Raw genomic sequence first — 102596 nt, forward strand, 5'->3', positions numbered from 1 at the left:
ACATAGGTCTCCGACTGGCTTTCAATGATCCGACGGTTGCATTCCTCCATGCGGATCACATCACTCTGCACTTTCGAAACGCGGAGATGGGGCGACTCCTGAACAATGCCGATCAGCTCCTTCACCTGGTCGTCGGTGCAATACCGGTTTCCGAGGTGGAGCTGGACTTCCGCCATTCCCTCGAGTGCCTCCTCCCCGACTTTCTGTCCCAGTTCGCCGAGCAGGTCGGCGTAGGAACATTGGTCATCAAGGCGCAGCACGAGGCCCGACTTCGTCCCTTTGATCATGACCAGCTGCTTTTTCGTCAATTGCGTCACCCCGCATTCTCCTCCATTTGTTAACGATTGTTTATGAGATTCCTTCCTTGCTCAGGACATTTCTCCGGTTGATCAGCATCTTGAACACCCAGCCGAGCATGACCAGGAACACCGAATTGGCGATCATCGTCGGCAGCAGCCGCTCCTTCAGGAACACATTGAAGTCGACCGCGACAAAGCCGATGAGCGTAAAGAACGCGTAGAGCGCCGTCTCCAGCAAGGCCACGAGCACAAGCGAGATGACGGTGACAACGGCGATATGCTGGTGGATGTGCTTAACGATCCAGCACGCCAGAAGGCAGAGCACCGGATACAGAAAGGCGTATAAACCAATAATATCAATGTGGAACATATCGTACAAGAGTCCAAAGATGATCCCGTAGACCACCGCCCGCTGCCGGCTGTAATAAACCCCGACGAAAATGAGGAACATGATCAGGAAGCGGGGCACGAGATAATAGTATTCTCCGCCGATCTCAATCGGTGAAAACAGGCCGAACACCGGCTCCACAAAGAACAAAACGACGGCGATGAGCGGGATGGCGAGCCGGATCATGATCCGCTCCCGCCTTCCGCCTCATCCGCCGCTTTGTCCATCGCTTCGCCCGTATTGCCCGCATCCGAACCGTCGACCGCCATCATCGTCCGCTTGGCGATGATGACGTGCTCGAGCATCGAGAAGTCGGCGGCCGGCTTGATGAACGCCTGTTTGGTCAGGCCGTAGTCGTCCGTCGACACTTCCGTGATTTCCCCGATCAGCAGCCCTTTCGGGAAAATGCCGCCGAGGCCGGAAGACACGACTTTCTGTCCCGGCTTGACGTCGAATGCCGAGTCGATCCGCTTCATGATGAGCTCGTGGCGTTCGGTGTCGAACCCTTCGATGAGGCCGAATGCCTCGGTTTCGCCGGTCACGAGCGCGGACACCCGGTATGTCGGGTCCTGCGTGGCGAGCAGCTGGACGGTCGAGGTGAACGGGGTCGTCAGGACCACTTTCCCGATGAGCCCGTCCGCCGTCATGACCGCCATGTTCTTTTTCACGCCGTGCACTTCCCCGCGGTCGATGACGACTTTTTCTTCCCACTGGTCTGGGTTCCGCGCAAGCACCGTCGCCTGGACCGGTTCAAAATCCCGGAGATCCTCTTCCTTGCCGACGATCGCCTTGAGCCGGCCGTTTTCCTGGCGCATATCGCTCAGCTCCGCCTGGACGGAAGCGTATTCCGCGAGACGGGTCTTCAGCCGCTTGTTCTCCTCGTAGGTGTTCAGAAGGAGATCCACGTCATCGATCAAATCCGTTATGTATTGTGCCGGCTTCGAAAAAACGGACTGTCCGAAGCCGACGACATCTTTTACAATCTGTTCGGGGACGCTCGCGTTTTCCCGGTCTTTCAGGGTGAAGAAGATCAATGCCACGAGGACGATGACACCGACGAGAAGGAGGATCAGCCGTTTGTTCGAGAAAAACTGCGGCATGCTGCCGTCCCTCCTAGATTATCTGGCTTGCTGTTTCTTGATGACGTCGAAGTTGTCGAGTGCCTTGCCCGTGCCGATGGCCACGCAGTCGAGCGGATCGTCGGCGATGAAGACCGGCATGTTCGTCTGCTCGGAGATGACTTTGTCGAGGTTGCTCAGAAGTGCGCCCCCGCCCGTCAGCACGATGCCGCGCTCCATGACGTCCGCAGACAGTTCCGGCGGCGTCGTCTCGAGCGTTTTCCGCACGCCGTCCACGATGGCCGCGATCGATTCCTTCAGTGCTTCCGCAATTTCTTCGGACGAGATTTCGATCGTCTTCGGCAGGCCCGTCAGCAGGTCGCGGCCGCGGATTTCCATCTTCGCCGGCTTGTCCGCGACTTTCGCGGAGCCGATTTCGATTTTGATCTGCTCTGCGGTGCGCTCGCCGATCGTCAGGTTGTACGTTTTGCGGATGTACGAAATGATCGCCTGGTCCATCGCATCCCCGCCGACGCGGATCGATTCGCTCGTCACGATGCCGCCGAGGGAAATGACCGCAACTTCAGTTGTACCGCCACCGATATCGACGACCATGCTGCCGGTAGGTTCCCAGACCGGCAGATTTGCGCCGATCGCCGCCGCAAACGGTTCTTCGATCGTGAATGCGTCTTTTGCGCCCGCATGGCGGGATGCGTCGATCACCGCACGCTGCTCGACGGACGTGATGCCGTATGGCACGCAGATCATGACATTCGGCTTTTTCCACGAGCCGCCGGATGCCTTCTGCGCTTCTTTCAAGTAGTACTCAATCATTTTCGCCGTTGTTTCAAAGTCTGCAATCACGCCGTCCTTCATCGGGCGCGTCGCGACGATCGAGCCCGGTGTCCGGCCGATCATGTTCTTGGCGTCGTTCCCGACTGCGACGATTTCCCCCGTCTGCACGTTTTTGGCAACGACCGACGGTTCCCTGAGGACAATGCCCTTCGCCTTGATGAAAACCAGTGTATTTGCTGTGCCGAGGTCAATCCCGACATCTTTCGATCCCAATCCAAACACGCTTTTACTCCCTTTCTGCACGGCCGTCTACTGTTGCCGGTTTCAAATCATACACATCATTATAACGGAAACCGTGCGGAAGTGGCAATGTTAGATGAAGTCGCCTTCTTTGAGACTGAGAAACTGGTGATCGCCGATAATGATATGGTCGAGCAGGTCGATCCCGACTATTTTCCCGGCTTCGGACAGCCGCTTCGTCACCTCGATGTCTTCGGGGCTCGGCGACGGGTTGCCGCTCGGGTGATTGTGAGCACAGATGATCGATGCCGCCGAGCGTTTCACCGCCTCGCGGAACACTTCCCTCGGGTGCACGATCGACGAGTTCAGACTGCCGATGAAGATCGTGCTTTTGTGCAGCACTTCGTTTTTCACGTTCAGGAACAGCGCGACGAAATGCTCCTGGGTGAGCGGCGCCATGTCCGGCATGAGATAGGCCGCGGCGTCTTCCGGCGAGCGGATGACGTACCGTTCACTCGACTGCTTTCTCGCGAGCCGCTTGCCGAGCTCGACCGCCGCAAGCAGCTGGACCGCCTTCGCCTCTCCGATCCCCTTGACGCTCGTCATCTCCTCGATCGTCGCGTGCTGCAGGTCCTGGATCTTGTCGTAGAAGCCGATCACCCGGTTGGCGAGCTGCAGCACCGACTCCGAGCGGGTCCCGCTCCGCAGCAGGATCGCGATCAGTTCCTGGTTCGACAGGCTCTCCGCTCCCTGATTGATGAGGCGCTCGCGCGGCCGGTCGGCGATGTGCAGCTCGCTGATCTTCGGCACGTACAGATCGAACGTCATGGCTCATCCTCCGCTTCTCCGATGATCCCCATGTCGTCCAGCTCCCGGAACAGGTCCGAAATCGGCAGCCCGACGACGGCATGGTAGTCACCGCGGATTTCCTTGACGAACAGTGCGCCGCCCGACTGGATTCCATACGCCCCCGCTTTGTCGAGCGGGTCGCCGGATGCGACATATGCGTCGATCAGCTTGTCCGGAACTCTTCGGAACGTCACTTCGGTGTCCTTGGCGAACGTCCGCACTTCCTCCCCGCAGCAGATGCAGACGCCCGTCGAGACGGTGTGCGTGCGGCCGGACAGCTCTTTCAGATAAGAGCGGGCCTCTTCATCGCAGGACGGCTTGCCGTACATCCGGCCGTCCAGGTGAACGACGGTGTCGGAGCCGATCACGACGGCGCCGCCGGACCCTTCAAGGGCTGCGGATGCCTTGATCGAGGCGAGCCGGATCGCGTAGTCGGCCGGTGTTTCACTTTCCCTGGCGGGCGGTTCGAACGCGTTGGTTGCGAGTACATTGAACGGGATGCCGGCGAGTTCCAGCAGTTCCCGCCTCCTCGGTGAGCCGGATGCGAGGATCACCGGCTTGGTCGTCTTGAATTTCATCAGTCATTCCCCCTATCAGCGCTATGCGTCCATCATAGCCGAAAGGGGCGAAACAGGAAATTCGCCATTTTTCAATTTTGAGCACGAAAATGGCTTCAAAATTCAATTTTGAGGCACCCGGAATTCGGCAAATAATGCCCGATCAGCTGCAGCCGGATCACCGACATTTCATCGGAAATCTGCGCAACGGCGCCGATATTCTGGTCCCAGTCCTTCGGCAGACCGGCCTTTTGGGCGGGGTCTTCAAATTTCAAACTTGCCAGTTCCTTCCCCGCAAGCAAAACCGGCAGTTTCCCGTCCCCGTCGGCCGGGCAGGCGGCCGCGTCCAGCGTGAACGGCTTGACGAATGTGTCCGCCGTGAGCGCATCCTTCGCCTCCGAATCGGTGAGGTGGACGGACGACCAAAGATAAAACTGGCCGTCCACCGGGAAGATCGCCGCGTTGCGAAGATTCCCGTTTGCCGCGATGAACGACTGCGCCGATTCCCCGGTCGAGAACACGCCGTGCTGGACGGCGAAGAACGCCGTTTTGCGGTTCGCGGTCGGCTCCCCGGCCCCTTCCTCGTTTTTGCCCCCGTCCGCCTTCTGGCCGTCCGCAGGCGCATCCACCGGCACGGTCCCGTCCCCCTCCTTCGCCTTGCTGCCGATGCCGTCCCCCGACATGACGATGAACCCGAACAAAAGCACGCCGCCGATCCCCATCAGAAATCCGTGGAACACCGCCATCGCAAGCGCGCCTGTGGAATATTTCTTTTTGAACCGCATGACAACACCCCTTTACAGGCGAATTTACCATTCGGGACGTGAAAAAGGACAAGACGCGTGTCGTCTTGTCCTCAAAATTTATCGGGTTAAAAGAACAGGTTTACATACGAGCCGACAATCCGGTCGCCGTACAGATAAGCAATTGACGCTCCGAGTGCGATCCACGGCCCGAACGGGATCGGCGTCCCGCGTCCCTTCCCCTGCCGCTTCAGGTGGATGAATCCGGCAACGGTGCCGACGAGCGCCGCCAGAAACAGCGACAGGAACGAATCGGCCAGGCCGAGCACGAGCCCGATCACAACGTACAGCTTGATGTCGCCGCCGCCCATCCCGCCCTTCGACAAGATCGCCGTCAGCAGCAGCACCGCCGGCAGCACGACCGCCGCCGCTGGGCCATCCCACCACGGATGGAGCGGCAGGGCGATGCGCAGCAGCAGGAGCGGAATGCCGAAAAACAGCAGGAATTTGTCGGGAATGAGCATATAGGCGAGGTCCGACACCGTGATCGTGACGAGAAGCGACATGAACAGGAGGGCGACGACGAGTTCGCCGGAAAAACCGAATTTTAGATAAGAAAGGGCAAACGCAACACCCGTCAGCAGCTCCATCACCGGGTACACCCAGTGGATTTTCGAGCCGCATGACCGGCACTTGCCCTTCAGGAAAACAAACGAAAAAAACGGGACGAGGTCGGCTGCCGTCAGCCGCCGGTTGCACTTCGGGCAGTGCGACGGCGGACGGACAACCGACTCACCGTTTGGCACTCTTAGCCCGACCACATTGAAAAACGAGCCGAACACGAGGCCGTAGATGAAAAACAGCACCGCCCAGAGCCACGTCATTCTCCGGCCCCCTGTTCCGTGTTGTCCTCGAACGGGAACGGGTCTTCCTTCAGCGAAGCAGGCGGCGCGGCCACTTTCGGCACTTCGCCTTTCAGCGTTTCGAGATCGGGGCGGTAGAATGAGGAGAACGTCACTTCAAGCGAGATCGGTTCATCCTCGTCCGCTTCCTCGGTCTTTTCGGCAGGACCGGTGAACGTCGCCGAATCCAGCACCGTCACGCGCTCCAGCCGCTCGATCTCCTCGATGAACGCGGCGACGCCTTCGTAGTCGGGCGACAAGATCGACACCGTCGTCAGCAGTTCGTTCACATTCTCGACTCCCTCCGGCGGATTGTCGATGAGCATCTCGCCGGTTGTGAAGGCGACGTTTTCGATCTCCGTGCCGGAAACGGTCTCCGCTTTGCCGAGCTGGAGCAGGATCATCTCCTCGACCGGCTCGACCGGGACTTTCCGTTGCAGCGGAAGCGAACTCGCCGGCTCGCGGTCGGTTTTCCCCGCCGCTTGCTGCTGGAGCGTCGACAGAACCTGCCGCTCTGTCTGCAGGTTCTGCTGGGCCTGCTGCCGCAGCTCATGCGCCGGTTTAAACAGGAGGAAATAAGAATACAGCAGGAGCGAAATGAAGAACAGGACCGACAGGACGATAAGAATCGTCTCTTTGCGGTTCAGATTGAGCCGGTTCACTGGCCGTCGCCCCCTTCATTGCCGGAGCCGGACTCATCGGCAGTCGTGTCGCCGGCGGGGTCGTCGCCGGTTTCCGTATCTGCCGGGTTCCCAGTGTCCGTCTCTTCTCCCTGGTTATTGACATTGACGTCCACGTCCGTGTCGACATCGACATTCGTTTCATCCGCTTCCCCGGTGTCGTCCGCCGGTTCGCCGTCCGCCGGCTCTTCTGCCGTGCCCGCCGCATCGTCTCGCGGATCGACGAAATCAATCGTATAGGCGGCAATGTAGCGCGGCACGAGCACCTCGTTGCGGTCGACCGGATTGCCTTCTTCGTCCGTTTCTTCCTCAAGTGGATCGGCGGTCACTTCGTTCATCGTCGCCGCTTCGACCATCGTCGCGGCTTTCAGGCGGGCGAGGTAATGCGCCGCCTGTTCATATGTATCAAACTGCACACTCAACTCGGCCGTGTGCGGGCCGGTGTATGTAAATTCCGTGATGAAGCCGCGGACGGGCAAAAGCGATACGAGATGGCGGATGAGCGGCGCGGTCAGGAACCGGTAAGATTCCGCCCACTCCACCGTCCCTTCGAGCTGCGCCCGGTCGGCCATCGTCTCCGTCCCGTCCAGGCGCGACTGCAGTTCCGCCTGCCGGGTCCTCATTTCTTCGGCACGGGCGTCCGCGCGCTGGGCCTCTTCGGCGTTCCGGTTCGCCATGAGGAAGAAGGCCAGCCAGAAAATGAGCGCCGACAGGAGAATGGCGATCGACACGATGAGCGCCTTTGACCTCCCCCGGTCGCGTCCGGGCAATAAGTTAATATCGACGAGCATCCTCACACCTCTTTCAGCGCCAAGCCGATCACGCGGTCATAACGGGTCGGCAACGCCCGTCCGTCCGCCGTCTCGACGGCTTTCTTCATGAGCGGACCGGCATCGATCCCCATCTGATCGCGGAACATGGCGGCCAGCTCACCGGCCCCGCCATATTCCCCTGCGATCAAGACGCAGTCAACCGACTCCCGGCCGTCCATCATGTTGTATGTATAGAAATTGATCAGCTTCCCGATCTCCCGGTACGCGACATCGGTGAGTCCTTCATCGCCGTCATTGAAATCGATCGGCCGCATGAACAGCGGATGATGGCGGTGGAAGATTGACACGGTCAGCTCAGAACCGCGGAAGTCCGCGATCAGCACATTGTCATGGGAATCAAGATCATGCTGGAGGTAGGCCAGCCGGTATAGCGCAAGCGGGGCAATGTCGCACTCCACCGGCTTCACCTTCGCCTCATCCAGCACGCCTTCGTACTGGCGGATAATCTCTTCTTTCGACGCAATGATGATCGATTCCTTCTCTTCTCTTCCACTGTCGTACGGAACGACATCAAACAGCGGATCATCGAACGGCAGATAAAGAGAAGAGCCGATCTCGATGAAGAAGTAGCCTTTCAGCTCATCTTCAGGGACATCGGCCGGGGTTTCCACTTTTCGGATCATGACATACTGGTCGGGTGCGAGGAACCGCACGCGCTTGCGCCGCAGCCCCCACTCCGCAACCGCCCCCTCCACCACCGTCTCGAGCGCCGCCCGATCAACAACCTTGCCTTCATCCACCAGCCCCTCCGGAACCGGCAGCTCGCCCGCCCGCTCGACGACGAGCGGATCGGCCGAACGCAGCTCCGCAAAGCGGATGGCGTCTTCCTCAACGGTTATTGAAATGATGCGTTGCCTGCGGCGGAATGGATTCATGGGGGATCAGCTCCTAAAAATGATAATACTTAACCACCAATAGCATTAATAGAAGGCGCGCTTCCTTTTTGGTCATCTTTGTTAATATCGTCGGTAGTAGCACCGTTAAATGTTATTGTCTTATCACCTGAATATTTTACGTCTTTTGCAGTGAGTTTTCTAGGACTAGCTTTAGATACTGTAGCAGTATCAGGAATTTTACCGGCTGTTTCTAGATAGCCATCGGTCTTGAGCTTGTCGACCGATACATCACCTTCAGTGTCTGTTTTCGTTTCAGAGTAATAAATTTGGGCAGCGCTCAGCACATTTAAAGCATCGCCTTTCACTGCATTGTATCGGCTATTCTCAATAATATTCCCAATCGCCGGAATGGCAATCGCTGCGATAATGCCGAGGATGACAATAACGGCCAAGAGCTCAATCAGTGTAAGCCCTTTTTCCTCTTTCAATTTGTTTTTGACGAAATTCCTCATAATTGATTCCTCCTTGGAAAATCTTGTAGTATTCTACAACTCTATTATACCAATACCCCAAAAAATTCGATAGATACATAGAAAATATTTTTACGATAAGAAGTCAATTGTTACAAGATGGTTACACGATTATCCGACCTGTTCATACATGCTGAACATCGGTACCATGATGGCCAGCACGATGGTTCCGACGATAATCGCGAGGAAGATCATCATGAGCGGCTCGATGAGTGATTTCAGACGCTCTGTGGAAGCGTCCACTTCCTTTTCATAAAAATCTGCTACTTTGGCGAGCATCTTGTCGAGCGAGCCGGTTTGTTCCCCGATGGCGATCATATGCGGGATCAGCGGAGGGAACGCCCAGTGGCCGGTCATCGGGCCGGCGATCGAGTTCCCTTTCTGCAGCTGGTCCCGAGACTGGCGGAGCACCCGCTTGATCACTTCGTTGTCGATCACTTTCTCGACCATGGCAACGGCCTGGATGATCGGAACCGAGCTTGTAAACAGCGAACTGAGCGTGCGCGTCATCGTGGCGAGCGCCGACTTTTTCATCAGATCGCCGATGAGCGGCATCCGCAGCATAAACGTATCGAGCATATACTTGCCCTGCGGATTGCGGTACATCATGTAAATTCCGAGCACGATCAAGACGACGATCCCGACGATGATGTACCACGAATGCCGCATGAAATCGCTCGCCCCGAGCACGAACAGCGTGATCGGCGGCAGTGTCGCGTCCAGGCTCTCGAACATGTCGACGAACATCGGGATGATCGTCGTCAAGAGGAAAATGACGACGCCGGCCGCGAGCACGAGCACGACAACCGGATACACCATCGCTGACGTCACTTTCTGTCTTGTCGCAAACGATTTTTCATAATGGACCGCCAGCCGGTCGAGCGCATCGTCGATGTTCCCGGACGCTTCTCCCGCCGCAATCATGTTCAAGGTCAGCGGCTCGAATGCCTTCGGATGCTTCGCCATCGAGTCGCTCAACGAACTGCCGGCGCGCAGGTCATCGTCGATTTCCGTCAAGATTCTGCGGAACGGCTTGGATTCCACCTGCTGGGACAAGATATTGACCGCATCGACAATCGTGACGCCCGCACGCAGCAAGGTCGAGAACTGCTGCAGGAACATGATCAATTGCGCGCGCTTCACCGGCTTGCCGATCGAAATTTCTTTCGTCAGCGTCGTCTCCGGCAGTTCTTTCAGATCGAGCACGCGGACGCCCTGCTCGCGCAGTTTCACGACGGCGTCCCGCTTTGTGTCCGCCTGGATCGTGCCGCGCCTCACGCGCTTGCGGTCGCGTCCTTCATATTGAAAGCGCGGCATCAGTGTTCGTCTCCTTCAAGATACGGCTTGGCCACATCATAGGAAATCGCACCGGTGTCAACGAGGTGCTGGATCGACGATTCCATCGTGTGCATGCCCGCCGCCCGGTTTGTCTGGATGGTGCTCGGGATCTGGTGGATCTTCTCCGTCCGGATCAGGTTGCCGATCGCCGGATTGTTGATCATGATCTCGGTGGCGGCACGCCTTCCTTTTCCGTCGGCCGTCTTGAACAGACGCTGTGAAATGACGGCTGTCAAAACACCGGCAAGCTGAACGCGGATCTGCGTCTGCTGGGCAGGCGGGAACACGTCGATGATCCGGTCGATCGTGGATGCGGCGCTCCACGTGTGAAGCGTCCCGAACACGAGGTGGCCGGTCTCTGCGGCCGTGATCGCAATCGAAATCGTTTCCAGGTCTCGCATCTCCCCGACGAGGATGACATCCGGATCCTGACGGAGTGCGGCGCGCAGCCCGTTTGCGAAGGATTCCGTATCGAATCCGACTTCCCGCTGGTCGATGATCGAGGTGCCGTGGTTGTGGACGAACTCGATCGGGTCTTCCAGCGTGATGATGTGCTTGCGCATCGTTTCGTTGATATGTCGGATCATCGCGGCGAGCGTCGTAGATTTCCCCGAGCCGGTCGGACCGGTCACGAGGATCATGCCCTGCGGCGTTTCGGCAAGGCGCTTCAGCGTGTCCGGCATGCCGAGTTCCTCGACGCTCATGATCTTCGTCGGGATCGTCCGGAACGCAAGCGACACCGAACCGCGCTGGTGATAGGCGTTCACCCGGAACCGGGACACCCCCGGCACCGAATAGGAAAAGTCCAGTTCGCCATTTTGAAGAAAATCATCATACAGCTTCTCGGGGATGACCGCCTTGGCCACATCCGCCGTGAACTGCGGCGTGTTCGTCTCTTTCCCGTACCGCTTCAGGTCCCCGTGGATCCGGAAAACGGGCGGCACGCCGACCGTCAGGTGAACGTCGGACGCCTTGAGCTGGAAAGCGGCCGTCAGCAGTGCGTCGATCGTCGGTTTCATTGGATCGCCCCCTTAATCGAGCATCGCGACGCGGAACACTTCCTCCGTCGTCGTGATGCCTTGTTTTACTTTCAGTAGTCCGTCATCGAGCAGGAAGATTGTTTTGTTGCGGATCGCGATTTCCCGCAGCTTCGAGACACCCGCCCCGCTGTTGATCGCGCTCCTCATCGCTTCGTCCATGATGAGCACTTCATGGATCGCTATCCGCCCGCGGTAGCCGGTCATATTGCAGGACGGGCAGCCTTTCCCTCGCATGACGGTTTCGATCTTGATGCCGCGCTTGGCGGCGATTTCCTTTTCCCTTGCGGTTGCCGGTTCTTCCACTTTGCAGTCTCGGCACACCCGCCGCAGCAAGCGTTGTGCGACGACCGCGTTGAGGGATGCCGTGACGAGGAACGGCTCGACGCCCATGTCGAGCAGGCGGGTGATCGTCGCGATCGAATCGTTCGTATGGATCGTGCTGAGAACGACGTGGCCGGTGAGCGACGCCCGGACCGCGATTTCCGCGGTTTCGGCATCCCGGATCTCCCCGACCATGACGATGTCCGGGTCCTGCCGGAGGATCGAGCGCAGGCCGGCCGCGAACGTCATGCCGACGTTCGGGTTCACCTGCACCTGATTGATCCCCTCGAGCTGGTACTCGACCGGGTCCTCGACCGTGACGATGTTCACTTCTTCGCGGTTCAGCTTGTTGAGCGCCGCATAAAGCGTCGACGATTTTCCCGAGCCGGTCGGGCCGGAAATGAGGACGATGCCGCTCGGCTTTGTAATCTCCCTCATGAACCGTTCGAGATTAATCCGGTTGAAGCCGAGATGATTCAGGTCGGAGAGCGTGCTGCTCAAGTCGAGGATCCGCATGACGATCTTTTCCCCGTACACCGTCGGCAAGGTCGACACCCGGAGGTCGATCGGCCGGAAGTCGACGTTCGTCTTGATCCGCCCGTCCTGCGGGACCCGGTGCTCGGTGATGTCAAGGTTCGACATGATCTTGATCCGAGCATTGATCATCGGCTGCATATGCTTTGGCAGCACGCGTTCGTCATGCAGCATGCCGTCAATCCGGAACCGGATGAGCAGCTGGTGCTCCTGCGGATCGATATGGATGTCCGACGCCTTCTGGATGACCGCAGCGGACAGCAGCTGGTTAACGAGCCGGACGACCGGAGAATCCAGGTCGGTCAGGTTCTCTTCTTCCTCCTGCTGCATCTTTTCGGTCTCAAGGAACAGTTCATCGAATGATTCCTCATAGTATTTCGCGATTGTCCGGAGAATGTCGTCTTTGGACGCGATCACCGGCTCGATCGTGAAACCGGTCGACAGACGGAGATCCTCGATGGCGATGTAGTCCATCGGGTCGACCATCGCCACGAACAGCTTGTCCGCTTCGGTTTTCAGCGGGACGAGCAGGTTGCGCTTGGCGTATTCCTTGGAAACGAGCGAGAAGATCTGCGGCTCAAACGGGTAGCGGTACAGATTCACGTGCGGGATGCCAAGCTGGATTTCCAGCGTCTCGACCAGCTGCAGCTCTGTGATCAGCCCGCGTTCAAGGAGCGCATCCCCGAGCCGCTGGTCTTTCGATTTTTCTTTCAATACGTTGTTGAGCTGCTCCTGCGTGATCAATCCCGATTCCATCAGGATGTCCCCGAGTCTCTTGCGTGCCTGGGGCATGGGTTCACCTTCCTCCGGGCGGGCAGCCCGTCAAGGCTGGATCGGGTTGCCGCCCTTGTCGTATTCCACTTTGTTGCCGGATCCATTATTGTTTCCTGAACCGTTTCCGGAACCGGTATTCCCCGAGCCGCCGTCGCCGCCCGAGCCCGAGCCATTGCCTGAGCCGGAATTCCCCGAACCGCCTGAGCCGGAGTTGTTGTTTCCGGAGCCGCCGGATGGGTTGCCGGAATTGTTGCCCGAGCCGGAGTTTCCGGATCCCGAATTACCGGAACCGGAGTTGCCGGTACCTGAATTGTCCCCCGGGCCATTGTTATTGCCTTGTCCTGAACCGGAATTGCCGGCCGAGCCGGAACCGCTCCCGTCAGAACCCGAGGAATTGCCGGAACCGGTTGTTCCCCCGGATCCGACCGAACCGCCGCTTTCATTCGTTCCGGATCCGTCGCCGGATTCCGCAGGCTGCTCTTCCGGCTTCAGCCGGTGCACTTCGATGCGATGGACAGGCGGGTAGAAGTCGGTCGACACTTCTTCAAACCGTTCTTCGATCGGCCCGTTGTAAACATGCTTGAGCACCGTCACCCGGATTCCGTCTTCGCCAACTTCTTCGATCCGCGGAGCGACCGTTTTAACGTTTTCGCTGTATTGCTTGATCGTTCGAGGCTTGTAATTTTCCATTCCCGTCAGGTTCGTGTCGTATTCATAGAAAAACGGCAGCCCTTCAAGCGAGAGCGTGACGCTGTCCCCTTCCGTCTGGGTGGCGACGTTGAATGAAGTGCCGTTCGGATTCGTGAACATGAAGTCCACTTCCGTGAACGGATTGATCGCCGCTTCGTAGCCGACCGGGACGCCCGCAGGCAGCCGGTCGCTGATCGACCGCTCGTCGATGATGAAATTCGTCTTCAGCACGGCTGCATACAGCAGCGAAGCAAGACGGGTCATCTCTTCTTCAGAAAGCGAGCCGGCATGGGCATCTTCCATCATCCGGAGGAATGAAACCGACGAACCGCCTTCGATGCGGTACCCTTCAATCGCGGCCAGCCCGTTTTGGAGGCCTTCGGTGACCGGCATGCCGGAGAAGGTGGCCTGGGCGGCAGCCGCCACCTTCTCCGCGCGGGAGGCGTCCAGGTAGTCGGAGATCTGAACGTTCGCCGGCATCGTTCCGTTGCGAAGCCGGCGTTCGATGCCGCTTGTGATCGCCGCCACTTCATCGTCTGTAAAGTCAAGCATGCCGAAGTTCTGATTCAGCAGCGTGCGGACCGCCTCTTCCTTTACATGGACGACAAGCGGGTTCTCTTCGCCGGTGCTGGCCCGGTCGATCGTGCCCTGAACGTCGTAGAGGACGGCTTCCGGAGGCAGCTTGAAGGAGGCGTCCTGATAATAGACGTCCACGTCAAAGCGTCCTTCCAGATCCTGAACGCCTTTTCCCAGCACTTTTGTCGTCTGGGCTTCCTTGAAGTCCGACACATCATACGGACCGATATATGTATTGTCCCCGAAGTCTTTTGACGGGAACAGCCAGTTTCCCGCGAGCAGCGAGCCGCCGGAGGCAAATAAATAAAAGAACACCGTCGAAAGGAGGACGCCGAGGAAGACGGTCAGCGTTCGTTTATTGTTTTCCATCTTCGTCCTCCTCCGCGATAAAGTCGTCGTCTTCAAGCAAGTCAAACGGATTGTAATCGGACAGGTCATCCGCCGGCTCCGGGTCAGGTTCTGCCGATGTTTCCTCATCGATCAGCGGCCGGCTTGAGAGCCACATTTCAAGATCCTCCGCACCGGGCAGCTCGTCCGATTCTTCGCCTGGAGCAGAAGCCGGGGCAAGCGCAGATGGATCGATGTAATCGTCGTCGCCGAGGACTGCCGCTTCCTCTTCCGGACCGATGTTCGTGCGGGAGATTTCTCCGGCCTCGTCGGTTCCGATCACATCTAGGCCGTCCGTGTAGTCGTATCGTCCCGCGTCACCCGCCGCCTTGACGACTTCGGCGGGGTTGGCCTTTTCCGGCTCGTCTTCCTCAAGCTGCGGAGGGTGCACGATGTCCGCCGTTCCGGGCAGGACGATTTCTTTCATACCAAACAAGTCGTCAAGCGCCGGCTCTTCCCGGATTCCGGTTTCAATCGGCTCGATTGTGTCATCGTTTTGATGAAGGATGGCTTCACGGACTTCTGCCGGCGTAATATCCGGCGTTTCGTCACGGGACGCCGCTTCCTCCGGTTCTCCGCCGAGACGGATCGGCTCCCGGACCACTTCTTCGATCCCGTCCGCGACCGCGGCATCGCCCATCCGCTTGTCGATCAGGACGCCTGCCGCAAACGCCAATCCGATCATGGCCAGCACCGCATAATAAAACGCAAACCGGTCCTGCAGGTACACACCGGCGAGCACGATGAGGAACCCGGCGGCCGCCATGACGACGACCGACTTCCCGGCCTTCCCTTTTGTCATCAGGTAATACAGCACCGGAAACACAATGATCGCGGCGATCACGAGAAATATATACTCAAGCATGGCGGGCCTCCTTTCCAACTTTTATTTTTCTTTTATATTGGGCGAACTTATTTCCGCGTGCGCAGGTGCGTTGTTGCCACCTGAAAAGATGGGATTATCTTCTGTGTTCACTTTCTTTGCAGTGATCACTGCGTTATTGCCCAATGTAGTTTTCAGAGAAACAATAGAACCGTACAGGACGGCATTATTATTCACCTCTACAACCGCTTTAGGAGCATAAATTAAAGTCGATTGATCCTGACTGTCAGCTGTGGAGTTGTTGGAAAACCTGACGGACTTTCCGCCAGTCACCACCACTCCTACTATGCTGGCATTGTTTGAAAACTCTATGTTTGCATCAGAAGCATACAATGAAGCGGTGACAATTGAATTATTTCCAAACTTTATTTCTCTTGGATTATTTTTTCTACCCGAAGGCCCGATATAGATTGTAAGGTTTTTTGTTTGTTTTCCTTCAATCACCGAATTGTTGTTCAGTGATAGACCCCCAGTCAAGTAGATCGACACTTTGCCGGTGCCGTTAATTTTCAAGACGCCACTATTAGAAATGTCCAAGTCGTTCATCACAATGGTCGTGTCCTGATTCCCCGTGTTAAACGTAAGTACCGCATTATTTTCAAGTTTGACATTGTTGTAACCTGCCAGGTCACCATTGATCAGCTCAGTCTTATTACCAGAGATGGTAAGGTTCTTAGTTGCGGGGATATTTGGCTTTGCCGGGAAAACGGGCAATTGATAATCGGGGACGCTCAGGTTTCCAACTATCACCTTTTGGACCTTCGCTTTATTGCCTCGATCGACCACTTTATCGCTTTGCACATAAGCAGTCCCATTGATTTCTGAATTATTCCCCATTGATAGCCCACCGCTTATATTGCCGCTTAAAATGGCATCGCCGTTAATGACTGCATTATTATTCAAGTCAATCTTTTGCTTGGCGTATATGCCCATGCCCGGTGGAAGGGTGATACCGCCGCTTCCTTCTTTGAATTCAATTTTAAAAGCGCCAGCGACGGTACGCTTTCGTGAACCAATTTCACCTATTGATTCAATTTGATATTGACCCTGAGGGCTCCCGACCGCTTTAGATATCGTTACATAGGCAAATGGTGATTCGCCGTTATTTTTAGAAAAGCCGTCAACCTTTTGGGTCTTTATAAACTCTTTCTCAAACTGATTGTAAAAACCGGAAGCGCTTTTTTGAGACTCAGCAATATCTTCAATTCGGTCTGAAATCATCTGCATTACATCCGCTACGCCGCCCTCCGCAACATAATAAGCTCCTTGGGAATCCTGTTCCTTGTCAGTCTGCTTTAAGTCGTTGGTCATCTTTAGAGAGAGTCCCGCCATCGTGAGTGAAATAATCGTGACAAATAGCAGGACGAGGACGAGTGCATACCCTTTATCATTTAGGTATTGCCGCATCGCACTCCCCTACCTTTCCATGTTGATCATTGTGGCCAGTCTCCGTTTTTCTCCGGACCGATTCGGCGGTCCTTCAAGAATAACAATCACCCGTTGCTTATCGGCATCTCCTGTATCGATTGGCCTGCAGGCAAGCTGATCCTCACTGTAAACTTCGTTTCTAGGAGGACGGCAGGTCTCAAACGATGTAATGTCTTCCGCGACCGTTTGTCCGTTTTTCAGCAAACGGCCGTCCTTGGCTGTGTATTCCGTTCCTGCGAGGATCAGTTTGTTTTTTTCGACAACCACCTGATCCATATCTGTGGAACGGATATCTTTCGTCAGGACTTTCATCCCGAGCAGCAAGTTCGCCTGGACATCGGTTTCCGAGGAAAGCGAATCTGCATTGCGCTGGGTGAATACGAACACGGTGTTGATCAGGACAACGACGAGCGAGACGAGCACGAGGGCGGCGAGCAGTTCCACGAGTGTCATTCCTCGTTCATTTTTTATTTTGGTTCCCATTGTCTTTTCGTCTCCATCTGCGAGGCGAGCCTCTTATGTTGTGGGTCCCTGTAAACTTTCAAAAGAATATTTTTGAGCGTGGAGTCGGGCTGGGCACCCGTGATGGTCAGCTCAAGGTAATAGCCGGAGGCCTCCCGTATGTATCGTTCGCCGCCGGAGTTTTCCTTCGTCCACCCCGCTCTGCCGAGTTCGGCGCTTCTCTCGCTGTCTTTTGTGTGGTCGGCAAGCTGATAGATTTCCTCCATATACCGCTGGTTCACGTAAGAGGCGTCCAGCAGGGTTTCCGACGTGTCATTCGTTTTGACGGCGGTGGTGAAAAACGCCATCACGCCCATGATGATGATGGAGATCAGTGCAAGTGAAGCAATGACTTCAACCAGTGAAAGACCGTCTTCGTTGATGTGATTTTTCTTCATCCGGCCCATCGCTCCTCTTAATCTCTCATCATTATGATAGATTCGACATCGTTTGTCATTTTCCTTTTCCCTGTTTCGGCAGCCGAAACACAAAAAGGCCGGGACGCGGTCAGGTGCTGTACACACCCACCCGGTTCCGGCCTGCCTGTTTGCCGCCGACGTAGAGTGCGCGGTCGGCGTTTCGGAGGAGCCCCAGCGGTTCGTCCGTGTCGTCGGGGGCAGTGGCGACGCCGATCGACACGGTGATGGAGACGAATGTCGGCCTGATGTCCGGCCCGAGATCCGGGCTGACTTCAAAGACCGATTGTTCAATATATCTGCGAAGATGTTCGGCAAAGGCCGCGGTTTCGTCCTTCAGCCAGCCCGGCAGCAGGATGACGAATTCCTCACCGCCGAACCGGGCAACCCGCCCTTTCCCCGTGGATTCGCGTTCTAGGATTCCGGCGAGCCCTCTCAGGATGTCGTTGCCGCTCTGGTGTCCGTATGTGTCGTTGAGGCTCTTGAAGCGGTCGATGTCGAGCATGATGAGCGACAGCCGGCTGAGCGCTCCGCCGCCGACGAGCGACATCTGGTAGTTCAGTTCCTTTTCAAACCACCGGAAGTTATACAGGCCGGTGAGTGCGCACCGTTCGCTTTCGGTGAGCGCGGTCTCATGGATCCTCGCTTTGTCGAGGGAGACGCGGAAGTGGGTGCAGATGAGTTCGAGGATCGGCCGGTCTTCCCGGCTGAATGCGTGTCGGCGCTGGGAGGCGACGATCACCCAGCCGGTCAGCCCCTCATCGCGGCGGATCGGCGCGGTCATGACGCTTTCCATCCAGTCCGGCATCCGGATCGGCAGTTCCCGCTGCCACTCCTTGACGGTGTTGTACATGCGGACGGCGGACCGGTTGAGGCCGGCTCCTCGTGCCCCTTCCGAAGAGATTGAGAACAGCCTCGGAACGGAAGTGTACCGCCCGTCTTCATAGGCGCTCACCGTGACGAGCCGGCCGCCCGCCGATTCGACGACGTAGACGGCGTCCGCTTCCTCCATTTCCTGCAGTCGTTTCGTGAACAGTTCCACCAGCTCGCCCTGCGACAGCCGGTCAGCCAGTTCGTAGCCGATTTCGGATGCCTTGGACAGCCGCCGGTTGATCCATTCGGTCGTGTTGTACTTGGTCGCAAAAACGAGTGCGATGAAAAACGGGACGGCGAGCGGCAGGATTCCGTAAAGCCCGTATTTCATTTCCATGAAATAGGCGGCTATCCCGAGCGGGAAGATGACGAGCAGCGAGGCGAAGTCCCAGAATGTCTCGATCGACCGGAACTGGTACGGCCGGCTCGACAGCCTGGAATCCACGAACAGGCACAGATGGTTCACGAGCAGATAGACGATTGAGTAGAGCGCGCCGAATCCGAGCACAGAAGCAGGATCAAGCATGCCCGTCTTTCCGCCGGCCGCGTAAAAGGCCGCCGCCGAGATGACCGAGCTTGCGAAGAAGATGAGCGAGTTGAGTGTGAACCGGTGGAATGACGGCAGGGTTCCTTTGACGGCGATGATTGTTGAAATGGTGATGATCTGCGACACCGCGACTTCCGGACCGAGTCCGAACTGCAGGAAAATCGCGATGAGCAGCCATTCTTGGAAGGACACGGTGATGTTCTGGAATGAAAGCGGATAAAGGGACGTCACCAGGGCGACAAGCGCCAGGCCGCCGACCGTGAGCCATTCATCCGGCGACAGATTGAACCCGCCGTTGGCCATGATAAACAACAGGCCCGGCGGCACGATGAGCAGCCAGGCTGCCGGCAGCAGAATCCGTTCCCGTTTACTGATGGTCACCCTGTCCCCCCCCTTTTTGTCAGCCGGTGTAAACCGCCACTTTGTTGCGTCCTTCCTGTTTGGCACCCGTGTAGAGCGCCCGGTCGGCGTTGCGGACGATCGACATCGGATCTTCCCCGTCGTCGGGCGCTGCGGAGATGCCGATGCTGACGGTGACCGGAATGCGGATGTCTTCCCCGTCTTCTCCCCGGATGCAGAACGGATGGCTGCCGACCGCCCGCCGGAGTTCTTCCGCATAGTTGAATGCCTCGTCTTTTGGCAGATCCGGCATGAGCATGACGAATTCCTCGCCGCCGTAGCGGGCCACCGTCCACACCGGGTCGGCGGCGCGTCCGATCAGCCCGGCGAACTCCACGAGGATTTCATTGCCCGCCTGATGGCCGTACGAATCGTTCACATGCTTGAAGTGGTCGATGTCGAGCATGAGGAGTGACATCCGTCCGAGTTCGCCGCTGTTCACCTGCTCAACATGCTGGCGGATCGCCTTTTCCATGTAGCGGTAATTATACAGTCCGGTCAGTCCGCACCGCTCGCTTTCCTTTACGGTCTGCTGGACGTGACGGGCCTTGTCCAGCGCGACCGCCAGATAAGAGCCGAGCAGTTCGAGGATGCGCAGCTGGTATTCCTCGTAGGCGTTTTTGCGCTTGGACATGACGCCGAGGATCCCCTCGACTTTTTTGTTCCGGACGATGTGGACGCCGATGAGGCTTTCGGCTTCCTCTGGGTAATAGTCGTTTGCATAGACGGACCATTCCGACTGGCTGCCGAACATCCGGCCTTTTTCAGACCGGTAGATCATTCCCCCGATGCCTTCTTCGGGGACGTCTTTTTGGAGCCGGATGTCGACGAACCGGCCTTCTTCCTTCACTTTCAGCGGTTCGACTCGGCCGTTGCGGACGTCAAATATATACAGATAGTCGACCGGCAGAAGGGCCGATACGCGCTCTGCGAACAAGTCCAGCACCTCCGGCTGGGTGAGCTTGCCCGACAGTTCGTGGCCAAGGCTGACCGTTTTCATCAGCATCGTGTTCACGCGTTCGGATGCGTCGTACAGCCGGACGAGCAGCGTCACCGCGAAAAACGGGACGGCGAGGAGCGGCAGGCTCCAGTGGCCGATCTGCTCATACAAATAGTAATGGGCGAGTGCAAGCGGGAAAACGGCCAGCGCCGTAAGGGCATCCTGCCGGTTCACCTGCGACCAGAGCGGCAATCGGATTCCCGACAGATATTGGTAGACATGAAGGAGCACCGTGTTCCCAGCCGCGTGGACGGCCGTATAGGCGACGGCCGGCAGGATGAGCGTGAACAGCCCGGTCGTGCCGATTTCACCGCCCGCCAGCCGGAACGCACCTGCAGACGCGATGGACAGGAGAAAGAACATGAGCGAGTTGAAGAAAAACCGGTGAACGGGATCCGGCGCGCTCCGGTTCAGCGGGATTGCCGCAAGGAGCGCCGCCTGCATGATGGCGGCTTCCGCGAGCACCCCGTGCCCGAAGAACATCGGGATCGTCAGCCATCCTGCGAGGAGGAGCGGGATCCCGTTCCGGATCACCGGGAAGTAAACGGCTGCCATTGCCAGGACCGTGATGGCGATAAATTCGGGCCAGTCGGGCGACAGCACCGGCCGGTTGACGACAAGCCAGGCGAAGCCGGCCGGCACGACGAGAAGCCAGATGATGAATATGGCGGTTTTCATCCGGCGTTTCGGATCAATCATCCGGCATCACTTCCTTTTTCCTGATCAGAAAATTGAATCCACTGTCCTTCAACTCTACCAAATTCCGCCGGTTCTGTCTTGCCTGTTCTTGCTAAAGTTCCGGATTGTTCAGAATAAACGGCCGGATTTCAGACAGCAGATAAAGCGATCCGGTGATGACGGCGGGGGCGTCGCCGTGCGCCCATTTTCCCTGCTGTACGTCTTCCAGCGACAGTTGCCGAGACGGCATGCTTGAGGCTTCCGCGAGCTGTGCGGCCGTTGCCGCTTCTTCGTGCGGAAATGAAACGAAGGTCAGTGATCGGGCGACAGGCTCGAGGAGGCGGATGACTGCGGCATAATCTTTCCTCGCGAGCATGCCGATGAGGAAATCGGCTTTCGCCTTTTCTCCGAACGATTCCCTGATCGTGGCGACGAGCGCCTCCGCGGCCGCAGGGTTGTGGGCGCCGTCAAGGAAGACGCCGGGACGGATCTGCTCGAACCGCCCGGGCATCGACGCGCCGAGCGCCCCTTTTCGGACGGCTTCCTCCTCAAGGGGAATTCCCGCCAGCAGGAGCGCTTCGATCGCGAGCGCCAGATTGTCTCGCTGGTGCGGTCCGGCGAGCCCCGGACGGACATTGCGGAATATCCGGCTGTTCGTGAATGTGTCCTGATCGAGGCGGAAGTCGCGGCCGATGCGCCGGATGGGAGAGCCGGTCTTCGCGGCCGCCCGCTCCGTCTCCTCCATCGCTTGTTGCGGCAGCGGGCCGATCACGCCCGGCCGGCCCGATTTCAGAATGCCGGCTTTGTGCGACGCGATTTTCTCCAGCGTGCTTCCGAGGAATCCCGTATGGTCCATTGCGACCGATGTGATGACGGAGACGGCCGGGTCCACGACGTTCGTGCTGTCAAGCCGCCCGCCCATCCCCGCTTCGATCAGAACGAGATCCGGGCCCGCCTCTTTGAAGACGAGAAAGGCGGCCGCCGTCAGCAGTTCAAAGTCGGTCAGCCGGGCGGACAGGCCCGCGGATTTGATTGCCCTGAAGGCCCGGTCGAGGGTTTCCGGTGAGACGGGCTGTCCGCCGATTTTGATCTGGTCGTGCAGGTCGGTGACGGCGGGTGAGGTGAAGGCGGCCGTCTGGAGGCCGTGTGCGCGGGCGACCGAGTCGAGGAAGGCGACCGTCGAGCCTTTGCCGTTCGTGCCGGCGACATGGATGATGCGGCCGCACTTTTCCGGGTGACCGAGCGCGTCCATCGCCTCTTCCATCGCCTCAAGCCCCGGGCGGATCCCGTCCGCTGACTCAAGTTGGTGCTTCTCTTTGTAGAAATCCAGTTTTGGAATCAATGCCGTCCCCTCCGAGTGTGGTAAGATTAGCTTGAATTGATTTATTCAGTATAGCATCAGTAGTTGGAGGAAGCGTCATGAACAGCTGTTGGATCATCTATAATGGTAGTCTCTCTTCAGATAAATTTGCAGATCAGGCGCGGCTCGTCGCGGAGGCGGCGGATCGGGCGGGCGTCCGGGCGGAGATCCGGAAAAATTACGAGGTGTTGATCGATCTCCGGGAAGGGCTCGCGGCCGGGGGGCGCCCGGATTTTGTCGTGTTCCTGGACAAGGACATTCTGCTCGCCTCTTGGCTGAAGTCGTGCGGCGTGCCGGTGTTCAACGACCCGGACGTGATCGAGACTTGCGACAACAAGGCGAAGCAGTACATCCGGCTCGCGGCGGCCGGGCTGCCGATGCCCCGCACGGTCGTCGCCCCGAAAGTGTACCCGGCGTTCACGATTGCCGGCACCGGATATTTCGAGCGGGTGCTCGGCGAGTTCGGCCTGCCGCTCATCATCAAGGAAGGCCACGGCTCGTTCGGCGCGAAGGTGTATCTGATCGAGACGGAAGAGGCGTTTTTTGAGAAAGTCGATGCGCTGCGCGGCGTGGATTTCGTGTTCCAGGCGTTTGTGGAATCCAGCCGCGGACGCGACATCCGGGTGAACGTCGTCGGCGGAGAAATCGTGGCCGCGATGTACCGCCATTCGGAGACCGATTTCCGCGCGAACATTACAAACGGCGGCAAAGCGGAGCCGGTCGAGCTGACGGAAGCCCAGCGTGCGGTGGCGCTCGCTGCGGCGGAAGCGGTCGGCGCCGAGTTTGCAGGCGTGGACCTGCTGTTCGGGCCGGACGGCGAGCCGGTTGTCTGCGAAGTGAATGCCGCCGCGCACATCCGCAATATTTTGAACGTGACGGGCGTGAACGTCGCGGACCGGATGATCGCGTACATACTGGAGAAACTCGGATGAACGGCGTCGTTTATTACCGGCCGGAAGACGCAAAGACGAATGCCGGGTTCATCCGCATGCTGAAGGAGGCGGCGGACCGTGCGGGGCACGGGCTTGAACTCGTCACGGAGCGCGGGAAAATCCCGGATTCTGCGGATTTCGTACTGTTCCGCGACCGCGATCCGGAGCTTGCGCACGAACTGGAGGCGGCCGGTCACCGGCTGTTCAACCGTGCGCAGGTGAACCGCGTGGCAAATGACAAATATGCGACGTATGAGCTGGCGCTGCTGCTCGGCCTGCCGACAGTGCCGACGCGGCGGGTCGCCCACCCCGATGAGATCCGTTCGTACCCGTCCGTCCTGAAGACGATCGACGGGCACGGCGGCACCGAAGTCGTCCGCTGCCTGGACAAAATGGACGCCGGCTGGTTCTTCTCGCGGCATGCCGGCCGCCGGATCATCGGCCAGCCGTTCATCGAATCCGGCGCCGCCGACGTCCGCCTGTTCATGATCGGCGAAGAAGCGGTCGGCGCCGTCAAACGCACCGGCAGCAACGGCTTCAAGTCCAACTACACGCTCGGCGGCCGCGCGGATCCGTTCAGCCCGACCGCCGGCATGGAAGAAGCCGCCGCCAAAATCGCCCGCGCCCTCAAGAGCGACTATATCGGCGTCGACTTCCTCCTCCTCCCCGATGGCGGCTTCCTCCTCAACGAAATCGAAGACCCCGTCGGCTCCCGCTCCCTGTACGACACGAGCGAGGTCAACATCGCGGACCGCATCATGCAGCGAATCGCGGAACAGATGAAATGAAACCCTTCCTCGGAGTGATCGCCGGGGAAGGGTTTTTGGGTGGTTCGTGCGGAATCGGACTATTCAACGTGCGAATCGAGCTATTGGCGGATCGAATCGGTCTATTCGGAGGTCAAATTGATCTACTCACGGTGCCACATCGTTTTTACTTGTCATTTCCAAAACTTTATTTTGCCCCTTCCCCAGAAACACGCCGATTTTCCAAGCTTCCTGGAAGAATTGTCGTTCGTAGTCAAGCTCATATACTGTCGCTCTGCCTTTGCCTATTTTTCTGACGGCAAACAAACCGATCAGACTTCTGGCATAAGTCCTGCTTTTGATCGATAGGAGTTCCATGCATTGATTGACGGTAATCGTGCAGTGGCCGAGCAAAAAATAGATCAGCAATGTCCGTATATTTGCTTCGGGGTCCGGCTTTCTGCATTTTGGGCAGATCCATGTTCGTTCGCTCGGTTTGTCCAGCGGCACCTCACATGTTTTACACATCGGCTTTAAATAGATGGACTCGGACGTCATATTAAAACGTTGTCGGAGAGGAAAAGCCAGATACGGTTTATGGAGACCTCGCAGGAAACGGGCAATCTCTTGTATTTGGCCTGCACTGGTTGTTCTTTCCTGGCTTAACCAGTAACGGAGCATTCTTCTTAGCTCTCTCAATTTAATCACCGGCACATTTGGGGGAATTTGTTCGATGATCGGGTGATTGGCGAAGACCACGGCACCGTTGATAGGGACGAGCAGCCCCTGTCTATCCAGCAATTGGGTCAAGTTTCCTTTCTGATCCTCAAGCTGAGCGACCGGACAATCCATCGTCAGAGTGATCCGGCCTTCATCATCCAGCTTGTTCAGCGTTGCTGGCCAACTGCTGAATCGCAGTCTGCCGCCTATCTGTTTTGATTCGAGCACCAACAGGCCGCTTGGCATGACGATCATAATATCAATCTGAAACTTCCATCCGCTTGCAAGCGGAAGATTCAGATCGACCAGCACCTCACACTCTTCGGGAAGCCGTACGGACCGGACAACATCCATTACCCGCTCCTCTCCTGCTTTTCCTGCTCGGTGATTCTTTAACTGTTTAATCACGTCCTCCCGCTTTTCGTCTGACTTTGCCAGACGCATCACCAACTCCTCAAGTGCAAATTCCATGACTTCTGAAATCGGCGTCATTCCCCAACAACACCTGCTTTCCGTTTTCATAACCATACCACGAATGAGAGAAGAATGGCGCCCCACTTTCCGAATAGTCCAACTTCCATTCTGAATAGATCAATTCGTCCCGCGAGTAGACCAATTCTCCCGCTGAAAAGGCCGATTCTCTCTCTGAGTAGTCCGATTCGCAACACACACCCCCTCCTCCCCACGCAAAAACCCCCGCCACGCATCACGCGCGGCGGGGGTCCCTCACTCATTCACTCAAAGTTCTTTCAGTTCCGCGATCCGCTTCTGGACCGCGTCGTATTTCTCCTGGTAGTCTTTCTGTTTTCCGCGTTCTTCTTCGACGACGCTCTCAGGCGCCTTGGAGACGAAGCGCTCATTGGAGAGCTTGCCTTCGACGCGCTTGAGTTCGCCCTGCCATTTGCCGAGCTCCTTCTCAAGCCGGGCGAGTTCTTCCTCGATGTTGATCAACCCTTCGAGCGGCAGGAACAGTTCCGCGCCGGTGATGACGGCGGTCATGGATTTGCCCGGCGCTTCGAGGTCACGGCTGATTTCAAGCGTTTCCGGGTTGCAGAAGCGCTCGAGGTAGTCGCGGTTGCCGTCGAGTGCCGCCTGGGTCGCGTCGTCGTGCGTGCGGATCATGAGCGCGACTTTCTTGCTCATCGGCGTGTTCACTTCCGCGCGGATGTTGCGGACGGCTTTGATCGCGTCCATCAGGTGCTTCATGTCACCAGCCCGCTTTTCATCCGACAGCGAAGGATCCGCAACCGGCCACTTGGCCACGGTGATCGATTCGCCTTCGTGTGGGAGGTTCTGCCAGATCTCCTCCGTGAGGAACGGCATGAACGGGTGCAGCAGGCGCATCGTGTGGTCGAGGACGTAGGCGAGAATCGAACGGGTCATCTTCTTCGCGGCTTCGTCTTCGCCGTAGAGCGGCAGCTTCGCCATTTCGATGTACCAGTCGCAGAAGTCGTCCCAGATGAAGTTGTACAGCGCGCGGCCGACTTCGCCGAATTCGTACTTGTCGGCGAGCTTCGTCACCGTCTCGATCGTTTCGTTCAGGCGGGTCAGGATCCACGCATCCGCCGCGGACTTCTTGCCGCCGAGGTCGATTTCATCGAACGTCATGCCGTCCATGTTCATGAGCGCAAACCGGGACGCGTTCCAGATCTTGTTCGCGAAGTTCCAGATCGCCTCGACTTTCTCGTTCGAGAAGCGGAGGTCCTGGCCGGGCGACGAACCGGTCGCGAGGAAGTAGCGCAGGGAATCCGCGCCGTATTGGTCGATGACGTCCATCGGATCGACGCCGTTGCCGAGCGACTTGGACATCTTGCGGCCGTCTTCCGCGCGGACGAGCCCGTGGATGAGCACGTCTTCGAACGGGCGCTCGCCGGTGAACTCAAGACCCTGGAAGATCATCCGCGACACCCAGAAGAAGATGATGTCGTAGCCGGTGACGAGCACGTCCGTCGGATAATAGCGCTTGAACTCCTCGCTCTGCGCATCCGGCCAGCCCATCGTCGAGAACGGCCAGAGCGCAGACGAGAACCACGTGTCCAGCACGTCTTCGTCCTGGTGCCAGTTTTCCGGATCGGCCGGCGCGTCCATGCCGACGTACACCTCGCCGGTTTCATTGTGGTACCAGGCCGGGATGCGGTGGCCCCACCAGAGCTGGCGGGAGATGCACCAGTCGCGGATGTTCTCCATCCAGTTCAGGTACGTCTTCTCGAACCGCTCCGGCACGAAGTTGACTTTCCCCTCGCCCTGCTGAAGCTTGATCGCCTCATCCGCGAGCGGCTGCATTTTGACGAACCACTGAGTGGACAAGTACGGCTCGACGACCGCGCCGCTCCGCTCCGAGTGGCCGACCGAGTGCAGATGCTCCTCGATCTCAAACAGGACGCCGAGCTCCTGGAGATCCTTCACAATCGCTTTCCGGCAATCAAACCGGTCCATGCCTTCGTATTTGCCGGCACGGGCGTTCATCGTGCCGTCTTCGTTCATGACGAGCACGCGCTCAAGGTTGTGGCGGTTGCCCACCTCGAAGTCGTTCGGGTCATGCGCCGGCGTGATCTTCACCGCGCCGCTTCCGAAGTCCATCTCGACATAGTCGTCCGCGACAATCGGGATTTCCCGGCCGACAATCGGAAGAATGACCGTCTTGCCGATCAGGTGCTTGTACCGCTCGTCTTCCGGATGAACGGCGACTGCGGTATCGCCGAGCATCGTTTCCGGACGTGTCGTGGCAATCTCGATCGTGCCCGTGCCATCCGCGAGCGGGTATCGCATATGATAGAAGGCACCCTGCACGTCTTTGTAGATGACCTCAATGTCCGACAGGGCCGTCTTCGTCTTCGGATCCCAGTTGATGATGTATTCGCCGCGGTAGATCAGGCCTTTTTCGTACAGCTTGACGAAGACGGTACGAACCGCTTCCGACAGCCCTTCATCGAGCGTGAACCGTTCGCGGGAGTAGTCAAGCGCCAGGCCGAGCTTTGCCCACTGCTCACGGATATGGCCGGCATATTCCTCTTTCCACTTCCAGGTTTCTTCAAGGAATTTCTCACGGCCGAGATCGTAGCGCGATTTACCTTCTTCGCGCAGCTTCCCTTCGACCTTCGCCTGTGTGGCGATTCCGGCATGGTCCATCCCCGGGAGCCAGAGCGCGTCATAGCCCTGCATCCGCTTCATGCGGATGAGAATGTCCTGGAGCGTCGTGTCCCACGCATGGCCAAGGTGAAGCTTGCCCGTCACGTTCGGCGGCGGGATGACGATCGTGTAAGGTTCCTTGCCGCTGTCCGGCTGCGCCTCGAAGAATTTGCCGTTCACCCACCACTCATAACGCCCCTGCTCGATCGACTGCGGGTCATACTTCGTCGGCATCGACGGCTGCTGATTGTTCTGTTCCATCGGTTCTCCTCCTTCTCATTTCCGGGAAATCAAAAAACCCCCCGTCCTCGGATAAAGGACGAAGGGCTGATTTCGCGGTACCACCTTTAGTTCCGGCACGCAAAGAAGAGCGGCCGGCGCTCAATACGATAACGGTCTGGGACCGGCGCTCCGCTACTGCGTTCACGGAGGCTGCTCGCGGGCGACATTCGGACGGCGCTGCCGGGGGCTCTCACCGGGCACCCCCTCTCTGAAGACAGCATCCGGGCCTACTCTTCCCGTTCGATGCATCGTTATCCATTTCGTTCATTGTACAAAACGGCCGACGGCAAGTCAACCGTTGAAAGGAGTGATCCCATTGAGGAGAAAATACAATCCGTATCTGCTGCCGACCTGCCTGAGGAAAACCCGGTTCTACTGCAAAGCGATCATCATCCCGATCTGCTGTTTCCAGCTTATCCGGACGCTCATCGTGCCGACGACCGGCGATTTCCTGCTCCTCTTCGCGTTAGTCGGACTCGCGTTCGCTTTTCACAAAGATCTTATATGACGGATAGGAAAAGACCGTATACGTGTCCTCCAGCCCCGCGATGAACGCCTTCGCCTCGTCCGGCTCATCGGGAATCGACACATCATCCGCCCGCGCGGCACCCAGCGGAGTTGATTCGAACGGCGATTCTGCCGAGGTCGACTCCGCCGTTGCCTGCGCCACCGGCTCCCGGGCAGGCGGAACTACGGCGGCCGCCTTCACCGGATTATCAGCCTCTGCTTCCGCCCGCTCGACGGGCTTTTCTTTTTGCGCAGGGGGCGCTTCCGCAACGGCCGGCCGTTTTTCTTCCCGGGCTTCTGCGCGCTCCTCTTCCGATTCGGCCCCGTACTCGCAGTCCACTTTCCAGGACACGCAAAACGCCCCGTCGTCCATCACATGCGCGCGCACATCATGCGCCTTCAGCGAAGCGGCTTCCGTCTTGTCTGCGGGAAGATCGATGTACAGCGGCACCGCGTACTCGAAATACCCAGTCTCCCCGTCCATCTCGATCTCCTCGATCATCGTCGCCCCGTCCGGCAACCCGGCCGACCCATCCCCGTCGAATACCGCCATGCACGTCATATGATAAACACCCGTCAGCCGGTACGAACTGTCCGTCCGCTCATCCGAATACTGCGGCGTCACATTCACCGACTCCGCCCGCACCGGCTCCCCGCAGGACTCCGGGAATCGGAACAGCTGCTCCATCGACCAAGTCGACATACCCATCTGCCTCTCCTCCTTCAATCAATCCGCATACGGGATTATATGCGCGGACAGGCAAGGATATGGCGAATAAATTCCGTGCGGCCGCCGGAACACTGCGGACCGTCCCGGATGGAAGACCCGGGAGGAAGAAAAAAGGGGCTGTCCAGAAGGTACTGAACGGCCCCGTGAAACAGCAAAAAGCAAGGACGGCGGGCGACTCCTGCGGGAAAGCCGACCGTCCGAGACTCCAGAAGAGCGCAATGCGCCTGCTTAGCCCCGACAGGCATAAGACAGGGCGCAAAGCGGAGCCTGCTCCGCAGCGCGCAATGGCTTATGACCCGAGGGGCTGGCGCATGGAGCTTGCCCCGCACGGCTGTAAGCCGGAGGAGGCTCGGCGGTTGGCCCGCGGAAAGCAACCAGAGTCCTTGCTTTTTGCATTTTTAGTGGGGCAATCGACTGTTGGACAGCCCCTTTGACCTATCGTTTCCTTTACACTTACCGCTTCAGCTGTCCGAACACTTTGTGGAACGCTTCGACCGTGCGGGCGATGTGTTCTTCGGTGTGCGCGGTGGACAGGAAGACGCCTTCAAACTGGGACGGCGGAAGGAAAATGCCTTCCTCGGCCATCAGTGCGTAGTACTTGCCGAACAGTTCCAGATCGGACGTCTTGGCGCTTTCAAAGTCGATTACGTCTTCATTTGTCAGGAAGTAGCCGATCATCGAGCCGGCGCGGTTGACGGTGTGCGGAATGTTGTTTGCTTCGGCCGCTTCACGGAAGCCGGCCTCCAGCTGGTCGCCGAGCTTCTTGAAATGATCATACGTCTCCGGTGTCAGCTTCTTGAGCGTGGCGAGGCCGGCGCTCATGGCAAGCGGGTTCCCCGACAGCGTGCCGGCCTGGTAGATCGGACCGCTCGGAGCGACCTGTTCCATGATCTCCCGTTTGCCGCCGAACGCACCGACCGGAAGGCCTCCGCCGATGACTTTGCCGAGGCAGGTCATGTCCGGCGTGACGCCGAAATGCCCCTGGCCGGAATTGTATCCGACGCGGAAGCCGGTCATCACTTCATCGAAGATGAGGATCGTCCCGTTTTGTTCAGTCAGCTCACGCAGGCCCTCGAGGAAGCCCGGCTGCGGAGGAACGACACCCATGTTGCCGGCGACCGGCTCGACGATGACGGCTGCGAGGTCTTCGCCGTACTGCTCGAATGCCGTGCGGACCGCTTCCAGGTCATTGTAGTTGACCGTGATCGTGTTGCCGGCGATCGACGCCGGAACACCCGGGCTGTCCGGCAGGCCGAGCGTCGCGACGCCCGATCCCGCCTTGATGAGCAGGGAATCGCCGTGGCCGTGGTAGCAGCCGACGAATTTCAGGATTTTATCGCGTCCGGTGACGCCGCGCGCCACGCGGAGTGCGCTCATCGTCGCCTCTGTCCCGGAAGAAACCATGCGTAGCATCTCGATCGACGGGACCCGTTCAATGACGAGTTTCGCAAGTTCATTTTCAACGAGCGTGGAAGCGCCGAAACTCGAGCCTCGGGATGCCTGTTCCTGGATCGCCGAGACGACGTCCTCGTCTGTGTGGCCGAGGATGAGCGGGCCCCAAGACAGGACGTAGTCGATGTATTCATTGCCGTCGATGTCTTTGATGGTCGCGCCTTTGCCTTCGGACATGAAAATCGGATCCATGTCGACCGCCTTGAACGCGCGAACCGGCGAGTTGACGCCGCCCGGCATCAGATCAACGGCTTCGGCGTAAGCTTTCCGGGAGTTTTCATATGAACGAGCCAAATCAGTTCCCCTCCATATAACGTACCGCGTCCTTCGCGAAGTACGTGATGATCATGTCCGCACCGGCGCGTTTCATGCCGGTGAGCGTCTCCATGACGATTTTCTCTTCATCGACCCAGCCGTTCTGCGCGGCCGCCTTGATCATGGCATATTCGCCGCTGACGTTGTAGGCGACGAGCGGCAGGCCGGAAAAGTCCTTCACTTCGCGCATGATGTCCATGTAGGCGAGCGACGGCTTCACGATGAGCATGTCCGCCCCTTCCTCGATGTCGGACTGGGCTTCGCGGATCGCCTCCAGGCGGTTCGCCGGGTCCATCTGATACGTCTTGCGGTCGCCGAACTGCGGCGAGCTGCCGGCCGCTTCACGGAACGGACCGTAATAAGCCGATGCGTACTTCACGGCATAAGACATGATCGGAACATCTTCAAAACCCGCTTCGTCAAGCGCATGGCGGATGACGGCGACGAATCCGTCCATCATGTTCGACGGAGCGATGATGTCGGCGCCCGCTTCGGCCTGGCTGACGGCCGTTTTGGCCAGCAGGCCGAGCGACAAGTCGTTCAGGATCTTGCCGTTTTCGATCACGCCGCAGTGGCCGTGGTCGGTGTACTCACACAGGCAGGTGTCCGCGATGACGAGCAGTTCCGGATGGCGTTCCTTTGCAAGGCGCGTCGCTTCCTGCACAATGCCGTGGTTGTGGTAGGCGCCGGTCCCTTCGGCGTCTTTCTCTGCCGGCACGCCGAACAGCATGATGGCGGGAATCCCGAGGGAGACGATTTCATCCAGCTCTTCGCCGAGCAGATCAAGCGAAAGGTTGAACACGCCCGGCATCGAGCTCACTTCCTGGCGGATATTCTCGCCTTCCGCGATGAACAGCGGATAGATGAGGTCCTCTTTCTGGAGTTTCGTTTCCCTGACCATGGAGCGCATCGCCTCCGAGGAGCGGAGCCGGCGGTGACGGGAAAATTGAATCGGGTTCATGAAATCCCTTCCTTTCGATTGCGGAGTTCTTGCACGAGATCGAGTAGTGTATATTTTTCAGGCATGACATCGGCATGGACACCTGCGTCCAGGAGCGCCTGTTCGGTCACGTGGCCGATGGCGCCGATCGTGAAATCGTCCCAGCCGGTCTCGGGCGCAATCCGTTCATTGAATGTGCGGACCGCCGACGGGCTCGCGAAGAGGACGGAGATCCGTCCGCCGCGGCCTAGTTCGCCGATCAGCTCCCGGATGCCGTCTTCATCCTGCACCGTTTCATAGACCGTCCATTCGTCGACTTCATTCGGAAGCCCTTCCTTGATCGTATCGCCGGCGAGCGCGCCCTTGACGAACAGGCAACGCTCGCCTTCTGATGAAACTTCCGGAAACTCTTCCACAAAGAAATCTGCACTGTACGTTTCCGGAATGAAGTCTGCCGTGAAGCCGATCGTTTCAAGCGCCTTCGCCGTCTCGCTGCCGACAGCGGCGATTTTCACCGGAATGTCGGCGGCGGTCATTCCCTCCGCCTCCATCTTGCTGCCGAACACGCGGACCGCGTTGGCGCTTGTGAAGATCAGCCATTCGTAGGAGGCACATGTCTGCATGCGGAGCGAGTCCGTCGGCACGACCCGCTCGACAGTCTTGATGAGCGGCAGGATCAGCGGCCGGCCGCCGTACAGGCGCACCGCCGCAACCGCTTCCTTCGCTTTCGGGGTGCCGGTGAAAATCACCGTTTCACCGGCCATCGCATACTGATCACTCATCGAGCTCCGCCTTCACTTTCTCCAGGACTTCATCTGCGCCCTGCTCTTTCAGCATGCGCGCAACCTCCAATCCGGCATTGACCGGGTCCGCGTCCACGACGGTCGCGCGGAACACATCCGCCGCGTCCGGACTCGCGATGAAGCCGGTAAAGCGGACCTGCCCGTTTTCCACGACCGCATGGCCGCCGATCGGAACCTGGCAGCTGCCGTCCATCGCCGAAAGGAACGTCCGCTCCGCCTGGACGGCATGGAGCGTCGTTTCTTCCGTCAGCTTCGACAGTTCCGCAAGCAATTCCTCATCGTCCGCGCGGCACTCAATGCCGAGCGCACCCTGGCCGACCGCCGGAATGCACTCTTCCTCACCGAGGTACTGGGTGACGATGTCCTCATTCCAGCCCATCCGCTTCAAACCGGCCGCAGCGAGCAAGATCGCGTCATACTCCCCGTCCTGCATCTTCTTCAGCCGGGTATCGATGTTGCCGCGGATCCACTTGATCTCGATGTCCGGGCGCATGAGGAGCAGCTGGGCGCTCCTGCGAAGGCTCGACGTCCCGATGACGGCGCCTGCCGGCAGGTCCTCAAAACGCACGCCTCCGTTGGAAATGAATGCATCGCGCGCATCTTCGCGTTCGGGCACGCAGCCGACCGTGAGGCCTTCCTGCAGCTCCGCCGGCATGTCCTTCATCGAGTGCACGGCAAAGTCGATTTCCTTGTTGATCAGCGCCTGTTCGATTTCTTTGACAAACAAGCCCTTTCCGCCAACCTTGGACAGCATGACGTCGAGGATCTTGTCCCCTTTCGTCACGATTTCCTTCACTTCAAATTCAAACGGTGCGCCCGCTTCCTTCATCTGTTCGATGAACCAGTTTGTCTGTGTAAGCGCGAGCTTGGATCTTCTCGACCCAACGATTATCTTTCGCAAATTGACCCCGTCCTTTCAAAACGTCAATACCAGAAATGAAACACCGAGAGGCGGCTGACCAAAAGGAAATTGATCACAACGGCGAGGAAGGCAAACATGTGCCCCCACGCGACGTCCGGCCCGTTCAGCCGGCCCCGCCTCTGCATATACAGCAGAATACAATAAATGATGATCAAAAGAAATGACCCGATGATCTTCGGATCCCACACCGGGAACTCGCCGGCCGCGATGAATGCCCACTGCAGGCCGAGAATTAGACTCACGAGCAAAATCGGCACGCCCGCCATGACGGACACCGTCATCGCCCGCTTTGCCTGGTCGAGGGAAGGAAGCCTTCCCCACTGGCTGTTCCACTCCTTTTTCTTCAGCGTCTTATACAGCCTCAGATAAAGGATCGCGAACACGAACGACAGGGAGAACGCCGTATAAGCCAGCATCGCCGCCGTGATGTGGATGAACAGCAGTTCCGAAATGAGCGCGTCCCCGACGGCAGAGCCTTTTGTGCCCGCGGCGCCGAATGTGGCGATGACGACCGCCGCAAACCCGATCACATTCAGGAAGAAAACCGCGAAGTCTCCCTTCCTGAACAGATGGATGATGAGCGACACGCTGATCACCAGCCAGGCATAGAAATTCACGCCCTCAAACAGGCTCAGCACCGGCAACCGGTGCTCCTCCAGAACGGAGATCCCCAAAAATACGGACTGCAAAATCCAGACAGCGACCACCGCCCAGCCGGCCATCCGCCTGAACCGGGCGTTGCCGTTCAGAAAATCAAAGAAATATAAAACGAGGCTCACCGCATAGACGACGACCATCACCTCATGCAGCCTCATCGTCCCGATATCGGTCATAGAACTCCTCTGCTTTCATAAGAAAAAGGCGTTTCCGCGTCTATAGTGTATCACATAGACGCGGGGACGCCCCGAATAAAACTCAATGTGCGGCGGACGGTTCCAGTTTGGCTGCAGATGCTGCGGCCACCCGTTTTTCCCGTTCCTTTGCGGCAGTGTCCGCCTTCTCCTCGGCGACCGCCTCTTCAATCCCAAAAATCTTCTGGAACAGTTCAAGCTGGCGCGCCGCATCCGAGGATCCCGCAATTTCCTTCGCCTGGAGGATCGGCTCCTTCAGCATCTGGTTGATGATCGACTTCGTATGCTTGCTGAGCACTTTTCTTTCGCGCTCATCGAGATCCGGCATTTTATTCAGGATGCTGTCCATCGTCTCGGCCTGGATCGCAAGCGCCTTTTTGCGAAGCGCGGAAATGACCGGCACGACCCCGAGCGTGGCCACCCAGTCATTGAAGGCATCCAGTTCGGCTGCCACCATGCCCATGATCTCATCGGCTGCCCGGCGCCGCTCGGCGAGATTCGCCTCGACGATCCCCTGCAGGTCATCGATGTCGTACAGGAAGACATTCGGCAGGTCGCCGATCCGTGGATCCAGGTCCCGCGGCACTGCAATGTCCACCATGAACAGCGGCTTGCCTTTGCGCAGCTTCTCGACGAACTGCATGAGCTCAAGGTCGATCACATAGTCCTTCGCCCCTGTGGAGCTGATGAGGATATCCGCTTCAAGCAGCGTGCACTGGAGCTCGTTCATCGGCTTGGCCTTCCCGTTGAACTGCTCGGCCATTGCCTGCGCCTTGCTGAACGTCCGGTTCAGGACCGTCACTTTGCCGACGCCGCTCCCGTACAGGTTCTTCATGGCCAGTTCGCCCATCTTGCCCGCCCCGAGGATGACGACATGCTTTTTCTGAAGCGATCCGAAAATCTTTTTGCCGAGCTCGACCGCCGCATAGGAGACGGACACCGCATTCCCGCCGATATCCGTTTCGGAATGGGCCTTTTTCGCTGTCGTGATCGCCCGCTTGAAAAGCTCATTGAAAATCGTGCCGCTCGTTCCGTTCTCCTGCGCCAGCAGGAAACTCGTCCTTACCTGACCGAGGATCTGCGTCTCCCCGAGGACCATCGAATCAATGCCGGCAGCCACTCGGAACAGATGCTCCACGGCCTGGTCCTGTTCTTCGATGATCAGGTACGGCTCCAGTTCTTCCAGCGGGATGCCGAACCATTGGGCGAGGAACCGCTTCACATAGTAGCGTGCCGTATGGAGCTGGTCACCGACGACATACAGCTCGGTCCGGTTGCAGGTGGACACGATGATGTTCTCGAGGATGCTCTTCTCTTTTTGGAGTGCCTGCATGGCGGCGGGCAGATCCGACTCATGGAAGCTCAGCTTCTCCCGCAGTTCCACCGGTGCAGTCCGGTAGTTGACTCCGACGACAATCGTATACATAAAGATGTCACGCCTCTCACGTTCTGATTCACATATCTTATTATAACACGGAAGAACCCGCGCATTCCCTGCCAATTGTGAACAGGCCATGAACCGCGCAGCCCTGCTTTTTCCTGCTTGTTTGTAATGATTCTAAATAATAATAGCACAGCAGCCGCCCGAATTCAAAACAGCCGCCCCTGTCCACCCAATACCCATCGTGCAGGCATGAAAACCATTGGGCAGTCTGGTATTTTATGCATGGACGGGCGGCGAAATGTTGGCCCGGTGCATCGGACCGGCAGCCTCATCGATTCGGGAGGGCCGGATTTTTCGCACCTGCTCCGGCCGGTTTGGAACCCGCTTGCCCTCTTTTCGAACCGCGAACATTTTCGGGTGTCACGATGGAAGCAAGGAAGAAACCATTTCAGTCAATGGAGGAAGTTGGCAAACCCCTTCTCCCGCTCGTCTTTCACATAGCAGCCGCTTTCCGGGTCAGTCGTGCTTTTTTTGATCAAACGAAAAGTCGATGGCCTTCTCGAGTTTCCTGACCAGGTGGTGCTCCGGGACCATTTCATCAAGCGAGACCATTTCTTGTTGACCACGATTGGTTCCATTCAATTTTTACAGCATGTTTATCACCCGTTTGAAACCGCTTGTCTCAACACGCTTAAGGTGGATTGAAGCGGAGGGCCCGAGACACCTGCGGGAAAAGCGTTAGCCGAAGACCCCGCAGAGCGCAGCTCGAGGAGGCGGCCAATGCTGCTCAACGCGATCGCTTTTGAGCGCAGACGCCAAACTTCGCGTTGGCGTCGGCAACGCCCGCGGTAAGAGGGGACCCGCAGCGGAAATCCGAAGGATATTCAGGAAAAAGAAAAACTGCAGCCAAAGGAGCATCAGGCTCCCTTTGTCTACAGTCTGACAGGCTGCCCTGAGGCAGCCTGTTTCATCTTACTTCATTCTCTTTTCCAGTTCGGCCCAGGCTTCCTCTTTTCCCTGTCCGGTTTCCGAAGAGAAAAGGATGAGCGGATCGGACGGGTCGAGGCCCAGGGCGTCCTTGATGATTTTCCGGTGCTTCTGCAGCCGGCTGCGCGGGATCTTGTCGGCCTTGGTGGCGACGATGATGCACGGCAGGTTGTAGTGCTTCAGAAAATCATACATGAGGATGTCGTCTTTGGACGGCGGATGGCGGAGGTCGACGAGCTGGATGACGGCGCGCAGCTGTTCGCGCCCCGTGATGTACCGCTCGATCATTTTGCCCCACGCCTCGCGCTCGGACTTGGATACTTTCGCATAGCCGTAGCCCGGAACATCGACGAAGAAGAACTGGTCTTCAATCTTATAAAAGTTCAGCGTCTGCGTCTTGCCCGGTTTGGATGAAGTGCGGGCGAGGCTCTTGCGGCCGATCATTTTGTTGATGAACGACGATTTCCCGACGTTCGAGCGGCCGGCGAGAGCGAATTCCGGATAGCCGTCTTCCGGATATTGCTCCGGCTTGACGGCGCTGATGGTGATTTCTGCTTGGTTGACTTTCATGGTCAGGCCTCCTTGAGTGCAAGGGCGAGCACTTCATCGGCCGAATGAACAAGGTGGAAAGTCAGGTCTTCCCGGACACTGTCCGGAATGTCATCGATGTCCCGCTCGTTGTCAGCCGGGATGATGAGTGTGGTCAGTCCCGCACGGTGTGCGCTAAGCGTTTTTTCTTTCAAGCCGCCGATCGGGAGCACCCGGCCGCGGAGCGTAATTTCACCGGTCATGCCGACTTCCCGTCGGACCGGCCTTTTGGTCAGGGCCGATACGAGCGCGGTGGCGATCGTGATGCCCGCGGACGGTCCGTCTTTCGGCACGGCGCCTTCCGGAACGTGGATGTGGATGTCGGTATCATCAATGAACCCAGGGTCGATCCCGAGTTTCTCCGCATGGGAACGGACATAGGAAAGAGCCGTCTGGGCAGATTCCTTCATCACATCGCCGAGCTTGCCGGTCAGGATCAGCTTGCCTTTCCCTTCCGACAGGGCGACCTCGATCTGGAGCGTGTCGCCGCCGACCGTCGTGTAGGCCAGGCCGGTCGCCACGCCGACCTGATTTTCCTGTTCGGCCATTCCGTATCGGAACTTCGGCTTCCCGAGCATTTCTTCCACGGTTGCCGGGTTGACGGTCACCCGCTTGTTTTCTCCCGAGACGATTCGCTTCACCGCTTTGCGGGCAATCGAGGCGATCTGCCGCTCAAGTGAACGGACGCCCGCTTCCCTCGTGTAATAGCGGATGATGTGCAGGATGGCTTCGTCCGTGAGACGGAGCTGGCTTTTCGTGAGTCCGTGCTCCTCCAGCTGTTTCGGATACAGATGGTTGCGGGCGATCGCCTGCTTCTCGAGTTCCGTGTATCCCGCGATGGTGATGATCTCCATCCGGTCCCGCAGCGGGCCGGGGATCGAGCCGAGGTCGTTCGCCGTGGCGATGAAGAGCACGTTCGACAGGTCGTAGGGCTCCTCGATATAGTGATCGCTGAAGTCGTGATTCTGCTCGGGGTCGAGCACTTCGAGCATCGCGGACGACGGATCACCGCGGAAGTCATTTGACATCTTATCAATTTCATCAAGCAGGAACACCGGGTTGATCGTCCCCGCCTTGCGCATTCCCTGGATGATCCGTCCCGGCATCGCGCCTACGTATGTGCGGCGGTGGCCGCGGATCTCGGATTCATCCCGGACGCCGCCGAGCGAGATCCGGACGAATTTCCGGCCGAGCGATTCGGCGACGGAACGCGCCAGCGACGTTTTGCCGACGCCGGGAGGTCCCGCCAGGCAAAGAATCGGTCCGCGCAGAGACTTGGTCATCTGCCGGACGGCCAAGTATTCGAGCACCCGCTCCTTCACCGACTCAAGCCCGTCATGGTCGCGTTCAAGGATGCGCTCTGCACGCTTGAGGTCGAGACGGTCCGCGGTTGCATCCGTCCAGGGCAGCACGAGCAGCCAGTCGATGTAGCTTCGGATGACGCCGCTTTCCGCAGCCGCCGCCGGAAGCCGTTCGTACCGGTCCAGCTCCCGGAGCGCGACGGACATGATGTGGTTCGGCATGTCGGCCTCGAGGATCTGTTCGCGCAGTTCCGCGACTTCCCCGCCTTTTCCGTCGGCATCGCCCAGTTCCGTCTGGATCGCCTTCATCTGCTCGCGAAGATAAAATTCCTTCTGGGTGCGTTCCATCGCTTCCTTCACGCGCTGGTTGATCTTCTTCTCGAGTCCGAGCACTTCCTGCTCATTGAGAAGGCGGCTGATGAGCCATTCGAGCCGCTCTTTCACATCGAGGATTTCCAGCACTTCCTGCTTGCCTGCAACTTTCAGCGGCAGATTGGCGGCAATCATGTCGGCGAGCCGGCCGGGTTCCGCAATGTCGGAAACCGAATCGAACGTTTCGGCCGTCACTTTCTTCGAGAGCTTTGAATACTTTTTGAACTGCTCAAGGAGCGAGCGCATGAGTGCCTCGTGCTCGATGTCCTTCTCGGCCGGGTTTTCCAGGAGTTCGATGTCGGCCGTGTCAAAGTCGTCTCCCTCATGAAGCTCTTCAAGCTTCGCGCGTCCGATTCCTTCGATGAGGACGCGCATCGTGCCGTTCGGCAGTTTGACGGTCTGCTTCACTTCGGCCAGTGTGCCGATGTCGTAGAGATCTTCCCTCTCCGGCTTTTCGACGGCGATATCCCGCTGGCTTCCGAGGAACACCTTGCTGTCTTCAAGCAGGGATTGTTCCAGCGCATTCATCGACCGTTCTCGGCCGACGTCGATATGAAGCACCATTTCGGGAAAGACGAGCATGCCTCTCAGCGGCAGGAAGGGAATGTCAGTTTGTTTGGTTGTCGGCATATCCGGAGTCACCTCCATGTATTCATGTCCGTTTAAGGACGGTTTAAACATCACCGGTTGCGAAAAAGCCGGCGTCCGCTCCTGCCGTCCGGCGGCTGGGCGAATGCCGGCTCTTTAATTGCAAATCAAGCCGATGTCTTTTCGCTGTTTGGATCGTCGTCTTTGATCGGGCTGCCGTCCTTGTCAAGCAGGATCGGATCTTCCCCTTCAGTGACGGATGCCTTCGTGATGATGCAGTCCACGACATCTTCCCGGGACGGGAGGTCGTACATCACATCCAGCATGATTTTCTCGATGATCGACCGGAGTCCGCGTGCTCCCGTCTTCCGCTCGATCGCTTCAGCAGCGATGGCATGAAGGGCTTCGTCCTCGAACGTCAGGCGGACGCCGTCCAGTTCAAGCATCTTCTGGTACTGCTTGGCGATGGCGTTTTTCGGCGCCGTCAAAATCTGGACGAGCGTGTCTTCGTCAAGCGACTCGAGGCTCGCGAGCACCGGCAGGCGGCCGATGAATTCCGGAATGAGGCCGAAGCGAAGCAGGTCTTCAGGGACAAGCTTCGAAAGCAGGGACTCTTCTTCTTCCGGCTGCTCGTTCGGATCGGCACCGAAGCCGATGACTTTCTGGCCGACCCGGCGCTTGATGATGTCTTCGATGCCGTCGAATGCGCCGCCGACGATGAACAGGACATTCGTCGTGTCGATCTGGATGAACTCCTGATGAGGATGCTTGCGGCCGCCCTGCGGCGGAACGCTTGCAACCGTGCCTTCGAGGATCTTCAGGAGCGCCTGCTGGACACCTTCGCCCGACACATCGCGTGTGATCGACGGGTTCTCGGATTTGCGGGCCACTTTATCGATTTCGTCGATATAGATAATGCCTTTTTCCGCGCGGTCCACGTCGTAGTCCGCTGCCTGGATGAGCTTCAGAAGAATGTTTTCCACGTCTTCGCCGACATAGCCGGCTTCCGTGAGCGATGTGGCGTCCGCCATGGCGAACGGCACATCGAGGATGCGCGCGAGCGTCTGGGCGAGGAGGGTTTTCCCGCTCCCTGTCGGTCCGATCAGCACGATGTTCGACTTGGCCAGCTCGACGTCATCAATCTTGCTTTCGGAGTTGACGCGCTTGTAGTGGTTGTAGACGGCGACGGACAGCGCCTTTTTCGCACGGTCCTGGCCGATTACATATTCGTCGAGGATGGCCTGGATGTCGCGGGGCTTCGGAACGTCTTTGAGCTCAAAGCCTTCTTCGGTCCCCACTTCTTCCTCAACAATTTCCGAGCAGAGCTCGATGCATTCATCACAAATATATACACCCGGTCCGGCTACAAGTTTGCGGACCTGTTCTTGAGGCTTGCCGCAGAAGGAGCAGTTCAGGTTTTCATTTTCGTCATTGAATTTAAACAAAGTGGTTCACCCCTTATCAAGTGACAATCTTACAAGATTACCTATATGATGGCAAATAATTCGTCCTTTCCCCGGCGGAGGCCGGCATGTCCGTTTTTCACCGGAAGGAGGACGTCAATTATGTATAAAATAAGGCGCTGGGTGTCCCGGCGCCTTATTTGTTCTGCTATGCTATGTCTCCAGCTGGCTGGATTATTCTTTGATGGAAGCTTGGTCGACGAGGAATTCGATCGTCTTCTTGAAGCGGATATCATTTTCGAGCATATCCGTTCCGCCGAGAACGGCTTTGATCTGGTCGGTGTCCATGCCGAATTGCCCGGACATGGTCTTCAGTTCTTCCTCGATGTCCGCTTCGTTCACTTCGATCTTTTCGGCTTCGGCGATCGCTTCGAGCACGAGCGAAACGCGGACGCGCATTTCTGCATCCTCACGCATCTGCGCACGGAGAGCGGCTTCGTCCTGGCCGGAGAACTGATAGTACAGGTCAAGCGTCATGCCCTGTTGCTGCAGGCGCTGTCCGAATTCCTGAACCATGCGGTCCACTTCGGATTCGATCATGACTTCTGGAAGATCGATCTCAGCGTTCTTTGCAACGGTTTCGACGAGCTCGTCACGAAGCGCGACGTCCGAAGCGTCTTTCTTCTCGGCTGCCGTCTGGTCCTTCAGCTTGCCCCGCAGCTCGTCGAGTGATTCGACTTCACTGTCGATTTCTTTTGCAAACTCATCATCAAGCTCCGGAAGTTCCGGCGCCTTCACTTCGTGCACCGTTACTTTGAACGTTGCAGGCTTGCCTGCAAGCTCAGCCGCATGGTACTCCTCAGGGAATGTGAGCTCCACGTCTTTTTCTTCGCCGGTCTTGAGGCCGACGAGCTGTTCTTCAAAGCCGGGGATGAAGCTGCCGGAGCCGAGTTGCAGCTCGTAGCCTTCCGCTTTGCCGCCTTCGAACGGTTCGCCGTCGGAGAAGCCTTCAAAGTCGATGACGACTGTATCGCCTTCATCTGCCGGCTCGTCTTCCTTGACGATGAATTCAACGTTTGCCTGACGGCGGTCATTGAGCTGCTCTTCGATTTCCTCATCGGTCACGTCTGTGTCCTGGCGCTCGACTTCGATGCCTTTGTAGTCGCCGAGCTTGACTTCAGGCTTGACGGTCACAGTCGCCTTGAAGATGAGCGGCTGGCCCTGTTCGATCTGCTCGATCTCGATCTCGGGACGGTCGACAGGCTCGATGCCCGCTTCTTCGATTGCAGCGGAGTATGCTTCCGGAAGGATTTCGTCCACTGCGTCCTGGTAGAGGGACTCTACGCCGAACATGCTCTCGAACATTTTGCGGGGCACTTTCCCTTTGCGGAAGCCCGGCACGTTCACTTGCTTGACGACTTTCTTGAATGCCTTGTCGATGCCTTCGCTCACTTTTTCAGCGGGTACCTCGACGGTGAGGACGCCTTGGTTCCCCTCTTGTTTTTCCCAGTTAACTGTCATATTAGTAACCTCCAGACATGATCATTCGCATGCTTGCGCTTATGTTCACTTGTTTGACAACTTTTTCAGTATAGCACAGATGCACGCAGTTTCAACACTTTCATAACTGCCGCCCGCTGTGGGCAAGCTCGATCCGGTTGATCAGATCGATGACCGGATGCGCCCCCGCATCTGTGCCTTCGAATAGGCATTCGATATATGTATGGTAGGCGTCGGCCACTTCTTCCGCCGGATGTCCGGGCCATTCAAACGGATAAGCGGTGAAGCGGTATGTCTTCAGCAGCTGGACGGCGATCTGTTCTTTGGACGGATCCTTCGTGAAATGCTCTAGCAGCAGCTTCTCCACCTCGGCCGCTTTTTCCAGCTGATCCGGGCCCGCCAGTGCGAGAGGGAGGAATTCCCCTTCCATGCCCAGCTTTCTGACGGTGACGGGATGAGTGCAGCCGGCGGCCGAAAGGAGGATCAGTGCGTATGTGATGACGAGGGGAGAAGCTTCCGGCCTTCCGCAGAGCGCCTCAAGGAACGGGATCCACCGGCCGACGTCCTGTTCGGGCGCCGAGGACAGGAGGGTGTGCTGCTCCACTTCCGGCAGCGCAAGGAACTCTTCGATGTCCGGCGGATCGGTTGCGGGGGAAGCTTCCATTTCTTCATAGCGGCCCTTGAGCCTCCGGTTCAGGCCCTGCAGATAAAGGAATTTCTCACGGCGCTCGGGCGGGATGGCCCCTTCGTCGAGGAGCGCGGAAACCGTCTCCTCCACTTCATCGTATTCGCGGAGCTGGATGCAGATGGACAAGTACATTTCCATCGCTTCCACGTATTTAGCCGGCCCCGCCTGCAAATAGCGCCGGGCCGCCTCCCTCGCCTCCGAATATTCCCTGAGCTCGTAGAGACAGACCGCCAATGCGCCGAGCAGCCTTGGATTCGCCGGTTCATAGCCGAGCGCCTGCCGGATGAGCGGGATCGCCTCGGAAAAGCGCTCTTCCGCCACGAGGCGCAGCCCTTCCGCGTACAGGCGCTCGAAAGTCCCGGGCAGATAGATGACATTGCCCCGCTTTCTCACATTTCTTTTTCTTCTGCGCAACGATGCCACCCCTTCCGCCTTTTGTCTATTCATCATAGCATAGCCGGGGGGAGGATTGAACTATGCATTTGAAGCCAAATGCCGGCCGGGCTTTTTTCGGCTGTCATGGTGAAATTCAAAAAGCCAGTCCGCGGGCAATGGCCCGAAAACTGGCTTTGAATACGTCCCAGGCAGGATTCGAACCTGCGACCGACAGCTTAGAAGGCTGTTGCTCTATCCTGCTGAGCTACTGGGACATGCGGCAACCGGAAAAGTTGCGCAAGACAAAAACTATTATAGGGCCGTCAAAGTAGATTGTCAACGGCTCCCGCGGAAATGCGGAAAATTCTTCGCCTCCGCCTCGCTTCCGTCCGGACGCATGAACCGCACCGTCACCCCTTCTTCTCCCCCTTCGACCGTGGCGTAGGTCGGCGGATTGCCGGGCCAGGGGAGACGCGGACTTCCCGGATTGACATACAGGACGCCGCCGGCTTCCTCGGCGCCGTACATGTGGGTGTGGCCGAACAGGACCATGTCCGCACCCGTCTCGGCCGCACGGTACCGGAGCCGGAGCATGCCGCTCTTGACGTCTTCCAGATGGCCGTGGACGACCAGCACCCGCAGGCCGCCCGCCTCCGTGGTGAGCCGGTCCGCAAACGCACCCGGCGGATCGCAGTTGCCCTGGACGGCCAGAAAGCCTTTCATGTCCGGATCGTCCGCCGTGAATTCGCTGTCGCCGCAGTGGATCAGCGCATCGGATGAAGACTGCTCCCGTTCCCTGAACTGACGGACGGCTTCCCGGCTGCCGTGCGTATCGCTCAGGACGGCAAGTCTCCATCCCATCAGTCAGCCGCTCCGAACAGTTCGCCCGCATCCTCTTCCAGCCTGCGGATGGCTTCTCCCCGGTGAGAGACCGCCGCTTTTTCTTCCGGCGTCAGCTGGGCCATCGTCCGTTCTTCATTCGGCACATAGAAGACCGGATCATATCCGAAACCGTTCTCGCCGGCGGGGGTCCGCATGATGCGCCCTTCGCATGTCCCTTCATAGTAACGGGTCTGCAGGCCGGGACCGGCGACCGCAAGCACACAGATGAAACGCGCCGTGCGGTCCTCGTCGCCGACGTCCTTCAGTTCACCGAGCAGCTTTTCGATGTTTTTTTCGTCCGTCGCCCCTTCGCCGCTGAACCGCGCGGAGTAGACGCCCGGCCGTCCGCCGAGCGCATCGACAGCCAGGCCGCTGTCGTCGGCTATGACGATCTTGCCGAGCCTTTCGGCGACGGTTTCCGCCTTCAGTCTCGCATTCTCATGGAACGTGTCGCCCGTTTCCTCCACGTCCAGGTCTTCCGCCACGTCATGCAGCGTGAGCACGCGGATGCCGTACGGGGCGAGAAGCGTTTCAAAGTCCTTCGCCTTTCCCCGGTTCTTCGTTGCAATGATTACGTCTTTCATCGGTTTGTCCTCCTGACTGAGATCAGTTCGTATTGTATTCTAACCGGATTCCACAATGCCAAAACCCGGAGGCGCCGGCCTCCGGGTTCGCGTGTCAGCGGGATGATTGCTCTTCGTTCTTTTGCTTTCTCCGCTTTCTGCCTTCCTTCATCCCTTCATGAAGCTTCGTCAGCATGGCGGAAAGTTTGACCATATCATCTGATGTAAAATCCGTGAGGACTTCCTGAAGGTCATTCCGCCGCTTGTCGATCACTTCTTCGATGATGCGCTCCCCGTCTTCCAGAAGATGAATCCGGACGACCCGGCGATCCTGTTCATCCCGGACCCGTTTCACCAGTTGGTTCTTCTCCATCCGGTCGACAAGATCTGTCGTCGTTGAAAAAGCCAGGTACATTTTGTTCGACAGGTCTCCGATTGTCATGTCTCCCAGCTCCAGCAGCCATTGAAGCGCCACGAATTGGGGCGGCGTAATCGGATAATTATCCAGGATTTCGCGGCCGCTCTGCTTGATCAGCGCCGCGATGTGACGCAATTCCTTTTCCACGAAGGCGATCTCTTCTGGATTGTGCCGCTCTTGTCCGCTGTTGGACCCAGCCATCTGCTCACCACTCCCCGAAACCGTTAACTTACCTACATTGTGACGGGTTTCAGACGGAATGGCAAGGGGCATTTAGTCAAGCGAGAGTTCCGACAGCCGAAGAAGCTCGACAATCGCCTGAGCGCGCCCGGATACCCCCAGCTTCTGGATTGTATTTGAAATATGGTTCCGGACGGTTTTCTCGCTGATCCCGAGCCCGGCCGCGATTTCCTTTGTCGTCTTGTCCTTCACTAGCAGTTGGAAGATTTCCCTCTCCCTTTTCGTCAGCAATGAACGATGTTGCAGCTCATCCGCCACTTAGCGCCCCTCCCCTCAACTCTTCATCACAGAGTATGTCGAAAAGGCGCTGCGGGTGAGGGCTTTCGCCCGGTCAACTTTTTGGAATCACGCGCACCGGGCCAAGATCTGATTCAGCGGGCTGCAGAAGGAACCGGTCCGAACGCCGCCCGGTCCGCCTCCGTCCACGGCGCCGACTTGCCCGTTTTTCGGCTGATCTGCACCATCGTGCCGCGCCCGGTGAACAGGGCTTCCCCTTTCTTGTCTGTCGCAAGATAATGGATATCCACTGACGACCCTCCGAGTTTTGCCGCTTTCACATGAATGTCGATGGCCTGGTCAAAAAACACCTGTTTCAGATAATCGCACTGGAGGTCGGCGACAACCGGAATATTCTCCCCGTCCGGATCGAGCCAGTCATTCATCAGTCCGATATGCTTCAAGTATTCGATCCTCGCGTATTCAAAGTAGGCAAAGTTCACCGTATTGTTCAGGTGGCCGTACATGTCCGTTTCGGAAAAACGGACCGTCACCGGTGTGGAAAAGCGGAAGCCTGCCTTCCATTCATCAAAATCCCCGATATACTGCGCCTTCATTTTGATCCCCTCGCTTCATTGAAATGAACAGCCATTCATTTTTCTATCATAGCAGAAAATTCAGGGATTTGGAAGGATGTCCGCTCCATCTGAAAAACCCGCCGCAAGACCGGGATATCCGGCCGTGCAGCGGGTTTTGGGAAACTCCGGTTCAGTCGACGAGATGGTCGGAACCGAAGAAGTTCTTGAACGAGTGGATCGTCGCCGAGCGGTTCATCGCCGCGATCGACGTGGTCAGCGGAATGCCTTTCGGGCAGGCCACCACGCAGTTTTGCGAGTTGCCGCATTCCTGCAGGCCGCCGTCTTGGAGAAGGGCGTCGAGGCGCTCATCTTTGTTCATCGCACCGGTCGGATGCGTGTTGAACAGACGGACCTGCGAAATGAGGGCAGGACCGATGAAGTCGGTTTTGTCATTGACGTTCGGGCATGCTTCGAGGCAGACGCCGCAAGTCATGCATTTCGACAGCTCATAAGCCCACTGGCGCTTGCGTTCCGGCATGCGGGGTCCTTCGCCGAGGTCATATGTGCCGTCAATCGGAATCCATGCCTTGACGCGCTTGAGCGAGTCGAACATGACTTCACGGTCAACGATGAGGTCCCGGACAACAGGGAATGTGCGCATCGGCTCCAGTTTGATCGGCTGTGCAAGGTTGTCGATCAGCGCTGTGCAGGCTTGCCGCGGACGGCCGTTGATGACCATTGAACAGGCGCCGCAGACTTCCTCAAGACAGTTCATTTCCCAGTTGATCGGCGTCGTTTTCGTGCCGTCGGTGTTGACCGGGTTGCGCCGGATTTCCATGAGTGCCGAGATGACGTTCATATTCGGGCGGTATTCCACCTCGAATGATTCCCAGTACGGCTTCGAATCCGGCGTGTCCTGACGTTGAATGTCAAAGTGGACCGTCTTATTCGGAGTTGCCGCATTTCGTTCTTGCACGGCAGTTTGTTCAGCCATCGTATCTCTCTCCTTTCCTGGTGATCAGTGCTTCTTCGTATAGTCGCGTTCACGCGGCGGGATCAGCGATACATCGACATCTTCGTACGAGAAGACCGGTGCGGAGACGCCGTCGAACTTGGCCATCGTCGTCTTGAGCCACTCTGCGTCGTTCCGTTTCGGGAAGTCCGGCTTGTAGTGGGCGCCGCGGCTTTCGTCCCGGTTGAGTGCGCCGAGCGTGATGACGCGCGCCAGGTAAAGCATGTTCTTGAGCTGGCGTGTGAACGTCGCGCCCTGGTTGGACCAGCGCTGCGTGTCGTTGACGTTGATGTTGTTGTAACGTTCCAGGAGCTCCTGGATCTTGTAGTCCGTTTCCTGAAGCTGGTCATTGAAGCGGACAACCGTTACGTTTTTCGTCATGATCTCGCCGAGCTCTTTGTGAAGGACGTAGGCGTTTTCGGTGCCGTCCATCTTCAGGATGCCTTCCCACTTGTCCTGTTCTTTCTTGACGGCGCCGTCATAAAGGGTCGAGGACAGGTCTTCGGCATGCTTGTCGAGGCCTTCGATGTACTTGACCGCGTTCGGGCCGGCAACCATGCCGCCGTAGATCGCGGACAGGAGCGAGTTCGCGCCGAGGCGGTTCCCGCCGTGCTGCGAGTAGTCGCACTCGCCGGCTGCGAAGAGGCCCGGAATGTCGGTCATCTGATCGTAGTCGACCCACAGGCCGCCCATCGAGTAGTGGACCGCAGGGAAGATCTTCATCGGAACTTTGTGCGGATCTTCGCCAGTGAACTTCTCGTAGATTTCGATGATGCCGCCGAGCTTGACGTCCAGCTCATGCGGATCTTTATGAGAAAGGTCAAGATAGACCATGTTCTCGCCGTTGATGCCGAGCTTCTGGTTGACGCACACGTCGAAGATTTCGCGTGTCGCGATGTCACGCGGCACGAGGTTTCCGTACGCCGGATATTTTTCTTCGAGGAAGTACCAAGGCTTGCCGTCTTTGTAAGTCCAGATGCGGCCGCCCTCACCCCGTGCGGATTCGGACATGAGCCGGAGCTTGTCGTCTCCCGGGATGGCAGTCGGGTGGATCTGGATGAACTCGCCGTTCGAGTAGGTTGCACCCTGCTGGTAAACGATCGACGCGGCAGAACCGGTGTTGATGACCGAGTTCGTCGACTTCCCGAAGATGATCCCCGGTCCGCCGGTCGCCATGATGACGGCATCCGAACGGAACGAGACGATTTCCATCGTTTTGAGGTTCTGCGCCATGATGCCGCGGCAGACTCCGTCGTCGTCTGTGACAACGCCGAGGAATTCCCAGTTCTCATATTTCTTGACGAGGCCTTCCACTTCGTAGCGGCGGACCTGCTCGTCAAGTGCATAGAGGAGCTGCTGTCCCGTCGTTGCACCGGCAAATGCCGTGCGGTGGTGCATCGTGCCGCCGAAACGGCGGAAGTCCAGGAGGCCTTCCGGCGTCCGGCTGAACATGACGCCCATGCGGTCCATCAGATGGATGATGCCAGGAGCCGCTTCGGCCATTTTCAGGACCGGCGGCTGGTTGGCGAGGAAGTCACCGCCGTAGACGGTGTCATCAAAGTGGATCCACGGGGAGTCCCCTTCCCCTTTTGTGTTGACCGCACCGTTGATGCCGCCCTGCGCACAGACGGAGTGCGAACGTTTAACGGGAACCAATGAAAACAATTCGACCGGCGTGCCGGATTCGGCAGCCTTAATCGTCGCCATGAGGCCGGCCAAGCCGCCGCCGACGACGATCAATTTGCTATTCGCCATTTCTCAGTTCACTCCTCAGTTCGTTCAATACTAAGCAACAATGTTTGACCGGTTCATCAGACGAACGCGAAGATCGCGCGGATGCCGATCACGGACAGTGCGAGGAACAGCACCATCACGACGTATGTGGAGATGCGCTGCGAACTTTGCGACTGCGTGACGCCCCATGTGACGAGGAACGACCAGAGGCCATTCGCAAGGTGGAATGTTGCAGAGATGATGCCAACCACGTAGAACGCGATCATGAACGGGTTGGACAAGATGTGCGCCATCATGTCGAAGTCGACTTCGGTGCCGAGCGCCTTCTGAATGCGTGTCTGCCAGATGTGCCAAGCGATGAAGATGACAAGGAACACACCCGTGATCCGCTGCAGCAGGAACATCCAGTTCCTGTACGTGCTGTAGCGGTTCACGTTTGGCTTCGAAGTGAACGCTATGTACAGGCCGAAGAATGCGTGGAACATGAGCGGAATGTAAATGACGATCCACTCAAGCCAGTTGACGAACGGCAGGTTGCCCATGAAGTTCGACGCCTTGTTGAACGATTCCGCTCCGCCTGTGGCAAAGTGGTTGACGACAAGGTGCTGGGTCACAAACAGGCCGATCGGAATGATCCCGAGCAGCGAGTGCAGCCGGCGCAGGCCAAAATCATAATCTCTCATGAATTTTTTACCCCCCTTAATAGTGACAAACAGGCAGGCGACGACGCCCCCGCCTGTTGGACGGAAGCGAGCATTGACTGCTTATTTCATCATGATTACAATAATAGGACAAAACCATTGTACTCCTCCCCTATGGGGAAATCAAGGCGACCGACACAAATTCGACAAGAGCCGCCAATCCGGCTCCGGGGCAGCAGAATGCCGTGCCGGGGGAGTTTTTATGATACTGACGGAAGAGGCGATGACATTGACTTCGGAAAACGGGACGACGGTACGGGATGGCACTCCCCGCTTCGGATATGAGCTGATCAGGGACCATGTGCTCCCTTCCATCCTCGGCAAGCACGAGGAGGATATTTTGTACTGGGCGGGAAAAGAGCTTTCGCGGACCTTCCCCCTCTTTAAAATGGAAGAAGCTATTGATTTCTTCGGAGAGGCCGGATGGGGAGAGCTTTCCGTTTTGCAGGAGAACAGGAAAGAGACCATCTGGCTGTTGGCCGTCGAGCCCGACTGCATGAAACGGGGCCGCTCCTACACGCTGGAAGCCGGATTCCTGTCCGGCCAATTCTCCAAGATCCATGAGTGCGTCTGCGAATGCAGGCCGGAGGCGGACCCGAAGAAAGGGGAAGTCCGGCTGATCCTCGTCCGGGAATGAAATCTCCCATCTTTGCTGAAAAGCGGCCGTACCGGGTTTTCCGGGCGGCCGCTTTTGCTTTGCAGAACAGCCGGCGGTTTCACCATTTCAGCTTGTCCTGGATCTGCCGGTTGTACTCCTTGAAGGCGCTGCTGTTCGTGCGGACGCCTTTCTTTGACAGGAGCGAGTTCATCTTTTTCATCTGCTTGTTGTAGGCCGCTTCGAGTTCCGTCTTTTCCGTTTCGGGCGCATGATGGAGCCGGCCTCCAAGATCGGTTATTTCTTTCTGGACGAACATGGCCTCATCATCATAGCCGCTGTTCCTCAGGATCCGGACCGCCATCCGGATGTCCGGCGGCAAATGCTCAAGTTCGTCTTTAGGAAGCGGCTTCCCCCGGCCGGGCAGATTGTCGAACTCCCCTTCCTCCCTCGCTTTCCGGATTGCGTTTTCGATGAGTGTCCAATTCATCTCATTACCTCCCGCACTAGTCTTTGGCTGCGTCCTGTTCCCTGAAATAACCTTCCACGGCTTCGGCCACCGCCTGGGGGAGCCCCGCTTGCCGAAGAGCTTCTGCGTTCGCTTCCCGGATCTTCTTCACCGAGCCAAAATGGCGGAGAAGCTGGGTTTTCCGTTTTGGCCCGACCCCCGGAATGCCGTCAAGAGACGAAGTGAGCGATTTCGCCCCCCTCCTCTGTCGATGGAACGTGATGGCAAACCGGTGGACTTCATCCTGAATTCTCTGCAGCAGATAAAACCCTTCGCTCGTCCGCTTCAGCGGCACTACTTCCGGCGGGTCGCCGTACAAAAGGAGGGCCGTCTGGTGTTTGTCGTCCTTGGCAAGCCCGGCAATCGGGATGTCCAGTCCGAGTTCGTCCTCGATCACTTCCCTGGCAGCGCCGATCTGACCTTTGCCGCCGTCGATCAAGATGAGGTCCGGGAGCGGCAGGCCGTCCTTCAGCACGCGCACGTACCGCCGGCGGACAACCTCGCGCATCGCCCCGTAGTCATCATGCCGGGCGGCGGCCTTCGTTTTGTATTTCCGGTAGTTTTTCTTGTCGGGCCGGCCGTCGATGAACGTCACCATGGCGGAAACGGCTTCGGCGCCGTATGTGTGGGAGTTGTCGAATGCCTCGATGCGGAGCGGAGCGGCGATGCCCATTGCGTCGCCCAGTTCCTCGCACGCACCGACGGTCCGCTGTTCCTGCCGTTCGATGAGCTGGAACTTCTCGGACAAGGCGATTGTCGCATTTTTTGCCGCGAGCCGGACCAGGTCCTTTTTCTTTCCGCGCTGCGGAACGCTCACTTTCACTCCGAGGAGCTCCTGAACGAGTTCCGAGTCCGTTCCTTCGGGCAGGAAAATTTCCCTCGGCAGGATATGCTCCGACTTGTCGTAGAACTGTCCGATGTATGTGAGGAACTCTTCGTCAGGGTCCCGGTAGACCGGGAACAGCGACACGTCCCGTTCGATCAGTTTCCCCTGCCGCATGAAAAACACCTGGACGCACATCCAGCCTTTGTCGACCGCATAGCCGAACACATCGCGGTCCGTCATGTCGGTCGTCGTCATCTTCTGCTTTTCCATGACGGTCTCAATGTGGGTGATCTGGTCGCGGTATTCCTTCGCCCGTTCGAACTCGAGCTGCTCGGCCGCCCGGTTCATCTTCTCCGTCAGTTCCCGCTTCACGTCTTTGTAGCCGCCGTTCAGGAATTTGGCGATGCCGTCCGTCAGTTCTTTGTACGTGTCAGGCGAAACTTCATTGACGCACGGGGCGAGACACTGGCCGAGATGGTAATACAGGCATACTCTGTCCGGCAGCGTCTGGCATTTCCTGAGCGGATAAAGCCGGTCGAGCAGCTTTTTCGTCTCCGATGCGGCATACGCATTCGGATAGGGGCCGAAGTATTTCCCTTTGTCCTTTTTCACTTTGCGCGTGATCACGAGCCTCGGGTGGCGCTCCGCGGTGATTTTGATGTAAGGATACGTCTTGTCATCCTTGAGCATGATGTTGTATTTCGGGTCATGCTTTTTGATCAAGTTCAGTTCCAGTATGAGCGCTTCGATGTCGGATGATGTGACGATGTATTCAAAGTCCTCGATTTCGGAGACGAGCCGCTGTGTCTTCGCATCGTGGGAGCCCGTGAAATAGGACCGGACCCGGTTTTTCAGGACTTTTGCCTTCCCCACGTAAATGATCGTCCCCTGCCGATCTTTCATGAGATAGCAGCCCGGCTGGTCCGGCAATATGGCCAGCTTCTGCTGGATGCGTTCATTCATATTTTCTCACCTGCCAAAAAAACCGGGTACCTTCAGAGGCCCCGGTTTCCGTCGTTTCTGTTACGCGTGCTGTTCGATGAACTGGACAAGCTTTTCTTTCGGGTTGAATCCGACCACTTTGTCCACGATTTCGCCGTCTTTGAAAAGAACGAGCGTCGGAATCGACATGATGCCATACTTTCCGGCAGTTTCCTGGTTTTCATCGACGTCCACTTTGACGATCTGGACTTTGTCGCCGATTTCGGCGTCCACTTCTTCAAGGACGGGCGCGATCATCTTGCACGGTCCGCACCAGGTCGCCCAGAAGTCGACGAGAACGAGTCCGCTGGAAACTTTGTTTTGGAAATCCTGGTCCGTTGCATGTTGAATAGCCATTTTGGAGATCCTCCTTATTAATCAGGCAAGTCTGCACCGCTTTTCGCAACCGGTTGATGCAGCTGCGGCAATGTGCCGCTCCTCCCGCCGTTTGCGGGATATTGCCTCTTTATGGTCACGCTACACAGAGTATATCACGCCGCCGGTTTGGGGGGCGAATGTTCTGCCCGCGCGCGAAAGTCCTTCTGAAAGGAAGCGGCCCCCGATGTATTCCATACCCGGGGGCCGTCCCAATCATGCATTCACTTTTGTTTTCTTGATCTCTTCAATCATCATCGGAACGACTTCGAACAGGTCGCCCACGATGCCGTAGTCCGCCACCTTGAAGATGTTGGCTTCCGGATCTTTGTTGATTGCGACGATGACTTTCGAGTTCGACATTCCGGCCAAGTGCTGGATGGCACCGGAAATGCCTGCAGCGATGTACAGATCCGGCGTGACGACCTTCCCGGTCTGTCCGATCTGAAGCGAATAATCGCAGTAGTCGGCATCGCATGCGCCTCGGGAAGCGCCGATCGCACCGCCGAGCAGGTCGGCGAGATCTTTGAGCGGCTCAAAGCCTTCAGGGCCTTTGACGCCGCGGCCGCCCGCGACGATGACTTTCGCTTCGGACATGTCGACGCCGTCCGTGGCCTTCGTGACCACGTCTTTGACGACGGAACGGAGGTTCTGGATATCCGCGGAGACGGACGACACATCGCCGGAACGGCTGTCGTCTTTTTCAGGCGACGCGATGTTGTTCGGGCGGATCGTGAAGAAGACCGGTCCTTCATTGATCTTCACTTTTTCAAATGCCTTGCCGGAATAAATCGGACGGATGAAGATCGCATCTTCTCCTTCGCCTTCGATTTCCGTTACGTCGGAAACGAGTCCGCTCTGGAGTTTGGCCGCGATTTTCGGCGACAGGTCTTTCCCCTGCGCCGTATGGCCGAAGACAATCACGTCCGGCTGCTCCTGCTCATGGACGGCCATGAACGCCTGGCCGAAGCCGTCGGAAGTATAGTGTTTGAGGTGCGGGTGCTCGACAGTGACGACGCGGTCTGCGCCGTATGCGCTCATTTCCTGTGCCACGCCCTGCACATCGTCGCCGATGAGGACACCGACGATTTCACCGCCGCCGGCCACTGTTTTTGCGGCACCGATGGCTTCAAACGAAACATTTCGCAATGCGCCGTCGCGCACTTCCCCTAGTACAATCACTTTATTGGACATAATTACCCCTCCTGATTCGAATAGTACGGTTCAGATCAGATGACTTTCGCTTCGGTGCGGAGAAGCTCGACCAGTTCTTTCACCTGGTCCTGAAGCTCTCCTTCAAGGATCCGCCCCGCAGCCTTTTCAGGCGGGAGGAAGATTTCAATGCGCTCTGTTTTCGGTTCCACGTCATCTTCTTCGATGTCAAGATCATCGAGCTCAAGCTCCTCGAGCGGCTTCTTCTTCGCTTTCATGATGCCCGGCAGCGAAGGGTAGCGAGGGTCGTTCAGGCCCTGCTGAGCCGTCACGAGCAGCGGCAGTTCCGCTTCGATCGTTTCCGAGTCGCCTTCGACGTCGCGGACGATGTTCGCTTTTTCCCCGTCGATCTTCAGCTCGGTGATGGTCGTGACATAGTTGATGCCGAGAAGTTCCGCCACGCGCGGACCGACCTGTCCGGACCCGCCGTCGATGGCCACGTTGCCGGCCAGGATAAGGTCCGCATCCTTGTCTTTGAGGTATTCGGCGATGATCGCTGCCGCCGTGAACTCGTCCATGTCATCGAGGTCGTCTTCCGTGTCGATGAGAACGGCTTTGTCCGCCCCCATGGCAAGTGCCGTGCGGAGCTGCTTTTCGGCGTCTTCTCCGCCGAGCGTCAGGACCGTGACTTCGCCGCCGTGCTCGTCGCGCACGCGGATCGCTTCTTCGACCGCATATTCGTCATACGGGTTGATGATGAATTCCGCCCCGTCTTCTGCAATTCCACCATTCTGTACGGAGATTTTCTCCTCCGTGTCGAACGTCCGTTTCACCAGTGCGTAGATGTTCATGTTCCATCCTCCCCTTCGAATGTTTACTTCCCTTTGAATTCGGGCTTCCGCTTTTCAAGGAATGCGGAAATGCCTTCTTTGGCGTCTTCCGATCCGAACACTTCCCCGAACGATTCGGCTTCCGCCTTCACGCCGTCCCGGAAGCCGGCATGCTTGCCGTATTGGATCATGCGAAGTGCCGCCCGCACGGACACCGGGCTCATGCCGGCGATCTTGCGCGCCGTCTTGAGCGTTTCGCCGAGCAGTTCTTCTTCGCCGAATGCCCGGTTTGCGAGTCCCCATCCGACAGCGTCCTCGCCCGTGATTGGCTCTGCCGTCAGCATCATTTCCGCGGCTTTCGCCGGTCCGACGTACCTCGGCAGGCGCTGCGTGCCCGCGAAGCCCGGGATCAGTCCCAGAGAAAGCTCGGGCAGGCCGAGCTTTGCGCCGCTCGTGACGAAGCGCATGTGGCAGGCCATCGCAAGCTCAAGCCCTCCGCCGAGCGCCGCACCGTGGATGGCCGCGATGACCGGCTTAGGAAAATTCTCAAGCCGCTCGAACGTCTGCTGGCCGTTTTCGGACAGGCGGGTGAACGCCTCGCCCGATTCGACTTCCGTAAATTCTTTGATGTCCGCGCCCGCCGAGAAAAAACGACCTTCCCCGTGCAGGACAATCACCCGGACATCGGAATCTTGCTCAACCTCATCCAGAAGTTCCCCGATTTCACGGATCAGTCCCCGTGAAAGCGCATTCGCCGGCGGCCGCGTGATTGCGGCGATCGCCAGCCCGTCCTTCTTCTCCACCTTCAGGAATTCCATCCGAATCTCATCCCCTTCAGTCGGCTTTCATGCCTTTCATGAGCAGCCTATGTACATTCGGCGCCAGTTTCATTAAATCATATTTCTGATCATTCATCACCCATGAAGTGATAATTTCATCCATGGTGCCAAATACCATCTGGCGGGCCAGCCGGATATCCATCCCTTTCTCGAACTCCCCCTGCTCAATCCCTTCGGCCAGAATCCGGTCGAGGAGAGCCAGGTAATCCTTGAGCACATTGTTGATCTCGTGCCGCAGATCCTTGTTGGACTGGCGCAGTTCGAGCTGGGTGACGATCGCCAGGTGATGGTCAGAGTGAAGCACCCGGAAGTGATTTTCGATCATCCGGTACAGCTTCTCCTCGGAAGACACATCCGCTCCCAGGATCTTCTGCAGGTTTTCCACGAAGATCGACATCTTCTCGCGGAACACCGAAACGAGGATATCTTCTTTGTTTTTGAAATAAAGATAGATCGTTCCGTCCGCAACGCCCGCCTGCTTGGCAATCTTGGAAACCTGTGCCTGATGGTAGCCGTTTTCCGCAATCACGACAACGGCGGCGTCCACGATTTGTTTGTATTTCGGTTTGTTCCGCTTCAAAGATTCCACCACCAAATAAAAAAAGAAATATGAATGATGGTTCATTCATATTTCTATATTAGACTGCATATGCGTGTCTGTCAAGCACTCTCAGGAGCCGACGATTTCTTCTCCGTGTGCTGATTTTTCATCTTCCAGCTTCTTTTTTTCTTCATCCACGAGCTTGCGGCGCAGGATCTTTCCGACCGCCGTTTTCGGCAGCTCGTCGCGGAACTCATACAGCCTTGGCACTTTGTAAGAAGCGAGGTGCTTTCGGCAATACTCGTTGAGCTCCTTTTCCGTCACCTGCCGGCCCGGTTTCAAGACAATATACGCCTTGACGGTTTCCCCCCGGTAGGGATCCGGCACGCCGGCAACCACGCATTCCATGATGTCCGGATGCTCATAGAGCACTTCTTCGATGTCTCTCGGATACACATTATACCCGCTAGCGATGATCATGTCTTTCTTGCGGTCCACGATATAGAAGTATCCGTCCTCATCCATATAGCCGAGGTCCCCGGTGAGAAGCCATCCGTCCTTCAGGGTCGCCTCTGTTTCTTCGGGCCGGTTCCAGTACCCTTTCATCACCTGCGGCCCCTTGACGGCGATTTCCCCGATTTCTCCGGTGCCAAGCGGCTCCGCCGTTCCGTTTCTGAACACGGCAGCTTCGGTGTTCGGCCACGGAATGCCGATCGATCCCCGTTTTCGCTCCCCGTCCCAGATGAGGTTGGCGTGGGTGACCGGGGAGGTTTCGGACAGCCCGTATCCTTCGACCAGCTTGCCTTTTGTGATGGTTTCGAACTTTTCCTGGATGTCCACCGGCAGCGGTGCGGATCCGCTCAGGCAGGCCTTGATCGAAGAAAGATCGTATTTGCCGATATCCGGATGGTTGAGCAGGCCGATGTAGATGGTCGGCGCGCCCGGGAACAGGGTCGGCGACTGCTTGTCGATGAGCTTGAGCACGGTTTCCGGGTCGAACTTCGGCACAAGCACCATTTTGTTCGCTTGCGTGACGCCGAGGACAAGGACGGTCGTCATTCCGTACACATGGAAGAATGGCAGGATGCCGAGAATCGTTTCTTCGCCCGGCGTGCACTTGTACATCCACGCATCGCACATTTTCGTGTTCGCCATGAGGTTTCGGTGGGTGAGCATGACGCCCTTCGGGGAACCGGTCGTGCCGCCCGTGTACTGGAGAAGCGCCACATCTTCCGGATCCGGCTGGTCAAGCGCGATCGGCTCCGCCTTGGAACGCTTGATCGCTTCGGTAAACAGATGATTGCGGCCCCTGTGCTCGACTTTGACCGTCATGCCGTACTCCTTGCGCTGCACGAACGGGTAAAGAAGGTTTTTCGGGAAAGGCAGATAGTCTTTGATGCCCGTGATGATCACCTGTTCAAGCTCTGTCTCCCCGATGATGCGGGCGATCCTCGGATACAGGATGTCCAGGCCGACGATCACTTTGGCGCCCGAATCCTTCATCTGGTAGGCCAGTTCCTTTTCGGTGTACAGCGGGTTCGTCTGAACGACGATTCCTCCCGAGAACAGGATCCCGTAGAAGGCGATGACATTCTGCGGACAGTTCGGCAGCATGATTGCGACACGGTCGCCTTTTTTCACACCGAGGCCACGCAAATAGTTGCCGAATTTCAACGCCGACTCATACAGTTCCCCGTACGTCACTTCCCTGCCGAGAAAATGGATGGCGACTTTATCCGGGTAGCGTTCGGCCGACCGGATGAGGCCCGTCTGGATCGGCTCGTCCGGAATGTCGACCACCGGCGGGATTGCCTCCGGGTAGTTCTTAAGCCATGGTTTTGCCGTCATGATCTAACCCCTTTCTCCCTTCAATCGTTAGAATATTCCTATTTTAAGAATACACGAACCTGAAGGCGCTTTCAATCCCTCCATATAAAAAGCGCGGAAATTCCGCGCTTCCTATTTGAAAAACAGCCACCAGATGCCGACGATGATGAAGCCGGCGCAGAACAGCAGCAGCAGTTTTGCCAGTTTGACCATATCCAATTTGATTGACCGCCTTTCGATCGTCCTCCGCGTCCGTCAAGGTGTCAGGTGATGCTCGCACCGATGACAAAGCTGAGACCGACCGAGATGATGAATGAAATGAATCCCACCGCCCGGTTGTCGTCGCCGATTTCCTTATCTATATGAAACTTCGGAGTAAGGAATTCAAAAAGCCAATAAGCCATGATGAGCAGGAAAAATCCGAACAGTCCCCACAGCAGCATTTCCGGAAGCGTCGAATGCTGCTGGATCGAATGGCGGAAAATGTTGGCGACCCCGAAGATCTTGCCGCCGGTCGCAAGGGCCACCGCCATATTGCCGTTCTGGATTTCTTCCCAGTTTTTGTACTTGGTGACGAGTTCGAACACCACCATCGCCACGATGAGACAGAGGACGGTGACACTGAAATAGCCCGCAGCTTCCACGAGCGGATGAGTCCAAAAGCCGGATAGCAGCATACAGTTGGCTCCTTTGCCGTTTTAGTCTACTTATACGGCGGGAGCGCCGGGAAGGTTTCAAGTTTCCTCAATTGTTTTGTTTTCAACGTTGGCCGGATGCGTTCCGCATGCATTGCCTTACTTCAGCTCAACCACGGTGACGCCGTAGCCGCCCTCGCCGGCTTCGCCGAAGCGGAAGCTCTTGACGCGGGAGTGGCGGCGGAGGTATTTCTGGATCCCTTCCCGAAGCGCGCCGGTTCCCTTGCCGTGGATGATCGAAACGCGCGGATAATTGGCGAGCAGGGCATCGTCGATGTACTTCTCGGTCCTGCGGATGGCGTCTTCATAGCGCTCGCCGCGGAGGTCCAGTTCCAGTCTGACGCCGTCTCCGGAACGGCCGCGTACATTTGTGACGGTGACCGTTTCTTTTTGTTTTTCTGGTTTCACCCACTCCAGGTCGGTTTCGTGCAGGCGCATTTTCAGGATTCCGATCTGGACAAGCCACTCTTCGCCTGACGCCTTTTCGATCAGGGTTCCTTTTTGGCCGTAGCTGATCACCTTGACCTCGTCGCCGGCCTGGAGTTCGTGTTTCGCCGGCTTGGCACCGGATTTCGCCTTTTTGCGGAGCTGCTCCTGAGGCGCTGCCCCTTCAAGCCGCTTTTTCGCGTCGATGAGTTCGTGTTCCTTCACCTGTGCACCGGCATTCAATCGCAACGCCCGCAGTTCGGAAATGACAGCTTCCGCTTCCCGGCGTGCGTCTTCCACGATCCGCTTTGCCTTTTCCCTTGCCTTGTCTTCGAGCAAGTCTTTTTTCGACTCATACTCCGACAGCCGGGTTTCCAGCTGTTCTCTGAGACTTTCGGATTCCCGGAGGACCCTTGCCGTTTCTTCGGCATCTTTCTCCGCCTGGACACGGCTTGCCTCGAGCGATGTGATCATCGTTTCCACTTCATGGCGGTCCTCGCCCGTGAATGTCTTGGCGTGGCGGATGATGTGCGCCGGGAGCCCGAGTCGCTGGGAGATCTCAAACGCGTTGCTCCGCCCCGGCACGCCGATCAGCAGCCGGTACGTCGGGCTGAGCGTCTCCACGTCGAATTCGACGCTGGCATTGACGACGCCCGGACGGTTATAGCCGTAGGCCTTCAGCTCCGGATAGTGGGTCGTCGCCATGACGCGGGCGCCCCTGCCGTGCACTTCGTCAAGGATGGCAATCGCGAGCGCCGCCCCTTCCTGGGGATCGGTCCCGGAACCGAGCTCGTCAAACAGGACCAGTGACCGGTCGTCAAAGCGGCCGAGGATCCCGACGATATTCACCATGTGGGAGGAAAATGTGCTCAGACTCTGTTCGATCGACTGTTCATCACCGATATCGGCAAACACTTCATCGAAAACGGCCGTTTCGGATCCTTCAAGAACCGGGATGGGCAGCCCCGCCTGGGCCATGAGTGTGCAGAGGCCGACCGTTTTCAGCGTGACGGTCTTGCCGCCCGTGTTCGGTCCGGTGATGACGATTGCGGTCGTGTCCCTTCCGAATTCGATCGTGTTCGTCACCGCTTCTTCCCTTGGAATGAGCGGGTGCCGTGCCTTCACGAGCCGGATGTAGCCTTCATCGTTCACGGACGGGATCGTCGCCTTTTCGGCCATCCCGTACTTCGCCTTCGCGAGGACCGCATCCATGTCGCCGAGAATCCGGATGAGGATGAACAGCTCTCGGGCATGCTCCTGTACCTGTTCGGAGAGCACCCGGAGAATCCGTTCAATCTCTTCATGTTCCTTCATCTTCAGTCTGCGGATTTCGTTGTTCGCCTGGACGACCGCATCCGGTTCGATGAACAAAGTCTGGCCGGAGGAAGACTGGTCGTGGACAATGCCCCCGAAATGGGTCCGGTATTCCTGCTTCACCGGGATCACATATCGGTCGTTGCGGATCGTCACGATCGCGTCAGACAGCATTTTGGCGTTGTTCCGGGTGTATTGCTCGAGCTTGTCCCGGACGCGTCCTTCCTGGGCTCGCAGTTGCTGGCGGATCGACCGCAGGGCGGAAGATGCGCTGTCGAGCACTTTTCCGTTGTCATCGATGCATGCGTTGATCTCATGCTCAAGCGCCGTCAGGACCGGCATCTCCTCTTTTTTGGCGAGGAAGAGCGGGATTTCAATCTCTCCCTCTTCCCCGATGACCTCAAGGAACTGTCTCAGGATCCGGCCGGCACGGATCGAGCTTGCCGTTTCCATGAGTTCCGTTGCACCGAGCACCCCTCCGGCCTGTGCACGTTTTGCATAGGGCCGGATGTCGAACAGTCCCCCCATCGGCACGTTGCCGCGGATGCGGTAGATGGCGAGGGCCTCGTCCGTCTCTTCCAGAAGCGCCGTCACTTCACCGATTTCGCCGGACGGGGCGAGATCGGCAATCCGGCTTCTGCCGAGGACGGAAGTGCAGTGGCCCGACACATCGTCGCGGATTTTATCAAATTCGAGCGTTCTCAGGACTCGAGGGTCCATCGGCTCCACTTCCTTTCTTGCATGGTGCGGCGCCCGTCAGCCTTTCAGGTGATCAAGGAACCGCTCCAGTGTCCACGTATTGACGATATTATCCCGGTTCATCCATGCACGCTGCGCGTACCGGACACCGGTTTCCATATAGCCCAGCTGGCCGGTGCTGTGCGCATCGGTGTTGATCGCGACCGGAACGCCTTTCTCCTGTGCCAGCACCAGCCATTCCTCCGCCAGGTCAAGGCGGTACGGATTGGCGTTCAGCTCCAAGATTTTGCCGTATTCGGCCGTCCATTCGATCAGCTGTTCCAAATCCGGCGAATATCCTTCCCGCCTGCCGATGATGCGGCCCGTCGGGTGGGCGATCATGTCGACGTGCGGATTCGAGATCGCCGCGTGCAGCCGCTCCATGATTTTTTCCAGCGGCTGGCTGAAGTTGGAGTGGATGGAGGCGATGACGAAGTCCAGCTCCGCCAGCAGTTCATCATCAAAATCCAGCGTCGCGTCCGGCAGAATGTCCATTTCGGTCCCGCAGAGGACGGTGATGCCGTCGATCTCCGCGTCGACCGCCCGGATTTCCCTGATCTGCTCCCGGAGGCGTTCCGGCGTCAGGCCGTTTGCGACTTTCAGGTAGTGCGTATGGTCCGTGATGACCATATGGCTGTATCCCCGCTTCCGGCAGGCTTCCGCCATTTCCTTCACCGACTCCGCTCCGTCCGACCAGACGGTGTGCATATGAAGGTCTGAGCGGATGTCGTCAAGCCGGATGAGGCCGTCCAGTTCGGCCGTGCGCTCCAGTTCCGTGCCGTCTTTTCTGACGGTCGGCGGGAAGAACGGCAGGCCGAAGTGGGCGAAGAACGCTTTTTCCGAATCAAAGGTCAGAACGGATCCGTCTTCCTGCTCCACACCATACTCGCTGATCTTCTCCCCGCGTTCCTTGGCCAGCTGGCGCATGCGGACATTGTGGTCCTTCGAGCCGGTGAAGTGGTGGATGGCGCTCGCGAACTGCTCTGCGGCGACAAAGCGAAAATCAACGTCGACGGGGTTTTCCGCGTCGAGCGTGACGGACAGCTTCGTGTCTCCGGAGGCAACCGTCTCCAGGACGGGCAGCGAGTTCATGAGCCCTTCTGTCACGCGGTCCGGCAGCTTTGTGACGACGATGAAGTCCAGGTCGCTGCTCATCTCGGCCATCCTGCGGTAGCTCCCCGTGACGAGGAACCGCTCCGCCTCCGGGATGGCGTGCAACACATTTTCAATCATATGGACAACCGATTCCAGCTCCCAGTGCGGAAGCTTGTCCGGCCGCTGCCCGAATGTCTCCAGTTCCGCCAGCAGTTTCTCCTCGGTCTTTTTGCCGAAGCCCGACAGCCTGCTCACTTCTCCTGACTCGCAGGCCGCCTTCAGCGACTCGGCCGAATCAATCCCGAGTTCCTTGTGCAGCTTGGCGATCTTCTTGCCGCCGAGACCCGGGATCTTGAGCAGGGGGATCAGCCCGTCCGGCACTTCTTCCCGCAGCTCAGCCAGCAGATCGGATTCCCCTTTTTCCAACAGGTCGGTGATCACGGCACCTGTCCCTTTCCCGATGCCTTTGAGTGACAGGATATCCTCCATTTCGGAAAGGCTTCTCGGATCCTGCTCCAGGACGCCCGCCGCTTTCCTGAACGCCGCGACCTTGAACGGGTTTTCCCCGAGCAGCTCCATGTGCAGTGCGATGTCTTCCAGCGTATGGATGATGATTTTCTTGTTCATGTCGAAAACCTCCCCTTTCGGCTAAAAAGCTCCCCTCGCGGGAGGGAAGCTCATTTCAGGTAGATGTACCACCAGTTTTTCACCGCTTCGGAAATAAGCGGCGTATGTTTCAGGATGGCACCGGCAAGGACCGATGAGCCGATCCTGTCCTGCACGAAGCCGATCGGCAGCATGGCGAACACGTAGAGCAGGAAAAAGAGGATCAGGTAAAACTCCACGAATCCGAGCGCGGCTCCCGTGAAGGCGTTGACCGATCCGAGGACCGGCAGATACTTCAGGAAGTCGAGCATCGACGCCAGCAGCTGAAGCACGAGCTTCACCGCCAGGAAGATGAAGACGAAAGCGAGCAGGCGATAGAACGTCTGGTCGAAATCGATGGTCCCGAAGGCGATCTTCAGGGAGTTTCCGGCCTCCACCGCCGGGTACGGGACCCACAGGACAAATTTATCGGCGAGCGGCTTGTAGTAGGCCCAAGCCACGATGAGCGCGACGATGAAGCTGACCATATGTATGAGCTGGACGATCAGGCCCCGCTTGAAACCGGTGATCAGTCCTCCGAGCAGGACAAAAACAATGATTAAATCGAGCATTCGCGTCAACCCTTCAGCAATTTCAGTTCGTTTTCCAGCTCCTCGATGCGCTCTTTCAGCTTAATGGCATCGTTCACTGTGTTCACCGCCGTCAGTACGGCAATCTTTGTTGTATCGAGCGACCGATTTTTCGAGGAGATATCGCGCATCATGTCGTCCACCAGCGAAGCGACAAGACGCATATGGCTGCTGCTCTCCGTTCCGACCATCTGGTATGTCTGGCCATAGATTTCAACGGCCACACGGATTTTTTCCGGTTCAGTCACTCCCGCCACCTCCTTGAAAAATCCTATACACCATAATACCATGAAAGCAGATTCAATGTGTAGGACGGAAAACGGCCCTTTGCCCTTTTCCCGGACCGGCCGGATCTGCACAGGACGGAAGGATGAGGATATGTCAAATACAGTCATAGTGATGGACGCCGTGCAGATGAAAAAACTGATCGACCATTATGAGGGTTCAAAAGTGGTGCGCAATGCCCCGGGAGTCGTGTTCGCCGCAAAGACGGGCGGGACATCGATCACCGCCTATAAATCCGGCAAGGTGATGTTCCAGGGGGCCGCCGGCGCTGCCGAAGCCGCCAAATGGACTTCCGGGGGTGCGGTTGCCGGCCCTTCCGCCAAGCCGAAGTCTTCGGCCAAGGGCGACCGCCTGCCGGACGGCCTTGCCAGAATGTCTGTCATCGGATCGGACGAAACGGGCACAGGAGATTTCTTCGGCCCGGTGACGGTGGCGGCGTGCTATGTGCCGGCCGAAGGAATTGCGCTTGCCGAAGAGCTCGGCGTCAAGGACTCCAAAATGCTTACGGATCCGCTGATGCGCCGGATCGGGCCTCAGATCAAGGCAGCTTTTCCGAACAGCGTGCTCGTGCTGCCAAACGGCAAATACAACACCGTCCAGGCGAAGGGCTGGTCACAGGGCAAGATCAAGGCGCTCCTGCACAACCAGGCGATCCGGCATGTGCTGCGGAAGCTGGACGGGCGAAAACCGGATTACATCCTGATCGACCAGTTCGCCGAACGCGGCATCTACTACCGCCACATCAGCGGCGAACAGGACATCGTGCGGGAGAACGTGCTGTTTTCAACAAAGGCGGAGAATCTCCACGCCTCGGTCGCCTGCGCCTCCATCCTCGCCCGCGTGGCGTTTCTCGAGGAAATGGACCGGCTGAGCGAAGAGGCCGGCGTCACCCTGCCGAAAGGAGCCGGAAAACCGGTTGACGAAGCCGCCGCAAAGATCCTTCTTGCGAAGGGAGACGACTTCCTCGCTTCCATCACGAAAAAACATTTTGCCAATACGAACAAAGCCGCCGCCCTCGCTTCAAAAAAGCGCGGCCGGTGAAAAGATCCATCCTGAGCCGACACATCGTGTTGGCTCTTGTTTATTTCCTGAGAATGGAAGGAGCATTCACCACGGCGCGGATCCTATCGCGACATTCACCACGGAGCGGTTCCTATCCCGACATTCAACAGCGCAATCCCGACATTCGGCGCCTCTATCCCGACATTCACCACGGCACGCTTCCCATCCCGACATTCAACGGCGCAATCCCGACATTCGCCGGTCCGATCCCGACATTCGGCGCCTCTATCCCGACATTCACCACGGCACGGGTCCCATCCCGACATTCAACGGCGCAATCCCGACATTCGCCGGTCCGATCCCGACATTCGGCGCCTCTATCCCGACATTCAACCCGGCACGGGTCCCATCCCGACATTCAACGGCGCAATCCCGACATTCGCCGGTCCCATCCCGACATTCGGCGCCTCTATCCCGACATTCATCGCCCCTATCCCGACATTCGCTCCAACACCGCTTTTCCCACACGACAAAAGGCGAGGTTGCAGCCCATTAATTGGGTGCAATCTCGCCTTTTTCGATTAACTCAGCTGCGGACGCGTGCGCCTTCGGCTTCGAGTGCCGCAATCACGCGGCTGTGTGCTTCGGTCACTTCTTCGTCGGTGAGCGTGCGTTCCGGATTTTGATAAGTAAGCGAGAAGGCGATCGACTTCATGCCTTCATCCATCTTATCTCCTTCATAAACGTCGAACACATGCACTTCCTTCAGCAGGCTGCCGGCGCTTGAGCGGATGGCGGCCTCCAGTGTTCCGGCTTCCGCGGCTCTCGGCATGACGAGGGCCACATCACGGCTGATCGACGGGAATTTCGGAACCGGCGAATAAATGAGCGGCTCAGTTTCACGGGTCAGGACGGCCTGCAGGTTCAGTTCGGCGACGACGGTGTCTTTCAGGTCACGCGCCTTTTGTTCGGTCGGGTGGAGCTGGCCGATGACGCCGACCCGTTCTCCGTCGAGCAGGATGTCCGCGGTCCGGCCGGGATGCAGGCCGTCCATTTCTCCTTTTCGGAACGACAGGCGGGCGGTCAGTCCGAGCATGTCCATCAGGCCTTCGACGATCCCCTTGACCGCATAGAAGTCTGCCGGGCGGCTGCTTCCCTGCCAGTCGCTTCCCGACCACTCACCGGTGATCGCGACGGCGGCATGCTCCACTTCGGCCGGCAGCCCGTCTGCGCCTTCTCCGAGGAACACGGATCCGGTCTCATACAGCGCGACCGAGCCGTTCTGGCGGGCGACATTGTATGTGACCGCTTCAAGCAGGTGCGGCAGCAGGCTTTGACGGAGCGTGCTCCGGTCTTCGCTCATCGGCATGAGCAGTTTCGTCTCCGGCGCCGTTTCCAGCGCGAATTTCTGTGCGGATTCCGCAGAAGTGAGGGAATACGTGATCGCCTGGTAAAGCCCGGCCCCTTCAAGGAACCGGCGGACGATGCGCCGCTTCGCCTGGTACGGATTCAGCCCGCCAGGAACAGATTCGGCGACCGGAAGCGTCTTCGGAATTTCATCGTAGCCGTAGAGACGGGCGATTTCCTCGACGATGTCTTCCGGAATGGCGATGTCCCGCCTTCTCGTCGGTGCATCGATGACGAACAGGCCGTTCACCGCTTCGTACGGGAACTGAAGGCGCTGCAAAATCCCTTCCATGTCTTCAAACGGGATTTTCATGCCGAGCCGTTCGTTGATGAAGTCGGGGGAGACCGTGACGCGCAGCGGCTCTTTGCCGAGTTCGTCGAACAAGACGGTTCCGGAGAGCACTTCCCCGCCCGCCAGTTCTTCCATGAGTGCGGCAGCCCGTTCGCCGGCTTCGATCACCCGGTTCGGATCCACTCCCTTTTCGAAGCGCGTGCTGGCATCGCTTCGGAGACCAAGGTCGCGGGATGTCCGGCGAACGGAAGCGGGATCGAACCAGGCGGCCTCGATGACGACGGTTTTGGTGCCTTCATGCACCTCGGAATTCGCGCCGCCCATGACGCCGGCGATCGCGACCGGTTCTCGGCCGTTCGTGATGAGCAGATGATGGGCCTTCAGCTTGCGCTCGGTGCCGTCGAGCGTTTCGATCAGCTCGCCTTCTGCCGCATGCCGGACGACGATTTCTCCTGTGCCGAGCCGGTCATAGTCAAATGCGTGCAGCGGCTGGCCGTATTCCAGCAGCACATAGTTCGTGATGTCAACGATGTTGTTGAGCGGACGGACGCCGGACGCCATGAGGCGCGCCTTCAGCCATTCCGGGGACTCGCCCACCTTCACGTTGCGGACTACTTTTGCGGCGTACAGCGGGTCGGCTTCCGGCGCATCCACACGGAGCTTCAGCAGATCCGATGCCGGCTCTGCGACTTCGCTGTGGGATGTATCCGGCAGCTTGACTTCCTGAGACAGGATGGCGCCGGCCTCATAGGCCACGCCGAGCATGCTGAGCGCATCCGCGCGGTTCGGGGTCAGGTCAAATTCCAGGACCGTGTCGTCAAGTCCGAGGATCGGCAGGGCATCTTCTCCCGGCGGGGCGTCCTCAGGCAGCACATAAATGCCGTCCGCATATTTCTTCGGCACGACTTTTCCGTCAAAGCCGAGTTCCTGCAGCGAGCAGATCATCCCGTGGGACTCTTCCCCGCGGAGCTTCGCCTTCTTGATCTTGACGCCGCCGGGAAGACGCGCACCCGGACGCGCGACGACCACATGCTGCCCCGCCGCGACATTCGGCGCCCCGCAGATGATCTGAACGGGTTCTACTTCGCCGACGTCCACTTGGCAGACATTCAGTTTGTCCGCCTGCGGGTGCTTGCCGCATTCTTTCACATAGCCGACGACGATGTTTTTCAGGCCTTCCGACCGGTTGTCCACATCGTCGACTTCGATTCCGGAGCGGGTGATCTTCTCTGCCAGTTCAGCAGGTTCCACACCGCCGATGTCCACATAATCATTCAGCCAGTTCAATGATACCTTCATTTTAAAACCCTCCTCAGCCTTCCGCCCGGTGGAACTGGGCGATGAAACGGATGTCGTCCGTGTAGAAATGACGGATGTCGTCGATGCCGTATTTCAGCATGGCAATCCGCTCTGGACCCATGCCGAACGCGAAGCCGCTCACGGTGTCCGGATCGTAGCCGCCCATGCGCAGGACATTCGGATGAACCATCCCCGCGCCGAGGATTTCGATCCAGCCGGTCCCCTTGCACACATTGCAGCCCGAACCGCCGCATTTGAAGCAGGAAATGTCCATTTCAACGGACGGTTCCGTGAACGGGAAGTAACTCGGACGGAGACGGATTTCCCGGTCTTCACCGAACATTTTCTTTGCGAACCGGTCCAGCGTCCCCTTCAGGTCGCTCATCCGGATCCCTTCGCCGACAACTAGGCCTTCAATCTGCGTGAATTGATGGGAGTGCGTGGCATCATCGTTGTCCCGGCGGTACACCTTGCCCGGACAGATGATGCGAAACGGCTTTCCTTCCTTGGCTTCCATCGTCCGCGCCTGGACGGGGGAAGTATGGGTGCGCAGCAGCACATCTTCCGTGATGTAGAACGAATCCTGCATGTCGCGCGCCGGATGACCTTTCGGCAGGTTCAGCGCTTCGAAGTTGTAGTAATCCTTCTCGACTTCCGGCCCTTCCGCCACTTCGTAGCCCATTGAAATGAAGAAGTCTTCGATCTCCTCGACGATGCGGGTGAGCGGATGATGATTGCCCGTCTTCGCCGGGGTGCCCGGAAGCGTCGCGTCGATCGCTTCGGCTTCCAATTTCCGGGCGACGGCTTCTTCTTCAAGCACCGCCATTCGCCCTTCGAGCACCTCGGTCACTTCGCCGCGCACTTCATTGACGAGTGCCCCCATTTTCGGCCGTTCTTCGGCAGGCAGTTTGCCCATGCCTTTCAGCAGATCGGTGATCGGACCTTTCTTGCCGAGATACTTGACCCGGATGTCGTTCAGCGACTTGACGCTGTCGGCCGATCGGATCGCCGAGAGCGCCTCGTCTTTCAGTTGGTTCAGTTGCTGCTCCATGTTGTTTGCTCCCTTCAAAAAAAATAAAAACCCCGTCCCCCAAAAAGGGACGAGGCTGAATTCGCGGTACCACCCTGATTGCCGCATCAATGGATACGGCCACTCAAACAGGATAACGGCTGTGCGCCGGCCCGCCTTTACAGCAGCAGCTGGTCCCGGCGGCAACTAGCGGGGTGAACTTCAACGGCATCCGGCCGCCGGCGCTTTCAGTCTGGGCGCCGGCTCCCTGGGGCGGATGGGACGTCTACTCTTCCCGCTCATTGTTTTTCGATTATTCATTCCCAAGTATAGCCGAACCGCTTCTGCCGGGCAAGCCGTTTTATGATTTCAGCGCATACAGGAGGATCCCCGCCGCGACTGCGACGTTCAGCGACTCGGCCTTTCCCCGGATCGGAATCATGAGACGGCGGTCCGCCTGCGACAGGAGCTCCGGATCGACGCCGCTGCCTTCATTGCCGACGAGAAGCGCAAAGGTGTCGCTCCGCCCGGGCTCGTCAAACGGGAAGGCCTCTTCAAGCGCCGTCCCGTACACCGGCACGCCCGCCTGCCTGAGGCGGCCGATTTCTTCGTTCAGGTCTGCCCGGACGACCGGGATATGGAAGTGGGATCCTTGCCCCGACCGGACCGTTTTCGGCGCGAACGGATCAGCGCATCCCTTCCCGAGTAGAACCGCATCGATGCCCGCGGCGTCCGCCGTTCGGATCATCGTCCCGATGTTGCCGGGATCCTGGACGGCGTCGACCAGAAGCAGTGACCTCCATCCGTTCATTTCGTCCGCCCCGTATTCAGGGGTCTTGCACTGGGCATATATCCCCTGAGGGTGCTCGGTGTCGGTGATTTCTTTTTCCACGGCCGGGGTGATTTCGATCAGTTCCGTGTTTTCCGTGTTCCAATGGCCCGGAAGATCGGTCCCTTCCCGAAAAATGAGGGCCAGCACGGCGCCTTCCCGTTTGAGCGCCTCCTCTGCGAGATGTGCGCCTTCAACGAGGAATTCGCCGGTTTTGTCCCGCTCTTTCCTTGTGTTCACAAGCTTCTTCCAATGCTTGACGAGCGAATTCTGGGGTGATTCAATCCGTTTCAATGTGTCCGCCACCTTCTCGTTCCTTCGTTTTTGAATAAACCCAGTTTATCAAATGCGATGTATAGCCGGCGAGCGAAACGGACAGGATGCGCGAAGGAGGGTGATCAAAATGAATTTTCAAATTCGCGATGCCATCACGGCGAACATGACCGGCAACTCCGCACAGGATATCCGCGGGGTGATCGACGACGCGATTGCCCGCGGGGAAGAACATCTCCTGCCGGGACTCGGCGTGTTTTTCGAAAAGTACTGGCAGCAGGCGGATCAGGCGGAGAAGACCAAGATCACGTCTGAACTGGAAACGGTTTTCGGAAACAAAGTACAGTGAATTGAACAACAGGAGTCCCAAAAGGGCCGCCCGGCAAACGCCGGACGGCCCTTTCAAGCGGTCTCTTACAAAATCGACGCCAGCACGGCTTTCTGTGCATGCAGGCGGTTTTCAGCCTGTCGGAACACGTGTGAATTCGGTCCGTCGATGACCGAAGCCGACACTTCCTCTCCTCGGTGCGCCGGCAGGCAGTGAAGGAACATGTAATCCGGCTTGGCAAGCGCGGCCATTTCATCGTCGACCATGAAGCCTTTGAACGCTTCCAGGCGCTGCGTTGTTTCCTCTTCCTGGCCCATGCTCGTCCAGACATCCGTATAAATGGCGTCGGCCCCCTTCACGGCTTCTGCCGGCTCGGAAGTCCAGGCGACATGGCCGCCTGATTTCCCGGCAAGCGCGGTGGCCGCTTCCATCACGTCCGGCGACGGTTCGTAGCCTTCGGGGGTGGCTGCGGAAACTTCCATGCCGGTGTGCGCAGCGGCGAGGATCAGCGAGTGGGCGACATTGTTGCCGTCCCCGACATAGGCGATCTTGCGCCCTTTCAGTCCGCCCTTCACTTCGCGGATCGTCAGCAGGTCGGCAAGCGCCTGGCAAGGATGATAAATATCGGTCAGCCCGTTGATCACCGGGATCGCCGCCTCGTCGGCCAGCTCCTGCACCATCGTATGTTTGTTGGCGCGGATCATGATCGCATCCAGATAGCCGGACAACACGTGCGCCGTGTCTTTCACCGTCTCCCCGCGGCCGATCTGGAGGTCACGTGAATTCATGAACATCGCATGGCCGCCGAGCTGGATCATGCCGGATTCAAAAGAAATCCGTGTGCGGGTCGAATGCTTTTCAAAGATCATGCCGAGGATCTTTCCCGCGAGCAGTTTCGGGTAGCGTCCTTCCTTCGCCAGCTTCTTCAGCACGAAGCCGAGCTCCACCAGGCCCTCCACTTCCTCCGTCTTCAGTTCGGCAAGCGTCAGAAGGTCCTCCCCCTTCAGGCTTTCCACCAGCGTCATCTCCTGCATTCCCGTCATGAACATGTAAACGCCCCTTCCATCATTGTCGTTGTTGTATGATTATACATAATCATGAATATTAACGCAAGGGGAAACCAATGCGACTTTCGCATCAATTCGGCTTGATGCCGGCGGAGAGATTCGCTTGCAGAGTTCGGCCACGAACGAAAAAACCGCCCCGGGAGTCTAGTTAGACTCCAGGGGCGGCTGCGGTTCAGCCGAACGTAATCCGCTCCACTGTTTCTGCATCCAGTTTCTTGATGACTTCAATCAAAAGCTTCACGGCATTTTCATAATCTTTCTTATGGAGCATCGCCGCATGGCTGTGGATGTAACGGCTCGGGATGCAGATGGCGAGCGACGGGACGCCCTCGTTTGCCAGATGGATCGAGCCGGCGTCCGTGCCGCCTCCCGGGATCAGCTCGAACTGATACGGAATCCCGTGTTCTTCCGCGGTATCGACGACAAGGTCGCGCAGGCCTTTGTGCGACACCATCGAAGCGTCATACAAGACGATCTGCGGGCCTTTGCCCAGTTTGCCTTCCGCTTCCTTCGACGACACGCCCGGCGTATCGCCGGCAATGCCGACGTCAACGGCGAATCCGATGTCCGGCTTCACTTTCGTCGCTGCCGTTCCGGATCCGCGCAGGCCGATCTCTTCCTGGACCGCCCCGACACCGAATACGGAGTTCGGGTGCGACTCGCCCTTGAGCCCCTTGAGCACGTCGATGGCGATGGCGCAGCCGATCCGGTTGTCCCACGCTTTGGCGAGGAGAAGGTCGGGGTTGTTCATGACGGTAAACTCAAAATACGGCACCGCCATGTCGCCGGGACGCACGCCCCATTCCATGGCCTCATCCTTTGAGGAAGCCCCGATATCGATGAACATGTCTTTGATGTCCACCGGCTTTTTGCGGGCTTCTGCCGTCAGGATATGCGGAGGCTTGGAACCGATGACGCCGGTCAATTCCTTTCCTTCGCGCGTAACGATCGTGACACGCTGTGCGAGCATCACCTGAGACCACCAGCCGCCGACCGTCTGGAAGCTGAGGAACCCTTTGTCGTCGATCTTGGAGATCATGAAACCGACTTCATCGAGGTGGCCGGCCACCATGACACGCGGGCCTTCCCCGCCCTTTTTCTCGGCAATGAGCGAACCGATGCCGTCGTATTCGATGGAATCCGCGAGCGGTTCGATATATCTCTTCATCACTTCTCGGACTTCGCGTTCATTGCCCGGGATGCCTTTCGCATCCGTCAGGTCTTTGAGCATGTGAAGCTGTTCATCAAGCTGCGCCATTTATTTCGACCTCCTAATCATTTGCTGACCTTATTCATTATAGAGGAACCGATTGCCCTTTTCAAAACATTTCGTTAAGCTTCGGAGCCAACCACAACCGGCCCCAATCCGCTCTTTCCCTCAATTTTCGAATAAAAAAAGACCCCCGCAGGAGTCAGTCGCATGCCGGTCAGGAGCCGCCGGATTTCCCGTTTTTCACCCAGGAAGCCACTTCCACTGTCCGCTTCGCCTGGTGGCGGACCGCCGCCTGGATCTTTTCCTCTTCCTCGATCATGTTCCCGTCCTGGTCGACGGAAACACTCGTACCATAGGGGTTGCCTCCGGCGCCGAACACCGCCGCGTCCGTGTACCCGGGGGCTGCGATGATGGCACCCCAGTGGAAGAGCGACGTATAGATCGACAGGATGGTCGCTTCCTGGCCGCCGTGGGGATTCTGCGCGGACGACATGGCGCTCATGACTTTGTTCGCGAGCTTGCCCTGTGCCCAGAGTCCGCCGGTCATGTCGAAGAATTGCTGGAGCTGCACCGGCTTGCTGCCGTAGCGGGTCGGCGAGCTGAAGATGACGGCGTCCGCCCACTCGAGGTCTTCCGGCTTCGCCTCCGGTTCGTCTTTTGTCGCTTCCCAATGCTTTTTCCAGAGAGGGTTCGAGGCAATCGCCGATTCAGGTGCCGTTTCTGCGACTTTCAGCACTTTCACTTCTGCTCCGGCTTCCTCAGCCGCTTCACCTGCCCAGTGCGCCAAACGGTGGTTCGTACCCGTGGAACTGTAGTGGATGACCGCCAGTTTTACCTTTTCCAAGTGAACACTCCCTTTAATTCGAGATAAAAGCTGTACTCTACTATCATTACCGTCCCGGCCGAGGGCTAAACATGATCCCATTCCCCGTGACTGCCTCCCGTGATGATGGTACATTTAAGACAGGTCCAAAGTAACTCATCTATGAAATGGAGCGTCAACATGCAATATTTCGTTTACCTGATTGTGTTTTTCTCATTCTACGACTTGTTCAGCCAGTTGCCGATCATGAGCCCCCATGCGCTGGCGCTCGGGGCGACGCCGTTTGTCACCGGACTGGTCGTCGGAATCTATTCGTTCGCCAACACGGTCGGCAACGTCATCTCCGGCTTCGTCACAGACCGGCGTGGCCCGTTCCTCGTGCTCATCACCGCATTGTTTCTGTCGGCGGGCGCCCTGTTCCTCTACGGGTTCGCAGGCAATCCGGAAACGCTTCTCGCGGTGCGGGTTGTGCACGGCTTCATGGAAGGGCTGATCGTTCCGGCTGCCTTCACGTTCATCGCCAACCGGGCGGAAGGCTCCAAGCGCGGCCGCAAAGTCGCCCTTTCCGGAGCGTTTGTCGGACTGGCCGCCATCGCGGGGCCTGCAGTCAGCGGAATTCTCGCATCAAAAACCGGCGCGACGTTCATCATGACCGCAAACGGCGCCGTCATGCTCGTCTTGGCCATTTTGGCCATCGTGTTTCTTCGCAGCAATGCCGCCAAGCGACAATCAGGCGGTGAATCAGGCGGAACCCATTATCCGGTACACAATCTGTTCAGTAATCCCGGAGTGATGAGGGCATTTGCCGGCGCGTTCTTCCTCATGTTCTCCCAGGGCGTGCTGGCGCTCGTCCTGCCGCTGAAGGTGGAGGCGCTCGACTTTGACACGAAAACGAGCGGAATGCTGCTCAGCGTGTTCGGCCTGGTGGCGATTCTCATTTTCGTTCTCCCGACGAACCGGCTGTTTGACAAACTGCGCCCGATGAAGACGCTTGCTTTCGGCATGGCGGTCATGGGCGGCAGCATGCTTCTGTTGTCTGTATCAGACGATATTTCCTCGCTGTACGGGAGCATGGTGCTGTACGGATCGGGTTTTGCGTTCCTCTTCCCGTCCATCAATTCGCTTCTCATCGATTCCACAGAAGCGGAGCACCGCGGGAAGGCTTACGGATATTTCTATGCGTTCTTCTCAATCGGGGTCGTGGCAGGCTCCGGGCTCATCGGGCTGCTTGACATCGGTTTCAAGGGTGCGTTCCTGCTGACCGGCTTCGTCATGCTGGCCGTCGCCTTTTACGTGATCACCGGATTGTTCGGCGTCCGCAAAGCACGAGAAGCCTCCTGACAAGAACGAAAATAAGCCACCCTGCGGAATTCATTCCTGCCGGGTGGCTTTTGTCATGCATGAAAAGTCAGTTGAGGATCTTCACTTTCACGGTGCGCGAACCCCACTGGAGGGCACGGCCTTTGTTCGGGATGAAGACGTCGATGCGGTTGCCTTTGATGGCGCCGCCCGTATCGCCGGCGATCGCTTCGCCGTAGCCTTCGACCCAGACTTTCGTTCCGAGCGGAATGACGCGAGGATCGACCGCGATCACTTTTGCGTTCGGATTGGCGCGGAGGTTGATGCCGGTCGCCGTCACGCCGGAGCAGCCGCCGCAATAGGCGGTGTATGCCGTGGAGCGGACGGTGATTTCACGCGCTGCCGACGGAGCAGGCGCCGGTGTGCTCGTCTGAACCGTCGTGCTTTCGGACTTCACGGCCGTGCCGGACACTTTCAGGCGGTCTCCGGGATGGATCAGCGAGCTGCCGAGCCCGTTGAGCGCCATGAGGTTGTTGACGCTCATGCGGTGTGCCGTGGCGATTTTGTAAAGCGTGTCTCCGCGTTGTACTGTATATGTTGCGGCTGATGCAGCCGGTTTCGATGCTTGTACTGGCTGTTTTGCGGGCTTCTGCGGAGTGGCCGATGCTTCATTCGCAGAAGTCACGAGAACGTCGCCTGGATGGATGAGATCAGAGGAAAGGGAGTTCCACTGTTTCAATTGTCCGACCGTGACCGAATTTGCCTGCGAGATGGACCAGAGCGTGTCTCCTGTGGCTACCGTATGTTCTGCTGCAGAGGCTGTGCCTGCTCCAACCCCGAATGTAAGTGCTGCAGTCAGGGCGATCAAACTTTTTTTCATAGACTGGATGTCTCCTTTCTTCAACGACACCCACTCTACCACCCTAATGTTTCAGGAGCATGACAAAACGATGAAGAACAGGAAACAAAACTATTACACTATCAATCAGAGCTTGGCAGAAAGGACCGGCAGTTCGATTGAAACGGTCGTCCCTTCGCCTTCCGTACTGGAAAAACGGATGGTGCCGCCGTGATTTTCGATGATCTTGTAGCTGGTCATCAGCCCAAGCCCCGTTCCTTTTTCTTTGTTCGAATAAAACGGCTCACCGAGACGGTGGATGCGATCGGCCGGGATGCCGACCCCCTCGTCTTTGATTCTGATGGTCGCCGTGTCTTCATCCGAAGTGAGGCTGACCCGGATAATCCCGCCGTCCGGCATCGCCTCGATCGCATTTTTGACGATGTTGATGACGACCTGCTTGATCTGCTTCGCCTCGCACGGGACAATGGCGGCTTTCTTTGTTCTCCTGAAGCGGATTTTGCAGCCGTACATGTGGGCTTCCGCCTGAAGAAGACGAGTCACCTCGTACAGGACGTCATTCAAGTCGTGGTCAATCATCTCCGTTTCCTGATGCGGCTTGGCCAACATGAGGAACTCGTCCATGATCAGCTCAATCCGTCCGAGCTCGTCCAGAATGACCTCGGTGAACGGGCTGTCGCTTCCCTCGCCCATCAGCTGGATGAATCCCTTCACCGATGTGAGGGGGTTCCGCACCTCGTGGGCGATCCCCGCTGCCAGTCTGCCGACCACGCCGAGCTTTTCCCACTTTTGCGTGAGCTGTTCGCTTCTTTTCAGCTCGGTGATGTCCTGTGTGAAGCCGATGAGGCGCACCGTTTCTCCGCCGTCGTCCTCCGCCCGGATGAACTTCGTTCTCACCCATTTGATCTCTTCCTCGGCGTCCAGGATTCTGAATTCGATTTCGCTGCTCACGTTTTTCAGGCCGCGCAGAAAAGATTTGACTGCTTCATGGTCCTCCGGCAGCATGTTCCGGCAAAGTGACCGGGGATCCGCATAGATATCATTCAGCGGAAGTCCGAACAGTTTGCCCATGGCCGGATTCAGGTAAATGAAATTCCCGTGGATGCAGTCATACTGGGCGATGCCGAGGTCGACATTGTTCATGATGTCCAGGATCAGCTGGTCGCGATCCCGGATGATCCGCTCCTGAAGATGAATCAGTGAACGGCTCGACATCAAGGCATCCCGGGAAATAAACAAAACGAAAAACGCACTGACCCTGCCTTCTTCATCGTATACGGGATACGCTTGGATATGGACGGGCAGCCGCGACCCGTCTTTTCGGAGCCGAACCGAGTCCACCCTGTAAATCCGTTCTCCCGAAATCAGCCGCATGCGACCCACCTTAAATTCGTGATTGAGTTCCTCCGGCACGATCGGAACCGGCTTGCCGAGCAGCTCCGCCGCACTCCAGCCGAACAGTTCGACGAATGAATTGTTGACATTGATGACCGTACCGTCCGTCAATGTCAGGATCGCCGCTTCCTCCATCAATTCAAAAAAAGGACTGCTCCAGACAGACAACTTTTCCTGCGCCGCAATCCCCCTTGGGTTCAGAGTAATCGGATGCAGGCCCACCAGGAACTTCCCGTCTTTCATACACACCAATTCACGCACATAATAGGGATCCCAGCCCTTTTCGACCATCCGGAAAGTGAACGGGGAGAACGGTTTTCCGGCAGCCGCTTCCACCAGCCGTTTTCGGACGAGCGGGAGATCATCGCGGTGCATGAATTCATCCAGCGACATGCCTTTCAGGCCGGTGGTTGACTCGGTATACAACTCTCCGTCCGGCATGACGAACCAGTAGCGATCCTTGTTTATGTCAATCATGAAATATTGCAGCCCGTCAGTGCCCTTCTGAAGACAGGACTGCAACTGCTCTGGCAATTTTTTCATGTTTATCGACCTGCTTCCTTTTACATGGCCAGGGTCTTTTTGCCCACTCTATCCGTCGAAAGTAATATCGAACTTTCAGATTATAAATATTATACAAGAATTAATAAAGAAAAGGAACGATAAACAAGCCGGAAACCCAACTTTTTCCGGCCTTTCAATCGTATTCTATAAATTCTTGCGAAAAAGGGGGGGGCAGGACGTGGGTTTTTGTCGGACATTCACGAGCCCTATTCCGACATTCACCGACTCATTTCAGGCAATTCAGCAAAACGGTACGATCAAAGCCGGTCCGTTGTTTTTCGGAGAGTTGACTTCAGGCGAAACTTCGTATGCTTCCATTTTATCGGCATCAAACGGGACCAGCAGCTTCCGGAGTGAGTCGGTGTCCCTGTTATTGGGGTCCAGCCATTCTTGTTCTTTGTCGCGTGGCAGAATGACCGGCATGCGGTCGTGGATTTCCGCCATCAGGGGATTGGGGCGGGTGGTGATGGCCGTGCATGTATGCACCTTTCCGCCCTCCGGTGAAACCCAGGTTTCCCACAGTCCGGCGATTCCGAAGACGTCTTCATTCTTCATCCGGATGCGCATCGGCTTTTTTTCGCCGTCCGTCTTCTTCCACTCGTAGAAGGAATCAGCAGGAATCAGGCAACGGCGCTTTTGGAAGGCCGTCCGGAAGCTTGGCTTGTCGGCCAACGTTTCCGCCCTTGCATTGATCAGCCGGTTCCCGATTTTTGGATCGTTTGCCCACCCGGGGATCAAGCCCCATTTCAGTTTTCCGAGCCGGTTCTGTTCGCCGTCGTTGATGACGGCGATCACCTGCTGGGAAGGCGCGACATTGTAACTTGCCGAGTAGTCGGACTCGGGCATGGCGAATCCGGCACCGAACCGTTCAATCAAATCCGAATATGCGACGTACAACGTAAATCTTCCGCACATGCGACCAACTCCTTTCCACGTACCTTACCACAATGTCGGTGGAACATCACCAGACATGCAAAAGCCGGACCAACCTGCATAGAGGCGGCCCGGCTTTCCCGTTATTGTTTTGTCTCCACTCGTCCGAGCCAGAGCGTCAGCATCAGGCCTGCCAGGAAAGTGATGAGGCTTACAATCATGGAGCCGGCGCCGGCGGGCAGACCCGGGAAGATGACGAACACCGAGCCGGCGATGAGTCCGATGATGACGGCGTACATGACCGAAGGGAAGGAATTCAGCAGGAAGTGGATGACTTTGGTGCTGATGATGAACCCGACGGCCACACCGGCGCCGATCACGGCAATGATCGGCAGATTGAGGTCTGACAAAGCCGCGATTGCCGTTGAGTAGGCGCCGAGCAGCAGGAGGACGAACGAGCCGCTGACCCCCGGAAGCAACATCGCCATGCTGCCGAGCCAACCCGAGAAGAACAAGAAAAGCGCTTTGGAGCCGGTCAGTTCCCGGATCGGTTCGCTTTCCGACGGATTGAGGAACGCCGTCATGGCCAGTGCGATGCCGACGATGACGAGGATCACATAATGGACCGGACGGAAATTGCGCTTCATCCCCGATTCCCTGGCGAGGAACGGCAGCACGCCGAGCACAAGCCCGATGAAAAAGAACTGGGTCGGCACGACATGGTTCGTCAGGAGGTAATCAATCAGCCGGCTGAACAGCAGGAGCGCAGCCCCGATGCCGATGCCGAGCGGCACGAGAAAGCCGAGCTGTTTTTTCCAGTTCCTGCTGAAAAATCCGCTGATCGCTTTAAGCAGATTGTCGTAGATTCCAAGAATGAGTGCGACGGTTCCCCCGCTCACACCCGGAATGAGGTCGCTGATCCCCATCATGAGACCGCGGTAAATATTTTTCCATTGCATGAGTGCTTCCATCCTTCCAGACTTCCAAATAAAAAACCACAATCAGTATACCATGTCTGCCAGCCCATTATGACGCCGGTTTTCACTGAAAGTTCCCCTGAAAGACGGAAAGCCCCATGCCTCCCGGCACAGGGCTTCCTGTTCATTCAGTTCTTCGCTGTTGTCAGGCGGTCAACTTTCTCTTGCCATTCCTCTTCGGTCAAGCCGGTTTCAAGGAAGTAGCGGTTACGCGGGTGCTCCCGGCATTCATCCGAGCAGCTCCGGCGGTGGATCAGCTCGTTTTCTTCGGAGCAGATGATCTTCCGGTTGCACTCCGGGTTCGCGCAGTTGACGTACCGCTCGCACGGTTCGCCGTCAAAGTGGTCGCGGCCGACAACGACGTGCTCGACCTGGTTGACCGGAACTGCGATGCGCTCATCGAACACGTAGCACTGCCCGTCCCACAGCTGTCCTTTTGCGACCGGGTCTTTACCGTAAGTGACGATGCCGCCGTGAAGATGGCCGACGTCCTCAAAACCTTCACGCTTCAGCCAGCCCGTAAACTTCTCACAGCGGATTCCGCCGGTGCAGTAGGCCAGGATCCTCTTGCCTTCGAACATTTCCCTGTTTTCCTGGACCCATTCCGGCAGATCGCGGAACGTTTCCACTTCCGGACGGATGGCGCCGCGGAAGTGGCCGAGGTCATATTCATAGTCATTCCGCGCGTCAAGAACGACCGTGTTTTCATCCTGCATCGCCTCAAGAAACTCTGCAGGCTCAAGGTACTCGCCTGTGAGTTCGTTCGGGTCGATGTCTTCCTCGAGGCTGAGATTGACGATCTCTTTGCGCGCACGGACATGCATTTTCCTGAACGCATGTCTGTCCGTTTCATCTATTTTGAAGACGAGATCGCTGAAGCGCTCGTCTGCATGCATTGCATCCATATAAGCCTGCGTTTGCTCAATCGTGCCGGAGCACGTTCCGTTGATGCCTTCTTCTCCGACGAGGATCCGGCCTTTCAGCCCGAGCTCTCTGCAGAAAGCCAGGTGCTCCTCCGCAAACGTCTCCGGATCCTCGATCGGCACGTATTTGTAATACAGCAGGACTCTGTGTGTGAATTTTCCCATAATCCGACACCATTCCCTTTCTCCTTTAAGTTGAAAAAATGCTACACACCAATATAACAAATTTCATTCAAGCTGGATAGTCAAAAACATGGAAAACAGCCTGCCGGATATCCGGCAGGCTGCAGGGTTCACCAATTCTTCAAGCTTTGGTAGCTGCGGATGAACGGCTCGGGGTGTTCCTCTGTTTCGAATGCGAACAGCCCTTCATCCGTATGAAGGTACAGGAACCAGCTGTTCCCGGTTACCGGCCGGCAACTCATGTCGATCACTTTGTTTACGCCGAAAGTGCGCTCATGGGAAACGACGGCTGTCCGGGTGAGCGCGAGATCGTAGAGCAGCCGCTCGGTTTTTTGTTCAAGCCAGTGGATGTGCCGCCTCACTTTCACATACCGGATGGAGTCCACCCATTCGCCGCGTCCCGTCATTTGAATACGGACGTGCTGTGCAGCGGCTGGACGCGGGATTTCGGATCCAGATACGCCTTGGCGTTGTTGACGGCGATCGGCGCTTCTCCGAGACCGACGGCGATGAGCTTCACTTTCCCGTCGTAGGACGTTACGTCGCCTGCGGCATAAATGCCCTCGATGTTCGTCTCCATCTTCGTGTTGACGATGATCGAGTTTTTATCCATCTCCAGTCCCCATTCCTTGAGCGGGCCGAGAGAAGAGACGTTGCCGTAGTTGACGATCACGTGGTCTGCGTGAAGCTCCGTCTCGCTGCCGTCTTTGCCGACGAGGACGACTTCGTTGAGCTTGCCTTCTTCTCCCTGCAGAATCTTGACGTTATGGGAAGTCTTGACTTCCACGGTCGAGTCATGGAGTTTTGTCACACTCGTCTCGTGGGCGGTGAACCGGTCACGGCGGTGGACAAGCGTGACTTTCTTGGCCACCTGCTCGAGCATGAGTGCCCAGTCGACCGCCGAGTCGCCGCCTCCGCAGACGAGGACTTCATTGCCGGAGAAGCTGGACAGATCCTTGACGCCGTAGTGGAGACTCTTGCCTTCAAATGATTCGGCGCCTTCCACGTTCAGTTTACGCGGCTGGAATGCACCGACGCCCGCCGTGATCAGGACTGTCCGGGAATAGTGGACGCCCTGGTCCGTTTCGATGACGAACAGTTCACCGTCCCGGTTGGCCGCAAGCACCGTCTCCCCGAGGCAGATTTCCGGCTTCCCGTACTGCGCCTGCTCGGCCAGGTTGTCCACAAGATCCTTCGCGAGGATTTTCGGGAAACCGCCGACGTCGTAGATGAATTTATCCGGATACAGTTCCGACAGCTGCCCGCCAAGCTGCGGCAGGCTGTCGAGGATTTTCACTTTCATTTCGCGCATGCCCGCATAAAAAGAGGCAAACAATCCGGTCGGCCCGGCCCCTACTATAGTAATATCAAAAATGTCGTTTTCGTTTACCAATTAAGTCAACTCCTCATATATAAATCCAATCGAGAATTCTTTTCAGTGAATATTATAACCGCAACCGGCAAGGATAGAAAATACAAAGCCCTATCTTTCGGTTCCCGGACGTTTCCCGTGCATCCGCATCGGGTAGTGGGCTACAATGTAGGGGCGGCATTTCAGCAGGCGGTAAATCGGCGGCGCAATCAGCGCCACAATACATAGAAGAAAGGTTGTCATATAGTGGGGAAACAACAGCAGGAAATCTATGACCATATGATGGCAAACAAAGATGAACTTGCACGTCGGTGGATCGATTCCAGTGCTGGCGACGGACAATCCTATGCGTTCAACATCGAGGATGAAGAGAAGCTGCGCCGGCAGCACAATGCGCTCATCGAAGCGGTCTCTTCCCTTTTCATCGAAAACGAACGGGCATTCAAATTACATATCAACGGATGGGCGGAATCCGTCGCTTCAGACTGGGTCAAAAACGGCATCAGCATCGAAGAAACGATCGCCCAGTTCCGGATCATCCGGGCCGCCTACTGGAACTTCGTCAAAGACTTCATCCTCTCGGAAAAAGAAGACTTCACGATTGAAGACGCCTTCTACTGGAGCAATCTCGTCAACGATGCATTCGCCTACATCTCCGAAAACTTTGCCCGCCATTATGAGGAAGCCCATAAGCACATTCTCGCATCCCAGCAGAAAATGATCACTGAGCTCAGTTCACCGGTCATTCCGGTGAAGCGAGGCATCGGAATCCTGCCGATTGTCGGCGACATCGACACCTACCGGGCAAAAGTCATTCTGGAAACGACGCTCGACCAGGCATCCCGGCAAAAACTTGACCAGCTGTTCATCGACCTTTCGGCAGTTCCGATTGTCGACACGATGGTCGCCCATCAGCTGTTCCAGCTGATTGACGCCCTGCGCCTGATCGGCGTCGACACGGTGCTTTCGGGCATCCGTCCCGAAATTGCCCAGACTGCCGTCCAGCTCGGAATCGACTTCAAAGAAACCAGAACCCAGTCCACGCTCATGGACGCCCTGGAAATTTACAGCTGAAAAATCCGGCCGCTCCTTCGCTCTGCGAACGGGGCCTTTTTTTATTTCCGTATTTTATTTTGAAAGGGCATTGAAAATGCCGGCTGAATCATGAAGAATGGGAAATGAAGGACGATTTTGAAAAGATGCAGGCGCATTATCGCGGCGTCTGCACAAGGAGGAAGTTCAATTGGTGACATTCAGTGATTACAAGTACACAAGGCCGGATCTGGATGCGCTCAAGCAGCAGTGGCGCAGCCTGTTGGACCGATTTGAAAAAGCCGGCACCGCCGAAGATCAAAACGTCGTCATCGAAGAGCTGAACCGGCTGTCGGAGGACTATTCCACACAGGAGAACCTGGTCTACATCCGGGCTTCGGTCGACACGAACGATGAATATTACCAGAAAGAACGGGATTACTTTGACGAAATCGGACCGGAATTCGACGAGCTGAACACCGAGTATTACAAAGCGATCGTGGGCAGCCGGTTCCGTGATGAACTGGAGTCCCGCTGGGGCAGCCAGCTGTTTGCAATCGCCGATCAGAAGATCCGCTCATTTTCTCCCGCAATCATTCCGCTCCTGCAACAGGAGAACAGGCTCAGCTCGGAATACTCCAAGCTGGTCGCCTCCGCGCAAATCGGATTTGACAAAAAGACGCTGACGCTGGCACAACTCGTCCCCTACACACAGTCCACTGACCGGGAAGTCCGAAAAAAAGCCGTGGAGGCCACTTTCGGTTTTTACGGCGGCCACCGCGAACGGTTTGATGAAATCTATGACCGGCTCGTGAAAACCCGCGATGAAATCGCCAAGACGCTCGGCTTCAAAGACTTTGTCGAAGTCGGCTTTCTGCGGATGAACCGGATCGGCTACGACCGCAGCATGGTGGAAAATTTCCGCAGACAGGTGAAGGAGCACATCGTCCCGATTGCGACGGAGCTGATCGAACGACAGGCGAAGAGGATCGGCGTCGATGATTTCCGTTATTATGATGAAGGCCTGAACTTCACGAACGGCAACGCGGCCCCGGCCGGCCCGCCGGAGTGGATCATTGAAAACGGCAGGAAAATGTATGGGGAACTGTCGCCTGAAACCGCGGAGTTCTTCCAGTTCATGCGGAATCATGAACTGATGGACCTTGAAGCGAAAAAAGGAAAAGAAGGCGGCGGGTACTGCACATTCATCGACAATTACCAGTCCCCGTTCATCTTCTCGAACTTCAATGGAACCTCGCATGACATCGATGTCCTCACCCACGAGGCCGGCCACGCCTTCCAGGTGTTCTCCAGCCGGAACATCGGGGTGCCCGAGTATATCTGGCCGACGACGGAAGCGGCGGAGATCCATTCGATGAGCATGGAATTCCTGACATGGCCTTGGATGGAACTGTTCTTCAAGGAAGGGACGGAGAAGTACAAGTTCATCCACCTGAGCTCCGCGCTGCTGTTCCTGCCGTACGGCGTGGCCGTGGATGAGTTCCAGCAGAGAGTTTATGAAAATCCGGAAATGACGCCGGAAGAGCGCAATCAAACTTGGAAGGAGCTGGAGCAGGCTTACTTGCCGCACCGGGACTACGGCGGCATTCCGTTTCTTGAATCCGGCGGTTTCTGGCAGCGCCAGTCGCATATTTACGAGGTGCCGTTCTACTACATCGACTACTGCCTCGCACAAGTTTGCGCACTCCAGTTCTGGAAACGGTCCCGCGAAGACCGTGACTCCACCTGGCAGGACTACATGCGCCTCTGCCGGCTCGGCGGTTCCAAGCCGTTTCTTGAGCTCGTTGCGGATGCGGGGCTCACTTCCCCGTTCGCTGACGGATGCGTCGAGTCCGTGAGCGGTCCGGTCAAGGAATGGCTGGACGCGGTGGATGACCAGGCGCTCTGACCCCATATGCAAGTCGGCCGGACGCCGCTTTCCGGTCATACAAAAGCAGCAAACGGCAGTTTCCCGTCTCGGGAAACTGCCGTTTGCTTTTCAATTTATTCCTTTTTGGCGATTATTAATTCTCCTCAATAACGGGTATAAGTGTTAAAATCCTTTAAGTGTGATGGATTCACGCAATCAGGAGGGATTTCATGTTCAGCCGTAAAAAAACAGACCCGTTTTTCGAATCGCTCGCCAAAATTTCCGTGAATGTCCAGGAAGCGATGCATTACGCAAAAGATGCCCGTATCCGTTCCAAGGCGGATCTCGAGGAGATCAGCACAACGATGAAAAAGTATGAGACAGACGGGGACGATCTGATCCATGAGCTGATCGTCATGCTGAATAAGTCTTTCATGACCCCGATCGAGCGGGAAGACATCCTGGCACTCGGAAACAGCATGGATAATGTCCTGGACGGCATCGAAGAATGCATCGCCCACTTCGACATGTTCGCCTTGACTGAATCCGATGATGCCATGAATACGTTCATTCACTACATCACGCTCAGTACGGATGAAATCGTGAAGGCGATGGACAAGCTGGAAGACAAGAAACTCGCCGCCATGCGCGAGCACGCCATCAAGATCAAAGACTACGAAAGCAAATGTGATGAAGTGCTCCGGGCTTCCATCAAAGAACTGTTCCTGCATGAAAAGGATCCGATCCGCATCATCCAGTTCAAAGACATATACGAACAGCTTGAAGACATTGCGGATGAATGCCAAAACGTGGCCAACACGATTGAAACCATCATCATGCGCAATGCCTAAACGATTGGAGATTTAATACATGGACATGCTGTTTGTTCTCACTGCCTTAATCGTCGTCTTCGCGCTCGGATTCGACTTTATCAACGGATTCCACGATACGGCGAATGCGATCGCCACATCCGTTTCGACCCGTGCTCTGCCGCCGAGGGTCGCCGTCCTCATGGCGGCCGTCATGAACTTCATCGGGGCCATCACGTTCACGGGCGTGGCCAAGGCGATCACGAAAGACATCGTCGACCCGTTCGCGCTCGGCAACGGGGAGCTGGTCATCCTTGCCGCTCTCATCGCGGCGATCATCTGGAATCTGGTCACCTGGTATTTCGGGATCCCGTCCAGTTCATCCCATGCAATCATCGGAGCCATTGCGGGGGCCGCCATCATGGCGGCAGGATTCGGAATCCTCAACTACAGCGGATTCCTTAAAATCATCCAGGCACTGATCTTCTCTCCCATCATCGCAATCGCAATGGGCTTTCTGGTCATGACGCTGTTCAAGTTCATTTTCCGCAAGTCCACGCTTTCCACGACCAACCGGCGGATCCGCATCCTGCAGATCGGCACGGCTGCCATCCAGTCGTTCACCCACGGGACGAACGATGCGCAAAAAACGATGGGTATCATGACAATGGCCTTGATCGCCGCCGGCTGGCAGTCCTCTGATGACATTCAGTTGTGGGTCCGGATCGCCGCAGCGACTGCAATGGGGCTTGGAACCTCCATCGGCGGCTACAAAATCATCAAGACCGTCGGCGGAAAGATCATGAAGCTCCGTCCGGTCAACGGCGCCGCTGCAGACCTTGCTTCCGCGACCGTCATTTTTGGGGCCACGCTAATCCATCTGCCGGTCAGCACGACGCACGTCATCTCCTCCTCCATCATGGGCGTCGGATCCGCACAGCGCATCAGAGGCGTGAAATGGGGCGTCGCCCGGAAGATCGTCATCACCTGGATCATCACGATGCCGATCGTCGGCATCATGGCTGCGGGCATCTACTATTTGCTGGACCTCGTTTTCTGATCTCCCGCCCGGAACCTGAATGTTGTGTTTTCCGAGAACATTGGAACTTCGGTTTCCGAATGAGTTTTTCTTTTATTTTCCCTCTGTTTGCTCTATTATAATTTTCGGACGGACAGAATTGTTCGGAAAACGAAACACAGGGGGAATTTTCATGTTCAAAAAATGGTTGGTCGTCACTGCGGCGTCCGCACTGCTGCTCGGTGCCTGCGGAACGAAGAGCGCGGAAGACATCGACAACGTCTATCTTCAGTCTGCAGACTACAAAAAAGCGGCGGAAGTCGATGCGCCGGAAGCCTATTCGAAGGACTTCCTGCTCGACACGAGCGTGTATATGAGCGAAACTGCCGACACACTTGCCGTCCTCGATGAAAACGTGGAAAACGTGCTGGAAAACGGAGAACTGAAGGACGAGGAAGCCGTCAAGGAAGCCATCAAGAACTTTGAGGACTTCTCAGCAGACTTTAAATTGAGCGGCAAGTCCGAGGAAGAAAAAGAGATTGCCGGGCTCACTGACGAAACCAATAAAAATATCGGCATCTACCGCGATTACCTGAACAGCTACATGGAAGATCCGCAAGAAAAGTACAACACGACGCTGTCGAGCGCACGTTCCCGCGTACTTACGCTGACCGGCGACATGAGCAAGGCACTTGATGAAAATGGCGCACAGCCTGCGCTCAAAAAGTTGAAAGAGCAATTCGATGCCCTTCATTACAATGCAGACTTCGCCGGTTTCAAAGGCAACTATGCGGTGAGTGCAAATCAGAAATAACGTTAAAAAGGCCGGAATCCGAAGTTCGGATCCCGGCCTTTTCCATTTCACCACAGATTCGGCTTGGCCACCATAAACCAAAGCATGATCAACAACAGGATGATATAGGTCCAGAGCTTCTTGTTCAGCACGGTGATGAGCGCCTGCCGGTCCCCCGCCCTGGCGGAAAGTCCGGCGAGCACCGGCTTGAATGCACGTGCCAAAAAGAAGATTGAGGCGAACATCACCACGATCGTCATGACAACCCAGGAGGTCGACCATGGATACCCTTTGAACATGAGCAGCACGCCCGTGGCGACGAGCACATGGCCGGCATGCTTCACCAGGCGGACCGCCGATCTGAACACCGACAATTGCTCGTCAAGCAGCCGCTCGTCTGAAATCCGCATCTTCCTGATCAGAGGGACAAGAACAAAAAACGGGCCGATGGAAAGCGCCGCGCTGAAAACATGGAAGAATAATACCGAGGAAAAATAAAGGCTTCCCATCTTCCGTCATTCGGCGACCGGGCGGAATTCGTGTACCCAGACTTCCATTTTCGGCACCCATTTCATCCCGGGATGAAAGGAGATGATGGCATTTTTATAGTCTTCCAGGCCCTCGTAGCCTTCTGAACGGGCATCTTCTTCCGTCATTTCGCCGAGCGTCTGGATATAGACGTCCGTGACTTCAAAAGAGCCTCCGTCCAGTTCCATCACTTCGCCGGGATCCGCATAGCGGCCGTTGCGCCGCGTTGCCGTTTTTTTGCCATCAATCACATTTTGGACATCCGCCGGATTGGTCACAAGCCGTTCGACCGAACACGTTTTCGGCGGCAATTCTTCTTTTGAAAACCGCTTCATCTCTCTCTCTCCTTTTGCTTACTCACGTAAAGAAGCCGGCTTTCCTGGCTTCAAATTCAAGTTCTTCACGGAATTTCGGGTGGGCGATGGCAATCAGGCGCCTGGCGCGCTCGGAGAACGGCTGCCCGTACAAGTCGGCAATCCCGTACTCGGTCACAACGCTTCCGACCGAGTTTTTGGATGTCGTCACAACAGAACCGGGGCTCAGATTCAAGCGGATGCGGGAAATTGTGCCTTCCTTCGCAGTTGAATGAAGACAGATGAACCCTTTCCCGTACTTTGAGAACCGGATGCCGTTGGCGAAGTCCGCCTGGCCTCCGCTGAGCGAGTAGTACTTCCCGGCCACCGTTTCGGATGCCGCCTGGCCATACAGGTCAATTTCAGTTGAGGCATTGATGGATACCATATGGTCTTCCATTGAAATGGCATGCGGATTGTTCACAATGTGGACGGGCAAAAATTCGACGCCCGGATTGTTGTCGAGAAAGTCATACAGTTTCTGGGTCCCGAGTGCGAACGTGCCGACGATTTTCCCGGGGTTCGTCTTTTTTCTTGTACCGTCGATGGCTCCGGCCTGATACAGATCCACGATGCTGCTTGTCAGCATTTCAGTATGGATTCCAAGGTGGCGATAATCCTTCAGCATCCCCATGACGGCGTTTGGGATGGCCCCGATCCCGACCTGAAGCGTATCCCCGTTATCGATGCGGTTCACGACATATTCTGCAATGCGCCGGTCCTTTTCGCCGACCGGCGGAGAGACCGCTTCGGTGAGCGGAGCATCGTGTTCGATAAAGCCGGCGATCTGGCTGATGTGGATCTGATTCCGCCCGAATGTCCTCGGCATATGCCGGTTCACTTCAAGCACGAACGGGACATGACCGATGAACTCGGCCACATAGTCGGCATTCGTTCCGAGGGAAAAGTATCCGTGTTGATCCATCGGCGAGGCAACCGCCATCACAAGTGAACGCTTCGTCGTCCGGCTCAGCAGATACGGGACATCCGAGAAGTTGTTCGGGACAAGTTCGATCGTCCCGTTCCAGTAGGCCCTGCGTGTGGCGGAACTCAAGAAATATGAAACGTGGGACAGCTTGCCCGGAAACTCGCCGTTGATATAGGCCCGTTCGCGGAGCGCATGCATCTGGTGGATTCGGACGCCATCGAGCTCTTCCGCATGCTCTTCGAGAAGATCCAGCAGCCGGACCGGCTCCCCGTTGGCAATGGGGACGATCAGGTCGGCCTGAGGGCCGATCAGAGAAAGGAATTCTCCGTCGGACAGTCGTCTGGTCATCATACAACACTCCATTCAATCCGTGTGATCAAACTTTACCATATGCGCGGCTCCGACTGAACCAATAGTTGCCCGGTTCATAAAACAGACCGCCGTTTTTTGAACGTTCCATGACAACAAGTGAGTTGGAAAAGCTTCAGCGTATCAGCCGTGCGTAATCAGCAGGTGCAATGTTGCCCCCAGACAAGATCACGACCGCCTCTTTCCCCGGACCATGTGCATTTTCCGACAAAAGACCGGCAAGCGCAGTCGCCCCCGACGGCTCAACCACCTGCTTTGTGGCTTCAAACAGGATGGCCATCGAATCCCGGATCGCACTGTCGCTCACCGTAATGAGGCCGTCCAGTTCCGATTTTAAAATCGGGAAAGTCAGTTCACCGGGAATGCTTGTCCGCAGGCCGTCCGCAATCGTGGCAGAAGGGCCGATTGAGACGCGTTCACCGGCAGCCAATGAACGCCGCGTATCATCCGCACTTTCCGGTTCGACGCCATACACCCGGACACCGGGCCTGAGCTGCCTGACGGCGGACAGCACGCCGGCGAGCAGCCCCCCGCCGCCGACCGGAACAAAGACGGCATCAAGGCTTGGAACCTGCTCCACAAGCTCCAGCCCGGCCGTCCCCTGCCCTGCCATGATGAACTCGTCATCGTAAGGCGGAATGAATACGCCTCCTTCTTCGTGCGCTATCCTCACCGCTTCGGGAATCCGCTCGGCGGATGTCCGGCCGCATTTCACGACCTGTCCACCGTAAGCTTTGATCGCCGCGATTTTTGCAGGCGAGGCATCTTCCGGAACAACGATGGTCGCCCTCAAGCCCATCATAGCCGCTGCACGGGCAACCGCCTGTCCGTGGTTCCCCGATGATGCGGCAACTGCATGCACCGCCCCTTCCTCCACAGCCTGGAGGATCTTGAATGAGGCGCCGCGTATTTTGAACGAGCCTGTTTTCTGAAGGTGCTCCGCCTTCAGGTGCACCCGGCAGCCGGCAATCCGGCCGAGCCGCTCCGAAGTCAGGACCGGCGTGCGGTGGATCATTCCCCCGATCTTTTCCGCAGCCGTCCTGATTTGACCCAATTCAATCATTCCCACTCCTCCTCTTCCCTTTCCGTACTGCTTTCATTCTACTACTTTCCGGGCAATTGTTTCTCCCGGCAGAATGATTCACACCCTTGCATATGACAAATGTCATGCCGACTTTTTGACAGGTATGCCTGTTTTGGAGCGCCGGGATTTTTTATGATGAAAGCAGTCCTTTTATGTTTGCGAAAGAAGTGCGGACAGCCGCATGGAACCAAAGAGGAGGAACCCCTATTGGAACGGGAAAAAACGATTCAGCTCAGAAAAAATGTGAAACCATATGAACAGTCCGACCGCAGGGCAAGCACCATGCAGATTTTGAACACAATTCCGCCGTTTTTCATTTTATGGGGAATAGCCTATGCAGCCTACTTCGTCTCGCCGTGGCTGGCAGCGGGCGTGGCGGTGATCGCCGCCGGATTCCTCGTCAGGATGTTCATCATCTTCCACGACTGCACACACGGCTCGTTCTTCAAAAAGAAAAAAGCCAATGACCTTCTCGGCAACATCACCGGGATCCTCACGCTATTCCCTTATGAAAAGTGGAAAAGAGAGCATATCATCCACCATGCAACAAGCGGGAATCTGGACAAACGGGGAACCGGTGACATCTGGGTCATGACCGTCGAAGAGTACAACGAAGCGACTCCGATGCAACGGCTCGGCTACCGCCTTTACCGCAACCCGGTCGTCATGTTTGGATTCGGCCCGCTCTTCCTTATGCTCGTTTCCGGGCGCATCAACCGGAAAGACGCGAAGCCGAAAGAGCGCTGGAACACATGGCTGATCAATGCAGCGATCGTCATCCTGTACTCAGGTGCCATACTCGCGATCGGCTGGCAGCCGTTCCTCGTCATCCAGGGCACCGTCCTGTACACGGCCGCCGTCCTCGGAATCTGGCTGTTTTACGTACAGCATCAGTTCGAAGACTCTTATTTTGAAGAGGAGTCCGAATGGAACTATGTCAAGGCGGCCGTCGAAGGCAGTTCGTATTATGAGCTGCCACCGCTGCTCCAGTGGCTGACAGGCAACATCGGCTACCACCATGTCCACCACCTCGCCCCGAGAGTGCCGAACTATAATTTGGAAACGGCCCATGTGTCCGTGCCGCCCCTGCAGAAAGCGACGACCATCACACTGAAAACAAGCCTGGAATCGCTGAAGTTCAAGCTGTTTGACGAAGCGAACAAGCAGTTCGTCACATTCCGGGAGTGGCGGGAAAGCCAGGGGGCGCCTGTTCGGAGGCAGCTTCCGTCCGCGAAGCGAAACCCGGGCTTTGGCAGCCATGAACATTAAGCAGCCGGCGGCTCCCGAACAGGGGAGCGGCCGGTTTTTATATGGAGGGACGGCATCTGTTATACTAATGAAAAACCGTTCGGCAAGGATGTTGTGGAAAATGAAGAAATGGTATCAGATCTATCCGACGAACAAATGGTTCAACATTTATGCATGGATCCTGTTCTGCATTATGCCGTTCTTTTTCATCTTCCGATCGATGTCCATTGTGGAAATCGCTTCGGGACTCGGTTTGTTTGCCCTCTTCTTCGTTTCCTACCGGGCATCGAACAACCGCGAAGGCGCTGCATCGTACGCATGGCTCGGCATTGAAATCGTGATCTGCTTCACCATGACGGTGGCGTTCGGGTTCATCTATTTTTTCCTGTTTGTCGCGTTGCAGATCGGCAATATCCGAAAACGGGTCCCCTTTTTCATCTATTACGGCATCAACACGGCGGTGTCTGCTTCCGCGCTTGTTCTCGTCATCTTCACGGAGCCGGAGATCTTCGTGTCCCAGTATCCGTTTCTCATCATGACGGAAGTCGGTGTCCTGCTCATTCCGTTCAATGCCTACACCCGTCATCAACGGGAAGTGCTTGAGGAAAAGCTGGAAGATGCAAACCGAATCATTGCAGATCTGATCGTCCAGGAAGAGAGGCAACGGATCGCACGCGATTTGCATGACACGCTCGGTCAGAAGCTGTCGCTCATCGGCCTGAAAAGCGATCTGGCCTCCAAGCTGGCACAAAAAGACCCGTCGAGGGCGCAGGAGGAGATGCTGGATGTCCGCCGCACCGCCAGGACGGCACTCAAGGAAGTCCGGGATCTCGTGAGCGGCATGCGGGGAACGAGTCTGACAGAGGAGCTCCAGAAAACCGCCCGGATGCTGGAAGCTGCCGGAATCCGCCTGACAATCGACGGAACTACCGAACAGATTAACCCGTCCCCGTACATCGACGACGTGCTTGGCATGTGCCTCATGGAAGCGGTGACCAACGTCGTCCGGCACAGCGGTGCGGACACCTGCATGATCCGGCTTGAGAAAAACGAGATGGAGACCCGCCTGACCGTCGCCGACGACGGCAACGGCGCCCGCGAACCTTTTGTCCGCGGGAACGGTCTGCGCGGCATGGAAGAACGGATGGAGTTTGTCAACGGACGGCTGTCGATCGGGCCTGCAAAGGAAGGCACGGGCACTGAATTGACGGTCCGCATCCCTAATATCATCCAGAACAAAAACGAGGTGACGGCATGATCCGGATTGTCATTGCGGAAGATCAGAAGATGCTGCTCGGCGCACTCGGTTCACTGCTTGACCTGGAGGATGACCTGGAAGTGGCAGGTCTGGCGTCGGACGGAGCGGAAGCGGTCCGGCTGGTCAGACAGCTGAAACCCGATATCTGCATCATGGACATAGAGATGCCGGTACTGAGCGGCCTGGACGCCGCCGAACAGCTGAAGGAGCTCCCCGTCAAAATCATCATCCTCACGACTTTTGCAAGGGCGGGCTACTTCGAAAGAGCCCGGAATGCCGGTGTGGACGGCTATCTGCTCAAAGACAGTCCGAGCGATGAACTGGCCGATGCCATCCGCGCCATCATGGGCGGCCGCAGGATGTATTCGCCGGAACTTGTGGACCTGGCATTCAGCCCGCCGAATCCGCTGACGGAAAGAGAAACCCAGGTGCTGGAACTCATCGCCGAAGGCAAGGAAACAAAAGAAATCGCAAAAGAATTGTTCCTCACCAACGGAACGGTCCGCAACTATATTTCCGTCATTCTCGACAAGCTCGGCGTCGGCAACCGGATCGAAGCGATCGCCCGGTTCCGGGAAAACGGCTGGCTGCGCGGAAAGTGATGACTTCAGTTTCCCGCCGGCATTGTCCGGGTATTAAGAGGGATGTCGCAAAGGAGTGAGCGAATGCTTTTTGGCAGTTGGTCTGAAATAGGGCGGATTCTTCTCGTCGGAACCCTTACCTATATTTTGCTGATCGCCTTCATGAGAATAAGCGGAAAACGGACCTTATCCAAGATGAACATATTTGACTTCGTAGTCACAATCGGCCTTGGCTCCGTTTTTGCAACGATCCTTCTTGATAAAACTTTGTCGCTTGCCACAGGAATGACTGCAATCGGTCTGATGCTTTCACTGCAGTATGCGGTTTCCTGGCTGACTGTTCGTTTTGATCCTGTCAAGCGTCTTGTTAAGGCTTCACCGGTAGCCGTATTCTACCATGGAAGCTTTCTGAAGGAACAGATGGAGCATGCGAGGATCGATAAATCCGAGATTCTCCAAAATGTCCGGGAAAAAGGGATCGCTTCCATGGATGGGGTGATGGCAGTCGTCCTGGAAACAAACGGTGATTTATCAGTCATTCAAAAATCAGACAAACAAAATGAGGATGCCCTGCAAAATGTGAAGGGCATCCCGATTCATAATGAGAAATCGTCCGGTTCTCAATGAGACCGGACGATTTTTTGTGCTCAGATTTCCCGGGGTCAGGCTTCCGCAAGTTTGGAATAGCGGCGCTTGAACAGGACTGTGAAGTACGTGAAGGTCAGAATGAGGAAGCCGGCCATGAAGGCCAGCAGGATCCCGTTGTTGAACAGGGCCAGTTCCGCGTTGCCCGATGAGATCGCCGCCTTGAACGCCTGTACCGAATAAGTCATCGGCAGGCCTGCATTGAGCCACTGAAGCGGTTCCGGAATGAGTTCCAGCGGGAAAGTGCCTGCGCTGGTCGTCAGCTGCAGGACAAGCAGGACAATGGCGACGAACCGCCCCGGATCGCCCAACGACGACACGAGGAATTGGATGATCGCCAGGAACGTGTAGCTCGTGATGACCGCCGAAAGGATGAGCCAGCCCGGTTCGACCGCATCGAGGCCGAGCGCCATGATGACGACCGCCACGGCGGCAAGTGCCTGGATGAGTCCGACAACAGCAAGTATGGCGACCTTGCTGCCCGCCCATCGCCAGCCGTTCACCGGCTTGACGGCCGGTTCAACGAGCGGGAAGACGATGGTGATGAGCAGTGCGCCGACAAACAGTCCGAGCGAAAGGAAGTACGGCGTAAAGCCGGTTCCGTAGTTCGGAACATGGTCGACGCTCGTTTTTTCAACATCGACCGGTGCGGAAGCCATGTCGATCGTGCGGTCGTCGGCCTTCACTTCGCCGGCCGTGTCATGAGCTTCGGAAAGTTTCTCGCGGAGCGTCCCGGAACCGGCAGCCAGTTCCTCCGTTCCCGAAACGAGTTTGCCGGAGCCCGATGCCAGCTCGCCTGATTTTTGTGCAAGCTCGCTCGTACCGGCCTTCAGCTGTCCGGATCCCTCCTGAAGGGATCCGAGACCGGATGCAAGTGTCCGGCTGCCTTCCTTGGCTGATTTGATGCCGGAGTCGAGTTCTCCGGCACCGCTTGCAAGCTGTGCGTTCCCGGCAGCAAGCGCGGATGCTCCCTCGATGAGCTTGGCGGAAGATCCGTCCAGCTCCGAAGCGCCCGCCAGGATCTGCTTACGGGCTTCGGCCAATTGGCCGGCGCCGCTTTGGGCTTCACCGAGACCTCCTGCCAGGCTGCCGGTCCCCTGTCCGAGCGAAGACAGACCTGCGGTGACCGAGCCGCTTCCCTCCTTGAGCTGTTCAAGTGCGCCGTTCAGCTGCGCCTGCTGGTCGGGCGGCAGCATCTGAAGCACCGGACCGAGCTGCCCGGCAAGCGCTTCGATGCCCTGCTGGACCTGGCCGGCGCCGTTTTCAAGCTGGCCTACCGAACCGTCGACACGGTCGGCCCCCGCCTTCAGCTCACCGAGTGCGGCAATGAGGTCGCCATCCTTGGCGTTTGCGGCCGCGATTCCGTCTTTCAGCTTCGCGACGCTTGCACTATATTCCTGGACACCGCTTTTCAGTGCCGCAGCCCCGTTTGCCGCATCATTGGCGCCGGTCCGCAGCTTGCCTGCACCGTTGGAAAGCGACGACAGGCCCTGATCAAGCTTTCCTGCTCCCTTGGCAGCTTCGGCGGTACCGGAAACGAGCCGGTCGGTTCCGTCCACGAGCGTAAGCGATCCGCCTGCAAGCTGTTCCAGGTAGCCTTTGAGATCGGAAGCTCCGTTGTGGAGTTCTTTCGCCCCGTCTTCAAGTTGGCCCGCTCCGTCTGCCGCGTCTCCGAAGCCGTCGCCCATTTCGGCAATGGCATCAAACAGCTGCTCCGAATAAACGGAAACAATCTGCTCGTTCACTTCGGCGCGGATCTTTTCCATTGCCGTTTCGCCGATCTGGCCGGACAGGAAGTTCATTCCTTCATTCGGCCGGTATTCGATCGCCAGTTTTTCCGGGTTGTCGTCGAGCAGCGTTGTCGCATGTTCCGAGAAGTTCGACGGGAATTCGATCAGCATGTAGACGTCGTGGCCGTCGAGCGCCTTTTCGCCTTTCTCCCGGGTCATTTCGATGAATTCGAATTCTTTGCTCTCCATGAGCTTGTCCGTCACTTCAGCACCGATGTCGAGCTGGCGTCCTTCATAGTCGGCGCCATTGTCGTCGTTGACGATCGCAACCGGCAAGTCGGACAACCGGTCATACGGATCCCAGAAAGCCCACAGTAGCATGCCTGCATAGAGAACCGGCACGAGCAGGACCGCGATGATCGCGATCAGCATTTTCCGGTTGTGCAGGATGTTTTTCAATTCCCCTTTTAGCATTTTTTCTACCTCCGTCTGGATGAATGACCATTAAAGTCAAATGGTCACTTCCGAATAAAAAAATAGGACTGTGGTGCAGGAGGCCCATTCACCGGCCTCCCCGATACCAGTTGACCATTCTAATCGTTTGGTCAATGAGGGCCGATAAAGGCGGATTGCCGCCGTCAGGCGAGCAATCCGCGGAACAGGGTTTCATTGAACAAATCGGCGATGGTTTGTTCCGAGAGCGGCTCGCCGCGTGTTTCTGGCCACTCGATGACGAATGCCACATACGATTTGAACAGCATGTAGGCGACCAGTTCAGGGTCGCATTTGCGGACCTCGCCCCGGTCAATGGCCATCTTCAGCTTTGCCGCGATGAACCCGACGATTTCCTCTTCCACTTCAAACAACATTTCCTGGACCGCCTGAGTCCGGATTTCCTTTTCCTCTTCGATCAGCTTGCCGAGCAGTGCGTGCTGTTCCCGGAATTCGAGCATTTTCATGAGCGCAAGATGTGCCTTGATGCGAAACGGCTCGTCCGGATTGATCGCCGCCTGTGCCTCTGACCGCATTTCCCGGATCGTCGATCTGACAATCTCCTGGAACAGTTCTTCCTTATTTGAAAAAAAGGTGTAGATCGTCCCTTTCCCGACTTTGGCAATTTTTGCGACCTGATCCATCGTGGTTGCCTTGTAGCCGAACATCGAAAACGAGCGGGTGGCAGCCAGGATGATTTCTTTTCTTCTGTCCATCCCTTCACTCCTTTCAGATAAGGTACAGAACCGGCGGGCATCCTGCATTCCGGCAAGACCCGGACAAGTGCCTGCTTGTTCGGCAATGCGCGGGATTGCCGCATTCAAGCTCAATGACCGTAAAACAATTTCGGTCAATCCGTTTTACATTGTACCCTCCCGGCGTTATAAAAGCAACCGGCCCCTGAAAAAAGACCAAAGATAAAAATGCAGGGCCGGGTCCTGCAACAGAAAAACTGCCCGCCGCCGGATGGCAGGAACGGGCAGTACGGGTTTTCTTTCATTTACACGCCGGTGATCCGGATGGCGATCTTGCCGAACTGAGTACTGTCCGAAAGCAATGTCATGGCGTCCTCCACCCGCGAAAGCGGAAAAGACGAATCGATGACCGGTCGGATGCCTTTTTCCTTCATCAGCCGGAGAAGGTCGCGGAGTTCTTCTCTGCTGCCCATTGTGGAACCGAGCAGATCATATTGCCCATAGAAGAATGTCCTCAGATCAAAGTCCACCCGGTCGTCCGTCGTGGCGCCGAATGTCACGAACCGGCCGCCCTTCTTCAAGACGGAGAAGGAGCGGCTGAACGTTGCTTCGCCCACGCTGTCGATGACGAGATCCACCGTTTCTCCGGAAAGCGCCGCCTGCCAGTCTTCCCCGGTTTCCAGGGCCCGGTCGGCACCTGTTTTCAGTGCAAGCCTCCGCTTTTCCTCGCTCCGGGAAGTGACGATCACACGCGCGCCGAGCGCCTTCGCGAACTGGATCAGGTAAGTCGCCACGCCGCTTCCCGCTCCCGGGATGAACACCGTCTCGCCCGCCTTCAGACGGCCCCGGGTGACCAACGCCCGGTAGCCGGTCATGGCAGCCAGCGCCAGGACACCCGCCTCTTCCCATGAAAGATGCTCCGGCTTCGGCTCGATTTGTTCAGCGGATATCACAATTTTCTCCGCCATCGTGCCGTTGTCCGGCATGCCGAGAATGTCGAACTCCTCGGGAGGAGCCGCGGATTGCTCATACCACCGGAGCGCGGGGTTGATGATGACTTCATCGCCTTCCTTGATGCCGGCCACGCCTTCGCCGGCCGACTCCACGATCCCGGCCCCGTCCGAGCCGATGACGACCGCTTCCTTGTCATCCCCGCGCCTTGCGGGGATATAAAGGTCCCGGCGGTTGAGCCCTGCGGTTTTCAGAGCCACCACCACTTCACCGGGTCCCGGTTTCGGATCCGGCATGTCTTTTAGTTTCCATTCTCCATATTCATACACGAACGCTTTCATTGCGGCCACCTGCCTTGAAATATTTGCTGAATGCTTCCAGATCCTCGAATGTGGCGATGTCCCTCGGGAACAGCGGCACCCGGATCACTTCCTGTTTCTTGAATATCCCGTCAATCTGAGAAAGATATTGCTGCTCAATGCGCCGCCGTTCTCTCAGGAACTCCCCGTCCGCTTCGTCCGGCAGCACTTTATTCACAATGAGTGTCTTCACTTTCAGACCGTACTTTCCGAGCAGACCGACCGCCTTTTCCGTCTCCAGGATCGGCAGGCGTTCGGGGTTCAGGACGAAAATGAATCCTGTCTTCCGGTTGTCGAGCAAAATCTCCCGTACGCGCGAAAAGCGGCTCTGGCGCTCCCTCAGCACATCATAGATCGGATCTTCCACCGGTTCACCGTCATTGAGGAGCGCCGAGTAATTCTCGTTCGTCTTTTTCCGCTTCTCCAGCAGACCGCTGATCCAGACACCCATCAGTTCCGGCAGGCTGAGCAGGCGGATCGTATGGCCCGTCGGCGCCGTGTCAAACACGATCCGTCCGAACTTGTCCCGTTCTTCCAGCAGGATGGTGACGAGCTTGTCGAACAGGGCGGCCTCATCTGCGCCTGGCGAAGCCTTGGCGGTATCCAGCTGGCGGTTCACTTCGGCCGCCATGCCGGCGTGGACGCTGCCTTTCAGATTATCCTTCACGGTCTGGATATACGCTTCCGTTTCCTGCTCGGGATCAATCTCGAGCGCATGCAACCCGTCTGCGACTTCGGTGATCCGTCCGCCGAGCTTCCTGCCGAATATGTCGCCGATGTTGTGCGCGGGGTCCGTCGAAACGAGCAAGGTCCGGTGTCCTTCAGCCGCACACCGCATCGCAATCGCGGCTGCAGAAGTGGATTTTCCGACGCCGCCCTTGCCGCCGACGAAAATGATTTCCTTTTCCAGTGCCTCCATCTCTTCCCCTTCCTTTCTCAGCAGCAGCGGATGCCCGACAGCGGTGATTTGTCCATGCCCATCCGCAAATGCCAGTCATGGAACTTTTCGAGCATGTACGGATACAATTCCAGCGTGTAATAGTAGGCAGGGTTCGGGATGCCGACCATTTCCGAATAAAGCAGAAGCAGGAACAGATCGTCCTCTTCCCTCAGCTCCGCAGCGATTTCGCGACGGTGCGGCAGGCTGATCACTTCTTCGTAATACCGGATCAGCGCCTTCAGCTTTTCTGTAATGTTCATGTTTCCCCTCCTCGCAGCACCTGTTAAATAAGAGAAGGGGCCCTTCCGAAGAACGGCCCCGACTTCTCAGTCCTCAAGCGGCAGTTTCGGCTGGATGCCCTTCGTGAGCACGCTGAACGCTGTCAGGATGATCCAGACCGCAAACACGAAGATAATGGCTCCGAAGACGAACAGCAGCATGTTGGACTCCGTTCCCCACCAGGCCCACTGGAAGAAAACCTGCTGGAACATGGCAATGAGCGTCATAAAGAGCAGGAAGATCATCGGGACGATGGCGACCACATAGTTCCTTCCAAGCCGCTTGAGCCAGACTGCGATCAGCATGAGGCTGATCCCTGCAAGAAGCTGGTTGGCCGTTCCGAAAAGCGGCCACAGCAGATATCCGCCGGAACCAAAACCGTTCGGTCCTTTCGGTATGAGCACGAGCGCCGCGCTTGAAAGCACTGCAACCGAAGTGGCCACATGCGCTTTTGCGAGTACCGGCATTTTATATTCCATGCCGAGCTCCGCGATAATGTAGCGCATGAGGCGGACCGACGAGTCAAGTGTCGTAGCCGCAAACGAAATGATGATGATGGAAACGATCGTCGTGGCGATGCTTGCCGGCAGTCCGATGCCTCCGGCCAGCAGTGAGGCTCCTTCGACGAAGTTCCCGAGCCCTCCGGCGTTTGCCGCGCCGAAGGAACTGTACGCCGTCTTGAATGCGGCGGCGCTTGGGAAGAGCGTCACGACCGCCAAGATGGATATAAGCGCCAGCACCCCTTCGCCGACCGCTCCGAGATAACCGACGAACCGTGCGTCCGTTTCCTTGTCAAGCTGTTTCGCAGAAGTACCGGAGGAAACGAGTCCGTGGAATCCGGAAATCGCTCCGCAGGCAACCGTGATGAAGAGCAGAGGGAACCAGGAAACGTCCGTCGTGGCGTTCGTTGCCGGTGCTGTGATCGTCGGGTTCGTGAAAATCAGTCCGAGGTACAGGATGCCGAGCCCGACGACCAGCTGGTGGGAGTTGATGAAATCCCTCGGCTGGAGCAGTTTCCACACCGGAAGCGTCGAGGCGATGTACACATACACCATCAGGATGACGATCCAGATGAGGAATGCCGTCGACACAGCTCCCATGCCGAACAGGCCGGACCCCGTTTCTCCGCCCATCATGCCGACAAGGTCAACCTGCAGCCAGCTGAACTGGCTCGCCAGTATAGCGGCGCCGTACATGACGGCGAGCGCGATGAGCGATGGCACGAGCATTTTTTTCTGGCGTTTGTACACCGCATATCCGATCCAGACCGCAAGCGGGATCTGGATGAAGATGGGCAGCACGCTCGCCGGATATTTGATGAACAGGTTGGAGATGACCCAGGCGAAGACGGCGTTGACCATGAGCACCAGGATCAGAATGATGAAGAGGAACAGGATTTTTGCCCGTTGGCCGATGAGCCGGTCCGCAATTGTCCCGACCGACTGTCCCTTGTTGCGGACGGACAGCGCCAAAGTTCCGAAATCATGCACGCCCGCTGCAAAAACGGTACCGAGCACGACCCAGAGAAAAGCAGGCAGCCAGCCCCAGTAGACGGCGATGGCCGGTCCGAGGATCGGGGCCGCCCCGGCGACCGACGTGAAGTGGTGACCCCACAGCACAAACTTGTTTGTCGGGACGAAGTCGACGCCGTCTTTGTATTTGTGAGACGGCGTCACGTAGTTCGGGTCCAGTCTGAAAATCCGTTCAGCCACATATTTGGAATAATAACGATAACCAAGTGCAAAGACGACCATGCCGATCACTGCAACCAAGATTGCATTCAATTTGACAACCCCCTTGTCTTAGTATCGATTTCTCCCTTCCCCTGCCCTCCTTTCAATCAAAACCGGCTGCGGACCATTGTCCGTTCCTAAGATATATATGTAACAGCAGCCGACTTATTTAAACTTTCTATTAATTCTATGTTATCAAAGAAATGAGCAGAAGTGTGTGGTCCTTTCGTCCTATTTTGGTGGATGTCAGGAAGCGGGCAAAGAAAAAACGAGGCTGTCCGATAAGTCCCTAAAATGAAGAAGGAGGCGAAAAACAAATCGTTTTTCGCCTCCTTCTT

98 protein-coding genes, 1 tRNA gene and 2 other annotated features (1 of these 101 only partly in view) are annotated in these 102596 nt (G+C 57.1%); of the genes, 16 read left to right on the plus strand and 83 right to left on the minus strand.

The window, feature by feature from the left end:
- The 23 genes from minC to ACFFIY_RS11605 form a co-directional block, all read right to left on the minus strand.
- Positions 1-308, minus strand: partial view of a septum site-determining protein MinC gene (gene minC / locus ACFFIY_RS11495; protein WP_354195572.1) — the beginning only. The gene continues 364 nt to the left of window position 1, outside the view; the window shows 308 of its 672 coding nt (coding positions 1-308); the start codon lies at positions 306-308; its stop codon lies off the left edge, out of view.
- A gap of 40 nt (positions 309-348) precedes the next feature.
- A complete protein-coding gene (gene mreD, locus ACFFIY_RS11500) occupies positions 349-873 on the minus strand; it encodes a rod shape-determining protein MreD (RefSeq protein ID WP_354195047.1) in 525 nt (174 codons plus the stop codon).
- Positions 870-1787: a rod shape-determining protein MreC gene (mreC, locus tag ACFFIY_RS11505; RefSeq protein WP_354195045.1), complete on the minus strand. Its 918-nt coding sequence runs from the start codon at positions 1785-1787 to the stop codon at positions 870-872. Before mreC ends, mreD begins: the two co-directional genes overlap by 4 nt.
- Before the next feature lie 18 nt (positions 1788-1805).
- Positions 1806-2822, minus strand: a complete 1017-nt coding sequence (locus ACFFIY_RS11510) for a rod shape-determining protein (RefSeq protein WP_354195043.1) — start codon at positions 2820-2822, stop codon at positions 1806-1808.
- A gap of 90 nt (positions 2823-2912) precedes the next feature.
- A complete protein-coding gene (gene radC / locus ACFFIY_RS11515; protein ID WP_354195041.1) occupies positions 2913-3608 on the minus strand; it encodes a RadC family protein in 696 nt (231 codons plus the stop codon).
- Positions 3605-4207, minus strand: coding sequence for a Maf family protein (locus ACFFIY_RS11520; protein ID WP_354195039.1), 603 nt, complete (start codon positions 4205-4207; stop codon positions 3605-3607). The genes radC and ACFFIY_RS11520 overlap by 4 nt, the downstream gene beginning before the upstream one ends.
- Positions 4208-4302: 95 nt before the next feature.
- Complete coding sequence (locus ACFFIY_RS11525) at positions 4303-4971, minus strand: hypothetical protein (protein WP_354195037.1); 669 nt, start codon at positions 4969-4971, stop codon at positions 4303-4305.
- Positions 4972-5057: 86 nt separating this feature from the next.
- A complete protein-coding gene (locus tag ACFFIY_RS11530) occupies positions 5058-5813 on the minus strand; it encodes a prepilin peptidase (RefSeq protein WP_354195035.1) in 756 nt (251 codons plus the stop codon).
- Entirely contained in the window at positions 5810-6493 is a 684-nt protein-coding gene (locus ACFFIY_RS11535) for a type II secretion system protein M (RefSeq protein WP_354195033.1), read from the minus strand. Before ACFFIY_RS11535 ends, ACFFIY_RS11530 begins: the two co-directional genes overlap by 4 nt.
- Complete coding sequence (locus ACFFIY_RS11540) at positions 6490-7302, minus strand: PilN domain-containing protein (protein ID WP_354195031.1); 813 nt, start codon at positions 7300-7302, stop codon at positions 6490-6492. The genes ACFFIY_RS11535 and ACFFIY_RS11540 overlap by 4 nt, the downstream gene beginning before the upstream one ends.
- Positions 7303-7304: 2 nt before the next feature.
- Positions 7305-8219 (minus strand): type IV pilus biogenesis protein PilM, encoded by a 915-nt coding sequence (pilM, locus tag ACFFIY_RS11545; protein ID WP_354195029.1) that lies wholly within the window; start codon positions 8217-8219, stop codon positions 7305-7307.
- Between the two features lie 29 nt (positions 8220-8248).
- Positions 8249-8692, minus strand: a complete 444-nt coding sequence (locus ACFFIY_RS11550; protein ID WP_354195027.1) for a prepilin-type N-terminal cleavage/methylation domain-containing protein — start codon at positions 8690-8692, stop codon at positions 8249-8251.
- A gap of 129 nt (positions 8693-8821) precedes the next feature.
- Positions 8822-10027 (minus strand): type II secretion system F family protein, encoded by a 1206-nt coding sequence (locus tag ACFFIY_RS11555; RefSeq protein ID WP_354195025.1) that lies wholly within the window; start codon positions 10025-10027, stop codon positions 8822-8824.
- On the minus strand, positions 10027-11067 hold the full coding sequence (locus ACFFIY_RS11560; RefSeq protein WP_354195023.1) for a type IV pilus twitching motility protein PilT: 1041 nt from the start codon (positions 11065-11067) through the stop codon (positions 10027-10029). Before ACFFIY_RS11560 ends, ACFFIY_RS11555 begins: the two co-directional genes overlap by 1 nt.
- 12 nt (positions 11068-11079) lie before the next feature.
- On the minus strand, positions 11080-12735 hold the full coding sequence (locus ACFFIY_RS11565; protein WP_354195021.1) for a GspE/PulE family protein: 1656 nt from the start codon (positions 12733-12735) through the stop codon (positions 11080-11082).
- A gap of 30 nt (positions 12736-12765) precedes the next feature.
- A complete protein-coding gene (locus ACFFIY_RS11570) occupies positions 12766-14352 on the minus strand; it encodes a VanW family protein (protein WP_354195019.1) in 1587 nt (528 codons plus the stop codon).
- On the minus strand, positions 14339-15235 hold the full coding sequence (locus ACFFIY_RS11575; RefSeq protein ID WP_354195017.1) for a hypothetical protein: 897 nt from the start codon (positions 15233-15235) through the stop codon (positions 14339-14341). Before ACFFIY_RS11575 ends, ACFFIY_RS11570 begins: the two co-directional genes overlap by 14 nt.
- A 21-nt stretch (positions 15236-15256) precedes the next feature.
- Positions 15257-16660 carry a DUF7305 domain-containing protein gene (locus ACFFIY_RS11580; RefSeq protein ID WP_354195015.1) on the minus strand — a complete coding sequence of 468 codons (1404 nt, stop codon included), beginning with the start codon at positions 16658-16660 and terminating at the stop codon, positions 15257-15259.
- 9 nt (positions 16661-16669) lie between these two features.
- Entirely contained in the window at positions 16670-17164 is a 495-nt protein-coding gene (locus tag ACFFIY_RS11585; RefSeq protein WP_354195013.1) for a prepilin-type N-terminal cleavage/methylation domain-containing protein, read from the minus strand.
- On the minus strand, positions 17149-17580 hold the full coding sequence (locus tag ACFFIY_RS11590; protein WP_354195011.1) for a type IV pilus modification PilV family protein: 432 nt from the start codon (positions 17578-17580) through the stop codon (positions 17149-17151). Before ACFFIY_RS11590 ends, ACFFIY_RS11585 begins: the two co-directional genes overlap by 16 nt.
- Before the next feature lie 109 nt (positions 17581-17689).
- Complete coding sequence (locus ACFFIY_RS11595) at positions 17690-19399, minus strand: GGDEF domain-containing protein (RefSeq protein WP_354195009.1); 1710 nt, start codon at positions 19397-19399, stop codon at positions 17690-17692.
- 19 nt (positions 19400-19418) lie between these two features.
- The gene (locus tag ACFFIY_RS11600; protein WP_354195007.1) at positions 19419-21116 is read right to left on the minus strand and encodes a GGDEF domain-containing protein; all 1698 of its coding nucleotides are present in this window, start codon (positions 21114-21116) and stop codon (positions 19419-19421) included.
- 91 nt (positions 21117-21207) lie between these two features.
- Positions 21208-22437, minus strand: a complete 1230-nt coding sequence (locus ACFFIY_RS11605; protein WP_354195005.1) for a bifunctional folylpolyglutamate synthase/dihydrofolate synthase — start codon at positions 22435-22437, stop codon at positions 21208-21210.
- A gap of 77 nt (positions 22438-22514) precedes the next feature.
- On the opposite strand from ACFFIY_RS11605, the gene ACFFIY_RS11610 reads away from it, so the two are divergent.
- Positions 22515-23387, plus strand: coding sequence for an ATP-grasp domain-containing protein (locus tag ACFFIY_RS11610; RefSeq protein ID WP_354195003.1), 873 nt, complete (start codon positions 22515-22517; stop codon positions 23385-23387).
- Complete coding sequence (locus tag ACFFIY_RS11615; RefSeq protein ID WP_354195001.1) at positions 23384-24175, plus strand: ATP-grasp domain-containing protein; 792 nt, start codon at positions 23384-23386, stop codon at positions 24173-24175. The genes ACFFIY_RS11610 and ACFFIY_RS11615 overlap by 4 nt, the downstream gene beginning before the upstream one ends.
- Positions 24176-24301: 126 nt before the next feature.
- Here ACFFIY_RS11615 and ACFFIY_RS11620 read toward each other — a convergent pair whose 3' ends face one another.
- Positions 24302-25345, minus strand: coding sequence for a nuclease-related domain-containing protein (locus ACFFIY_RS11620; protein ID WP_354194999.1), 1044 nt, complete (start codon positions 25343-25345; stop codon positions 24302-24304).
- Positions 25346-25591: 246 nt separating this feature from the next.
- Positions 25592-28243 carry a valine--tRNA ligase gene (locus ACFFIY_RS11625; RefSeq protein WP_354194997.1) on the minus strand — a complete coding sequence of 884 codons (2652 nt, stop codon included), beginning with the start codon at positions 28241-28243 and terminating at the stop codon, positions 25592-25594.
- 51 nt (positions 28244-28294) lie between these two features.
- Positions 28295-28517: a binding site (T-box leader), on the minus strand.
- A 63-nt stretch (positions 28518-28580) separates the two neighbouring features.
- On the opposite strand from ACFFIY_RS11625, the gene ACFFIY_RS11630 reads away from it, so the two are divergent.
- The gene (locus tag ACFFIY_RS11630; RefSeq protein ID WP_354194995.1) at positions 28581-28772 is read left to right on the plus strand and encodes a YszA family small membrane protein; all 192 of its coding nucleotides are present in this window, start codon (positions 28581-28583) and stop codon (positions 28770-28772) included.
- Here ACFFIY_RS11630 and ACFFIY_RS11635 read toward each other — a convergent pair.
- The 22 genes from ACFFIY_RS11635 to ACFFIY_RS11740 form a co-directional block, all read right to left on the minus strand.
- On the minus strand, positions 28731-29480 hold the full coding sequence (locus tag ACFFIY_RS11635) for a hypothetical protein (RefSeq protein WP_354194993.1): 750 nt from the start codon (positions 29478-29480) through the stop codon (positions 28731-28733). The two genes, ACFFIY_RS11630 and ACFFIY_RS11635, sit on opposite strands and share 42 nt — an antisense overlap.
- Before the next feature lie 474 nt (positions 29481-29954).
- Positions 29955-31247 (minus strand): glutamate-1-semialdehyde 2,1-aminomutase, encoded by a 1293-nt coding sequence (gene hemL / locus ACFFIY_RS11640; RefSeq protein WP_354194991.1) that lies wholly within the window; start codon positions 31245-31247, stop codon positions 29955-29957.
- 1 nt (position 31248) lies between these two features.
- Positions 31249-32229: a porphobilinogen synthase gene (gene hemB / locus ACFFIY_RS11645; protein ID WP_354194989.1), complete on the minus strand. Its 981-nt coding sequence runs from the start codon at positions 32227-32229 to the stop codon at positions 31249-31251.
- Positions 32226-32990, minus strand: a complete 765-nt coding sequence (locus ACFFIY_RS11650) for a uroporphyrinogen-III synthase (protein WP_354194987.1) — start codon at positions 32988-32990, stop codon at positions 32226-32228. The genes hemB and ACFFIY_RS11650 overlap by 4 nt, the downstream gene beginning before the upstream one ends.
- Complete coding sequence (hemC, locus tag ACFFIY_RS11655; protein ID WP_354194985.1) at positions 32983-33912, minus strand: hydroxymethylbilane synthase; 930 nt, start codon at positions 33910-33912, stop codon at positions 32983-32985. The genes ACFFIY_RS11650 and hemC overlap by 8 nt, the downstream gene beginning before the upstream one ends.
- A 23-nt stretch (positions 33913-33935) precedes the next feature.
- Positions 33936-34766 (minus strand): cytochrome C assembly family protein, encoded by an 831-nt coding sequence (locus tag ACFFIY_RS11660; RefSeq protein ID WP_354194983.1) that lies wholly within the window; start codon positions 34764-34766, stop codon positions 33936-33938.
- Positions 34767-34848: 82 nt separating this feature from the next.
- Positions 34849-36210, minus strand: coding sequence for a glutamyl-tRNA reductase (gene hemA / locus ACFFIY_RS11665; RefSeq protein WP_354194981.1), 1362 nt, complete (start codon positions 36208-36210; stop codon positions 34849-34851).
- 474 nt (positions 36211-36684) lie between these two features.
- Entirely contained in the window at positions 36685-36810 is a 126-nt protein-coding gene (locus tag ACFFIY_RS11670) for a hypothetical protein (RefSeq protein ID WP_376837293.1), read from the minus strand.
- A gap of 330 nt (positions 36811-37140) precedes the next feature.
- Positions 37141-37725 (minus strand): ribosome biogenesis GTP-binding protein YihA/YsxC, encoded by a 585-nt coding sequence (gene yihA, locus ACFFIY_RS11675; protein WP_354194979.1) that lies wholly within the window; start codon positions 37723-37725, stop codon positions 37141-37143.
- Between the two features lie 2 nt (positions 37726-37727).
- On the minus strand, positions 37728-40046 hold the full coding sequence (lon, locus tag ACFFIY_RS11680) for an endopeptidase La (protein WP_354194977.1): 2319 nt from the start codon (positions 40044-40046) through the stop codon (positions 37728-37730).
- A gap of 125 nt (positions 40047-40171) precedes the next feature.
- Positions 40172-41449: an ATP-dependent protease ATP-binding subunit ClpX gene (clpX, locus tag ACFFIY_RS11685; protein WP_354194975.1), complete on the minus strand. Its 1278-nt coding sequence runs from the start codon at positions 41447-41449 to the stop codon at positions 40172-40174.
- 192 nt (positions 41450-41641) lie between these two features.
- Positions 41642-42928 (minus strand): trigger factor, encoded by a 1287-nt coding sequence (gene tig, locus ACFFIY_RS11690; RefSeq protein ID WP_354194973.1) that lies wholly within the window; start codon positions 42926-42928, stop codon positions 41642-41644.
- A 100-nt stretch (positions 42929-43028) separates the two neighbouring features.
- Positions 43029-43988, minus strand: coding sequence for a tetratricopeptide repeat protein (locus ACFFIY_RS11695; RefSeq protein ID WP_354194971.1), 960 nt, complete (start codon positions 43986-43988; stop codon positions 43029-43031).
- A gap of 183 nt (positions 43989-44171) precedes the next feature.
- Positions 44172-44245: transfer RNA gene (locus ACFFIY_RS11700), tRNA-Arg, on the minus strand.
- A gap of 61 nt (positions 44246-44306) precedes the next feature.
- Positions 44307-44831, minus strand: coding sequence for a metallophosphoesterase (locus tag ACFFIY_RS11705; RefSeq protein ID WP_354194969.1), 525 nt, complete (start codon positions 44829-44831; stop codon positions 44307-44309).
- Positions 44831-45436: an XTP/dITP diphosphatase gene (locus ACFFIY_RS11710; RefSeq protein ID WP_354194967.1), complete on the minus strand. Its 606-nt coding sequence runs from the start codon at positions 45434-45436 to the stop codon at positions 44831-44833. The genes ACFFIY_RS11705 and ACFFIY_RS11710 overlap by 1 nt, the downstream gene beginning before the upstream one ends.
- Before the next feature lie 94 nt (positions 45437-45530).
- Positions 45531-46034, minus strand: coding sequence for a MarR family winged helix-turn-helix transcriptional regulator (locus tag ACFFIY_RS11715; protein ID WP_354194965.1), 504 nt, complete (start codon positions 46032-46034; stop codon positions 45531-45533).
- Positions 46035-46106: 72 nt separating this feature from the next.
- Positions 46107-46331 (minus strand): helix-turn-helix domain-containing protein, encoded by a 225-nt coding sequence (locus ACFFIY_RS11720; RefSeq protein ID WP_354194963.1) that lies wholly within the window; start codon positions 46329-46331, stop codon positions 46107-46109.
- A 113-nt stretch (positions 46332-46444) separates the two neighbouring features.
- A complete protein-coding gene (locus tag ACFFIY_RS11725; protein WP_354194961.1) occupies positions 46445-46906 on the minus strand; it encodes an acyl-CoA thioesterase in 462 nt (153 codons plus the stop codon).
- A 151-nt stretch (positions 46907-47057) separates the two neighbouring features.
- Positions 47058-47861: a succinate dehydrogenase iron-sulfur subunit gene (gene sdhB / locus ACFFIY_RS11730; RefSeq protein WP_354194959.1), complete on the minus strand. Its 804-nt coding sequence runs from the start codon at positions 47859-47861 to the stop codon at positions 47058-47060.
- A 24-nt stretch (positions 47862-47885) separates the two neighbouring features.
- Positions 47886-49634 carry a succinate dehydrogenase flavoprotein subunit gene (gene sdhA, locus ACFFIY_RS11735; protein WP_354194957.1) on the minus strand — a complete coding sequence of 583 codons (1749 nt, stop codon included), beginning with the start codon at positions 49632-49634 and terminating at the stop codon, positions 47886-47888.
- Positions 49635-49690: 56 nt separating this feature from the next.
- Complete coding sequence (locus tag ACFFIY_RS11740; RefSeq protein ID WP_354194955.1) at positions 49691-50296, minus strand: succinate dehydrogenase cytochrome b558 subunit; 606 nt, start codon at positions 50294-50296, stop codon at positions 49691-49693.
- A 220-nt stretch (positions 50297-50516) separates the two neighbouring features.
- Here ACFFIY_RS11740 and ACFFIY_RS11745 point away from each other — a divergent pair, with 220 nt between their 5' ends.
- Complete coding sequence (locus ACFFIY_RS11745; RefSeq protein WP_354194953.1) at positions 50517-50951, plus strand: DUF2507 domain-containing protein; 435 nt, start codon at positions 50517-50519, stop codon at positions 50949-50951.
- 79 nt (positions 50952-51030) lie between these two features.
- Here ACFFIY_RS11745 and ACFFIY_RS11750 read toward each other — a convergent pair whose 3' ends face one another.
- The 13 genes from ACFFIY_RS11750 to zapA form a co-directional block, all read right to left on the minus strand.
- Complete coding sequence (locus tag ACFFIY_RS11750; protein ID WP_354194951.1) at positions 51031-51399, minus strand: DnaJ family domain-containing protein; 369 nt, start codon at positions 51397-51399, stop codon at positions 51031-51033.
- A gap of 16 nt (positions 51400-51415) precedes the next feature.
- Positions 51416-53206, minus strand: coding sequence for an excinuclease ABC subunit UvrC (uvrC, locus tag ACFFIY_RS11755; RefSeq protein WP_354194949.1), 1791 nt, complete (start codon positions 53204-53206; stop codon positions 51416-51418).
- 60 nt (positions 53207-53266) lie between these two features.
- Positions 53267-53581, minus strand: a complete 315-nt coding sequence (trxA, locus tag ACFFIY_RS11760) for a thioredoxin (protein WP_354194947.1) — start codon at positions 53579-53581, stop codon at positions 53267-53269.
- 234 nt (positions 53582-53815) lie between these two features.
- The gene (locus ACFFIY_RS11765) at positions 53816-54793 is read right to left on the minus strand and encodes an electron transfer flavoprotein subunit alpha/FixB family protein (protein WP_354194945.1); all 978 of its coding nucleotides are present in this window, start codon (positions 54791-54793) and stop codon (positions 53816-53818) included.
- A gap of 35 nt (positions 54794-54828) precedes the next feature.
- On the minus strand, positions 54829-55602 hold the full coding sequence (locus ACFFIY_RS11770; RefSeq protein ID WP_354194943.1) for an electron transfer flavoprotein subunit beta/FixA family protein: 774 nt from the start codon (positions 55600-55602) through the stop codon (positions 54829-54831).
- 23 nt (positions 55603-55625) lie between these two features.
- Positions 55626-56399 (minus strand): enoyl-CoA hydratase, encoded by a 774-nt coding sequence (locus ACFFIY_RS11775; RefSeq protein ID WP_354194941.1) that lies wholly within the window; start codon positions 56397-56399, stop codon positions 55626-55628.
- Positions 56400-56415: 16 nt separating this feature from the next.
- A complete protein-coding gene (gene fadR, locus ACFFIY_RS11780) occupies positions 56416-57000 on the minus strand; it encodes a fatty acid metabolism transcriptional regulator FadR (protein ID WP_354194939.1) in 585 nt (194 codons plus the stop codon).
- A 90-nt stretch (positions 57001-57090) separates the two neighbouring features.
- Positions 57091-58809, minus strand: coding sequence for a long-chain-fatty-acid--CoA ligase (locus ACFFIY_RS11785; protein ID WP_354194937.1), 1719 nt, complete (start codon positions 58807-58809; stop codon positions 57091-57093).
- 242 nt (positions 58810-59051) lie between these two features.
- The gene (locus tag ACFFIY_RS11790; protein WP_354194935.1) at positions 59052-59465 is read right to left on the minus strand and encodes a DUF350 domain-containing protein; all 414 of its coding nucleotides are present in this window, start codon (positions 59463-59465) and stop codon (positions 59052-59054) included.
- A 117-nt stretch (positions 59466-59582) separates the two neighbouring features.
- Positions 59583-61943, minus strand: coding sequence for an endonuclease MutS2 (locus tag ACFFIY_RS11795; RefSeq protein WP_354194933.1), 2361 nt, complete (start codon positions 61941-61943; stop codon positions 59583-59585).
- Between the two features lie 36 nt (positions 61944-61979).
- Positions 61980-63683 (minus strand): DNA polymerase/3'-5' exonuclease PolX, encoded by a 1704-nt coding sequence (gene polX / locus ACFFIY_RS11800; RefSeq protein WP_354194931.1) that lies wholly within the window; start codon positions 63681-63683, stop codon positions 61980-61982.
- 50 nt (positions 63684-63733) lie between these two features.
- The gene (locus ACFFIY_RS11805) at positions 63734-64273 is read right to left on the minus strand and encodes a CvpA family protein (RefSeq protein ID WP_354194929.1); all 540 of its coding nucleotides are present in this window, start codon (positions 64271-64273) and stop codon (positions 63734-63736) included.
- A gap of 5 nt (positions 64274-64278) precedes the next feature.
- Positions 64279-64539, minus strand: a complete 261-nt coding sequence (zapA, locus tag ACFFIY_RS11810; protein ID WP_354194927.1) for a cell division protein ZapA — start codon at positions 64537-64539, stop codon at positions 64279-64281.
- Between the two features lie 130 nt (positions 64540-64669).
- Between zapA and rnhC the strand changes: the two genes are divergently transcribed.
- Positions 64670-65617, plus strand: coding sequence for a ribonuclease HIII (rnhC, locus tag ACFFIY_RS11815; RefSeq protein WP_354194925.1), 948 nt, complete (start codon positions 64670-64672; stop codon positions 65615-65617).
- Positions 65618-66164: 547 nt separating this feature from the next.
- Here the strand turns inward: rnhC and pheT are convergent.
- From pheT to ACFFIY_RS11830, 3 genes are all read right to left on the minus strand, one after another.
- Positions 66165-68576 carry a phenylalanine--tRNA ligase subunit beta gene (gene pheT / locus ACFFIY_RS11820; protein WP_354194923.1) on the minus strand — a complete coding sequence of 804 codons (2412 nt, stop codon included), beginning with the start codon at positions 68574-68576 and terminating at the stop codon, positions 66165-66167.
- Between the two features lie 13 nt (positions 68577-68589).
- Positions 68590-69627: a phenylalanine--tRNA ligase subunit alpha gene (gene pheS / locus ACFFIY_RS11825; RefSeq protein ID WP_354194921.1), complete on the minus strand. Its 1038-nt coding sequence runs from the start codon at positions 69625-69627 to the stop codon at positions 68590-68592.
- Positions 69628-69669: 42 nt separating this feature from the next.
- Positions 69670-69897 (minus strand) — a binding site (T-box leader).
- A 49-nt stretch (positions 69898-69946) separates the two neighbouring features.
- Positions 69947-70708 carry a TrmH family RNA methyltransferase gene (locus tag ACFFIY_RS11830; protein ID WP_354194919.1) on the minus strand — a complete coding sequence of 254 codons (762 nt, stop codon included), beginning with the start codon at positions 70706-70708 and terminating at the stop codon, positions 69947-69949.
- Positions 70709-70817: 109 nt separating this feature from the next.
- On the opposite strand from ACFFIY_RS11830, the gene sspI reads away from it, so the two are divergent.
- Positions 70818-71036 carry a small acid-soluble spore protein SspI gene (gene sspI, locus ACFFIY_RS11835; protein ID WP_354194917.1) on the plus strand — a complete coding sequence of 73 codons (219 nt, stop codon included), beginning with the start codon at positions 70818-70820 and terminating at the stop codon, positions 71034-71036.
- Positions 71037-71101: 65 nt separating this feature from the next.
- Here the strand turns inward: sspI and argF are convergent, their stop codons facing one another.
- The 3 genes from argF to wrbA all read right to left on the minus strand — a co-directional run bounded on the left by argF (position 71102) and on the right by wrbA (position 74139).
- Positions 71102-72064: an ornithine carbamoyltransferase gene (gene argF / locus ACFFIY_RS11840; RefSeq protein WP_376837287.1), complete on the minus strand. Its 963-nt coding sequence runs from the start codon at positions 72062-72064 to the stop codon at positions 71102-71104.
- Positions 72065-72254: 190 nt separating this feature from the next.
- Positions 72255-73340: a M42 family metallopeptidase gene (locus ACFFIY_RS11845; protein WP_354194915.1), complete on the minus strand. Its 1086-nt coding sequence runs from the start codon at positions 73338-73340 to the stop codon at positions 72255-72257.
- A gap of 169 nt (positions 73341-73509) precedes the next feature.
- On the minus strand, positions 73510-74139 hold the full coding sequence (wrbA, locus tag ACFFIY_RS11850; protein ID WP_354194913.1) for an NAD(P)H:quinone oxidoreductase: 630 nt from the start codon (positions 74137-74139) through the stop codon (positions 73510-73512).
- A 159-nt stretch (positions 74140-74298) separates the two neighbouring features.
- Here wrbA and ACFFIY_RS11855 point away from each other — a divergent pair, with 159 nt between their 5' ends.
- Positions 74299-75459 (plus strand): MFS transporter, encoded by a 1161-nt coding sequence (locus ACFFIY_RS11855; RefSeq protein WP_354194911.1) that lies wholly within the window; start codon positions 74299-74301, stop codon positions 75457-75459.
- A gap of 67 nt (positions 75460-75526) precedes the next feature.
- Here ACFFIY_RS11855 and ACFFIY_RS11860 read toward each other — a convergent pair whose 3' ends face one another.
- The 7 genes from ACFFIY_RS11860 to ACFFIY_RS11890 all read right to left on the minus strand — a co-directional run bounded on the left by ACFFIY_RS11860 (position 75527) and on the right by ACFFIY_RS11890 (position 82584).
- Positions 75527-76297: a LysM peptidoglycan-binding and 3D domain-containing protein gene (locus ACFFIY_RS11860; RefSeq protein WP_354194909.1), complete on the minus strand. Its 771-nt coding sequence runs from the start codon at positions 76295-76297 to the stop codon at positions 75527-75529.
- Positions 76298-76402: 105 nt separating this feature from the next.
- A complete protein-coding gene (locus tag ACFFIY_RS11865; protein WP_354194907.1) occupies positions 76403-78214 on the minus strand; it encodes an ATP-binding protein in 1812 nt (603 codons plus the stop codon).
- 261 nt (positions 78215-78475) lie between these two features.
- Entirely contained in the window at positions 78476-79150 is a 675-nt protein-coding gene (locus ACFFIY_RS11870) for an SOS response-associated peptidase (RefSeq protein ID WP_354194905.1), read from the minus strand.
- A 101-nt stretch (positions 79151-79251) separates the two neighbouring features.
- Positions 79252-80067: a DUF368 domain-containing protein gene (locus ACFFIY_RS11875; protein ID WP_354194903.1), complete on the minus strand. Its 816-nt coding sequence runs from the start codon at positions 80065-80067 to the stop codon at positions 79252-79254.
- 146 nt (positions 80068-80213) lie between these two features.
- On the minus strand, positions 80214-81173 hold the full coding sequence (gene trhO / locus ACFFIY_RS11880) for an oxygen-dependent tRNA uridine(34) hydroxylase TrhO (RefSeq protein ID WP_354194901.1): 960 nt from the start codon (positions 81171-81173) through the stop codon (positions 80214-80216).
- Between the two features lie 128 nt (positions 81174-81301).
- Positions 81302-81598, minus strand: coding sequence for a hypothetical protein (locus ACFFIY_RS11885; RefSeq protein ID WP_354194899.1), 297 nt, complete (start codon positions 81596-81598; stop codon positions 81302-81304).
- Positions 81595-82584, minus strand: coding sequence for an NAD(P)/FAD-dependent oxidoreductase (locus tag ACFFIY_RS11890; RefSeq protein WP_354194897.1), 990 nt, complete (start codon positions 82582-82584; stop codon positions 81595-81597). The genes ACFFIY_RS11885 and ACFFIY_RS11890 overlap by 4 nt, the downstream gene beginning before the upstream one ends.
- A gap of 225 nt (positions 82585-82809) precedes the next feature.
- Between ACFFIY_RS11890 and ACFFIY_RS11895 the strand changes: the two genes are divergently transcribed.
- The 5 genes from ACFFIY_RS11895 to ACFFIY_RS11915 all read left to right on the plus strand — a co-directional run bounded on the left by ACFFIY_RS11895 (position 82810) and on the right by ACFFIY_RS11915 (position 88106).
- On the plus strand, positions 82810-83637 hold the full coding sequence (locus ACFFIY_RS11895) for an STAS domain-containing protein (RefSeq protein WP_354194895.1): 828 nt from the start codon (positions 82810-82812) through the stop codon (positions 83635-83637).
- Between the two features lie 169 nt (positions 83638-83806).
- Positions 83807-85504, plus strand: coding sequence for a M3 family oligoendopeptidase (locus ACFFIY_RS11900; RefSeq protein WP_354194893.1), 1698 nt, complete (start codon positions 83807-83809; stop codon positions 85502-85504).
- 191 nt (positions 85505-85695) lie between these two features.
- Positions 85696-86316, plus strand: coding sequence for a DUF47 domain-containing protein (locus ACFFIY_RS11905; protein ID WP_354194891.1), 621 nt, complete (start codon positions 85696-85698; stop codon positions 86314-86316).
- Between the two features lie 19 nt (positions 86317-86335).
- Entirely contained in the window at positions 86336-87334 is a 999-nt protein-coding gene (locus tag ACFFIY_RS11910; RefSeq protein WP_354194889.1) for an inorganic phosphate transporter, read from the plus strand.
- 151 nt (positions 87335-87485) lie between these two features.
- Positions 87486-88106: a hypothetical protein gene (locus tag ACFFIY_RS11915; protein ID WP_354194887.1), complete on the plus strand. Its 621-nt coding sequence runs from the start codon at positions 87486-87488 to the stop codon at positions 88104-88106.
- Positions 88107-88153: 47 nt separating this feature from the next.
- On the opposite strand, the gene ACFFIY_RS11920 is transcribed toward ACFFIY_RS11915, so the two are convergent.
- The 4 genes from ACFFIY_RS11920 to ACFFIY_RS11935 form a co-directional block, all read right to left on the minus strand.
- Positions 88154-88594: a hypothetical protein gene (locus ACFFIY_RS11920; RefSeq protein WP_354194885.1), complete on the minus strand. Its 441-nt coding sequence runs from the start codon at positions 88592-88594 to the stop codon at positions 88154-88156.
- Positions 88595-88600: 6 nt separating this feature from the next.
- On the minus strand, positions 88601-88948 hold the full coding sequence (locus ACFFIY_RS11925) for an ASCH domain-containing protein (RefSeq protein ID WP_354194883.1): 348 nt from the start codon (positions 88946-88948) through the stop codon (positions 88601-88603).
- Between the two features lie 22 nt (positions 88949-88970).
- The gene (locus tag ACFFIY_RS11930; RefSeq protein ID WP_354194881.1) at positions 88971-90242 is read right to left on the minus strand and encodes an acetyl-CoA hydrolase/transferase family protein; all 1272 of its coding nucleotides are present in this window, start codon (positions 90240-90242) and stop codon (positions 88971-88973) included.
- Positions 90243-90378: 136 nt separating this feature from the next.
- Positions 90379-91326, minus strand: a complete 948-nt coding sequence (locus ACFFIY_RS11935) for a threonine ammonia-lyase (RefSeq protein WP_354194879.1) — start codon at positions 91324-91326, stop codon at positions 90379-90381.
- A gap of 228 nt (positions 91327-91554) precedes the next feature.
- On the opposite strand from ACFFIY_RS11935, the gene desA reads away from it, so the two are divergent.
- The 4 genes from desA (at position 91555) to ACFFIY_RS11955 (ending at position 95061) form a co-directional block, all read left to right on the plus strand.
- Positions 91555-92616, plus strand: a complete 1062-nt coding sequence (desA, locus tag ACFFIY_RS11940) for a Delta(5) desaturase DesA (protein ID WP_354194877.1) — start codon at positions 91555-91557, stop codon at positions 92614-92616.
- Between the two features lie 100 nt (positions 92617-92716).
- Positions 92717-93853, plus strand: coding sequence for a sensor histidine kinase (locus ACFFIY_RS11945; protein WP_354194875.1), 1137 nt, complete (start codon positions 92717-92719; stop codon positions 93851-93853).
- On the plus strand, positions 93850-94455 hold the full coding sequence (locus ACFFIY_RS11950; RefSeq protein ID WP_354194873.1) for a response regulator: 606 nt from the start codon (positions 93850-93852) through the stop codon (positions 94453-94455). Before ACFFIY_RS11945 ends, ACFFIY_RS11950 begins: the two co-directional genes overlap by 4 nt.
- Positions 94456-94518: 63 nt before the next feature.
- Entirely contained in the window at positions 94519-95061 is a 543-nt protein-coding gene (locus ACFFIY_RS11955) for a DUF421 domain-containing protein (protein WP_354194871.1), read from the plus strand.
- 35 nt (positions 95062-95096) lie between these two features.
- Here ACFFIY_RS11955 and ACFFIY_RS11960 read toward each other — a convergent pair whose 3' ends face one another.
- The 6 genes from ACFFIY_RS11960 to ACFFIY_RS11985 all read right to left on the minus strand — a co-directional run bounded on the left by ACFFIY_RS11960 (position 95097) and on the right by ACFFIY_RS11985 (position 102309).
- On the minus strand, positions 95097-97283 hold the full coding sequence (locus tag ACFFIY_RS11960) for a YhgE/Pip family protein (protein ID WP_354194869.1): 2187 nt from the start codon (positions 97281-97283) through the stop codon (positions 95097-95099).
- 164 nt (positions 97284-97447) lie between these two features.
- The gene (locus tag ACFFIY_RS11965; RefSeq protein ID WP_354194867.1) at positions 97448-98017 is read right to left on the minus strand and encodes a TetR/AcrR family transcriptional regulator; all 570 of its coding nucleotides are present in this window, start codon (positions 98015-98017) and stop codon (positions 97448-97450) included.
- Positions 98018-98301: 284 nt separating this feature from the next.
- Positions 98302-99288 carry a zinc-binding dehydrogenase gene (locus ACFFIY_RS11970; protein ID WP_354194865.1) on the minus strand — a complete coding sequence of 329 codons (987 nt, stop codon included), beginning with the start codon at positions 99286-99288 and terminating at the stop codon, positions 98302-98304.
- Positions 99269-100225 carry an ArsA family ATPase gene (locus ACFFIY_RS11975; RefSeq protein ID WP_354194863.1) on the minus strand — a complete coding sequence of 319 codons (957 nt, stop codon included), beginning with the start codon at positions 100223-100225 and terminating at the stop codon, positions 99269-99271. The genes ACFFIY_RS11970 and ACFFIY_RS11975 overlap by 20 nt, the downstream gene beginning before the upstream one ends.
- Positions 100226-100242: 17 nt before the next feature.
- Complete coding sequence (locus tag ACFFIY_RS11980) at positions 100243-100506, minus strand: cory-CC-star protein (RefSeq protein ID WP_354194861.1); 264 nt, start codon at positions 100504-100506, stop codon at positions 100243-100245.
- A gap of 66 nt (positions 100507-100572) precedes the next feature.
- Positions 100573-102309, minus strand: coding sequence for a carbon starvation CstA family protein (locus ACFFIY_RS11985; RefSeq protein WP_354194859.1), 1737 nt, complete (start codon positions 102307-102309; stop codon positions 100573-100575).
- Positions 102310-102596 lie beyond the last annotated feature (287 nt).

It is taken from the genome of Bhargavaea ullalensis (genome assembly GCF_042432615.1).
GTDB classification, from domain to species: Bacteria; Bacillota; Bacilli; order Bacillales_A; family Planococcaceae; genus Bhargavaea; species Bhargavaea ullalensis.

Bases quoted from the DNA above. Each gene is read 5' to 3' on its own strand.
- ACFFIY_RS11585 (WP_354195013.1), bottom strand. From the start codon at position 17,164: ATGGGAACCAAAATAAAAAATGAACGAGGAATGACACTCGTGGAACTG.
- ACFFIY_RS11580 (WP_354195015.1), bottom strand. From the start codon at position 16,660: ATGCGGCAATACCTAAATGATAAAGGGTATGCACTCGTCCTCGTCCTG.
- ACFFIY_RS11960 (WP_354194869.1), bottom strand. From the start codon at position 97,283: ATGCTAAAAGGGGAATTGAAAAACATCCTGCACAACCGGAAAATGCTG.
- pheS (WP_354194921.1), bottom strand. From the start codon at position 69,627: ATGGAGCAGCAACTGAACCAACTGAAAGACGAGGCGCTCTCGGCGATC.
- ACFFIY_RS11855 (WP_354194911.1), top strand. From the start codon at position 74,299: ATGCAATATTTCGTTTACCTGATTGTGTTTTTCTCATTCTACGACTTG.
- yihA (WP_354194979.1), bottom strand. From the start codon at position 37,725: ATGAAAGTCAACCAAGCAGAAATCACCATCAGCGCCGTCAAGCCGGAG.
- ACFFIY_RS11860 (WP_354194909.1), bottom strand. From the start codon at position 76,297: ATGAAAAAAAGTTTGATCGCCCTGACTGCAGCACTTACATTCGGGGTT.
- ACFFIY_RS11945 (WP_354194875.1), top strand. From the start codon at position 92,717: ATGAAGAAATGGTATCAGATCTATCCGACGAACAAATGGTTCAACATT.
- ACFFIY_RS11745 (WP_354194953.1), top strand. From the start codon at position 50,517: ATGATACTGACGGAAGAGGCGATGACATTGACTTCGGAAAACGGGACG.
- polX (WP_354194931.1), bottom strand. From the start codon at position 63,683: ATGAACAAGAAAATCATCATCCATACGCTGGAAGACATCGCACTGCAC.
- rnhC (WP_354194925.1), top strand. From the start codon at position 64,670: ATGTCAAATACAGTCATAGTGATGGACGCCGTGCAGATGAAAAAACTG.
- ACFFIY_RS11715 (WP_354194965.1), bottom strand. From the start codon at position 46,034: ATGGCTGGGTCCAACAGCGGACAAGAGCGGCACAATCCAGAAGAGATC.
- ACFFIY_RS11980 (WP_354194861.1), bottom strand. From the start codon at position 100,506: ATGAACATTACAGAAAAGCTGAAGGCGCTGATCCGGTATTACGAAGAA.
- radC (WP_354195041.1), bottom strand. From the start codon at position 3,608: ATGACGTTCGATCTGTACGTGCCGAAGATCAGCGAGCTGCACATCGCC.
- ACFFIY_RS11575 (WP_354195017.1), bottom strand. From the start codon at position 15,235: ATGCTTGAGTATATATTTCTCGTGATCGCCGCGATCATTGTGTTTCCG.
- ACFFIY_RS11525 (WP_354195037.1), bottom strand. From the start codon at position 4,971: ATGCGGTTCAAAAAGAAATATTCCACAGGCGCGCTTGCGATGGCGGTG.
- sspI (WP_354194917.1), top strand. From the start codon at position 70,818: ATGAATTTTCAAATTCGCGATGCCATCACGGCGAACATGACCGGCAAC.
- ACFFIY_RS11750 (WP_354194951.1), bottom strand. From the start codon at position 51,399: ATGAATTGGACACTCATCGAAAACGCAATCCGGAAAGCGAGGGAGGAA.
- hemA (WP_354194981.1), bottom strand. From the start codon at position 36,210: ATGTATACGATTGTCGTCGGAGTCAACTACCGGACTGCACCGGTGGAA.
- ACFFIY_RS11555 (WP_354195025.1), bottom strand. From the start codon at position 10,027: ATGCCGCGCTTTCAATATGAAGGACGCGACCGCAAGCGCGTGAGGCGC.
- trhO (WP_354194901.1), bottom strand. From the start codon at position 81,173: ATGGGAAAATTCACACACAGAGTCCTGCTGTATTACAAATACGTGCCG.
- sdhA (WP_354194957.1), bottom strand. From the start codon at position 49,634: ATGGCGAATAGCAAATTGATCGTCGTCGGCGGCGGCTTGGCCGGCCTC.
- ACFFIY_RS11770 (WP_354194943.1), bottom strand. From the start codon at position 55,602: ATGAACATCTACGCACTGGTGAAACGGACGTTCGACACGGAGGAGAAA.
- argF (WP_376837287.1), bottom strand. From the start codon at position 72,064: ATGTTCATGACGGGAATGCAGGAGATGACGCTGGTGGAAAGCCTGAAG.
- ACFFIY_RS11905 (WP_354194891.1), top strand. From the start codon at position 85,696: ATGTTCAGCCGTAAAAAAACAGACCCGTTTTTCGAATCGCTCGCCAAA.
- ACFFIY_RS11615 (WP_354195001.1), top strand. From the start codon at position 23,384: ATGAACGGCGTCGTTTATTACCGGCCGGAAGACGCAAAGACGAATGCC.
- ACFFIY_RS11610 (WP_354195003.1), top strand. From the start codon at position 22,515: ATGAACAGCTGTTGGATCATCTATAATGGTAGTCTCTCTTCAGATAAA.
- ACFFIY_RS11660 (WP_354194983.1), bottom strand. From the start codon at position 34,766: ATGACCGATATCGGGACGATGAGGCTGCATGAGGTGATGGTCGTCGTC.
- ACFFIY_RS11915 (WP_354194887.1), top strand. From the start codon at position 87,486: ATGTTCAAAAAATGGTTGGTCGTCACTGCGGCGTCCGCACTGCTGCTC.
- ACFFIY_RS11740 (WP_354194955.1), bottom strand. From the start codon at position 50,296: ATGAGAGATTATGATTTTGGCCTGCGCCGGCTGCACTCGCTGCTCGGG.
- ACFFIY_RS11710 (WP_354194967.1), bottom strand. From the start codon at position 45,436: ATGAAAGACGTAATCATTGCAACGAAGAACCGGGGAAAGGCGAAGGAC.
- ACFFIY_RS11620 (WP_354194999.1), bottom strand. From the start codon at position 25,345: ATGACGCCGATTTCAGAAGTCATGGAATTTGCACTTGAGGAGTTGGTG.
- ACFFIY_RS11865 (WP_354194907.1), bottom strand. From the start codon at position 78,214: ATGAAAAAATTGCCAGAGCAGTTGCAGTCCTGTCTTCAGAAGGGCACT.
- ACFFIY_RS11765 (WP_354194945.1), bottom strand. From the start codon at position 54,793: ATGTCCAATAAAGTGATTGTACTAGGGGAAGTGCGCGACGGCGCATTG.
- pheT (WP_354194923.1), bottom strand. From the start codon at position 68,576: ATGAAGGTATCATTGAACTGGCTGAATGATTATGTGGACATCGGCGGT.
- ACFFIY_RS11650 (WP_354194987.1), bottom strand. From the start codon at position 32,990: ATGAGTGATCAGTATGCGATGGCCGGTGAAACGGTGATTTTCACCGGC.
- ACFFIY_RS11955 (WP_354194871.1), top strand. From the start codon at position 94,519: ATGCTTTTTGGCAGTTGGTCTGAAATAGGGCGGATTCTTCTCGTCGGA.
- ACFFIY_RS11920 (WP_354194885.1), bottom strand. From the start codon at position 88,594: ATGGGAAGCCTTTATTTTTCCTCGGTATTATTCTTCCATGTTTTCAGC.
- ACFFIY_RS11705 (WP_354194969.1), bottom strand. From the start codon at position 44,831: ATGGGATGGAGACTTGCCGTCCTGAGCGATACGCACGGCAGCCGGGAA.
- ACFFIY_RS11550 (WP_354195027.1), bottom strand. From the start codon at position 8,692: ATGAGGAATTTCGTCAAAAACAAATTGAAAGAGGAAAAAGGGCTTACA.
- ACFFIY_RS11570 (WP_354195019.1), bottom strand. From the start codon at position 14,352: ATGGAAAACAATAAACGAACGCTGACCGTCTTCCTCGGCGTCCTCCTT.
- ACFFIY_RS11625 (WP_354194997.1), bottom strand. From the start codon at position 28,243: ATGGAACAGAACAATCAGCAGCCGTCGATGCCGACGAAGTATGACCCG.
- ACFFIY_RS11590 (WP_354195011.1), bottom strand. From the start codon at position 17,580: ATGAAGAAAAATCACATCAACGAAGACGGTCTTTCACTGGTTGAAGTC.
- sdhB (WP_354194959.1), bottom strand. From the start codon at position 47,861: ATGGCTGAACAAACTGCCGTGCAAGAACGAAATGCGGCAACTCCGAAT.
- ACFFIY_RS11560 (WP_354195023.1), bottom strand. From the start codon at position 11,067: ATGAAACCGACGATCGACGCACTGCTGACGGCCGCTTTCCAGCTCAAG.
- ACFFIY_RS11775 (WP_354194941.1), bottom strand. From the start codon at position 56,399: ATGGAATTCCTGAAGGTGGAGAAGAAGGACGGGCTGGCGATCGCCGCA.
- trxA (WP_354194947.1), bottom strand. From the start codon at position 53,581: ATGGCTATTCAACATGCAACGGACCAGGATTTCCAAAACAAAGTTTCC.
- uvrC (WP_354194949.1), bottom strand. From the start codon at position 53,206: ATGAATGAACGCATCCAGCAGAAGCTGGCCATATTGCCGGACCAGCCG.
- hemB (WP_354194989.1), bottom strand. From the start codon at position 32,229: ATGAACCCGATTCAATTTTCCCGTCACCGCCGGCTCCGCTCCTCGGAG.
- mreD (WP_354195047.1), bottom strand. From the start codon at position 873: ATGATCCGGCTCGCCATCCCGCTCATCGCCGTCGTTTTGTTCTTTGTG.
- ACFFIY_RS11540 (WP_354195031.1), bottom strand. From the start codon at position 7,302: ATGCTCGTCGATATTAACTTATTGCCCGGACGCGACCGGGGGAGGTCA.
- ACFFIY_RS11935 (WP_354194879.1), bottom strand. From the start codon at position 91,326: ATGATTGAATTGGGTCAAATCAGGACGGCTGCGGAAAAGATCGGGGGA.
- ACFFIY_RS11950 (WP_354194873.1), top strand. From the start codon at position 93,850: ATGATCCGGATTGTCATTGCGGAAGATCAGAAGATGCTGCTCGGCGCA.
- ACFFIY_RS11870 (WP_354194905.1), bottom strand. From the start codon at position 79,150: ATGTGCGGAAGATTTACGTTGTACGTCGCATATTCGGATTTGATTGAA.
- ACFFIY_RS11725 (WP_354194961.1), bottom strand. From the start codon at position 46,906: ATGAAGGCGCAGTATATCGGGGATTTTGATGAATGGAAGGCAGGCTTC.
- ACFFIY_RS11975 (WP_354194863.1), bottom strand. From the start codon at position 100,225: ATGGAGGCACTGGAAAAGGAAATCATTTTCGTCGGCGGCAAGGGCGGC.
- ACFFIY_RS11965 (WP_354194867.1), bottom strand. From the start codon at position 98,017: ATGGACAGAAGAAAAGAAATCATCCTGGCTGCCACCCGCTCGTTTTCG.
- ACFFIY_RS11635 (WP_354194993.1), bottom strand. From the start codon at position 29,480: ATGGGTATGTCGACTTGGTCGATGGAGCAGCTGTTCCGATTCCCGGAG.
- tig (WP_354194973.1), bottom strand. From the start codon at position 42,928: ATGACAGTTAACTGGGAAAAACAAGAGGGGAACCAAGGCGTCCTCACC.
- pilM (WP_354195029.1), bottom strand. From the start codon at position 8,219: ATGAATCCATTCCGCCGCAGGCAACGCATCATTTCAATAACCGTTGAG.
- ACFFIY_RS11565 (WP_354195021.1), bottom strand. From the start codon at position 12,735: ATGCCCCAGGCACGCAAGAGACTCGGGGACATCCTGATGGAATCGGGA.
- mreC (WP_354195045.1), bottom strand. From the start codon at position 1,787: ATGCCGCAGTTTTTCTCGAACAAACGGCTGATCCTCCTTCTCGTCGGT.
- ACFFIY_RS11885 (WP_354194899.1), bottom strand. From the start codon at position 81,598: ATGACGGGACGCGGCGAATGGGTGGACTCCATCCGGTATGTGAAAGTG.
- ACFFIY_RS11805 (WP_354194929.1), bottom strand. From the start codon at position 64,273: ATGCTCGATTTAATCATTGTTTTTGTCCTGCTCGGAGGACTGATCACC.
- ACFFIY_RS11795 (WP_354194933.1), bottom strand. From the start codon at position 61,943: ATGGACCCTCGAGTCCTGAGAACGCTCGAATTTGATAAAATCCGCGAC.
- ACFFIY_RS11910 (WP_354194889.1), top strand. From the start codon at position 86,336: ATGGACATGCTGTTTGTTCTCACTGCCTTAATCGTCGTCTTCGCGCTC.
- ACFFIY_RS11790 (WP_354194935.1), bottom strand. From the start codon at position 59,465: ATGCTGCTATCCGGCTTTTGGACTCATCCGCTCGTGGAAGCTGCGGGC.
- ACFFIY_RS11785 (WP_354194937.1), bottom strand. From the start codon at position 58,809: ATGACGGCAAAACCATGGCTTAAGAACTACCCGGAGGCAATCCCGCCG.
- ACFFIY_RS11520 (WP_354195039.1), bottom strand. From the start codon at position 4,207: ATGAAATTCAAGACGACCAAGCCGGTGATCCTCGCATCCGGCTCACCG.
- ACFFIY_RS11875 (WP_354194903.1), bottom strand. From the start codon at position 80,067: ATGCAATGGAAAAATATTTACCGCGGTCTCATGATGGGGATCAGCGAC.
- ACFFIY_RS11600 (WP_354195007.1), bottom strand. From the start codon at position 21,116: ATGATTGATCCGAAACGCCGGATGAAAACCGCCATATTCATCATCTGG.
- ACFFIY_RS11970 (WP_354194865.1), bottom strand. From the start codon at position 99,288: ATGAAAGCGTTCGTGTATGAATATGGAGAATGGAAACTAAAAGACATG.
- lon (WP_354194977.1), bottom strand. From the start codon at position 40,046: ATGCCGACAACCAAACAAACTGACATTCCCTTCCTGCCGCTGAGAGGC.
- ACFFIY_RS11925 (WP_354194883.1), bottom strand. From the start codon at position 88,948: ATGAAGCGGTTTTCAAAAGAAGAATTGCCGCCGAAAACGTGTTCGGTC.
- ACFFIY_RS11930 (WP_354194881.1), bottom strand. From the start codon at position 90,242: ATGACCAGACGACTGTCCGACGGAGAATTCCTTTCTCTGATCGGCCCT.
- ACFFIY_RS11845 (WP_354194915.1), bottom strand. From the start codon at position 73,340: ATGGCGCAGCTTGATGAACAGCTTCACATGCTCAAAGACCTGACGGAT.
- ACFFIY_RS11530 (WP_354195035.1), bottom strand. From the start codon at position 5,813: ATGACGTGGCTCTGGGCGGTGCTGTTTTTCATCTACGGCCTCGTGTTC.